General features: G+C 72.6%; 69 protein-coding genes and 1 tRNA gene (1 of these 70 cut by a window edge). 18 read left to right on the forward strand and 52 right to left on the reverse strand.

The window, feature by feature from the left end; genetic code table 11:
- Positions 1–358: the final stretch of an LLM class flavin-dependent oxidoreductase gene (locus ACIRD3_RS28225; RefSeq protein ID WP_402222267.1), read on the forward strand. The gene continues 773 nt to the left of window position 1, outside the view; 358 of the gene's 1131 nt are visible here — the last part of the coding sequence; its start codon lies beyond the left edge, outside the window; it ends in the stop codon at positions 356–358.
- Positions 359–468: 110 nt separating this feature from the next.
- Here the strand turns inward: ACIRD3_RS28225 and ACIRD3_RS28230 are convergent, their stop codons facing one another.
- Positions 469–861, reverse strand: a complete 393-nt coding sequence (locus ACIRD3_RS28230; RefSeq protein WP_402222102.1) for an SCO5389 family protein — start codon at positions 859–861, stop codon at positions 469–471.
- Between the two features lie 479 nt (positions 862–1340).
- Between ACIRD3_RS28230 and nucS the strand changes: the two genes are divergently transcribed.
- Positions 1341–2000: an endonuclease NucS gene (gene nucS, locus ACIRD3_RS28235; protein ID WP_030235828.1), complete on the forward strand. Its 660-nt coding sequence runs from the start codon at positions 1341–1343 to the stop codon at positions 1998–2000.
- A 9-nt stretch (positions 2001–2009) separates the two neighbouring features.
- Here the strand turns inward: nucS and ACIRD3_RS28240 are convergent, their stop codons facing one another.
- The 5 genes from ACIRD3_RS28240 to ACIRD3_RS28260 form a co-directional block, all read right to left on the reverse strand.
- On the reverse strand, positions 2010–4277 hold the full coding sequence (locus ACIRD3_RS28240; protein WP_402222105.1) for an ATP-binding protein: 2268 nt from the start codon (positions 4275–4277) through the stop codon (positions 2010–2012).
- A 280-nt stretch (positions 4278–4557) separates the two neighbouring features.
- A complete protein-coding gene (locus tag ACIRD3_RS28245) occupies positions 4558–4881 on the reverse strand; it encodes an STAS domain-containing protein (RefSeq protein WP_402222108.1) in 324 nt (107 codons plus the stop codon).
- A 354-nt stretch (positions 4882–5235) separates the two neighbouring features.
- Positions 5236–6105, reverse strand: a complete 870-nt coding sequence (locus tag ACIRD3_RS28250) for a 3-hydroxyacyl-CoA dehydrogenase family protein (protein WP_402222110.1) — start codon at positions 6103–6105, stop codon at positions 5236–5238.
- Positions 6106–6306: 201 nt separating this feature from the next.
- Positions 6307–6957 (reverse strand): response regulator, encoded by a 651-nt coding sequence (locus ACIRD3_RS28255; protein WP_402222113.1) that lies wholly within the window; start codon positions 6955–6957, stop codon positions 6307–6309.
- Positions 6954–8156 (reverse strand): sensor histidine kinase, encoded by a 1203-nt coding sequence (locus tag ACIRD3_RS28260; protein WP_402222116.1) that lies wholly within the window; start codon positions 8154–8156, stop codon positions 6954–6956. The genes ACIRD3_RS28255 and ACIRD3_RS28260 overlap by 4 nt, the downstream gene beginning before the upstream one ends.
- A gap of 156 nt (positions 8157–8312) precedes the next feature.
- Between ACIRD3_RS28260 and ACIRD3_RS28265 the strand changes: the two genes are divergently transcribed.
- Positions 8313–8903 carry a hypothetical protein gene (locus ACIRD3_RS28265; RefSeq protein WP_402222119.1) on the forward strand — a complete coding sequence of 197 codons (591 nt, stop codon included), beginning with the start codon at positions 8313–8315 and terminating at the stop codon, positions 8901–8903.
- A gap of 46 nt (positions 8904–8949) precedes the next feature.
- On the opposite strand, the gene ACIRD3_RS28270 is transcribed toward ACIRD3_RS28265, so the two are convergent.
- The 26 genes from ACIRD3_RS28270 to ACIRD3_RS28395 all read right to left on the reverse strand — a co-directional run bounded on the left by ACIRD3_RS28270 (position 8950) and on the right by ACIRD3_RS28395 (position 36925).
- The gene (locus ACIRD3_RS28270; protein WP_402222122.1) at positions 8950–9522 is read right to left on the reverse strand and encodes a cob(I)yrinic acid a,c-diamide adenosyltransferase; all 573 of its coding nucleotides are present in this window, start codon (positions 9520–9522) and stop codon (positions 8950–8952) included.
- A 113-nt stretch (positions 9523–9635) separates the two neighbouring features.
- Positions 9636–10136: a DUF2550 domain-containing protein gene (locus ACIRD3_RS28275; protein ID WP_030057523.1), complete on the reverse strand. Its 501-nt coding sequence runs from the start codon at positions 10134–10136 to the stop codon at positions 9636–9638.
- 148 nt (positions 10137–10284) lie between these two features.
- Complete coding sequence (locus ACIRD3_RS28280) at positions 10285–10668, reverse strand: F0F1 ATP synthase subunit epsilon (RefSeq protein WP_402222125.1); 384 nt, start codon at positions 10666–10668, stop codon at positions 10285–10287.
- Positions 10669–10852: 184 nt separating this feature from the next.
- Positions 10853–12298 carry a F0F1 ATP synthase subunit beta gene (gene atpD / locus ACIRD3_RS28285; protein WP_402222128.1) on the reverse strand — a complete coding sequence of 482 codons (1446 nt, stop codon included), beginning with the start codon at positions 12296–12298 and terminating at the stop codon, positions 10853–10855.
- Positions 12299–12300: 2 nt separating this feature from the next.
- Positions 12301–13215 carry a F0F1 ATP synthase subunit gamma gene (locus tag ACIRD3_RS28290; RefSeq protein ID WP_402222131.1) on the reverse strand — a complete coding sequence of 305 codons (915 nt, stop codon included), beginning with the start codon at positions 13213–13215 and terminating at the stop codon, positions 12301–12303.
- Between the two features lie 32 nt (positions 13216–13247).
- A complete protein-coding gene (gene atpA / locus ACIRD3_RS28295) occupies positions 13248–14822 on the reverse strand; it encodes a F0F1 ATP synthase subunit alpha (RefSeq protein ID WP_402222134.1) in 1575 nt (524 codons plus the stop codon).
- 156 nt (positions 14823–14978) lie between these two features.
- Complete coding sequence (locus tag ACIRD3_RS28300) at positions 14979–15794, reverse strand: F0F1 ATP synthase subunit delta (protein WP_402222137.1); 816 nt, start codon at positions 15792–15794, stop codon at positions 14979–14981.
- Entirely contained in the window at positions 15791–16348 is a 558-nt protein-coding gene (locus ACIRD3_RS28305) for a F0F1 ATP synthase subunit B (protein ID WP_402222139.1), read from the reverse strand. The genes ACIRD3_RS28300 and ACIRD3_RS28305 overlap by 4 nt, the downstream gene beginning before the upstream one ends.
- A gap of 41 nt (positions 16349–16389) precedes the next feature.
- Positions 16390–16626: an ATP synthase F0 subunit C gene (atpE, locus tag ACIRD3_RS28310; protein WP_097236234.1), complete on the reverse strand. Its 237-nt coding sequence runs from the start codon at positions 16624–16626 to the stop codon at positions 16390–16392.
- A gap of 93 nt (positions 16627–16719) precedes the next feature.
- Positions 16720–17535 carry a F0F1 ATP synthase subunit A gene (gene atpB, locus ACIRD3_RS28315; RefSeq protein ID WP_402222142.1) on the reverse strand — a complete coding sequence of 272 codons (816 nt, stop codon included), beginning with the start codon at positions 17533–17535 and terminating at the stop codon, positions 16720–16722.
- A gap of 285 nt (positions 17536–17820) precedes the next feature.
- Entirely contained in the window at positions 17821–18264 is a 444-nt protein-coding gene (locus tag ACIRD3_RS28320) for a hypothetical protein (protein ID WP_350522921.1), read from the reverse strand.
- Between the two features lie 297 nt (positions 18265–18561).
- Complete coding sequence (locus ACIRD3_RS28325) at positions 18562–19839, reverse strand: MraY family glycosyltransferase (protein WP_402222146.1); 1278 nt, start codon at positions 19837–19839, stop codon at positions 18562–18564.
- Positions 19840–20047: 208 nt separating this feature from the next.
- On the reverse strand, positions 20048–21328 hold the full coding sequence (gene glyA / locus ACIRD3_RS28330; protein ID WP_402222149.1) for a serine hydroxymethyltransferase: 1281 nt from the start codon (positions 21326–21328) through the stop codon (positions 20048–20050).
- 89 nt (positions 21329–21417) lie between these two features.
- Positions 21418–22059, reverse strand: coding sequence for a low molecular weight phosphatase family protein (locus ACIRD3_RS28335; RefSeq protein ID WP_051829598.1), 642 nt, complete (start codon positions 22057–22059; stop codon positions 21418–21420).
- A 32-nt stretch (positions 22060–22091) separates the two neighbouring features.
- A complete protein-coding gene (locus tag ACIRD3_RS28340; protein ID WP_402222152.1) occupies positions 22092–22739 on the reverse strand; it encodes an L-threonylcarbamoyladenylate synthase in 648 nt (215 codons plus the stop codon).
- A 147-nt stretch (positions 22740–22886) separates the two neighbouring features.
- Positions 22887–23753: a peptide chain release factor N(5)-glutamine methyltransferase gene (gene prmC, locus ACIRD3_RS28345; protein WP_402222155.1), complete on the reverse strand. Its 867-nt coding sequence runs from the start codon at positions 23751–23753 to the stop codon at positions 22887–22889.
- 64 nt (positions 23754–23817) lie between these two features.
- Positions 23818–24894, reverse strand: coding sequence for a peptide chain release factor 1 (prfA, locus tag ACIRD3_RS28350; protein WP_402222158.1), 1077 nt, complete (start codon positions 24892–24894; stop codon positions 23818–23820).
- 141 nt (positions 24895–25035) lie between these two features.
- Entirely contained in the window at positions 25036–25257 is a 222-nt protein-coding gene (gene rpmE / locus ACIRD3_RS28355) for a 50S ribosomal protein L31 (RefSeq protein ID WP_030057539.1), read from the reverse strand.
- A 137-nt stretch (positions 25258–25394) separates the two neighbouring features.
- Entirely contained in the window at positions 25395–26519 is a 1125-nt protein-coding gene (locus tag ACIRD3_RS28360) for an LCP family protein (protein WP_402222161.1), read from the reverse strand.
- Between the two features lie 140 nt (positions 26520–26659).
- Positions 26660–28759, reverse strand: coding sequence for a transcription termination factor Rho (rho, locus tag ACIRD3_RS28365; RefSeq protein WP_402222163.1), 2100 nt, complete (start codon positions 28757–28759; stop codon positions 26660–26662).
- Between the two features lie 589 nt (positions 28760–29348).
- The gene (gene thrB / locus ACIRD3_RS28370) at positions 29349–30287 is read right to left on the reverse strand and encodes a homoserine kinase (RefSeq protein ID WP_402222166.1); all 939 of its coding nucleotides are present in this window, start codon (positions 30285–30287) and stop codon (positions 29349–29351) included.
- 367 nt (positions 30288–30654) lie between these two features.
- Positions 30655–31755: a threonine synthase gene (gene thrC / locus ACIRD3_RS28375; RefSeq protein WP_402222167.1), complete on the reverse strand. Its 1101-nt coding sequence runs from the start codon at positions 31753–31755 to the stop codon at positions 30655–30657.
- Between the two features lie 9 nt (positions 31756–31764).
- The gene (locus tag ACIRD3_RS28380; protein ID WP_402222170.1) at positions 31765–33057 is read right to left on the reverse strand and encodes a homoserine dehydrogenase; all 1293 of its coding nucleotides are present in this window, start codon (positions 33055–33057) and stop codon (positions 31765–31767) included.
- Between the two features lie 137 nt (positions 33058–33194).
- The gene (lysA, locus tag ACIRD3_RS28385; protein ID WP_402222173.1) at positions 33195–34589 is read right to left on the reverse strand and encodes a diaminopimelate decarboxylase; all 1395 of its coding nucleotides are present in this window, start codon (positions 34587–34589) and stop codon (positions 33195–33197) included.
- Between the two features lie 88 nt (positions 34590–34677).
- Positions 34678–36339: an arginine--tRNA ligase gene (gene argS / locus ACIRD3_RS28390; protein WP_402222175.1), complete on the reverse strand. Its 1662-nt coding sequence runs from the start codon at positions 36337–36339 to the stop codon at positions 34678–34680.
- A gap of 94 nt (positions 36340–36433) precedes the next feature.
- Complete coding sequence (locus tag ACIRD3_RS28395) at positions 36434–36925, reverse strand: response regulator (protein WP_402222269.1); 492 nt, start codon at positions 36923–36925, stop codon at positions 36434–36436.
- Between the two features lie 204 nt (positions 36926–37129).
- Here ACIRD3_RS28395 and ACIRD3_RS28400 point away from each other — a divergent pair.
- A tRNA-Arg gene (locus tag ACIRD3_RS28400) sits at positions 37130–37201 on the forward strand.
- A 123-nt stretch (positions 37202–37324) separates the two neighbouring features.
- Here ACIRD3_RS28400 and ACIRD3_RS28405 read toward each other — a convergent pair.
- The 4 genes from ACIRD3_RS28405 to ACIRD3_RS28420 form a co-directional block, all read right to left on the reverse strand.
- Positions 37325–38311 (reverse strand): trypsin-like serine peptidase, encoded by a 987-nt coding sequence (locus ACIRD3_RS28405; RefSeq protein ID WP_402222178.1) that lies wholly within the window; start codon positions 38309–38311, stop codon positions 37325–37327.
- 103 nt (positions 38312–38414) lie between these two features.
- Positions 38415–39332, reverse strand: coding sequence for a carbohydrate kinase family protein (locus ACIRD3_RS28410; RefSeq protein WP_402222272.1), 918 nt, complete (start codon positions 39330–39332; stop codon positions 38415–38417).
- A gap of 147 nt (positions 39333–39479) precedes the next feature.
- On the reverse strand, positions 39480–41102 hold the full coding sequence (locus tag ACIRD3_RS28415) for an MFS transporter (protein ID WP_402222181.1): 1623 nt from the start codon (positions 41100–41102) through the stop codon (positions 39480–39482).
- Between the two features lie 198 nt (positions 41103–41300).
- The gene (locus tag ACIRD3_RS28420) at positions 41301–43040 is read right to left on the reverse strand and encodes a DUF885 domain-containing protein (RefSeq protein ID WP_402222184.1); all 1740 of its coding nucleotides are present in this window, start codon (positions 43038–43040) and stop codon (positions 41301–41303) included.
- Positions 43041–43180: 140 nt separating this feature from the next.
- Between ACIRD3_RS28420 and ACIRD3_RS28425 the strand changes: the two genes are divergently transcribed.
- Entirely contained in the window at positions 43181–43936 is a 756-nt protein-coding gene (locus tag ACIRD3_RS28425) for a TetR/AcrR family transcriptional regulator (protein ID WP_402222186.1), read from the forward strand.
- 79 nt (positions 43937–44015) lie between these two features.
- Here ACIRD3_RS28425 and ACIRD3_RS28430 read toward each other — a convergent pair whose 3' ends face one another.
- From ACIRD3_RS28430 to ACIRD3_RS28465, 8 genes are all read right to left on the reverse strand, one after another.
- Positions 44016–44867 carry a fumarylacetoacetate hydrolase family protein gene (locus ACIRD3_RS28430; RefSeq protein ID WP_402222188.1) on the reverse strand — a complete coding sequence of 284 codons (852 nt, stop codon included), beginning with the start codon at positions 44865–44867 and terminating at the stop codon, positions 44016–44018.
- A 216-nt stretch (positions 44868–45083) separates the two neighbouring features.
- The gene (locus tag ACIRD3_RS28435; RefSeq protein ID WP_402222191.1) at positions 45084–46310 is read right to left on the reverse strand and encodes a protein kinase; all 1227 of its coding nucleotides are present in this window, start codon (positions 46308–46310) and stop codon (positions 45084–45086) included.
- Positions 46311–46512: 202 nt separating this feature from the next.
- The gene (locus tag ACIRD3_RS28440) at positions 46513–47499 is read right to left on the reverse strand and encodes an ABC transporter substrate-binding protein (RefSeq protein ID WP_402222194.1); all 987 of its coding nucleotides are present in this window, start codon (positions 47497–47499) and stop codon (positions 46513–46515) included.
- Positions 47500–47553: 54 nt separating this feature from the next.
- The gene (locus tag ACIRD3_RS28445; protein WP_402222275.1) at positions 47554–48306 is read right to left on the reverse strand and encodes an amino acid ABC transporter ATP-binding protein; all 753 of its coding nucleotides are present in this window, start codon (positions 48304–48306) and stop codon (positions 47554–47556) included.
- 23 nt (positions 48307–48329) lie between these two features.
- A complete protein-coding gene (locus ACIRD3_RS28450) occupies positions 48330–49328 on the reverse strand; it encodes an amino acid ABC transporter permease (RefSeq protein ID WP_402222197.1) in 999 nt (332 codons plus the stop codon).
- Positions 49329–49368: 40 nt separating this feature from the next.
- Positions 49369–50313, reverse strand: coding sequence for an ABC transporter substrate-binding protein (locus ACIRD3_RS28455; RefSeq protein ID WP_402222200.1), 945 nt, complete (start codon positions 50311–50313; stop codon positions 49369–49371).
- A 10-nt stretch (positions 50314–50323) separates the two neighbouring features.
- Positions 50324–50935 (reverse strand): GNAT family N-acetyltransferase, encoded by a 612-nt coding sequence (locus tag ACIRD3_RS28460; protein WP_402222202.1) that lies wholly within the window; start codon positions 50933–50935, stop codon positions 50324–50326.
- Positions 50932–52089, reverse strand: coding sequence for an LLM class flavin-dependent oxidoreductase (locus ACIRD3_RS28465; protein ID WP_402222205.1), 1158 nt, complete (start codon positions 52087–52089; stop codon positions 50932–50934). The genes ACIRD3_RS28460 and ACIRD3_RS28465 overlap by 4 nt, the downstream gene beginning before the upstream one ends.
- A 584-nt stretch (positions 52090–52673) precedes the next feature.
- Between ACIRD3_RS28465 and ACIRD3_RS28470 the strand changes: the two genes are divergently transcribed.
- Both ACIRD3_RS28470 and ACIRD3_RS28475 read left to right on the forward strand, forming a co-directional pair.
- Complete coding sequence (locus tag ACIRD3_RS28470) at positions 52674–53627, forward strand: amino acid ABC transporter permease (RefSeq protein WP_402222208.1); 954 nt, start codon at positions 52674–52676, stop codon at positions 53625–53627.
- A complete protein-coding gene (locus tag ACIRD3_RS28475; RefSeq protein WP_402222210.1) occupies positions 53624–55549 on the forward strand; it encodes an FAD/NAD(P)-binding protein in 1926 nt (641 codons plus the stop codon). Before ACIRD3_RS28470 ends, ACIRD3_RS28475 begins: the two co-directional genes overlap by 4 nt.
- A gap of 96 nt (positions 55550–55645) precedes the next feature.
- Here ACIRD3_RS28475 and ACIRD3_RS28480 read toward each other — a convergent pair whose 3' ends face one another.
- Positions 55646–57559, reverse strand: a complete 1914-nt coding sequence (locus ACIRD3_RS28480) for a protein kinase (RefSeq protein WP_402222213.1) — start codon at positions 57557–57559, stop codon at positions 55646–55648.
- 183 nt (positions 57560–57742) lie between these two features.
- On the opposite strand from ACIRD3_RS28480, the gene ACIRD3_RS28485 reads away from it, so the two are divergent.
- The gene (locus ACIRD3_RS28485) at positions 57743–60022 is read left to right on the forward strand and encodes an FdhF/YdeP family oxidoreductase (RefSeq protein WP_402222216.1); all 2280 of its coding nucleotides are present in this window, start codon (positions 57743–57745) and stop codon (positions 60020–60022) included.
- A gap of 85 nt (positions 60023–60107) precedes the next feature.
- On the opposite strand, the gene ACIRD3_RS28490 is transcribed toward ACIRD3_RS28485, so the two are convergent.
- Positions 60108–61634 (reverse strand): NlpC/P60 family protein, encoded by a 1527-nt coding sequence (locus tag ACIRD3_RS28490; protein WP_402222218.1) that lies wholly within the window; start codon positions 61632–61634, stop codon positions 60108–60110.
- Between the two features lie 369 nt (positions 61635–62003).
- Between ACIRD3_RS28490 and ACIRD3_RS28495 the strand changes: the two genes are divergently transcribed.
- Both ACIRD3_RS28495 and ACIRD3_RS28500 read left to right on the forward strand, forming a co-directional pair.
- Positions 62004–63176 carry an anion permease gene (locus tag ACIRD3_RS28495; RefSeq protein ID WP_402222220.1) on the forward strand — a complete coding sequence of 391 codons (1173 nt, stop codon included), beginning with the start codon at positions 62004–62006 and terminating at the stop codon, positions 63174–63176.
- Positions 63177–63202: 26 nt separating this feature from the next.
- A complete protein-coding gene (locus ACIRD3_RS28500) occupies positions 63203–63451 on the forward strand; it encodes a hypothetical protein (RefSeq protein ID WP_402222222.1) in 249 nt (82 codons plus the stop codon).
- An 88-nt stretch (positions 63452–63539) separates the two neighbouring features.
- On the opposite strand, the gene ACIRD3_RS28505 is transcribed toward ACIRD3_RS28500, so the two are convergent.
- Positions 63540–65093, reverse strand: a complete 1554-nt coding sequence (locus ACIRD3_RS28505; RefSeq protein WP_402222224.1) for an MDR family MFS transporter — start codon at positions 65091–65093, stop codon at positions 63540–63542.
- Positions 65094–65227: 134 nt separating this feature from the next.
- The gene (locus tag ACIRD3_RS28510; protein WP_402222225.1) at positions 65228–65686 is read right to left on the reverse strand and encodes a MarR family winged helix-turn-helix transcriptional regulator; all 459 of its coding nucleotides are present in this window, start codon (positions 65684–65686) and stop codon (positions 65228–65230) included.
- Between the two features lie 137 nt (positions 65687–65823).
- Between ACIRD3_RS28510 and ACIRD3_RS28515 the strand changes: the two genes are divergently transcribed.
- Positions 65824–66864 (forward strand): ABC transporter permease, encoded by a 1041-nt coding sequence (locus tag ACIRD3_RS28515; protein WP_402222227.1) that lies wholly within the window; start codon positions 65824–65826, stop codon positions 66862–66864.
- 72 nt (positions 66865–66936) lie between these two features.
- On the opposite strand, the gene ACIRD3_RS28520 is transcribed toward ACIRD3_RS28515, so the two are convergent.
- From ACIRD3_RS28520 to ACIRD3_RS28535, 4 genes are all read right to left on the reverse strand, one after another.
- Positions 66937–68151, reverse strand: a complete 1215-nt coding sequence (locus ACIRD3_RS28520; protein WP_402222278.1) for an ROK family protein — start codon at positions 68149–68151, stop codon at positions 66937–66939.
- 17 nt (positions 68152–68168) lie between these two features.
- The gene (locus ACIRD3_RS28525) at positions 68169–68771 is read right to left on the reverse strand and encodes a GtrA family protein (protein ID WP_402222230.1); all 603 of its coding nucleotides are present in this window, start codon (positions 68769–68771) and stop codon (positions 68169–68171) included.
- Positions 68772–68827: 56 nt separating this feature from the next.
- Entirely contained in the window at positions 68828–71224 is a 2397-nt protein-coding gene (gene lon / locus ACIRD3_RS28530) for an endopeptidase La (RefSeq protein WP_402222233.1), read from the reverse strand.
- A 168-nt stretch (positions 71225–71392) separates the two neighbouring features.
- Complete coding sequence (locus tag ACIRD3_RS28535; protein ID WP_402222235.1) at positions 71393–72160, reverse strand: rhomboid-like protein; 768 nt, start codon at positions 72158–72160, stop codon at positions 71393–71395.
- 562 nt (positions 72161–72722) lie between these two features.
- Between ACIRD3_RS28535 and ACIRD3_RS28540 the strand changes: the two genes are divergently transcribed.
- From ACIRD3_RS28540 to ACIRD3_RS28570, 7 genes are all read left to right on the forward strand, one after another.
- A complete protein-coding gene (locus ACIRD3_RS28540) occupies positions 72723–73460 on the forward strand; it encodes a response regulator transcription factor (RefSeq protein WP_189915695.1) in 738 nt (245 codons plus the stop codon).
- 80 nt (positions 73461–73540) lie between these two features.
- Positions 73541–74728, forward strand: a complete 1188-nt coding sequence (locus ACIRD3_RS28545) for a sensor histidine kinase (protein WP_402222239.1) — start codon at positions 73541–73543, stop codon at positions 74726–74728.
- A 233-nt stretch (positions 74729–74961) separates the two neighbouring features.
- The gene (locus ACIRD3_RS28550) at positions 74962–78711 is read left to right on the forward strand and encodes a multifunctional oxoglutarate decarboxylase/oxoglutarate dehydrogenase thiamine pyrophosphate-binding subunit/dihydrolipoyllysine-residue succinyltransferase subunit (protein WP_402222241.1); all 3750 of its coding nucleotides are present in this window, start codon (positions 74962–74964) and stop codon (positions 78709–78711) included.
- Between the two features lie 244 nt (positions 78712–78955).
- Complete coding sequence (locus ACIRD3_RS28555) at positions 78956–80917, forward strand: protein kinase (RefSeq protein ID WP_402222243.1); 1962 nt, start codon at positions 78956–78958, stop codon at positions 80915–80917.
- A 51-nt stretch (positions 80918–80968) separates the two neighbouring features.
- On the forward strand, positions 80969–81148 hold the full coding sequence (locus ACIRD3_RS28560; RefSeq protein ID WP_402222245.1) for a DUF6104 family protein: 180 nt from the start codon (positions 80969–80971) through the stop codon (positions 81146–81148).
- A 204-nt stretch (positions 81149–81352) separates the two neighbouring features.
- Positions 81353–82255 carry a DUF4097 family beta strand repeat-containing protein gene (locus tag ACIRD3_RS28565; protein ID WP_402222248.1) on the forward strand — a complete coding sequence of 301 codons (903 nt, stop codon included), beginning with the start codon at positions 81353–81355 and terminating at the stop codon, positions 82253–82255.
- A 1-nt stretch (position 82256) separates the two neighbouring features.
- A complete protein-coding gene (locus ACIRD3_RS28570; RefSeq protein WP_402222251.1) occupies positions 82257–83309 on the forward strand; it encodes a PadR family transcriptional regulator in 1053 nt (350 codons plus the stop codon).
- Positions 83310–83487 lie beyond the last annotated feature (178 nt).

Here is an 83487-nt window from a genome sequence, read left to right on the forward strand (position 1 = left end):
GCGCCGGGTCAGCCGCCGGCACGTGGCGGCCGGGGTGGCCCAGGTCGAGGACCGCACCGCGGCGGCCCGGTCCACCCTGCTGAAGGCGATGCCCGACTGGTTCGAGTACGGGCTCGGCGCCCACCGCACCGTGGACGGCCGCGAACGCAAGATGCGCGACCCGCGCCAGTACACCGAACTCCTCTGCGACCTGCACGCGGTGGGCACCCCGCGGCAGTGCGCCGACCGACTGCTGGCCACCGCCGAACGGACCGGCATCCGCCGCTTCGCGCTGCTCGCCGAGGGCAGCGGCGACCAGGAGGCGACCCTGCACAACATCGCCCGACTCGGCTCCGAGGTGCTGCCGCAGCTGGGCTGAGTGCCGCACGCGCCGCACCCCGGCGGTCCGGGCCGCCGCCCCTCCCCCCGCACCGGGGGACGGGGGCGGCCGGCGCCACGACGGCACCGTGCTGGTCGAAAGCCGGACGCTCAGCAGTCCCGCAGTTCCTCGGACTGGTTGAGCAGCTGCTCCCGGACGGAGGTGAACCGCGTGAACCGCGCGTCGTTCGCCTCCGACGGCAGGAACACCGCCACCCGGTGACAGTTCTGGAACGCCAGCCGGACACCGAAGTGGCGCTGCAGGGCGCCCCGGATGGCATCGCTGGCGAGCGCGCGCAGCAGCTGGCCACGGGCCTGCTCGCTGGGCGGCGGCACGTGGTTGTCGGCGAAGTCGGTGCCGTCGACCTTCGCCTGGGCGACCAGCGAGCTGATCAGGTCCCAGGCGTACGGCAGCGAGACGCGGACGCAGTCGACGAATTCCCGCTCGTCGACCTCGCCCCGCTCGGCCTTTTCCAGCAGGGCCGGTGAGACGTCGAGCGACATGGATTCTCCTCTCGGGTCCACCCGCGCGGCGCCCGGGTGGTCGTGCGTTGTCCAAGCTCAGGTGAGGGTGGGCGACATCGCGCGTGGCGTCCGGAACACCCTGGGACGGGGTTTCCGGCACCGTGGCGATCAGCCGCGGCGGTACGGGGCGTGATGTCCCGAACACCGACCGCGCTCAGAACAGCGTGGCAGTCAACGACGAAGCAGGCCGGTCATTCCTGCGGATTGCTTGGGAAATACGCCGTGGTGCACCAGATTGGCCGGATCCTGTCGGATCGTTCATCTGAAGTCTCCATCCCCGTTGACAGCACTCCCGCAAGCATGCCGTCACACACCGTAGCGACCGGATGGGATGGGCGCCAGACCTCGACGAGCGGGAGCGGGAGCGCTGACCCTCAATGTTCGCGGGGTTCGCGCTTTCTTCACCCCGTCGTCGCGGAATCGCATCAACTGGCCCCGGTGGGCTAGCGTGGTCGACCGTGCGTCTCGTAATTGCCCGCTGCTCAGTCGACTATGCCGGTCGGCTCTCCGCCCATCTGCCCTCCGCCACCAGGCTCATCCTGGTCAAGGCCGACGGCAGCGTCAGCATCCACGCCGACGACCGCGCCTACAAGCCGCTCAACTGGATGTCCCCGCCGTGCGCCCTCAAGGAGGCCGACGGGGTCTGGACGGTGGAGAACAAGGCCGGCGAGAAGCTCATCATCACGCTGGAGGAGGTGCTGCACGACTCGTCCCACGAACTCGGGGTGGACCCGGGCCTGATCAAGGACGGCGTCGAGGCGCACCTCCAGGAGCTGCTCGCGGACCGGATGGAGGTGCTCGGCACCGGCTGGTCGCTGATCCGCCGCGAGTACCCGACCGCCATCGGCCCGGTCGACATCCTCTGCCGCGACGCCGACGGCGCCACGGTGGCCGTCGAGATCAAGCGCCGCGGCGAGATCGACGGCGTCGAGCAGCTCACCCGCTACCTCGAACTCCTCAACCGGGACCCGCTGTTGGCCCCGGTCAAGGGCGTCTTCGCCGCGCAGGAGATCAAGCCGCAGGCCCGCGTGCTGGCCACCGACCGCGGCATCGGCTGCGTGGTGCTGGACTACGACGAGCTGCGCGGCATCGACGACGACAAGCTCAAGCTGTTCTGACCGGACCGGTCAGGGTGTTCCCGAAGGCGTCCCGGACGGCGAGACGGTAGCCGTTCCCGTCGGTGTCGGCGTCGGGGTCGGCGTGGACGTGGGCGTGCTGCCGGTCGGCTTCGGCGACGTCGGCTGCGGTCCCGGTTGATGGGTCTGCGTCGGCTGGGGCTGCCCCGGCTGCGGCGCCGGCGGCTGCGGCTGTCCCGGTGCGGGCGGCTGCGACTGCTGCGGGCCCTGCGACTCCGTCGCCCCCGGCGAGGAGCTCGGCTTCTTCGTCGGCGAGGCGCTCGCCGAGTGCGAGGCGCTGGCGCTCCCGGACGGTTCCGGGCTGCCGCTCTGCCCCGCCGGGCTGCCCGGTGCCGTACCGGACGCGCCCGGCGAGGGGCTGCCGGAGGGCTGCGGGAAGGGCGCGTCCTGGGCTCCGCCCTCGTCCAGCCGGCCGCTGTGCGGATCCTTCGGCCGGTGCTCGTCCGGCCCGGTGAGGCTCATCGCCACCGCCGTCCCGAGCACCCCGAGGGTCAGGACGGCCGTGGAGACCACGACCACCCGCCGCCGCCTGCTGGACTTCAGGCGGGCCGGGACGCGGGCCGCGATCTTGCGGATGACCGGCGCGCGGCCGCCCGCGACGGGTGCGGCGGCCGGCAGCTGCCGGCCCTCGGCGCGCAGCAGGTCGAGCATGCGGCGCGCCGCGGCCACCCCGCGCTGCTCCCCCGCGGCCGCCCGCAGGGTGAGCGCGGTCTCCAGCTCCGCGATGGCCCGGGACGGCTGCTGGACGCAGATCGCGTGCACGCCCGCCTCGTGGTGGAACCAGGCCTGGTCGCTCGGCGAGCCGGCCCGGCGGGCCGCCTCCTGGCCGAGCTGCAGCACCCGCTCCCAGGCTCCCCAGCGCAGGGCCAGCGCCAGCGCGGGCGCCGCCGCCCGGGCGAGCCGGATCACCGCCTCGTGGCGTCCGGCGGTCCGGTCGGCGACCAGGACGCCGATCAGCACCTCGGCCTCGGCGGCGATCTGTTCCAGCGTCACCGAGCTGTGCCCGACCCACCAGGCGAAGTGCTGGGCGGCACCGTCCACGCAGCCGCGGGCGGGCCAGTGCGGGGCGAGCAGTTCGAGCGCGCCGGCGGTCAGCCGGTGGTGCCCGCCGATGGACACCGTCAGCCCGGCGTCGGCGAGTTCGGCGAGGGCGGCCTCGCCCTGGCCGACGTCTATCAGGGCGGGCAGGTGCGGCGCGGTGGGACACTCCCCGCCGAGCGCGACGGCGAGCCGCAGCACGGCCTGCGCGGATTCGCTCAGCCCCTCGGCGAGCCGCACCGCGGGCGAGGCGGTCTCGGCGACCGAGGGCAGCGGGACGGTGCGGCGCAGCGCGTCCTCCCGGACGGCCGGATCGGGGTCGCGGACGGGCCCGTCGACCGCGCCGAAGACGTCCATCCGGTCGTCCTCGGCGGCGACCAGCGCGTCCACCGCGACGTCCCGCTGGCGCAGCAGCGCGGCGGCCTGGACGAAGCGCAGGGGCAGGCCCTCGGACTCGAACCAGAGGTCCACCGCCCAGGCCTTCTCGGCGACGTCCAGGGGCCGCCCGGCCAGCCGGGCGGTGAGGGCGAGGCAGGCGGGACGGGAGAGCCCGGCGACGAGGTGGTCCTGGATCCGGGAGCCGGCCGCCGGCGGCGGGCTGCCCGGGGTGACGGCGACCAGGAAGGCACAGCCGGGGGCGGTGGCGAGCAGGTGCTCCAGCTCGGCCCCGGAGAGTTCGGCGGCGTCGATCACCACGACCGCGCCGACCTCGGCGAGGTGGGCGGCGAGTCGGCCGGGGTCGGGCCGGTAGCCGGGGGCCTGGTGGGTGGCCGCGAAGAGGTCCTGGAGCAGGTCGGCGGCGGTACGGCGGTGGCCGCAGAGCTGGACGACACCGCCGGGGGCGATGTCGGCGGCGGCCGCGGCGACGGCCGCCAGCAGTGCGCTGCGGCCGGAGCCGGCCTGGCCGACCAGGCGTATCGAGCGGCCCTCGGCGAGCAGGCCGAGCAGTTCGGCGATGTCGGCTTCGCGGTCCAGCAGCGGCAGGTCGGCCGGTCCTGAGCCGAGCGCGAGCGGACCGACCGCGCGGCCGACGCCGCCGACCGGGCCGCGAGCGGGCTCGCTGCGCTCGATCCGGCGCGGGCGGGGGCGCCACTCCTCGGGGCAGGGCCTGGCCTCGGAACCGTCCGGGGCGCCGACCCCCACCAAGAGGCCGCCGGAGACCAGTTCCCCGCCGCGGGTGCGGACGGCCTCCTGCCGGAACTCCCCGGATGGCTGTGCCACGTTCTGCTCCGCATCGTGCTCGGCCGTCGGCGCCCGACGCCGACCGGCTGACGTCCCGGTCGCGGCCGCGGGCGGTCTGGGCTCAGCCCCGGCGGCCGTCTTCTGACGGGCAGACTCTTGCACATCCGGGCCCGCCCGTGCAGGGCGGTCCCGGGGCGGGGGCCGTTCGGGAGCGCTGACCAGGTGCGTTGCGGAGAGGTGTGGCCGGCGGTGCGAAGGGGCGTCGCGGTGCGAAGGGGCGTCGCGGTGCGAAGGGGCGCCGGGGCGTGTCGGACACGCCCTACAGCGCGAGGCCGTGCGCCTCGGCGATGCCGCCGTCGACGGCCAGGATGCGGTGCAGCTTGGTGGCGACCAGCAGCCGCTGGAGTTGGGCCGGGACGGAGCGCAGCACCAGCCGGCGGCCGATCCGGCCGGCCCGCCGGTGGGTGCCCATGATCACGCCGAGGCCGGTGGCGTCCCAGAACTCCAGTCGGGCGAGGTCGAGCACGAGGTCGCCGAGGCCGCCGTCCACGGCCTGGTGCAGCCGGGCCCGCGCGTCGGCGGCGGTGCGCACGTCGAGGCGGCCTTCGATGGCCAGCGCCGTGTGGTCGCCGGTGATGCGCATGCTCTCCTCCTTCGCCTGGACGGCCTGGTGCGGGGTGGGGCCGCCCCGGCCGTACCGGGTGCGGGAGCTGGATGTGCGTCCGGGCGGGCCGCAGCCCCACGCCCGGACCCGGTCGGAATGCCGGGTTCCCTCATCTGACGGCGAAGCTGCTCCGCAGGTTGCTGCTTCCGGCCGGATCTGAAGCAACTTCACTCGTCCGAGGGAATATACGCAGGAAGTCTCCACACCTACGCTCGATTACCGCCCAAATCACCCGTCTGCGGCACCCGGCGTGAGGAAACTCACCCGACCCGGCGGAGCGGGCCGTACGATGCTCCGATCGCACGGCCCGCCGGGTCGTTCAGCCCTGTCGGTTCACTTGCCTTCGTACGGGTAGAAGCCGCGGCCGCTCTTGCGGCCCAGGTCACCGGCGGTGACCATGCGGGCCATGATCTCCGGGGCGGCGAACTTCTCGTCCTTGGTCTCGGTGTAGATGTTGCGGGCGGCGTGCAGCAGGATGTCCACGCCGGTCAGGTCGGCGGTCTGCAGCGGGCCCATCGCGTGGCCGAAGCCGAGGCGGCAGGCGGTGTCGATGTCCTCGGCCGTGGCGACGCCCGACTCGTACAGCTTGGCGGCCTCGACGACCAGCGCGGTGATCAGGCGGGTGGTGACGAAGCCGGCCACGTCGCGGTTGACCACCACGACCTCCTTGCCGACGCCCTCGGCGTACGCGCGCGCGGTGGCCAGCGTCTCGTCGCTGGTCTTGTAGCCGCGGACCAGCTCGACCAGCTTCATCATCGGGACCGGCGAGAAGAAGTGGACGCCGACGACCGACTCCGGGCGCGAGGTGGCGGCGGCGATCCGGGTGATCGGGATGGCGGAGGTGTTGGAGGCCAGCACGGCACCGTCCTTGGCGAGCTTGTCCAGCTCGCGGAAGACGCCCTCCTTGACCTCCAGCTGCTCGAACACGGCCTCGACCACGATGTCGGCCTCGGCGACGGCGCCGAGGTCGGTGGTGGTGGTGATCCGGCCCAGCGCGGCCTCGGCGTCCTCGGCGCTCAGCTTGCCCTTGGCCACGAACTTCTCGTACGAGGCACGGATGCCCGCGAGGCCGCGCTGCAGCGCCTCCTCGGTGACGTCCCGCAGCACCACCGGGTGCCCGGCCTGCGCGGAGACCTGGGCGATGCCGGCGCCCATCAGGCCGGCACCGATCACGGCGATCTGCTTGCTGGACGCATTGCTCATGGCTGGGTCTCCCGATGCCGTCGCCGCCCCACGGGCGGGCCCTGAAGGCGGCTCAGGGCAGGGGTCACCGCCGGAGAGCCGCGTCGCTCGATTCCCGGACTCTAACGCCCGAACCCCCCGCGCCATAGCAATCGGGAGTGTGATCTGCAACCGACCCGGTCAGGCGACCGAACGGCTCGCGAACGGCTCGCGAGCCGCTCGTCAGAGGGTCAGTCCGAGGTCCTGGGCGAGGATCGCCGCCTGCACCCGGCTGCGCAGCCGCAGCTTCGCCAGGATCCGGCTGACGTGCGTCTTCGTGGTGGCCTCCGCCATCGTCAGCCGGGCCGCGATCTCGCCGTTGGACAGGCCCGCGCCGATGCAGGCCAGCACCTCCCGCTCCCGGACGGTCAGCCCGGCCACCGCCTCCCGGGCCTCGGGCCCGATCTGCCGCTCCGGCCGGGCGAAGGCCCCGATCAGCCGCCTGGTCACCGAGGGCGCCAGCATGCCGTCCCCGCGCGCCACCGTGCGGATGCCCTCGACCAGGGTGTCCGCCTCCAGGTCCTTGAGCAGGAATCCGGCCGCGCCCGCCCGCAGCGCGCCGTAGACGTACTCGTCCAGGTCGAAGGTGGTCAGCACGAGCACCTGGGCGGCGCCGGCCGCGACCACCTCCCGGGTCGCCGAGACGCCGTCCAGCCGGGGCATCTGCACGTCCATCAGCACCACGTCCGGCCGCAGCTCCAGCGCCAGCCGGACGGCCTCCTCGCCGTCGGCGGCCTGTCCGACCACCTCGAAGTCCGGCTCCGCGCGCAGGATCATCACCAGCGCGGTCCGTACCGCCGCCTGGTCCTCCGCCACCAGTACCCGGATCGTCATGCCCGCCCCTCGCTCCCCTGCGCGCGCGGCAGCACCGCGCGCACGCTCCAGTACCCGTCCTTCGGCCCGGCCTCGAAGCTGCCTCCGAGCAGCCCGGCCCGCTCCCCCATGCCCACCAGTCCGGCCCGGGCGCCCGGCAGTCCGCGGCCCGGCTCGTCGCGGTACGGGCTGTCGACCGCGATCCGCAGCTCGTCCGGCCCGAACTCCAGCCGCAGCCGGACCAGTCCGGGCCCGGCGTGCTTGAGCGCGTTGGTCAGCGACTCCTGGACGATCCGGTACGCGGCCAGGCCGACCGGCACCGGCACGTCCCCGCGCTCGCCGTGCTCGGCCAGCTCGAAGTCCAGTCCGACGTCCTGGCCGGCCGCCCGGGCCTTGGCCAGCAGGGCGTCCACCGCGGCCAGGTCGGGCGCCGCGTACGACTCGTCGACCTCTCCCCCGCCGCTCTCCCGGAGCAGTCCGATCATGCGACGCATTTCGGCCAATCCCTGGACGCTGTTCTCCCGGATCACCGCCAGCACCTCCACCATCGGGTCGTCCGCGGGCAGGCCGCGACGCTTGGCGACGGACTGCGCGCCGGTGGCGTGGATCGCGATCGCCGACAGGTGGTTGGCCACCACGTCGTGCAACTCCCTTGCCATCCGGGCTCGTTCGGCGCCGACCGCCTCACGCCGGTCCATCTCCGAGAGCAGCGCGGTCTGTTCGGCCCGCAGCCGCTCGGTCTCCGCCTCCTCCCGGTGCTTGCGCACCACGTCGCCGGTCCACACCGGCGCCAGGAAGACCAGCGAGCTGACCACCGCGACCAGCAGCCCCGCGCCGGTGCCGCCGGCGTACCAGGTCAGGCTGGCGAGCACCAGCACGGTCGAGCCGCCGGTCAGGTGCAGCACCCGCGACATCCGGCGGCTGCCGTAGATCACCGCCGCGTACAGCAGATCGGTGTACATGATCAGCGTCGCCAGCAGGCTGCCGGTGAACAGACTGGCGGCGAAGGCCAGCCCGCCGACCGAGACCGCGAGCACCGGCCTGGTCCGCCGGCACAGCTCCAGCCCGGCCATCACGAGCATCGGCAGCGCCACCGCCCACACCGGGAGGTGGTCGGCGTTCTCGTACACCCGGAAGAGGATCAGCACGGCGCCGCCGAGCAGCCCGCAGAGGGCGATCACCTGGTCGAGCCGGCGCGGGGGGAGGGACGGAACGGGCACGCCCCCATCTCACCATCCCGGCGACCCACCCGGCTCCGGTCCGCGGAGGAGCCCGGCTACATCGAAAGATGCAGGCCGGGACGGCACCCCACGACGACGACACGGGCGTACCCGCGCACGAGGCTGGAGGCACCGCCGAACGTCCGGGAGCAGAACGTGATCGTCACCCTCATCGTCGCGGCCGAGATCTCCTGGTGGATCGTGCTCGGCCTCGCCCTCTCCGCCCGCTACCTGCTGCGGTGGCGCCGCACCAGCACCGTGCTGCTGCTCGGCCTCCCGGCGGTCGACCTCGCCCTGTACGCGCTGACCGTCGTCGACCTGCGCGGCGGCGCCGAGGCGAGCTGGACGCACGCGCTCGCCGCGAGCTACGCCGGCTTCTCCGTCGGCTACGGCCCCTCACTGGTCCGGTGGGCCGACCGGCACTTCCTGCACCGCTTCGCCGGCGGACCCAAGCCGCTGCCCGCCCCGAAGTACGGCCCGGAGCGGACCAGGTACGAGTGGCAGATCGCCGGCCGCACCGTCGTCTCGGCCGCGATCACGCTCAGCCTGATCACCCTGCTCGTCCCGCTCTCGGCGGGCTCCGCGCACTTCGGCACCTTCGCCCAGTGGTACTGGCGGCTCGGGATCGCGGCCGTGGTCAACGTGGTCGTGGCCGCCTGCTACTCGCGCTGGCCCAAGGAGGCCCCGGCCGGCGTGCTGGTCGAGAACGGCCGGGTCGTCGAGAACGCCCCGGCGAAGCAGATCTGAGCGCCCCGCGCGCGGGGTCGGCGGCCCCGCGCGCCGTCCCGGGAGGTCAGCGGTTCTCGCCCGGGACCCAGAGCACGTCGCCGCGCTCCTTGTTCGCCACCCGGGCCAGGATGAACAGCAGGTCGGACAGCCGGTTGAGGTACTTCGCGGTCAGCGGGTTGACGGTGTCCCCGTGCTCCGCGATCGCCGCCCAGGTCGAGCGCTCGGCCCGCCGCACCACCGTGCAGGCCAGGTGCAGGTGGGCCGCGCCGGGCGTGCCGCCGGGCAGGATGAAGCTGCGCAGCTTCTCCACCTGCTCCAGGTAGTGGTCGCAGTCCCCCTCCAGCCGGTCGATGTAGGACTGCAGCACCCGCAGCGGCGGGTACTTCGGGTCCTCGACCACCGGGGTGGACAGGTCGGCGCCGACGTCGAACAGGTCGTTCTGGACCCGGACGAGCACCGCCGCCACGTCCTCGGACAGCTGCCCGACCGCGAGGGCCACCCCGATCGCCGCGTTCGCCTCGTTGGCGTCGGCGTACGCCATCAGCCGAGGATCGGTCTTGGTGGTCCGGCTCATGTCGCCGAGCGCGGTGGTGCCGTCATCGCCGGTACGGGTGTAGATGCGCGTCAGATTGACCATGCCGCCACCCTAGCCGGGCCGGTTAAGCCGCGTTAACCCCGCAGGCCGCCGTCAGGCGACACCGGCCCTCCCGGCCTTCGGCCGGGCGGTGCCCCCATCCGAGGGTCCCGTCGCTACGCGACGTTGACCCTCTGCCCGGGCGGAGCCGCCTCCAGCCAGGCGAGGAAGCCGGTCAGCGCGTCCTCGCTCATCGCCAGCTCCAGCGGCGCCCCGTTGTGCAGGCAGCGCAGCACCACCGAGCCGGAGAGCAGCGCCAGTTCCTCCTGGCCCTCCGGGTAGCGCCGGCCGAGCACCTCGATCTCCCGCCGCGGCAGCACCTTGCGCGGGCGCGGGGCGTACGAGAAGACCCGGAACCACTCGATCGAGTCGCCGCTGTACCGGCCGATACCAAAAACCCACCCCTTGCCGTCGGTCGGGGGGACCGGGGCGGAGGTGGGTTTGCCGTTCTCGTCGAGGTCGGGCTGCGTGGAGGCGTCGGCGGGCATTTTGAGCCGGTAGCTGCAGTCGAACGTGCCGCCCACCCGCTGGATCAGGCGGCGTCGGACGGCGAAGGCCATCAGGCCGATCACACCCAGCGCCACGACCGCCGCACACACCACAAGCGCGAGGACCATGCTCACCTACCTCCTCGCTACCCGCGTTCCCCGTAGCGGTCGTATCAAGCGACCGCGCTGACCTACCAACTACGACGACAGTCCCGGGGTCACGCTCACGCGTCCCCGGGACCGTCGGTCGACCCCGCTAAGCCGGGGTCCGGCTCACTCAGGCGTGGGCCTTGAGGCCGCGCGCCGCGAACAGACGGACCTCGGCGCGCCGCTCGGCGTGCGCGTCCAGGTCCGACTTGGCCTGCTCCAGCGCGCGCTCGGCACGCGCGACGTCGATCTCGTCCGCCAGCTCGGCGATCTCCGCGAGCAGAGACAGCTTGTTGTCGGCGAAGGAGATGAAGCCGCCGTGCACCGCGGCGACGACGGTGCCGCCGTCCACCGTGCGGATGGTGACCGGACCGGTCTCCAGCACGCTCAGCACCGGGGTGTGGCCCGGCATGATGCCGGTGTCACCGGAGGCCGTACGGGCGACGACGATGGTGGCCGCACCGGACCACACCTTGCGGTCGGCTGCGACCAGCTCGACGTGCAGCTCAGCCAACGTGGGCTCCTAGGCTCATGCAACCCCCGATTACTCGGGAGTTTCGGTAAGAATAACGGCCCCGCGCCCCCGGCATGAAACCGGCGGCACGGATTTGACCGGAATCACAGCCGATGCGACGCGAGGGGTGGGTCCCAGGGTTGGGGCCCACCCCTCACGGTCACTCAGCTGCTACCGGCCGCGATTACTTCTTCGCCAGCTCGGCGGCGTTCTTCTCGAGGTCCTCGATGCCACCGCACATGAAGAAGGCCTGCTCCGGGACGGAGTCGTACTTGCCGTCCGCGATCGAGTTGAAGGCCTCGATGGTCTCCGCCAGCGGCACGGTCGAACCCTCGACACCGGTGAACTGCTTCGCCACGTAGGTGTTCTGCGAGAGGAAGCGCTCGATGCGACGGGCACGGTGGACCGTGATCTTGTCCTCTTCGGACAGCTCGTCCATACCGAGGATGGCGATGATGTCCTGGAGGTCCTTGTACTTCTGCAGGATCCCCTTGACACGGACGGCCGTGTCGTAGTGGTTCTGCGCGATGTACCGCGGGTCGAGGATGCGGGACGTGGAGTCCAGCGGGTCGACGGCCGGGTAGATGCCCTTCTCCGAGATCGGGCGCGACAGAACGGTGGTCGCGTCCAGGTGGGCGAAGGTGGTGGCCGGGGCCGGGTCGGTCAGGTCGTCCGCGGGGACGTAGATCGCCTGCATCGAGGTGATCGAGTGACCGCGGGTCGAGGTGATGCGCTCCTGCAGGAGACCCATCTCGTCGGCCAGGTTCGGCTGGTAGCCCACCGCGGAGGGCATGCGGCCGAGCAGGGTCGACACCTCGGAACCGGCCTGGGTGAACCGGAAGATGTTGTCGATGAAGAGGAGCACGTCCTGCTTCTCGACGTCGCGGAAGTACTCCGCCATGGTCAGCGCGGAGAGCGCGACGCGCAGACGGGTGCCCGGCGGCTCGTCCATCTGGCCGAAGACCAGCGCGGTCTTGTCCAGAACGCCCGAGTCGACCATCTCGTCGATGAGGTCGTTGCCCTCACGGGTGCGCTCACCGACGCCGGCGAACACCGACACACCACCGAAGTTCTCGGCGACGCGGTAGATCATCTCCTGGATCAGAACGGTCTTGCCGACACCGGCACCACCGAACAGACCGATCTTGCCACCCTGGACGTACGGGGTGAGCAGGTCGATGACCTTGATGCCGGTCTCGAACATCTCGGTCTTCGACTCGAGCTCGGAGAAGTTCGGGGCCTTGCGGTGGATCGGCCAGCGGACCTCGACCTGGGAGTCGAACTCCGCCTTGTCCACGTTCAGGACCTCACCCAGGGCGTTGAACACCTTGCCCTTGGTGATCTGGCCGACCGGCACGGAGATGGCCGCACCGGTGTCGGTGACCTGCGCGCCGCGGACCAGGCCGTCGGTCGGCTGCATCGAGATGCCGCGGACCAGGCCGTCGCCGAGGTGCTGGGCGACCTCGAGGGTCAGGGTCTTCTTGCCCGTGCCGTCGGGGTTGTCCACCTCGACGTGCAGGGCGTTGAACATGTCCGGAATCGCGTCGACGGGGAACTCCACGTCGACGACCGGGCCGATGACCCGCGCGACGCGGCCCGTCGCCGTGGTCGGCTCAACAGTGGTGGTCATACTCATTCGCTCCCGCGGCTCGCGTCAGCGAGCGCGTTGGCGCCACCGACGATCTCGCTGATTTCCTGGGTGATCTCGGCCTGACGGGCCGAGTTGGCAAGCCGCGTGAGCGACTTGATGAGCTCGCCGGCATTGTCCGTCGCGCTCTTCATCGCGCGGCGGCGGGCGGCGTGCTCGGAAGCGGCCGACTGCAGCAGCGCGTTGTAGATCCGGCTCTCGACGTACCGCGGCAGCAGCGCGTCGAGGACGCCCTCCGCCGACGGCTCGAAGTCGTACAGCGGGAAGATCTCCGACTTGGCCGGCGTCTGGTCGCTGAGCTGGACCTCGTCCAGCTTCAGCGGCAGCAGCCGGGCCTCCACCGCGTCCTGCGTCAGCATGGACACGAACTCGGTCGAGACCACGTGGAGCTCGTCCACGCCGCCGGTCTCGGCCGTGAAGGCCTCGATCAGCTCGGCCGCCACCATCTTCGCGTCACCGTAGGTCGGCTTGTCCGAGAAGCCCGTCCACGAGTCCGCCACCGTCAGGTTGCGGAAGGTGTAGTACGACAGACCCTTCCGACCGACGATGTAGGTCACCACGTCCTTGCCCTCGCCGCGCAGGCGCTCGGTGAGCGTCAGCGAGGCCTTGATGGCGTTGGACGAGTAACCGCCGGCCAGGCCGCGGTCCGCCGTGATCAGCAGGACGGCCGCGCGCTTGGCGTTCGGGTTCTCGGTGGTGAGCGGGTGCTTGGCGTTGGACCGGGTGGCCACCGCCGTCACCGCCCGGGTGAGCTCATCGGCGTACGGAGCGGAGGCCGCCACCGCGCGCTGCGCCTTGCCGATGCGCGCCGCGGAGATCATCTCCATCGCCTTGGTGATCTTCTTCGTCGCGGTGACAGAGCGGATCCGGCGCTTGTAGACCCGAAGCTGTGCTCCCATGGGTCGTTACGTCCTTTCCCTCGCTACCGGACTCAGGCCTGCTCGGAGAGCAGCTTGCCGTCGGCGGTCTGGTAACCCTGCTTGAAGGCCTCGATGGCGCTGGTCAGCGCGTCGATGGTGCCGTCGGCCAGCAGGCCGGTCTCGACGATGCCGGCGAGCAGGTCCTTGTGCTGCAGGCGCACGTGGTCCAGGAACTCGCGCTCGAAGCGGCGGATCTCGGCGACCGGGACGTCGTCCAGCTTGCCGGTGGTGCCGGCCCAGATGGAGACGACCTGCTCCTCGACCGGGAACGGCTGGTACTGGCCCTGCTTCAGCAGCTCGACCATGCGCGCACCGCGCTCCAGCTGGGCCTTGGAGGCCGCGTCCAGGTCGGAACCGAAGCCGGCGAAGGCCTCCAGCTCACGGTACTGGGCGAGGTCCAGGCGCAGACGGCCGGCGACCGAGCGCATGGCCTTGATCTGGGCGGAGCCACCGACGCGGGAGACCGAGATACCGACGTTCACGGCCGGGCGGATGCCGGCGTTGAACAGGTCGGACTCCAGGAAGCACTGGCCGTCGGTGATGGAGATGACGTTGGTCGGGATGTACGCCGAGACGTCGTTGGCCTTGGTCTCGATGATCGGCAGACCGGTCATCGAGCCGCCGCCCAGCTCGTCGTTCAGCTTGGCGCAGCGCTCCAGCAGGCGGGAGTGCAGGTAGAAGACGTCACCCGGGTAGGCCTCGCGGCCCGGCGGGCGGCGCAGCAGCAGGGAGACGGAGCGGTAGGCCTCGGCCTGCTTCGACAGGTCGTCGAAGATGATCAGGACGTGCTTGCCGGCGTACATCCAGTGCTGGCCGATGGCCGAACCGGTGTACGGGGCGAGGTACTTGAAGCCGGCCGGGTCGGAGGCGGGAGCGGCCACGATGGTGGTGTACTCCAGCGCGCCGGCCTCCTCCAGGGCGCCGCGGACGGACGCGATGGTGGAGCCCTTCTGGCCCACGGCGACGTAGATGCAGCGGACCTGCTTCTCCGGGTCGCCCGAGCGCCAGTTGTCGCGCTGGTTGATGATCGTGTCGACGGCCACCGCGGTCTTGCCGGTCTGGCGGTCACCGATGATCAGCTGGCGCTGGCCGCGGCCGATCGGGGTCATCGCGTCGATGGCCTTGATGCCGGTCTGCAGCGGCTGCTTGACCGACTTGCGGGCCATGACGCCGGGGGCCTGCAGCTCCAGGGCGCGGCGACCCTCGGCGGCGATCTCGCCCAGGCCGTCGATCGGGTTGCCCAGCGGGTCCACGACGCGGCCCAGGTAGCCGTCGCCGACCGGAACCGAGAGGACCTCACCGGTGCGGCGCACGGTCTGGCCCTCTTCGATGCCGCCGAACTCACCGAGGATGACGACACCGATCTCGCGGGTGTCGAGGTTCAGCGCGAGGCCGAGCGTGCCGTCCTCGAACTTCAGCAGCTCGTTCGCCATGACCGAGGGCAGACCCTCGACATGCGCGATGCCGTCCGCCGCGTCAGTGACCGTGCCGACCTCTTCCACAGAAGCGGCGTCCGGCTGGTACGACTGGACAAAGTCGGCCAGCGCGTCCCGGATCTCCTCCGGACGGATCGTAAGCTCCGCCATCAGGCTTCCCTGCTCTCCTAGTTTGCGATCCTCGGCCCGCCATTGAGGGCCGCAAGTATTCGACTCTCGGCCGGGTCTTCCGAACCGGCCGTACGATTTGCCGGCTCCTTGGGGAGCCGGTTTCCCGACCGAGGGTCGGATGTGCTGCTTCGGTGCTCAGCCTTCGAGCTGCTGGCGAGCGCCCTCGAGGCGGCTCGACACGGTGCCGTCGATGATCTCGTCGCCGATCTGCACCCGGACACCACCGACGACCTCGGGGTCGACGTCGATGTTCAGGTGGACCTGGCGGCCGTACATCCGACCCAGAGCACCGGACAGGCGCTCCTTCTGCGTGTCGGACAGCGGCACCGCGCTGGTGACCAGGGCCACCACGCGGCCGCGGCGAGCGGCGGCGAGCTTCGAGTAGGACTCGAGGCCCTGCTCCAGGCTACGGCCACGCGGCGCGTTGACGAGGGCGGTGACCAGCCGGACGGTGCCGGCGTGGGCGCGGCCGCCGAGCAGCTTCTTGATCAGCTCGGCCTTGGCGACGGCACCGGCCTTCGGCTCGGTCAGCGCGGCGCGCAGCTCGTGCGAGCCGCTCACCACCCGGCCGAAGCGGAAGACCTCGTCCTCGACGTCGTCCAGGGCGCCGGCCTTGTCCGCGGCGATGATCTCGGCGTACGCGGCGAGCTCCTCGATCGCGTCCACCAGGTCACGCGAGCCCGACCAGCGGGAGCGGACCAGCCCGGAGACCAGGTCGACGGCCTCGCCGGAGATCTGACCGGTCAGCAGCGAGGTGACCAGCTGGGCCTTGTCCTGGCCCGACCGGGACGGGTCGGTCAGGACGCGGCGCAGCGACACCTCACGGTCCAGCACGGCCGTGACGGCGGTGAGCTCCTCGGCGAGCTTGGCCGCGTCCACCGAGGTGGAGTCGGTCAGGCTCTCCAGGTTCTGCCGGCCGGCGGCGAGGGCCTCACGGCTGGCGCCGATCACTTGGCCGCACCCTGAGCAACGGCGGCCTTGGCCTCCAGCTCGTCCAGGAAGCGGTCGATCACACCGCTCTGCCGGGCGCTGTCCTCGAGGGACTCACCCACGATGCGGGTCGCCAGCTGGGTGGCCAGCGAGCCCACGTCCTGGCGCAGGGCGGCAGTCGCCTGCTTCTTGTCGGCCTCGATCTGGGCGTGACCGGCCGCGACGATGGCCTCGCGCTGACGCTGGCCCTCCTCGCGCATCTCGGCGAGCTGGGCGGCGCCCTGCTCGCGAGCCTGCTCGACAATGCGGGCGGCCTCGTGACGCGCCTCGGCGAGCTCGGCACGGTACTGCTCAAGCACGGCCTGGGCCTCGGCCTGAGCGGCCTCGGCGCGCTCCATGCCGCCCTCGATGGCGTCCCGGCGCTCCGACAGCACCTTCTCGATGCTGGGGAGGAGCTTCTTGCCGAGCAGACCGAAGACGATGAAGAAGCAGAGCAGGCCGATGATGACCTCGGGCCAAGCGGGGAGAAGAGGGTTCATCTTCTCCTCTTCCGCGAGGAAGACCACGGGGTTCATATCTGAACCTTTCGTCTGGTGGGACTACCGGTGTGCCGGAATTACTTGCCGGTGCCGAACACGAACGGCATGACGATGCCGATGAGCGCGAGCGCCTCGGTCAGCGCGAAGCCGATGAACATGTTGGAACGGATGAGACCGGCAGCCTCGGGCTGGCGGGCCATGGCCTGGACACCGTTACCGAAGATCAGACCGACGCCGATGCCGGGGCCGATGGCGGCAAGGCCGTAACCGACGGAAGCGATGGAACCGACGACGCCCTCAGCGATCATGGTCATTGCAGTTGTGTCCTTTGCAGGGGGTGGTGAACCGGTGGTGATTGGCCACCGGGCGATCCGGATGGTGGTTCACGAGAGGCCAGGGCCTCAGGCTCAGTGCGCCTCTTCCAGGGCACCGGCGATGTAGCTGCTGGCCAGCATCACGAAGATGTAGGCCTGCAGGAACTGGACCAGCAGCTCGAAGGCGGTCAGGCCGACGGCGACGACGAACGAGGCCGAGCCGTACAGCGCGCCCAGGGTCGGGCTGAGCAGGTACCAGGAGGCGATGGAGAACATCACGATCAGCAGGTGGCCGGCGAACATGTTCGCGAAGGCTCGGACCGCGAGCGTGAAGGGGCGCACGAAGATGTTCGAGAAGAACTCGATCGGCACCAGGATGAACATGACCCAGCCGGGGATGCCCGACGGCCAGCAGAGGTTCTTCAGACCGCCGACGAAGCCGTGCTTCTTGAAGGTCAGCGTCATGTAGGTGATCCACACGACACCCGCGAGGCCGGCCGGGAACGCGATCGCCGCCGTCACGGGGAACTGCGCGAACGGGATGATCGACATGATGTTCATCAGCCAGACGAAGAAGAACATCGAGACCAGCATCGGGACGTACTTCTCGCCCTTCTTGCCGATCGTCTCCAGCACGATGGAGCGCTTGACGAAGTCGTAGCCGATCTCGCCGACCAGCTGCATCTTGCCCGGCAGCAGCTTCGGCTTGGCGAAGGCCGCCCAGAAGAAGCCGACCACCAGCACGGCAGCGACAATCGACAGCAGCATCGGCTTGTTGAACTCGAAGCTGCCGATCGAGAAGATCGGCTTGAAGTCGAACTCGTTCAGACCCGGAGCCGGGAAGCCACAACCAGCGTCCCCGAAGTGGCAACTGCCTGAGGCGAGGTACGACGTGAGTTCAGCACTCACCACGGACTCCTTCGTCGTGACGCATGGATACGGCACCCTCGGTGTGTCGGCGTGGCCTGAGGCCACGGAGCGGCACTGGAACTTGATGGGTTTCTCGCCGACCCCGCGCGACGGCGCGCTGCGCGACTGCGGGATCATCGAAGACTGCGCGGGTCCGGGGGGCGATCGGTCCGCTGTCCGGACAGACCAGGCCTCTTCCCGTACTCCGTTGTTGCGACGGACGATAGCAGGCCGTCAGTGCGGCATAAACACCGCCCCCCTCGTTGGGGGGACAGCCGGGCCTCGTCACTGTTGACGTCCCGAGTCGGAGGGCTTGTCGCCCTTCTTTTCCGAGGCGTCGGTGTCGACGTAGAAGGTCTTGGCCTTGAGCGCGCCGCGCACCTGGAAGCCCGTCCAGATCAGGGCGCAGCCGAGCAGGGTGAAGGCGAACGCCTGCCGGTTGAACAACTCGGTGTTCTTGAAGATCGCGAGCACGATGCCGACCAGCAGGATCTGCGTGGTGTACACGAGCAGGCCGGCGGCCATCAGGATGTGCGGGTTCGACCTGGTCAGCCGGTCGAGCGCGACCTGGCCGAAGCTGAAGAAGGCCATCACCAGCAGGGCGCCGAAGAGGGCGCCGAGCAACCCCTTCCCACCGGCGACGGCGAACGAGATCGCCATGGCGATGATCCCGGCGACCGCAGTGGGAATCGCGGCGCCTCGGAGGATCCGGGCGTCGGTGGACGGCATGTCGGCAGCTCCGGCGGCATGTCGATGTGGCGGGGGACGGGCACAGCGGTGGCGGGTGACACCGGACCGAGGCATCGCCGCCGGGCCGCCCGCAGGAACGGCGGGCCCGTCGAAGGTGACCGACAGGGACGGAAGTCATCCACCTGTCAGGTCTTTCGGCGTGTTCTCGGTACTCGTGAACGGTATCACAAACTATTTGATGAGAGCTTTACCATGAATGTGTGGCACCTGTCACACCAACGGCTCAACGAATCCGCCGTACGGGTGAAGCCATCTGGCGGATCGTCAACTCCCTTGTCAGCGGCGGCCGCTGGCGGGGCGGTGGTCGGCAGGCTCGGAGGAGCCCTGACCGGCTTCACCCAGAAGTTGCTTGTCCTTCGCCGACAGTTCAGCCATCGGACCGGACGGCTGGCGGCGGTAGCGCGGCGGGACGAAGGACTGCACCGCCCGCGGGGCGCGCGGCCGGAACCGCGGGGTCAGCAGCACCACCAGGCCGAGCAGGCAGAGCCCGGCGAGCGTCAGGACGACGGCGCGGCCGGTGTTGGTCACCGAGAAGGCCACCGTGCCGAAGGCGATCAGCGCGGCCCAGAAGTACATGATCAGCACGGCGCGGCTGTGCGAGTGCCCGACCTGCAGCAGTCGGTGGTGCAGGTGGCGCTTGTCCGCCGCGAACGGCGACTGGCCGGCCCAGGTGCGGCGCACCACCGCGAGCAGCAGGTCGGCCAGCGGCAGCGCGATGACCGTCAGCGGCAGCAGCAGCGGGATGTAGATCGGCACCAGGGCGTGCACGGTGGCGGTCTGCGAACCGGTCTCGTTGTTGATCAGGTCCGGGTCGACCCGGCCGGTGATGGAGATCGCGGCGACGGCCAGCATCAGGCCCAGCATCATCGAGCCGGAGTCGCCCATGAAGATCCGCGCCGGGTGCATGTTGTGCGCCAGGAAGCCCAGGCACATGCCGATCAGCAGCACGCTGAACAGCACGGCGGGGGCCGCGTCGGTGATCGTGTAGCCGTACCAGAGCCGGTAGCTGTACAGGAAGAACGCCATCGCGGCGATGCAGACCATGCCGCCGGCCAGGCCGTCCAGACCGTCGATGAAGTTCACCGCGTTGACCATGACGACGACCAGGGTGACCGAGATGACCATGCCCTGGGTCGGGCTCACCGCGACCGCGCCGACGCCGGGCACCGGGAGGGTGATCACCGTGACGCCCTGCCAGACCATCACACCGGCGGCGATCATCTGGCCGCCGAGCTTCACCAGGGCGTCCACGCCCCACTTGTCGTCGAGCACACCGAGCAGGAACATGATCCCCGCGCCGGACAGCAGCGCGCGGATGTCGGTGCCCCCCTGGAACACCTTGCTCAGGTTGTCGAGCTGCGAAGCGACCAGGATGCCCGCGCAGAGCCCGCCGAACATCGCGATGCCGCCGAGCCGCGGAGTGGGCTCGCGGTGCACGTCACGGGCGCGCACCGGCGGCATGGCGCCGGCCGCGATGGCGAACTTCCGGACCGGGCCGGTCAGCAGGTAGGTGACGGCGGCGGTGCAGAACAGCACCAGCAGATACTCACGCACCACTGGCCTCCTGCATCACTGTCGAACGGGGAAGTACCGAAGGTACTCCCCTGCCTTCCCGGGGTTCGAGGTGCGTCGCCACGGCACACACCTTATTGAGTCGGACGCCCGGGGCGTGCATCGCGGTTCGCCCTCCCGGGTAGGAGATCGGGATGCCCGTGGACGGACCGTGCCGGGACCGGCTCCGACCCGCCCCCCGGAACCGCGCTCAGGTCGGGTCGCCGAAGGTCCGCGCGAGCTCCCGGACCCGGGTCGCGATCGGCGCCACCGGGCCCCCGGCGAGCACCCGCGCGACCAGCCCGGCGATCTCGGACAGCTCCGCCCCGCCCATCCCCTGACTGGTCACCGTGCCGGTGCCGAGCCGGATTCCGGAGGCCTCGGCGGGCGGCGCCGGGTCGAAGGGCAGCGCGCACTTGCCGAGCAGCAGCCCGGCCGCGGCGCAGCGCCGCTCGGCCTCCGCGCCGGTCACCCCGAGCGGGCTGACGTCGGCCGTCACCAGGTGGGTGTCGGTACCACCCGTCAGGGGGCGCATTCCGGCCTCTGCGAGCCCCTCGGCCAGCATCCGCGCCCCGGACACCGTCCGCTCCGCGTACGCCCGGTAGGCGGGCGTGGAGGCCTCCGCGAGGGCCACCGCCTTGCCGGCCACCTCGTTCATCGCCGCGCCGCCCTGGCTGAACGGGAACACCGCGCGGTCGATCCGCTCCGCGAGCTCCGCCGTGCACAGCAGCAGGCCGCCGCGCGGGCCGCGCAGCAGCTTGTGGGTGGCCGCCACGGTGACGTCGGCGTACGGCACCGGCGAGGGCGCCACACCGGCCGCGACCAGACCGGTGGTCTGCGCGGCGGAGGCGATCAGATAGGCGTCCACCTCGTCGGCGATCTCCCGGAAGGCCGCCCAGTCCGGGTGCCGGGGGTAGGAGATCGAGCCCGCCACGATGGCCTTGGGGCGGTGCCGACGGGCCAGGTCGCGCACCTGGTCGAGGTCGATCAGCCCGTCGTGCTCGCGCACGCCGTACCCGGTGAAGTCGAACCAGCGGCCGGAGAAGTTGGCGCGCGAGCCGCAGCTCAGGTGACCGCCGTGCTCCAGCGACATGGCCAGCACCCCGTCACCGGGCTTCAGCAGCGCCGCGTACGCCGCGAGCATCGCCGAAGTCACCGACCGGGGCTGGACGTTGGCGTGCGGGGCGGCGAACAGCTCGCGCGCCCGGTCGACCGCCAGCAGCTCGGCGGCGTCCGCCAGCGCGCAGCCGGTGTGGTGCCGGCGGCCCGGGTAGCCCTCGGCGTACTTGTCGATCAGCGGGCCGGTGAGGGCCGCCAGGACGGCGGGGGTGGTGAGGTTCTCCCCCGCCAGCAGCTGGATCGTTTCGGCGCGCCGCTCCGCCTCCGCGGCCAGCAGGTCGGCCAGCTGCGGATCCGCCCGGTGCAGGGCCTCGGACGCCCAGGGGCGCCCCTTCGTCGTGGTCGGGCCGGTGGCGGCATCGGTGACGGTCATGGCGGTGCTCCCGGGCGCTGCGGGGTCGGTCAGACCAGCGTAGGACCGCCACCGCCCCCCGGCCCGCCGGGACGGGGCCGTTCGGCGGGTCAGCGGTGCGCCGGTACGCCGGTGAGCGCGGTGACCACCGGGTCGACCGCGTGGAATATCTCCTCGCCGCAGTTGCGGAACATGCCGATCGGCGCCCCGTACGGGTCGTCCACCTCGTCCGACTCCGGGGTGGCGGCCAGCAGCCAGCCGCGCAGCGCGGCGGCCGCCCGGACCAGCGCGCGGGCCCGCTCGGTGACGTCGGCGCCGCGCCGGGGGTCCGGCAGGGTGCCCGGATCGATCGTCCGCACCAGCCGGGTGAACTCCTTCAGCGTGAAGGTGCGCAGCCCCGCCTCGTGCCCCATCGAGATCACCTGGGCGCGGTGGTCCAGGGTCGCGGTGAGCACCAGGTCGGCCTCGACCACGTGCTCGTCCAGCAGCTCGCGGCCGGTGAAGCCGCCGCTGTCGGCGCCGTACTCGTCGAGCACGGTCGCGGCGTGGTCCTCCATCGGCGCGCCCTCGTGGCCCCAGGTGCCGGCGCTCTCGACCAGGATCCGCCCGGCCACCCGCGGACTCAGCCGGGTGTCCAGCTCACGCCGGGTGAGCCGCTCGGCGATCGGTGAGCGGCAGATGTTCCCGGTGCAGACGAACAGGATCCGGAAGTGGTCCAGCGGCCTGGGGCCGACGCTCAGGTACGGCGCTATGCCCGGCCCGGCGTGCAGCGAGGCGGTGGGCGTCAACTGCCGGCCTCCAGGTCGGGGACGACCTCCCTCAGCTGCTCGACGCTGATCGCGCCCGCCCGCAGCAGAACCGGGACCTTGCCGGTGACGTCGACGATGGACGAGGCGGCGGCGTGGTCGGCGGACCCGCCGTCCAGGTAGACCGAGACCGCGTCGCCGAGCTGCCCCTGCGCCTCGTCGCAGGTCAGCGGGGAGGACCCGCCGATCCGGTTGGCGCTGGAGACGGCCATCGGCCCGGTGGCGTTCAGCAGCTCGATGGCGACCGGGTGCAGCGGCATCCGGACCGCGACGGTGCCGCGGGTGTCGCCGAGGTCCCAGCGCAGCGAGGGCTGGTGCTTGGCGACCAGGGTGAGCCCGCCTGGCCAGAAGGCGTCGACCAGCTCCCAGGCCTGCTCGGAGAAGTCGGTGACCAGGCCGTGCAGGGTGGTCGGCGAGCCGACCAGCACCGGGGAGGGGGTGCTGCGGCCGCGGCCCCTGGCCGTCATCAGCTCGCCGACGGCCTCCGGGGAGAAGGCGTCCGCACCGACCCCGTAGAGCGTGTCGGTGGGCATCACGACGAGTTCGCCGCGGCGGACGGCCGAGGCGGCCTCGCGCAGGCCGGTGGCGCGGTCCCCGGCATCGGCACAGTCGTAGCGGCGGCTCATCGGTGCGGTCCCCTTCCGAAGTGGCTCATGGCGGTCACTGCGCGGCCTTGCGGCGCCCGACGGTCACGACCCGACCCTGCGGGCGGTCGTACTGCGCCTGGATGTTCACGACCCGACCCTGCGGGCGGTCGTACTGCGCCTGGATGTTCACGACCCGACCCTGCGGGCGGTCGTGAAGCGCGGCCGGTTGTTCAGGTCGCGGTGGTCGGCGGTGTCCGTCCAGCCGCGTTCCTCGTTGAAGATCCACGGAACCTGGCCGCCCTGCTGGTCGGCGTGCTCGATCACCACCGCGCCGCCCGGGCGCAGCAGCCGGGCGGCCACCCGCTCGATGCCGCGGATGGTGTCCAGGCCGTCCTCGCCGGAGAACAGCGACATCTGCGGGTCGTGGTCGCGGGCCTCCGGCGCGACGTACTCCCACTCGGTGAGCGGGATGTACGGCGGGTTGGAGATCACCAGGTCGAAGCGGCCGTCCCAGGAGCGGTCGTCCTCGAAGGCCTTGGTGGCGTCCCCGGCGTGCAGGGTGATCCGGGCGCGGTCCGGGCTGGCGTCGATGTTGCGCCGGGTGTACCGCAGCGCCCCCTCGTCCAGCTCGAAGGCGTGCACGGTGGAGCGCGGCAGCTCCTGGGCCAGGGCGAGGGCGATCGCGCCGGAGCCGGAGCACAGGTCCACCACCAGCGGCTCGGCCACGTCCATGTCGCGCACCGCGTCTATGGCCCACTCGACGACCGTCTCGGTCTCCGGCCGGGGCACGAACACCCCGGGGCCGACCTCCAGTTCGAGGTAGCGGAAGAACGCCCGTCCGGTGATGTGCTGGAGCGGCTCGCGCGCCTCGCGGCGGGAGACCGCCTCCCAGTAGCGGGCGTCGAAGTCGGCGTCCTTGACCGTGTGCAGCTGGCTTCGCTTGACGTTGTGGACGTAGGCGGCGAGCTCCTCCGCGTCGAAGCGCGGCGACGGCACGCCGGCCGCGGCCAACCGCTGGGTGGCCTGGGCCACCTCCGCGAGCAGCAGGTTCATCCGTACGACCTCTTGTTTCTGCGCTCCGGCTTCCGGGCTGCGCGTGGGCTGGGGCGCGCCGGTCTCAGTTCTCTTGGGCCGCGGCGAGCTTGGCCGCCGCGTCCTTGTCCACGCAGGACTGGATCACGGCGTTCAGGTCGCCGTCCAGGACCTGGTCCAGGTTGTACGCCTTGAACCCGGTGCGGTGGTCCGAGATGCGGTTCTCGGGGTAGTTGTACGTCCGGATCCGCTCGGAGCGGTCCACCGTGCGGACCTGGCTGCGGCGCGCGTCCGAGGCCTCGCGCTCGGCCTCCTCCTGCGCGGCGGCCAGCAGCCGCGAACGCAGGATGCGCATCGCCTGCTCCTTGTTCTGCAGCTGGCTCTTCTCGTTCTGGCAGGACGCCACGATACCGGTCGGCAGGTGGGTGATCCGGACCGCGGAGTCGGTGGTGTTGACCGACTGGCCGCCGGGGCCGGAGGACCGGTAGACGTCGATCCGCAGGTCGTTGGCGAGGATCTCGACCTCGACCTCCTCCGCCTCGGGGGTGACCAGCACGCCCGCCGCGGAGGTGTGGATGCGGCCCTGGGACTCGGTGGCGGGGACGCGCTGCACGCGGTGCACGCCGCCCTCGTACTTCAGCCGGGCCCAGACGCCCTGGCCGGGCTCGGCGTTGCCCTTGGTCTTCACGGCCACCGAGACGTCCTTGTAGCCGCCGAGGTCGGACTCGTTGAAGTCGATGATCTCGGTCTTCCAGCCGATCCGCTCGGCGAAGCGCAGGTACATCCGGAGCAGGTCTCCGGCGAACAGCGCGGACTCCTCGCCGCCCTCGCCCGCCTTGATCTCCAGGATGACGTCCTTGTCGTCGCTCGGGTCGCGCGGCACCAGCAACAGGCGCAGTTCCTCGGTGAGCTCGTCGCGGCGCGCCTCGGAGTCCTTCACCTCGGCGATGAACTCCGGGTCCTCGGCGGCGAGTTCGCGCGCGGCCTCGATGTCCTCGCCGGCCTGCCGCCACTGCCGGTAGACCCGGGTGATCGGGGTCAGCTCAGCGTACCGCTTGGCCAGCTTGCGCGCGTTGGCCTGGTCGGCGTGGACGGACGGGTCGGCCAGCCTCGTCTCGAGGTCGGCGTGCTCGACGAGGAGCTCTTCGACTGCCTCGAACATGGGGTGGCCTTCTTCCCGGGGGCTCGGATCTGGTGGGGAGGGGAAAAGCGGGGGGACCGCGCGGGGGGACGCGAACGGCGCCGGCCCCCAGCGCCCCCGACTACGCGTACGGGGGCGCCGGGAACCGGCGCCGAGGGAGCGCTAGGCCTTCGCGCTGTGCTGCTTGCCGAAGCGGGCCTCGAAGCGGGCCACGCGGCCACCGGTGTCGAGGATCTTCTGCTTGCCGGTGTAGAACGGGTGGCACTGCGAGCAGACCTCGGCGCGGATCTCGCCACTGGTCTCGGTCGAGCGGGTGGTGAACTCGGCGCCGCAGGTGCAGGTCACGCGCGTGACCACGTACTCGGGGTGAACGTTGGGCTTCAAGGGGTTCTCCTAGGTTTCGGGAGGGCACCGGGTCGGCGGCTGGAGTGCCGCACGTGAACCGGGACCGACGGACCAGTCTGCCAGGACCGGCCGCATCTTCCCAAACCGGGTCGCGTTCCGGGATATTCCGGGCCCGCTCAGCGGGTGGCCGTGGCCTTCGCGGTCGGCTTCCCCGCGGTCCGCGCGGGGGCCGTCGCGGGGGCCGTGGCAGCGGTCTGAGCGGGGTTCTCCGGCTGCGCGGAGACGACCGCCTGCGGGAACTCCCGGTCGGCCTTGAGGGCCGCCCAGAGCTGGTCGGCCTGCGGCTGCTGCTCGACCACCCGGTTGGGGTCGCCGGGGGCCGTCTCCACCGGCACGGTGACCATGCTCAGCTGGTCCGGCCCGACCCCCTTGAGCTCCTGGACGAGCCCCACCAGGGAGTTCACCGAGCCCAGCGCGGAGTCGGTGGTGATGCTCTTGGTCACGGTGTCGCCGATCGACCACAGCTTGACCGGGTCGGTGAACAGTCCGGCCCCGCCGGCCTGCTGGAGCAGGGACTTCACCATCTGCTTCTGCAGCTCGATCCGGCCCAGGTCGCTGCCGTCGCCGACGCCGTGCCGGGTGCGGACGAAGGCCAGCGCCTGCTGCCCGTCGAGGTGGTGCCGCCCGGCGGGCAGGTCGAGCCCGCTGTCCTTGTCGTGGATGGCCACCGTGGTGGTCACGGTGGCCCCGCCTATCGCGTCCACGACCCGGGCGAAGCCGGCGAAGTCGATCTGCAGGTAGTGGTCCATCCGCAGGCCGGTGAGCTGCTCGGTGGTCTTGACCGCGCAGGCCGCGCCGCCGCTCTCGAAGGCGCTGTTGTACATCGCGCGCTTGGCGCCGGGCACGGCCTTGCCGTTCGCGTCGGTGCAGTCGGGGCGGGTGACCAGGGTGTCGCGCGGTATCGAGACGATCTGCGCCCGCGAGTGGTCCTGGTTGACGTGCACCACCATCGCGGTGTCGGAGCGGGCGGTGTCACCGGTGTTCCCGCCGGCCAGGTCGCCGTTCTCGCCGGCGCGCGAGTCGGAGCCCAGCACCAGGATGTTGAAGGAGCCGTCGGTGGCGGCCGGCGGCCGGGCGTCGCCGAGGCGGCCGTCGATGTCGACGCTCTTGATGTTGCCGTTGAGCTTCACGTACGCGTAGACCGCCGCACCCGCGCCGAGGACGACGAGTGCGACGAACGCGCAGGCTGCCGTCCGCAGGACCGTGCGGCGGCGACTCGGGATCCTCTTGTGCTCGGCCATACGGTCCAGAATAAATCGGACAACATGATCCAAAGACTCCCAAGTTGTCCCGACTCTGGAACAAAGCGGCGCGGACGCACGGAACCCCGGACCGCTCGCGCGATCCGGGGTTCCGTGCTTCGACAGCCGTCCGGCTACGGTCAGTCGCCGGAGCCGGGGGTGGTCTTGGCGATCTGCATCAGGAACTCGGCGTTGCTCTTGGTCTGCTTCATCTTGTCCAGCAGCAGCTCGATCGCCTGCTGCGAGTCGAGCGCGTGCAGCACCCGGCGCAGCTTCCAGACGATGGCCAACTCCTCGCTGCCGAGCAGGATCTCCTCCTTGCGGGTGCTGGAGGCGTCCACGTCGACGGCCGGGAAGATGCGCTTGTCCGAGAGCTTCCGGTCGAGCTTGAGCTCCATGTTGCCGGTGCCCTTGAACTCCTCGAAGATCACCTCGTCCATGCGCGAGCCGGTCTCGACCAGCGCGGTGGCCAGGATGGTCAGCGAGCCGCCGTTCTCGATGTTGCGCGCGGCACCGAAGAACTTCTTCGGCGGGTAGAGCGCGGTCGAGTCGACACCACCGGACAGGATGCGGCCGGAGGCCGGCGCCGCCAGGTTGTAGGCGCGGCCCAGACGGGTGATCGAGTCCAGCAGGATGACCACGTCGTGGCCCAGCTCGACCAGGCGCTTGGCGCGCTCGATGGCCAGCTCGGCGACGGTGGTGTGGTCCTCGGCCGGGCGGTCGAAGGTCGAGGAGATGACCTCGCCCTTCACCGACCGCTGCATGTCGGTGACCTCTTCCGGACGCTCGTCGACCAGGACGACCATCAGGTGGCACTCGGGGTTGTTGTGGGTGATCGCGTTGGCGACCGCCTGCAGCACCATCGTCTTGCCGGTCTTCGGCGGCGCGACGATCAGACCGCGCTGGCCCTTGCCGATCGGCGACACGAGGTCGATGATCCGGGTGGTCAGCACGCCCGGGTCGGTCTCCAGGCGCAGCCGCTCCTGCGGGTACAGCGGGGTGAGCTTGTTGAACTCGGGGCGGCCGCGGCCGCTCTCCGGGTCCATGCCGTTGACGGAGTCCAGGCGCACCATGGCGTTGAACTTCTCGCGGCGCTCGCCCTCGCGCGGCTGGCGGACCGCACCGGTGATGGCGTCACCCTTGCGCAGGCCGTTCTTGCGGACCTGGGCGAGCGAGACGTAGACGTCGTTCTGGCCCGGCAGGTAGCCGGAGGTGCGCACGAACGCGTAGTTGTCGAGGATGTCGAGGATGCCCGCGACCGGGATCAGGACGTCGTCCTCGCCGATCTGCGGCTCGACGGTGCCGGCCTCGAAGCCGTCACGGCCGCGACGGCCACGGCGGTCGCGGTAGCGACCGCGCCGGCCCCGGCGGCCCTCGCCGAACTCGTCGTCGTCGTAGCCGCCCTGCTGGGCCTGCGGCTGCTGGGCCTGCTGGGTCTGCTGGCCCTGGCGGCCCTGCTGGTCGCCCTGGCCGCCGCCCTGCGGCTGGCCCTGGCGGTCGGCGCGCTCGCGGCGGTTGCGGCGGTCGCGACGCGACTCGCGGGAGTCGCCGTCCTGGGCCTCGCCGCCCTGGGCCTCGGTGCGCTCGCCGCCCTCGCGGCGGTCGCCGGCCTCGCGGCGGTCGCGGCGCTCACGGCGGTCGCGACGGCTCTCGCGGCCGTCCTCGCGGCCCTCGAAGCCGCGGGTCTCGGCCGGGCGGGCCTCGGCCTGCTTGGGCTCGGCCACCGCGACGGTGGCGGCCTCGGCCGCGGCCTCGGCGGCCGGGGCGGTGGGGGCGCCGGCGGCCGAGGTGGCACGACGGCGGGTGCGCTCGGTACGGGCCGGCGCGGCGGTCTCGGCGGCGGCCTGGACCGGGATCTCGATCTGGGCCTGCGGCTCGGCGGCGGCCGGGGCCTCGGCGTCGGCCTTGGCGGCGGCCTTGGTGCGGCGGGCCGGCTTCTCGGCCGGGGCCTCGGCGTCCGCCTTGGCGGCGGTGCGCTTGGCGGCCGGGGCGCCACCGGCGGCGAGCAGCGGGTCTCCGCCGCTCTTCTCCTTGATGGTCTCGATCAGCTGGCTCTTGCGCATGCGTCCGGTACCGGTGATGCCAAGGTCCGCGGCGAGCTTCTGCAGCTCGGCCAGGACCATGCCGTCCAGGCCCGCGGCGGCGCTGCGGCGGCGCCGCGCCGGGGCAGCGGGGGCGGCGGCTGCGTCCGACGCGTCGGCGTCCGGGCGCGCGCCCATCAGATCGGTGGAGTCGCTCACTAAGGGTCCTTCCCTGGAGCGGACGTCGGCCTGTCTGGCTCGGCGACCGGTTGTGCTGTCCTGACCGACGCTCGACTGCGTCGGTCCGAGGCGGTGGTCCCTCGAATGGCGGGAGCCCGTCGAGGGAGAGCTGCGAGGTGCGGTGCATGAAGCACGGTGGTGCTGAGTGGCGCGTGGGCCGGTCGTATGTCGACCTCCCCTGAGGGCGTAACCCCCACGCTGCCTGCGAATCCCGGGCCCCCGTCGCGTGACGGTGGCCCGCGCTCCGCCCGTCCTGGCCTCGAGGTGGGAGGCCGCGGGTGGGAGTCAGGTGCCGTCACGGCTTCGGGATGCGGCCGCATGTCGCGCAGGCAGGCTGCGTACGCGCTGCGGTGGGCTCCCGGAGAATCGTCGCCCCGTGCATCGCCGCGACTCCACGGCAGTGGAGTGCTGGGATCGGGACGCGGCGCACCGAGCCCCGGAGGGCACCTGGTGCAGCAATGAGGTTAACACTACCGACCCCCTTGGACATTCCCCAGCCTTGCGCTTGCCAATCGTGTCCGGTGGGCCCGGCTCGGCGCGGGGCCGGTGCCGGGCCCGGACGGGCTGGTCAGACGTCCAGCGGGAGCACGACGGCCCCGGTGCGGTCGACGTCCAGCCGGTGCGCGGCGAACGCCGGGTCCCCGCCGTGGCCGTGGTGCCCGGCGAAGGAGAGCACCTTGTCGGCGCCCGCCTCGTCGGTGAGCGCGAGGACGGTCGGGCCGGCCCCGGAGATGACGGCGGGCACGCCCTCGGCGCGCAGCGCGCCGACCAGCGCGGCGCTGTCCGGCATCGCGGAGGCCCGGTAGTCCTGGTGCAGGCGGTCCTCGGTGGCGGCGAGGAGCAGTTCGGGGCGCCTGGTCAGCGCCTCCACCAGCAGCGCGGAGCGGCCGGCGTTGACGGCGGCGTCGGCCAGCGGGACGGTCTTCGGCAGCAGGCCGCGGGCGGTCTCGGTGAGCACCGCGCCGGCCGGGACGAAGACCACCGGGACGACCTGCTCGGAGGGCTCCAGGGTGACCGCCTTGGCCGACTCCTCGTCGGTCCAGGCGATGGTGAAGTTGCCGCGCAGGCAGGCCGCGACGTTGTCCGGGTGGCCCTCCAGCTCGGAGGCGAGGGCCAGCAGCGCGTCGTCGTCCAGCGCGGACGGGCCGCCGATGGTGACGGCGCGGGCGGCCACGATGCCGGCGCAGATGGCGGCGGAGGAGGAGCCGAGGCCCCGGCCGTGCGGTATCCGGTTGGCGCAGACCACTTCGAGGCCGCGCGGCTGGCCGCCGAGCCGGTCGAAGGCGGCGCGCATCGAGCGGATCAGCAGGTGGCGCTCGTCGCGCGGCAGCGTCTCGGCACCCTCGCCGGCGATGTCGACGGAGAGGCCGGAGTCGGCGACCCGGACGACCACGTCGTCGTACAGGCCCAGCGCGAGCCCGAAGGCGTCGAAGCCCGGGCCGAGGTTGGCGCTGGTCGCGGGAACCCGGACCCGGACGGCGGCGGCACGGAACGCAGGACCGGCCATGCGGTGGACTCTCCTGGGGAAATCGGGCGGCGCGGAGCGCGTCGTCGGTGCGAGGGTGGGGGGAAAGGATCGCGGCCCCCTCCGGGGCGGGCGGTCACAGTCGTCGGCGCGGCCCGGACTGCACCGGGCCCGGGGCATGTGCCACACGGCCGAAGCCAGAGTATCGAAGAGAGGTTCCCGAGCGGTACACCCCGTGGGCCTTCGATCTGGTGTGTTGCCGGTTCTGGCCGGAATACGCACCCCGCTCCGTCAAAGAGCGGGGTGAAATCGGATCGGAATGCGAAGCGGAATTGACACAAAAGTGTCAGTGGAGAACTTTGACGGGCCGACCCCCGAAAGGGTCGGCCCGTCGAAGTGTCAGACCCCGCTAGCGGTCCAGCAGGCCGAGGCTCAGGGCCGCGGCCTCCGGGTCCACCGGGACGATCTGCGGCTGCGGCGCGCCGGCCACCGCCCAGTCCGGGTCCTTGAGGCCGTTGCCGGTCACGGTGCAGACGATCCGCTGGCCCGGGTCGACCAGACCGGCCTCCGCCTTGGCCAGCAGACCGGCCACCGAGGCGGCCGAGGCGGGCTCCACGAAGACGCCCTCCTGGGAGGCCAACAGCCGGTAGGCGGACAGGATCTGACGATCCGTCACCTTGTCGATGAGGCCGCCGGACTCGTCCCGCGCGGCGAGCGCGAAGTCCCAGGAGGCCGGGTTGCCGATCCGGATCGCGGTGGCGATGGTCTGCGGCTTCAGCACCGGGGCGCCGTCCACGATCGGGGCCGAGCCGGCGGCCTGGAAGCCCCACATCCGCGGGGTGCGGGTGGCCAGGCCGTCCGCGGAGTATTCGCGGTAACCCTTCCAGTACGCGGTGATGTTGCCCGCGTTGCCGACCGGCAGGACGTGGATGTCCGGGGCGTCGCCGAGCATGTCGACGATCTCGAAGGCGGCGGTCTTCTGGCCCTCGATCCGCACCGGGTTCACGGAGTTGACCAGGGCCACCGGGTACTTCTCGGACAGTTCACGCGCAAGGGTGAGGCAGTCGTCGAAGTTCCCGTCGACCTGCAGGATCTTCGCCCCGTGCACCAGCGCCTGGCCCATCTTGCCGAGGGCGATCTTGCCCTGCGGGACGAGCACCGCGGAGACCATCCCGGCCCGCACCGCGTACGCGGCGGCGGAGGCCGAGGTGTTGCCGGTGGACGCGCAGATGACCGCCTGCGCGCCCTCCTCCTTGGCCTTGGAGATGGCCATCGTCATCCCGCGGTCCTTGAAGGAACCGGTCGGGTTGGCGCCCTCGACCTTGAGGTAGACCTCGCAGCCGGTGCGCTCGGAGAGCACCTGGGCGGGGACCAGGGGCGTGCCGCCCTCCAGCAGGGTGACCACCGGGGTGGCCGCGGTGACCGGCAGGCGGTCCCGGTACTCCTCGATCAGGCCGCGCCACTGGTGGGTGTGCGCGCCTCGGACGACGTTCTCGGCAACGGCGTTCATGGCAGTTCCTTATTCCCCTTCGACCCGCATGATGCTGGCCACGTCCCGCACGCTGTCCAGCGCGCGGAGCTTGTCGACCGTCGCCGACAGCGCGGCGTCGGTGGCACGGTGGGTGACCACGACGAGCGAGGCGTCGCCGTCGCGGCCCTGCTGGCGCACGGTGTCGATGGAGACGCCGTGCTCGGCGAAGACGGACGCGACCTGGGCGAGCACGCCCGCGCGGTCGTCCACGTCCAGGCTGACGTGGTAGCGGGTGACCACCTCGTCCATCGGCTTGGCGGGCAGCCGGGTGTACAGCGAGTCACCGGGACCGGTGGCACCGGCCAGCTTGTTGCGGCAGACCGCGACGAGGTCGCCGAGCACCGCGGAGGCGGTCGGCGAACCGCCCGCGCCCGGGCCGTAGAACATCAGTCGGCCGGCCGCCTCGGCCTCGACGAACACCGCGTTGTACGCCTCCCGGACCGAGGCCAGCGGGTGCGAGAGCGGGATCATCGCCGGGTGGACCCGGGCGGTGACGGACTCGCCGTCGGCCGCGCGCTCGCAGATCGCGAGCAGCTTGACCACGCAGCCCATCTCCTTCGCGGAGGCGATGTCGGCCGCGGTCACCTCGGTGATGCCCTCGCGGTAGACGTCCGCCGCGGTGACCTTGGTGTGGAAGGCGATGCCGGCCAGGATCGCGGCCTTGGCGGCGGCGTCGAAGCCCTCCACGTCGGCCGTCGGGTCGGCCTCGGCGTAGCCCAGCGCGGTGGCCTCCTCCAGCGCCTCCGAGTAGCCGGCGCCGGTGGTGTCCATCTTGTCGAGGATGAAGTTGGTGGTGCCGTTGACGATGCCCAGCACCCGGTTGACCTTGTCGCCGGCGAGGGACTCGCGCAGCGGGCGCAGCAGCGGGATCGCGCCCGCCACCGCGGCCTCGTAGTAGAGGTCCACCCCGGCCCGGGCGGCCGCCGCGTGCAGTTCGGTGCCGTCCTGGGCGAGCAGCGCCTTGTTGGCGCTGACCACCGAGGCACCGTGCTCGAAGGCCGACAGCAGCAGGGATTTGGACGGCTCGATGCCGCCCACGACCTCGACCACCACGTCGACGTCGTCCCGGCTGACCAGGGCCTCGGCGTCGGTGGTGAGCAGGTGCTCGGGCACGCCCGGGCGCACCCGCCCGGCCCGGCGGACCGCGATCCCGGCCAGCTCCACCGGGGCGCCGATGCGAGCGGCGAGGTCGTCGGCCGTCGTCGTCATGATGCGCGCCACCTCGGAGCCCACCACACCACAACCCAGCAACGCCACCTTCAGCGGGCGCGTACGCATCATCCGACTCCGCTCTGCATTCATCGTGCTTCGGTATTTCCGGCGGTTTTCCTGGCCCGCCGGGAACTTCGGTCCGTACCAGTCTCCGGGACTTTCCGCACGGATCTACGGTCGTTCCATGATCTGAGACAAGGATTTCGTCATCCGATATCGAGACGCAGGAGATCCTCCTCCGTCTCGCGCCGGACGATCACCCGGGCCGCACCGTCCCTGACGGCGAGCACCGGGGGCTTCAGGGCGTGGTTGTAATTGCTCGCCATCGAGCGGCAGTAGGCGCCGGTGGCGGGTACCGCGATCAGGTCGCCGGGGGCCAGGTCGGCCGGCAGGAAGGCGTCCCGGACGACGATGTCGCCGGACTCGCAGTGCTTGCCCACCACCCTGGCCAGCATCGGCTCGGCGTCGCTGCTGCGCGACACCAGGGCGACCGAGTACTCGGCGTCGTACAGCGCGGTGCGGATGTTGTCGGACATCCCGCCGTCCACGCTGACGTAGGTGCGCAGGCCCTCCAGCGGCTTGACGGTGCCGACCTCGTACAGCGTGAACGCGGTCGGACCGACGATCGCCCGGCCCGGCTCCACGCTCAGCCGGGGGGCGTTCAGGTTCGCGGCGGCGCACTCGCGGCGGACGATGTCGGCCAGCGCGGCCGCGATCTCGGCCGGCTCGCGCGGGTCGTCGTCGCTGGTGTACGCGATGCCGAGGCCGCCGCCGAGGTCGATCTCGGGCAGCTCGACGCCGTGCTCGTCGCGGATCTGCGCCAGCAGGCCGACCACCCGGCGGGCGGCCACCTCGAAACCGGCCGTGTCGAAGATCTGCGAGCCGATGTGCGAGTGGATGCCCCGCAGTTCCAGGCTCCCGCCGTGCGCGAGGACCCGGCGCACCGCCTCGGCGGCCGCTCCCCCGGTGAGCGAGAGCCCGAACTTCTGGTCCTCGTGCGCGGTGGCGATGAACTCGTGGGTGTGCGCCTCGACGCCGACGGTGATCCGGATCAGCACCTGCTGGCGGACGCCCTGGCGGGCCGCGATCGCGGCGAGCCGCTCGATCTCCTCGTAGGAGTCGACCACGATGTGCCCGACGCCGGTCTTCACCGCGTGTTCGAGCTCGTCCACCGACTTGTTGTTGCCGTGCAGCGCGATCCGCTCCGGCGGCATCCCGGCGGCCAGCGCGACGGCCAACTCGCCCGCGCTGCACACGTCGAGGTTGAGGCCCTCCTCGTGCAGCCAGCGCACGACCGCCTTGGAGAGGAAGGCCTTGCCGGCGTAGTAGACGTCCGCCTCGGTGCCGAAGGCGTCCCGCCAGGCGCGCGCCCGGCTGCGGAAGTCCTCCTCGTCCAGCACGTACGCCGGAGTGCCGAACTCGGCCGCCAGCTGCCGGACGTCGATCCCGCCGACGGTGGCCACGCCCTCGGCGTTCCGGGCGACGGTACGGGACCAGACCTTGGGGTCGAGCGCGTTCAGGTCGGCCGGCGGGGCCTGGTAGTGGCCCTCGGGCAGGACGTCACCGTGGCGGGGGCCTGCGGGGTGTGCGGAGCGACTCATGTCTCTGGGCTTCCTTGACCTATGGCGAGGGGCGGCGACGGTCCCCGTTGACCGTCCGCCGCCCCCGCTGTGCGCTTGGGGGTGGTGCCTACATCCGCTCGGGCGCCGTCACGCCCAGGAGCGTGAGGCCGTTGGCCATGACCGTGCGCGTGGCCTCGACCAGCCAGAGGCGGGCACGGTGCGTGTCCGAGAGCTCCTCGTCACCCTTGGGCAGGAACATGCAGTTCTCGTACAGGCGGTGGTACTTGCCCGCGAGGTCCTCCAGGTAACGCGCGACCCGGTGCGGCTCGCGCAGCTCGCCGGCGGTGGCGAGGATGCGCGGGAACTCGCCGAGGGCGCCGAGGATGTCGTTCTCCCACTCGGTGGCGAGCAGCTCGGGTTTGAACTGCTCGGCCGTGCCCTTGTCCACGCCCAGCTCGGCGGCCTTGCGGGCCACGCCGCACATCCGGGTGTGCGCGTACTGGACGTAGAAGACCGGGTTCTCGTTGCTCTGGCTGGTCAGCAGGTTGATGTCCAGCGTGATCGTCGAGTCCGTGGAGGAGCGCGCCAGCGTGTAGCGGGCCGCGTCCACGCCGATCCACTCGACCACGTCGTCGATCGTGATGATGTTGCCCGCACGCTTGGACATGCGGACCTCTTCGCCGTCGCGAAGCATCTTCACGAACTGGCCGATCTTCACCTCGATGTTGTGGTTCATGTCGTCGCCCGCGCAGGCCGAGATGGCCTTGAGGCGGTTGACGTAGCCGTGGTGGTCGGCGCCCAGCATGTAGAGCGCGACCTCGGCGCCGCGGTCCCGCTTGGACAGGTAGTACGCGGCGTCGGCGGCGAAGTAGGTCTTGTCGCCGTCGGCCTTGATCAGGACGCGGTCCTTGTCGTCGCCGAAGTCGGTGGTGCGCAGGAAGACCGCGCCGTCCTGCTCGAAGACGTGGCCCTGCTCGCGCAGCCGGTCGATGGCCTTCTCGACGGCGCCCGAGTCGTGCAGCGTCTTCTCCGAGAACCACACGTCGAAGTGGGTGCCGAACTCCTCCATCGAACGCTTGATCTCGCCGACCATGAGCTTGAGGCCCTCGGTGCGGAAGACCTGCAGCTGCTCGGCCTCGGGCAGGTCGAGCACGCCCGGGATCGCGTCGGTGAGCGCCTTGGCGATGTCGACGATGTACTCGCCGACGTACCCGCCCTCGGGCACCTCGCGGCCGTTCGCGGCGGCCTGCAGCGAGGCGGCGAACTTGGTGATCTGCACACCGGCGTCGTTGAGGTAGTACTCGGTGGTGACGTCGGCGCCGGAGGCCCGCAGCACGCGCGCCAGCGAGTCGCCGACGGCGGCCCAGCGGACGCCGCCGATGTGGATCGGGCCGGTCGGGTTGGCGGAGACGAACTCCAGGTTGATCTTGAGGCCCTTGAGCGCCTCGTTGCGGCCGTAGGCCTCGCCCGCCTCGACGACGGTGCGCGCCAGCGCGCCCGCGGTGGCGGTGTCCAGGGTGATGTTCAGGAAGCCCGGACCGGCGATGTCGACCTTCGCCACACCGGTGATCCCTCGCAGGCGCTCGGCCAGGACCTCGGCAACGGCTCGCGGCGGCTTGCCGGCCGCCTTGGCGAGCTGGAGGGCCACGTTGGTCGCGTAGTCGCCGTGGTCCCTGTTCTTGGGCCGCTCGACCGTCACGTGCTCGGGCACGGCGACGGCCAGCTCGCCCGCCTCGACGGCGGTGCTCACTGCGGCCTGGATTGCCTGGGAAAGGTCTGCGGGGGTCACGACGCCAAGCGTAGGCGAGACGGGGTACCCGCCCGCCACTCGGTTTACCGGTTGAGACGCTCCGGGGCGCGGATGCGCCGTCCGTCCGGGGGTCTCAGCCGCGATCGCCCCGCTCTGTTCGCTCAGGGCGAAACCTGTCGGGCCGCCCCCCGGGGCGTCCCCCGGGCCGTTCACCGGGCCGGGCGTCGAGGCGGCCGTCCAGGGGGTCGTCGAGCTCTCCGGCCGCCGCCATCAGGCGCCGGACCAGGGCCACCAGGTCGGCCGGGTCGAAGGGCTTGCCGAGGTAGCCGTCCACGCCGACGGTCTCCCCCAGGTCCAGGTCCGCCGGGGTGCAGGCGCTCACGATCGCGATCGGCACCCGGCTGGTGTCCGGAGTCGCGCGCAGCCGGGCCGCCGTCCGAAGGCCGTCCAGTCGGGGCATCACCACGTCCAGGGTCACCACGTCGGGCTTCACCCGGCGGATGACCTCCAGGCACTCGGCGCCGTCGGCGGCGGTCACCACCTCGAAGCCCTCGAGCTCCAGGTTGACCCTGATCAGCTGGCGGATCACCTCGCTGTCGTCCACCACGAGGACCCGCCCGGACACTCCCGACACCTCACCGAGGGTATCGGCGGCCCCACCGCCCCGTCCGGCCTTTGCCCACTTCCGCCCCGGGCCGCCCCCGGACGATCGTCCGGGCCCACGGCCTCCCGAGCCCCGACGATCTTCCGGAAACCCGTGCACGGACCACACCCGAAGCCTGGTAGTGTTCATCCCGTCGGAACGCGGAAGCGGCCGACAGGCCGACAGGCCCCCGTAGCTCAGGGGATAGAGCACCGCCCTCCGGAGGCGGGTGCGTAGGTTCGAATCCTACCGGGGGCACTTCGCGGGAAGTGCAACAGAGGCCCAGATCAGTGGAGTTGATCCACGGATCTGGGCCTTCGTCATGTTCCGGGCCGGACGCGCCGCACCGCCGCGGCCCGCGGTGCGGGTCGCGCCGGTGCGTCAGGACGCGGCGGTCTCGGCCTGGGTGTAGAGCGCCGCGATGGTGTGGTCGAAGGAGGCGCTGTACGAGACGTCGTCGGTGTCGCCGCCCTGCTGGTAGCCGCCGATGGCACCGACCACGTCACCGGTGGCGGTGTTGATCCAGGGGCCGCCGCTGGTGCCGGCCGGGTAGGACGGGCAGTCGATGGCCCGCTGGTACGTGCTCTCCCGCGAGGTCGTGTTGGTGCAGAGGCTGGGCGTCTCGGAGTCCGCGGGGTAGCCGTAGAGGCGGACGGTGGCGTCGACGGGCTCGTCGGTGCCCAGGCGGTTGCCGCCGACCACGTCCTCGACCTCGCGGCCGTTGGCGGGCGCCGTCTCCAGGATCGCGAAGTCCTCGTCCACGTCGCCCTTCCGGGCCCAGCCGTCGGTGGTGTGGATCGCGGTCACCCGCCAGGTGCCGTACGGGGCGGAGCCGTCGCGGTAGCCGGGGGCGAAGGTGACGCCGTCGGTGCTGCTGAGGCAGTGCGCGGCGGTCAGCAGCAGGTTGCCGGTGGCGCTGTGCAGCACGCTGGCGGTGCAGAAGTGGTTGCCGGCCGCCACCGAACCGCTGAACAGCGCGCCGACGGTGGCGGTTTCGCGGGCGTCGGCGGGGGCGGGGGCGGTGGTGCCGAGGGCGGTGCCCGGGGTGGCGGGAGTGGCGGCCTGGGCGGCGGCCGGGGTGTCGGCGGGCTCGGGCGCCGGCGCCCCGGTCGCGAGCGGGCTCGGGGCGGCGGTCGGCGTCGACGTGGCCGTGGGGGCGGCGACCGGGGCCGCCGCCGCGTCGGCGGGCGGGGCGGGTGCGACGGCGGCGCGGGTGCTGCGGGCGGCCTTCCCGGCGACCGTCGCGCCGGTCGGGTCCAGTCCGTGCGTCCCGGCGACCACGGCCGCCACCACGACCGCGGAGAGCCCGGCGAACAGGGTCGGGGCCAGAAGGCGGCGGCGCGACTTCGGGCGGCGGTGCTGACCCATGCTGCTGCTTCTCCTGCCGTCGGTGGCGGTGCTCGGTCAACGACTATGACGGAGTTGCCTGGAAAGGTCGTTACCGACGTCTTGGAGCTCGATGAGAAATCCGTCACTCCGGCCGGGACCGCCCGAGCACGGCGTCCAGGTCCGCCGCCCCGACGAAGGCGGTGTGCGTCCCCGCGGCGGTGCAGGCGAAGGCCCCGGCCGCCGAGCCGGCCCGGGCGCAGTCCAGCGGCGGGCGGCCGCGGAACCAGGCGTACAGGAAGCCGGACACGAAGGCGTCCCCGGCACCGTTGGTGTCCACCACCGGGGCGCCCGGGTCGACGGCCGGCAGGTGGCGCGGCGCGGCGTCGCCGCGGGTGAGCAGGTGGCAGCCCTCGGCGCCCGCGGTGGCGACGACCACCCGGGCGCGGCCCTCGGCGAGGACCGCCCGCATCACCTGCTCGTGCCGACCGCGGCAGCCGGCCACCGAGAGGAAGACCAGGTCGGAGCGGAGCGCGTAGTCCCGGTGGTGCGGGTCGGCGCCGTCCCAGTCGTGCAGGTCGGTGGAGGTGGTGCGGCCGAGCCGGTGCAGGTCGCCGTACATGTCCCGGTTGACGCCGGTGATGGACAGGTGGACGTGCCGGCTGCGCTCGGCGTACGGCAGGTAGAAGTGGCGCGGCAGCCGCAGGTCGGCGGGGTGGCGACCGTCGTAGAAGGAGAACCGGCGGCCGGCCGCGTCCACCAGGTTGACCCCGCGGGGAGTGCCGTGCGGGCTCACCAGGTGGGCGAAGTGCAGGCCGTGGCGCCGGTAGGCGGCGCGGACCAGGGCGCCCTGCGGGTCGTCGCCGAGGAAGTCCAGGAAGGCGGTGCGCAGGCCGAGGTGGTGGGCGCCGAGGGCGACGCCGTTGCCGGTGTGGCCGACGTAGTCGCGCACCGGCCCGACGAACTGCGAGTCGCCGGGCGGGATCTCCAGCCGTTCGACCCGCACGACGGTGTCCACCCCGGCGCCGCCGACCACGAGCAGGTCGAACTCGTCCCCGGGCAGCAGGGCGGTCTCAGGCCGGGCGGTCTCAGGCTGGGTGGTCTCGGGCCGGGCGGTCTCGGGCAGCACGACGGCGCCTCCTTGATCCCTGGACGGTGGCCAGGAGTCAAGCAGGCGCCGGAGGTTGACTGCAAGACCTTGCTGTAACTTTCAATCCCTCGGCGGCCGCTCCGACCCCGCTTCCGTGCGCACCTCGCCGCCCGCCCGGACGTTGGCCTTGACGTCGGCCATGGCGGCCTCGCGCGGACTCGGCCGCCCGTCCACGGCCCGTACGGCGGCGGCTTCCGCGACCGCTTCCGCGCCGCCGGGGACGCCGGTGGCCTCACCGGGCGCCGGGCGGTGGTTGATCATCACGAACGCGACCAGCGCGGCGAGGACCAGCACGCCCATCGCCACCCAGGTGGCGACCGCGTAGCCGTGCACCGCGCCGTGGGCCTGCACCGCCGGGTCGGAGGCGATCCGGCTGGACAGGTAGGTCGCGGTGGCGCTGGCCGCGATGGTGTTCAGCAGTGCCGTACCGAAGGAACCGCCCACCTGCTGGGCCGAGTTGATGGTGGCCGACGCGGCCCCGGCCTCGTTCGGGGCGACCCCCAGGGTGGCCAGGCTCATCGACGGCATGAACACCAGGCCCATGCCGAAGCCGAGCAGCAGCTGGGCGGGCAGCACCATGGCGACCCACGGGCTGTCCACCTTCATCTGGGTCAGCCAGGCCATGCCGCCCGCGGCGAGCAGCAGACCGGGCGCGATCAGGTTGCGGGACGGCACCCTGGTCATCATCCGGGCCGCGAAGCCCGTCGAACTGATGATGATCGCGGCGGTCATCGGCAGGAACGAGACCCCGGACATCACCGGCGAGAAGTGTTTGATCACCTGGAGGTAGTAGGTCAGGAACAGGAACAGGCCGAACATGCCGACCATGGCCAGGCCGACCGAGAGCGCGGCGCCGCCGCGGTTGCGTTCGGCGACGATGTGCAGCGGCAGCAGCGCGTGGTCGGTGCGCTTCTCGACCAGGACGAAGGTCGCGAGCAGGACGACGCCGAGCCCCAGCGAGCCCAGCACCAGCCAGTCGCCCCAGCCCCGGGTCACGGCCTCGGAGGTGCCGAAGACGATCGCGAGCAGGCCGGTGCAGCCGAGCAGGGCGCCCGGCAGGTCCAGTTTGATCCGCCGGCCCTTGGCGACGTGGTCGCGGGCGAGCACCCAGCGGGCGGCGAGGGCGGTGGCGATCGCGATCGGGGTGTTGACGAACAGGCACCAGCGCCAGTCCAGGTACTCGGTCAGCAGGCCGCCGGTGATGAAGCCGATCGCGGCGCCGCTGCCGGCGATCGCGCCGAAGATGCCGAAGGCCGTACTGCGTTCCCTGGGGTCGGAGAAGGTCGTCGAGAGCAGCCCCAGCGCGGAGGGGGCGAGCAGCGCGCCGAACGCGCCCTGCAGGGCGCGGGCGCCGAAGAGCATGGCCGGGGTGACGGCCGCACCGCCGACGGCGGAGGCGAGGGCGAAGCCCAGCAGGCCGACGGTGAAGACGCGTTTGCGTCCGAAGAGGTCGCCCAGCCGGCCGCCGAGCAGCAGCAGGCCACCGAAGGCGAGGGTGTAGGCCGTGATCATCCACTGCCGGTCGGCGTCGGAGATCCCCAGGTCCTTCTGGGCCGACGGCAGCGCGATGTTCACGATGGTGATGTCGAGGACGATCATGAGCTGGGCGACGGCGATGACGGCCAACGCCCACCAGCGTCGGCTGTCCGTGCCCTCATGACCGGTGGCGGATTGCGCAGTCACTGGTCGAGCCTTCCGGAGTGTGGCGGAGAGGTCACGCAGTCGCCTTCCAGCCAATACCCGGGCCCGACGCGATGGCAAGGAAAAACATTGCCAAATCGGACTTTTGGGACAAAAGAACCAGGGTCCCGGGACCTCGGGACGAGGCCCCGGGACCCTGGTTCCGTCCGGCTCCGACACGGGCCGCCAGGACGCGGATCCCTAGAGCGCCGAGAGCTCCGCGACCAGGTCGTCCAGGCCCAGCGAGCCCTGCGAGAGCGCCGCCATGTGCCAGGCCTTGAGGTCGAACTCCTCGCCGCGCGCCTCGTGCGCCGCCCGTGCCGCCGCCCGGCCGCGCAGCCAGGCGCGCTCGCCGAGCTTGTAGCCGATCGCCTGGCCGGGCAGGCCCAGGTAGCGGACCAGCTCACTGTCCAGGAAGTCGTCGGACAGGCCGCAGTACCGCCCGAAGAACTCCCGGGCGCGCTCCGGGCTGACCGGCTCGCCCGGCGCGTACGGGGAGTCGGCCGGGAAGTCCAGGCCGGCGTGCATGCCGATGTCGACGATGACCCGCAGCGCCCGCATCATCTGCGCGTTGAGGTAGCCCAGCCGGTGGCCCGGGTCGGTGAGGTAGCCGAGCTCGTCCATCAGGCGCTCGGCGTACAGCGCCCAGCCCTCCAGGTTGGCGCTCACCCCGCCGAGGCTGGTCTGGTAGGTGGAGAGCCGGTCGGAGACGTAGTTCCACTGCGCGAGCTGCAGGTGGTGGCCCGGGACGCCCTCGTGGTACCAGGTCGAGACCAGGTCCCAGACCGGGAAGCGGTCCCGGCCGAGCAGCGGCAGCCAGGTCCGCCCGGGACGGCTGAAGTCCAGCGACGGCGGGGTGTAGTACGGCGCGGCGGCACTGCCGGCCGGGGCGATCTTCGACTCGACCCGGGTGACCGGCTCGGCCAGGTCGAAGTGGGTGCCCTGGAGGTCGGAGACCGCCCGGTCCATCAGCCCCTGGAGGTACTCCCGGGCGGCCTCGGCGCCCTCGATGGCCGGGCCGTCGGACTCCAGCCACTTCATCGCCGTCATCGGGTCGGAGCCGGGCAGGACCTTCTCGGCCTCGGCGCGCATCTGGGCGAGCAGGTCGTGGAACTCGGTCCACGCCCAGGCGTAGGCCTCGTCCAGGTCCAGGTCGGCGCCGGCCCAGTAGCGGACCCACCGGCCGTAGCGCTCGCGGCCCACCGCGTCCGGGGTGTCGGCGGCGGCCGGCCTGTAGACGTCCCGCAGCCAGTCGCGCAGCGCGGCCAGCGCCTCGGCGGCGGCCAGCGCGTGCTCGAACAGCTCGGCGCGCAGGCCCTCCGGCGCGTCCTGGACGAACTGGCCGAACCAGCCCGCCCGTCGCCCGTCGCCACCGTTGTCCGCGTCGCCGTCCGCGCCGCCGTCCAGCCACTCGCCGATCTGCCCGACCACGGTGGTCACCTGGCGCGGGCCGGACAGCAGGCCGCGCTCGATGCCCGTGGCCAGGGTCTGCCGGTACTGCTCCAGGGCGACCGGCACCTTCGCCAGCCGGCGGCCGACCACCTGCCACTCGGCCTCGGTGCCGGTGGCCATCAGGGTGAAGGACTCGCGCAGGTTGTGCACCGGGGAGGCCAGGTTGCGCACCGCGCGGAGGTCCTCGCCCGCCTCGTGCACGGCGAGTTCGGCGGTCAGCCGCTCGCGCAGCAGCCGGGCGCAGCGGCGCTCGGCCTCGTCCTCGGCGGCGCCGGCCCGCTCGGCCTCGTCGAGCTGCGCCAGGGTGCGGCGGGCGAGGCCGGCGATCGCCTCGTGGCCGGCCGGGGAGAGGTCGGGCAGCCGGTCGTCCTCGGGGTTGAGGCCGAGGTAGATCGCGGTCAGCGGGTCGAGCTCGGCCAGGGCGCGGACGTAACCGTCCGCGATACGGCGCGGGGTGTCGCCGTCGGAGGTGATCAGTTCTTCAACCATCCGGACATCATGGCGTGGCGCGGCCCGTTTGCAACCCCTTGACCGGGGGCGTCCCACCGGTCCGTACGCCGGTCCGACGCGAGGAAATCCGTTCGCCGCGACAGGATCCGATCGGTCCGACGCCCATTACGCTGACCGCCATGGAAGCCCGCCCCACCTCGGCATCCGAGCAGGTGCCCGCCCCGGCCGCACCCGAGCCGCGCCCGCGCCGCGCCGGCTACCGGCGGCTGCCGGTCCAGCAGCGGCGCGAGCAGTTGATCGCGGTCGCCCTGGAACTGTTCGCCTGCCGACCGCCCGAGGAGGTGAGCCTGGACGACGTCGCCGAAGCCGCCGGGGCCTCCCGCCCGCTCGTCTACCGCTACTTCGCGGGCGGCAAGCAGCAGTTGTACGAGGCCGCGCTGCGCTCCGCGGCCGACGAGCTGACCAGCCGCTTCGCCGTCCCGCTGGCCGGGACGCCGTCCGAGCAGCTGGCGGCCGTGCTGGACGGCTACTTCGCCTTCGTGGCCGAGCACGACGCGGGCTACTCGGCGCTGCTGCGCGGCGGTTCGGTGGTGGAGACGGCCCGCACCTCGGCGATCGTGGACGACGTCCGGCGGGCCGCGCTGCGGCGCACCCTGCGCCACCTGGGCGTGCGGGAGGCCGGGCCGCGGCTGACGCTGCTGGTGCGCTCGTGGATCGCGGTGGTCGAGGGGGCGTCGCTGAGCTGGCTGGACGAGGGCCGCGCGCTGCCGGTGGCCGAGCTGCGCGACTGGCTGGTGGACCAGTTCACCGCGATGGCGGCGGCGACGGCGTTGCACGACCCGCAGACGGCGCAGGTGCTGGCCGGGCTGCTCGCGCTGGAGGGCCCGCAGGCGCCGCGGGCCGCGCGGCTGCGGGAGGTCCTGGAGCCGCGGTGAGGCTCCCGACCCCCGTGCCCGGGGTCGGGGCCGGCGCCGCTACGGCGTACCGGGCACCTGGGTCACCGCTCGCCGGGGCTCACGCCTTGCCGAGCACCTGGCGCTGGCGGCCGAGGCCGTCGATCTCGATCTCGACGACGTCGCCGGGGGCGAGGAACGGCGTGCCCGGGCGGCCCAGGGTGACCCCGGCCGGGGTGCCGGTGACGATCACGTCGCCGGGCTCCAGCACCATGAACTGACTCGCGTAGCGGACCAGTTCGAGCACCGGGAAGATCATCTCGGCGGTGCTGCCGTGCTGCCGCTGCTCGCCGTTGACCCAGAGCCGCAGCCCCAGCGCCTGCGGGTCCGCGACCTCGTCGGCGGTGACCAGCCAGGGCCCGAGCGGGGTGAAGGTCTCCGCCGACTTGCCCTTGTCCCACTGACCGCCGCGCTCGAACTGGAAGGCCCGCTCGGTGACGTCGTTGGCGATCGTGTAGCCGGCGATCACCTCGGCGGCCTCGGTCGGCGAGTCCAGGTAGCGGGCGGTCCGGCCGATCACCACGGCCAGCTCGGCCTCGTAGTCGGTCTTCTCGCCGCCGCGCGGCACCAGCACCTCGTCGTACGGGCCGACCACGGTGGAACTCGGCTTGAGGAAGATCACCGGCTCGGCCGGGATCGCGGCCCCGGCCTCGGCGGCGTGGTCGCGGTAGTTGAGCCCGATGCCGACCACCTTGCCCGGCCGGGCCACCGGCGCGCCCACGCGCTGCCCGTCCAGGTCCACCACCGGCAGGAGGCCGGCGGCGACGTCCTGGGCCAGCGCGGCCGGGTCCAGCCCGGCCAGGAAGGACCCGTCGAGGTCGCGGGCCCGCCCGGAGAGGTCGTACGCGGTGCCGTCCTCGTCCAGGACGACCGGGCGTTCGCTGCCCGGGGGTCCGACGCGCAGGAGCTTCATCGATCCGTCACCAGCCTTTCGTCGCAGCTCAGCGGGGCGGTACGGACACCGCTCCCGAGTCTGGCAACGAGGTATACCAATGTCCGCGGGCGGCGGACCAGACCGTCCCGATGGGCGAAATCCTCCCGATTCCGGTCACGGCCCGGGGCCCGGATCGGGTGGGCACACGGTTGACAGACGGGCCCCGGCACGCTTCCCCCGGCCGACCCGCTCCGCTCAGCCGCCCTGTGCCCCGCCGCCCTGTGCCCCGCCGCCGAGCAGCGCCGCCAGGCCCAGCGCGCGCGGACGGCCCGGGCCGAGCCGGGCGACCTCCCGCTGCCAGTACGCGAGGTCGTGCTCCGCGGCCGTCCGGGCCTCCCGGGTGGCGTCCGGCACCCGGGTCAGCTCGTCCAGCAGCGCGACCGCGGCGCCGGGGCTGCCGTCCCGGCCCAGCCAGAGGGCCAGGTCGTGGCAGGTCCGCAGGGTCCGCGGGTCGGCCGGTCCGCAGATCCGGGCAAAGGCGGGGAGGAGGGCGGTGAGGATCTCCACCGCCTCGGCCGGCTCGCCCGCGACCCCGTGCTGCCAGGCCCGGTCGGCCCGTCGGCGCAGCTGCTCCGGGCTCGGGTCGTCCGGGCGCAGCATCCCCGGCCGGACCGCGCGCAGCCGCTCCAGCACCTCGGCGGCGTCGGCGGGCCGGTCCTCGGGCCGCTTGGCCAGCAGCCCGGCGACCAGCTCGGCCAGCGCCGGGTCGATGCCGCGCACCCGGGGCGGGACCTCCTCCAGGTGCTTGTACATGTACTCGGCGGCGGAGGTGGCGCGGAACGGCCGTCCGCCGGTGCAGACCTCGTACAGCATGACGCCGAGCGCGTAGAGGTCCGCCCGGCCGTCCACCACGCCGCCGGACCAGCACTCGGGCGCGAGGTACGGGACGGTGCCGATCACGTTGCCGGTGGAGGTCAGCCGGGCGGTCTGGGTGACCAGTCGGGCGATGCCGAAGTCCAGGACCTTGCCGCGCTCCCCCTCCGCCGCGATCATCACGTTCTCGGGCTTGATGTCCCGGTGGACGATGCCCGAACTGTGCGCGGCCTCCAGCGCCTTGCAGACGTGCCGCATCCAGCGCAGGCCCTTGGCGTGCTCCGGCAGGCCGTGCTTGAGCACCTCGGACAGCGCCCGGCCGCGGACCAGTTCCATCACCAGGTACGGGGTCTTCCCGGTGCCCGCGTCCGTCCACCCGTAGTCGTACACCGTCACGATGTGCGGGTTGTTGAGGCCGCCGGCCGTCTTGGCCTCGCGGACGAACCGGCTGACCGCCTCCCGGTCGGTGGCGTGCTCGGCGAGCAGCACCTTGAGCGCGACCTTCCGCTCGAAGGTCAGGTCGGTCGCCAGCCAGACCACGCCGAAGCCGCCCCGGCCCAGCATCTCCTCCAGCCGGTAGCGGCCGCCGATCACCTCGCCCTGCTTCATGCGCTCCCCCCAACTCGACCCCGCCCGCTCGGCGTTCGCCGCCGGTGGGGGGCCACGATAGCGGCGGGCGGGGACGGTCGGGTGAACGGACTCCGGGCGGACCGTCCGGATGCCGCTACGGTTCGGCGCCGCCCGGGAGCGGGTGCGTACCCGCTCCCGGGCCGGCCTTCGAACCCCCGTCCTCCGCCCGGAGGGACGGGCCCTAGGACTTGGGCAGGCCGGGCGGGTTGACCTCGGAGGAGCGCACGGCCTCGCCGTCCAGGCCCCAGCGCTTGAGCACCTGCCCGTACGTACCGTTCCTGATCACCTCGTCGATCGCCGCGTTGAGCGCCGTGACCAGGCCGTTGTCCTTCCTGGTGGTCGCCGCGATCTTGCCGAGGACGTCGGCGCCGCCGCCCGAGTAGGTGCCGACGACCTCGGTCTCGCCGCTGCTCACGGCGTGGAAGGCCAGGCTGGGGTTGGGGCCGGTGTAGACCGCGATCCGGCCGGAGGAGAGCGCCAGGTAGTACTCGGTGCCCTGGAAGTACTTGAGGTCGATCGGCTTGAGGCCGTTCCCGACGTTCTGCTCGCTCCAGGCGAGCAGCAGCTTCTCCTGGTTGGTGCCGGTGGAGACGCCGACCGCCTTCCCCGCGAGGTCCGCGGGGCCGGTGACCTTGAGGCCGCTGCCCTTCTTCGCCTCGAAGCCCAGGACGTCCAGCCGGTAGGTGGCGAAGTCGTACTTCTCCTTGCGGGCCTCGGTGACGGTGATGTTGGACAGGCCCACGTCGTACTTGCCGCTGTCCAGGCCGACGAAGATGTTCTCCCAGGAGACCGGGTTGAACTCGACCTTGAGGCCGAGCACACCGCCGATCAGGGTGGCGATGTCGGGCTCGACGCCGATGATCGTCCGGTCGTCGTCGGCGTAGAAGTCCAGCGGCGGGGTGGTGCCGATGGAGTCGACGACGCTCAGCGTCCCCTTCTTCCGGATCTCCTCCGGAAGGAGCGCGGCGATCGCGTCGACTTTCGGCGTGGTCACCCGGTTCTGGTTCGGGGACAGGTTCACCACCGTGCCGTCCGGTGCGGTGCTGCCCCCGGCCGCGGCCGGTCCCGCCGCACCGGCGCCGGTGGCTCCGCTGCCGCAGCCGGCCAGGACGAGGGCGGCGGCGAGGACGGCGGCCGGGGCCACCAGGGCGCGACGGGGTAGGGACATGGCGGAACTCCTGCTCGGTGACGGGGTGTGGAGGCGTTCTGGGGAAAGGGGGGCTCAGAGGACCTTGGCGAGGAAGGCCCGGGTGCGGTCGTGTCGTGGCCGGTCCAGGACCTCGGCGGGCGGGCCCTGCTCGACCACCACCCCGCCGTCCATGAAGACCACGGTGTCGGCGACCTCGCGGGCGAAGCCGATCTCGTGGGTGACCACGATCATCGTGGTGCCGCTGCGGGCGAGGTCCCTGATGACGTCCAGCACCTCGCCGACCAGCTCCGGGTCGAGCGCCGAGGTCGGCTCGTCGAACAGCAGCACCTTGGGCTCCAGCGCCAGCGCCCGGGCGATCGCCACCCGCTGCTGCTGCCCGCCGGACAGCTGCCGGGGGTAGGCGGCGGCCTTGTCGGCCAGCCCGACCCGTTCCAGCAGCGCCAGCGCCGCCGCCCGCGCCTCGGCCCGGGGCCGGCGCAGCGCGGCGACCGGCGCCTCGACCAGGTTCTCCAGCACGGTGAGGTGCGGGAACAGGTTGAAGTTCTGGAACACGAAGCCGATGCCGGTGCGCTGGCGCAGCACCTCGCGCTCCTTGAGCTCGTACAACGTGTCGCCGGCGCGCCGGTAGCCGATCAGCTCGCCGTCGATCGTGACGTGGCCGCGGGCGGGCTTCTCCAGGTGGTTGATCGCGCGCAGCAGGGTGGACTTGCCGGAGCCGGACGGGCCGAGCACCACGGTGACCGAGCCGGCCGGGACGTCCAGGTCGACGCCGCGCAGCACCTCCAGCCGGCCGAAGTTCTTGTGCAGGCCGCGCACCCGCACCATCGGGGCGGCCTGGGTCAGGGTCGTCACGGGGTTCCTCCGGGGGTGCTGGTGCGGGTCCGCAGGAAGGCCCGGAGGCGCTGCGGCGGGGTGGGCGGCGGGTTGCGGCGCGTGCCGCGGGCGAAGTGGCGCTCGACGTAGTACTGGCCGATCGACAGCACGGTGGTCAGCACCACGTACCAGACGGTGGCGACCATCAGCAGCGGCACCACCCGGCCGGTCCGGCCGTAGATGACCTGGGTCTGGTAGAAGAGCTCGCCGATGGCCATCACGTAGACCACCGAGGTGCCCTTGAGCAGCGAGATCACCTCGTTGGCGGCGGCCGGCAGGATGCCCCGCATGGCCTGCGGCAGCACGATCCGGCGGGCCTGCCGCAGCCGAGGGATGCCGAGCGCGGCGGCGGCCTCCCGCTGGCCGGCGTCCACGGCGATGATGCCGCCGCGGATGATCTCGGCGGCGAACGCGGCCTGGTGCAGCCCGAGGCCGAGCACCGCGGCCCCGAGCGCGCCGAGCAGGCCGACCGTCTCGAAGTCGCCGAAGGTCGGGCCGAAGGGGATGCCGAACCCGAACCGCTTGTACAGGTACGAGAGGTTGAACCAGAACACCAGCTGGACGATCAGCGGGATCGAGCGGAACACCCAGACGTACGCCCAGGCGATGGACCGCAGGACGGCGCTGCGGGACAGCCGCATCGCGGCCACCCCGGCGCCCAGTACGAAGCCCAACGCCGTTCCGTAGGCGGTGAGTTCGATGGTCCGGCCGATCGCCCGGAGGATCGTGTCGGCGGTGAAGTAGGCCCGGAAGGTGGGCCAGTCCCAGCCGGGGTTGGTGGCCAGGCCGTGGGCGAACTGGGCGAGGACGACCAGCGCGGCGATCCCGGCCGCCCAGCGCCAGGGGTGGCGGGCGGGGACGGTGCGCAGGCCCGCCAGTTCGTCGAGGTCGGGCGCGGGCGCGGGTGCGGGCGCGGGTGCGGCCTCGGCGCTCCCGCCGGGTGGGGAGGACGGTGCTTCGGTGCGGACGGTCATCGGGGCTCCTTCGGCGGACCGGGCTGGGACGGGCCCGTGCTCACGGGTGCTCGGGCGGGCTGATCCGCGACTCCTCGATCGCCGAGTCGGCGACCCCCCACTTGCGCAGGATCCGCTGGTACGTCCCGTCCTTGATCAGCTGGTTGACCGCCGCCTGGAAGGCCGGGGTGAGCTTCGAGCCCTTCTTGAAGGCGAAGCCGACGTCGAGGCGGTGGAACTCGCCGAGGAAGCGGGTCCCGGAGGCCTCCTGCGCGGCCTGGTGGCGCAGGCCGTTGATGGTCGACATCTCGATGTCCACCCGGCCCTGCTGGAGGCTGGTCAGCAGCGCGCCGCTCTCGCTGAACGCCCTCACCTCGTAGGGCTTCTTCCCGGCGTCGGTGCAGACGTTCTTGCGGCTGTTGAGGGTGGTCTCGAAGGTGGTGCCGGCACCGGTGCCGACGGTCAGCCCGCAGAGCTGGACCAGGTCGGTGATCGGCTGGATCGCGGTGTTGTCCTTCTTCACCGCGAAGCCCTGGCCGTCGTCGATGTAGGTGACGAAGTCGATGGTCTTCAGCCGGGCCGTGGTGACCCCGAAGTTGCCGGTGCCGACGTCGAACTTGCCGCTGTCCAGGGCGGGGAGGATGGTCTCGAACGCGGCCTCCTGCCGGTTCACGGTCAGGCCGAGCACCTTGGCCACCGCGTCGGTGAAGTCCACGTCGATCCCGGCGGGCTTCTTGCTCACCTGGTCGACGTAGAAGGCGCTGGGCGGCGCGCCGAAGGAGGAGCCGAAGGTCAGCGCGCCGGCCTTGCGGACCTCCTCGGGCAGCAGCGCGGCCGCGGCCTCCGACCTGGCCAGCCCGGCGACGACGTCCTCGGTGGCGGAGGCGGCCGGACCGCCCGTCGCCGCCGCGCCCGCGATCTTCGGGTCCGAACCGCAGGCGGCCAGCGCCAGGAGGGGCAGCAGGGCGGTGGCGGCGAGCAGGCGGCGGACGGTGGTGGTTCTCACGGGGGGCCTTTCAGGGGGTGCGATCGAGGACGGGCGGGGCGAGGGCGGGCCGGGCGAGGACGGGCCGGTGCTCCCCGGAGGCGGGCGGCTGCTCCGCGAAGGCGGGGAGGTGCTCCTCGGAGACGGGCCGGTGCTCCTCCGGGACGGGCAGCTGCTTCTCGAAGGGCAGCGGGCCGATGGTCAGGGGGTCGGCGGTGACGTCGAACAGCGGGGTGTAGCCGGTCGCCAGGTAGAGGCCGCGGGCCTCCGGCTGGCGCGGGCCGGTGGTGAGGTACAGCCGGGTGTAGCCGGCCGCGGCCGCCGTCCGCTCCAGTTCGGCCAGCACCCGGCGGGCCAGGCCGCGACGGCGGTGGGCCGAGTGCGTCCACATCCGCTTGACCTCGGCGGTCCGCTCGTCGTGGCGCAGGTAGGCGCCGCCGGCCACCGGTTCGCCGTCCTCCAGCAGGAGCAGCAGCACCCCGTGCGGCTCGGCGAAGACCTCGCCCGGGTAGCGGGTCATCTCCCGGTGGGCCTCGGGGCCGTAGCGGGTGACGTACTCGTGGGTGAGTTCGCGCAGCAGCGGCTCGGCCAGCGGGTCGTCGACGGCGACCCGGCGGAAGGCGGCCACCGGTGCGGTGCTCACGCCTGCGCCGCGATCAGCTGGTGGCGGTCGCGCTCGGCCCGGGCGGCCCGCTCCGCTTCGGCGCGGGCCGCGTCGCGCTTGGCGACCTCCTCGCGGACGATCGGGATGACGTACCGGCCGAAGTCGATCGCGTCGTCCAGCAGGTGGTAGCCGCGCGCGGAGAGGATGTCGACACCGAGGTCGTAGTAGTCCAGCAGCGCCTGGGCGACCGTCTCCGGGGTGCCGACCAGCGCGTTGGAGTTGCCCGCCCCGCCGGTGGCCGCCGCGGTCGGGGTCCACAGCGCGCGGTCGTAGCGCTCCCCGGCCTCGGCGATCTCGATCAGCCGCCGGGAGCCGGTGTTCTCCGGCACCGCGTCCACGCTCCCCGCGCCCTCCGGCCGGTCGGCGGCGCGGCGGGCCCGGATCGCGGCGACCGTCCGGTGCGCCTTCTCCCAGGCCAGTTCCTCGGTGGGCGCGATGATCGGCCGGAACGCCACCTGGATCCGCGGCGGGTCGGTCCGTCCGGCGGCCCGGGCCGCCTCCTTCACCCGCTCGATCTGCTCGGCGGTCCGGGCCAGCGGCTCGCCCCAGAGGCAGTAGATGTCCGCCTCGGCGCCGCCGGCCGCGTAGGCCGCGTCCGAGGAGCCGCCGAAGGAGACCGCCGGGCGCGGCTGCTGGACGGGGAAGACGTCCGAGACGAAGTCGTTGAAGCGGTAGTACGGGCCCTCGTGGTCGAAGGGCTCCCGGCTGGTCCAGGCCTTCTTGACGATGCCGATGTACTCGCGGGTGCGCTCGTAGCGCTGGTCCTTGGTGAGGAAGTCGCCCTCGCGCTGCTGTTCGTGGTCGTTGCCGCCGGTGATGAAGTGCACGGTCAGCCGGCCGTCGCTGATCCGGTCCAGGGTGGCGAAGGTCTTGGCGGCGAAGGTCGGGTAGGAGACGTTCGGCCGGTGCGCCAGCAGGATCTGCAGCCGGTCCAGGTGCGAGGCGAGGAAGGCCGCCGCGGCCGCCGGTTCCGGGGCGCCGGCTCCGTACGCGAAGAGCACCCGGTCCCAGCCGTGGTCCTCGTGGGCGCGGGCCAGCCGCAGGGTGTAGTCGCGGTCGAAGGAGGCGGTGGTGCGCGCAGTGGTCTCCGAACCGTCGCCGGTGGCGGCGATGCCGAGGAATTCGACGGGCATGGGGGAACCTTTCGGATGGGCGAGGGGCCCGGTGGGCGACGGGTGGGCACACCGGAGGCGGCCGCGGCGGGGCGGCCGTCGGGCACGGGGACGGCAAGCGGGTGACGGGCGGAACTGCTGGAGCACAGCGTGGAGTCGGCGACGACAGCGGCGATGTGGCGCGTCGTCGGCACACGTGGGATTCCGGCCCGCGACGGGGCAAACCGAGGGAGGCTCCCCCGCGGGAGATCAGGCCGGACGGGCGGCCCGCTGCCGGTTCAGCCGCGACATGCCGCGGACCACACCCGACCGAAGTCGATGTGGTCGCGGGTGACCAGGGGCTGCTCGGCGTACATGGCCCCAGTTGAGCAGTCGGCCGAGCGGTACGTCAACCATCCATCATTGCCGCACTGTTGCGATCTCCTGTCGCCTCGCCGACGGCCCCGGGCACCCCTCGGCCACCCTTGACAGCCCTTGATCTCCCATGCCTACGATCGGCGCGGAGTGCAGTGCAATGCGCCGGCCGTGTTGAGGGACGCGGGCCGCGCGTACGTGGCCACGGCCCGTACCCCTCCCCGCCCGCACTCCCGCCAGGAGCCTCCGCCATGGCCACCCCGCAGGACGTCCTGCCCGCCCCCTCCTCCCTCGACCGGGCCACCCCGGCGTCCGCCGCCGAGCCCCGGATCGTCCCCCGCCGCAAGCCCGGCCAGTGGGTCTCCGCCGCCGTCGCCCTGCTGCTGGCGGCGATGGCGGTCACCTCGGTGATCCGCAACGACGCCTTCCGGTGGGGCGTGGTCGCGGACTGGTTCACCGCCCGGTCCGTGCTCGACGGCCTCGGCCTGACGCTCTGGCTGACCGCCCTCACCCTCGCCCTCGGCTTCGTGTTCGGCACCGTCCTGGCCACCATGCGGCTCTCGGCCAACCCGGTGCTGCGCACGCTCGCCTGGGTGTACATCTGGATCTTCCGCTCCACCCCGCCCCTGGTCCAGCTGCTGTTCTTCTTCAACATCGGCGCGCTCTACCCGACGCTCGGCCTCGGCATCCCGTTCGGCCCCGAGTTCATCACCGTCCGGACGGTCGACCTGATCGGCCCGACCCTGACCGCCGTCATCGGGCTCACCCTGCTGGAGACCGCCTACGCCGCCGAGGTGATCCGCGGCGGCATCCTCTCCGTGGACCGCGGCCAGCTGGAGGCGGCGGCCGCGCTCGGGCTCGGCCGGTGGCGGGTGCTGCGCCGGATCGTGGTGCCGCAGGCGATGCGGGCGATCGTGCCGACCGCCGGGAACATGCTGATCGGCGCGCTCAAGGGCACCAGCATCGTCAGCGTGCTGGCCGTCTCCGACCTGCTCTACTCGGTGCAGCTGGTCTACCTGCAGTCGTACCAGGTCATCCCGATGCTGATGGTCGCCACCATCTGGTACCTGGTGATCACCACCCTGCTGTCCATCGGCCAGTACTACGTGGAGCGGCACTTCGCCAAGGGCGCCACCCGGGACGGCCTGCCGCCGACGCCGCTGCAGCGGGCCCGTGCGGCCGTCGTGAAGGTGGTGCGGGCATGAGCACGCTGGTGATCGTCGGCGCCGGCCCGCGCGGCACCGGCGTGCTGGAGCGGATCGCCGCCAACGCCGCCGAACTGCTGCCCGCCGACCGGCCGTTGGCGATCCACCTGGTCGACCCGTACCCGCCCGGCGCGGGCCGGGTCTGGCGCCACGACCAGTCCCCGCTGCTGCGGATGAACTCGATGGCCGAGGACGTCACCATGTTCACCGACGAGCGCTCCACCCTCGAAGGGCCGGTCCGCCCGGGCCCCTCGCTCGCCGAATGGGCCGTCCGGCAAAGGGAGTTCGCGCCCTACCGGCCGGTCGCCGACCCGGCCGTCCGGGCCGAGCTGGACGCCCTCGCCCCCACCGACTTCCCCACCCGCCGGGCCCAGAGCGCCTACCTGGACTGGGTGTTCCGACGCGCCGTCGCCGATCTGCCGCCGCACATCGGCGTCACCGTCCACCGGGACACCGTCCGGCGGATCGACGGTCCGGCCGACGGCCCGCAGACCGTCCACCTCGGCGACCGGACGCTCACCGCCGACCACGTCGTCCTCACCCTCGGCCACCTCGACTCGGCCCCGCACCCGCGCCACGACGCCGACGCCGAGTTCGCCGCCCGGCACGGCCGCTTCCACCTCCCGCCCGCCTACTCCGCCGACGTGGCGGCCGAGTTGGCCGCGATCGCGCCCGGCGAACAGGTGGTGCTGCGCGGCCTCGGCCTGGCCTCCGTCGACCTGGTCGCCCTGCTCACCGAGGGCCGCGGCGGCCGCTTCGAGCCCACCGGCCGAGGCGACGCGCTGCGCTACCGCCCGTCCGGCCGCGAACCGGTGCTCCACCTGGGCTCCCGACGCGGCGTGCCGTACCACTCCAAGACCGGCTACCGCCTCCAGGGCCCGCCCGCCCCGCTCCCCCGGTACTTCGACGCGGCCGCCGTCGACGCCGTGCTCGCCACCGGGGGGCGGCTCAGCCTGCGGCGCGACTTCTGGCCGGCGATGGCCAAGGAGATCGCCTTCGGGCACTACCACGAGCTGTTCCACGCCCACCCCGAACGCACCGCCCTGCCCTGGCCGGAGTTCCTGGCCCGGTACGACCGGCACGGCTGGTACACCCCCGAACTCACCGCCCTGATCGCCGAGGCCGTCCCCGACCCGGACGACCGGATCGACTTCGAGCGGCTCGACCACCCGCTGGCCGGCCTCGAACTCGACACCGCCGAGGAGCTCCAGGCCCACCTGCGCGGGTACGTCACCGCCGACGCCGACCGTCGTGCCGACCCCGCGCACAGCGCCGACCTCGGCGCCTTCCTCGCCCTGCTCTCACTGTTCGGCCAGCTCGGCCGGGTGCTCACCAGCGGCCGGCTCACCGCCCGCTCGGTCGCCGAGGAGGTGGACGAGTGGTTCTTCGGCTACTTCAGCTTCCTCGCCTCCGGACCGCCCGGCTTCCGGCTGCGCCAGCTGCTCGCGCTCTCCGAGGCCGGGGTGGTGCGCTTCCTCGGCGCGGGCCTCCGGGTCGAACAGGACGAGGCGGGGGGCACCTGGCTCGCCTCCGGCACCACCGTGCCCGGCCACACCGTACGGGCGACGGCGCTCATCGAGGCCTACCTGCCCAAGCACGCGCTGGCCCGCACCCTCGACCCCGTCCTGCGCGAACTGCACCGCGCGGGGCGGATCGTGGAGGAGGTGGTCAGCGACCCGGAGCACACCCACCGCTCCGGCCTGGTCACCATCGCCCCCGCCGACGGCCGGCTGCTCGACCCGGCCCTGGGCGGCGCCCCGCACCCGCGCCGCACCGCGCTCGGCCCGCACACCAGCCTGCGGTCGGCCGCCGCCTTCGCCCGCCCGCGCACCGACGCCCCGTCGTTCCGGCAGAACGACGCGGCCGCCCGGGCACTGCTGCGGGCGCTGGCCGCGCTGCCGGCGACGGCACTGGCCGCATGAGGCGCGGCGGCGTGGGCGACGTCCGCACGGCCCCGGCCCGGAACCCGGCCGGGAACCCGGCCCGGAACTCGGCCGGGGCACCGGCTCGGGAAGGCCTCAGGGACCGAAGATCTCCTCCACCAGGTCCTCGTCCGAGACGTGGTCCGGAGCCTCGAACACCACGTCCGCGACGCCCTTCAGGCCGATCCCGCGGTCCAGCGCGCCCATGCAGGCCCGGGCCTCCTCGTCGGTGGCGAAGTCCCACACCCGCAGCCGCCGCACCAGCACCAGCGCCTCCATCCGGCCCATCCTGGGCGCCCGTCGGCGCTGCCCCGACCCCTTGCGGCCGGACTGGGCGAGCCGCTGCTGGTAGCCGACCAGGTCCTGCCAGGCCTGCACGGTGCTCGGGTGGTGCTCGCCCAGCACCCGGGCGAGGTCCGGCAGCAGCGCGTGCAGCTGGATCACGGCGCCCTGCAGGTCGTCCCGGTTGGCGTGGTGCACCGCGAGGTCGTGCCGGGCCTTCAGCAGACGGGTGTCCTGCGGGCCCCAGGCGGCGTGCAGGTCGGGGAGCAGCTCGTTCAGCAGCCGGATCGCGGTGACCACCGCGCCGCTCTCGCCGATGCACCACACCAGGTGGTAGCGGGCGCCGAGGGTGTCCGGGTCGAGCGGGCCGAGCGCCGAGCGCATGTCGTCCACGACGCTCGTCAGCAGCCGGATCGCGCCGTCCAGGTCCCCGGCCCGGCTGAGGTACCAGGTGAAGTCGCGCCAGGTGCACAGGGTGTCCCGGTCCCTCGCGCCGAGCGCGGCCACGCACTCCTGGGCGAGGGCCTGCAGCTGGATCGCGGACTCCCCGGCCGTCGCCGCCCGGTACGCGGCCGACCGCCGCTCCCGCAGCGCGGCCCGTACCTCGTCGGCCGGCGCCGCGGCCACCACCGGCGGCGTGGCGAGCACGGGCGGCGTGGTCAGCGGCGAGAGCACCGAGGGTGCCGGGCCCGGCGCGGCGGGCGGCACGGCCGGAGGTGCGGCAGGCGGCGCGACGGGAGAGACGCCGGGCGGAGCGGCAGGAGGCACGACGGGCGGAGCGCTCGGCACGGGCGGCACCACCGGCCCGGGAGCCACCGGCCCGGCAGCCACCGCCACCGGCGCCGCCCGGTCCACCACCGTCGGTACCGCCGCGACCGCACCCGCCCCGCCGGTCGGCGCCTCGGCCAGCTCCGCCAGCCGCCGCTCGACCGTCCGGGCGTCGGCGGGCCGGTCCGCCGGGTCCTTGGCCAGCAGCTCCGCGACCAGCCCGGCCACCCGCGGCGGCAGTCCGAACTGCGCCGGGTCCAGCGCCGGGGGCGGCTCGTTGAGGTGCTGGTACATCAGTACCGGCGTCGAGTCCCCGCCGAACGGCCGTGCGCCGGTGAAGAGTTCGACGAGCACGCAGCCGAGCGCGTACAGGTCGGCCCGGCCGTCCACCCGGCCGCCGGTCCACCGCTCGGGCGCCATGTACGCCGGGCTGCCGACGATCGTCCCGGTGGTCGTCAGCCCGCCCGCGCCGGTGTCCAGCTGGGCGATGCCGAAGTCCAGCACCTTGAGGTGCCCGGCGTCGGTGATCATCACGTTGTCCGGCTTGATGTCCCGGTGCACCATGCCCGCGTCGTGCGCGGCCGCCAGCGCGTCGCTGATCTGCCGCCCCCAGCGCAGGCCGAGCGCCGGCCCCGGCAGCCCCTCGCGCAGCACCTCGGTCAGGGTGCGGCCGGTGAGCAGCTCCATCACCAGGAAGGTGACGTCCTCGCCGCCGACCTCGCACTGGCCGAGGTCGTGCACGGTCACGATGTGCGGGTGCGAGAGGTTGCCGGCCGCGCAGGCCTCCCGGACGAACCGCAGGGCCGCCTTCGCCTGGTCACCGCCGTGGTGCCCGATGACCTTGACCGCCACCGGCCGCCGCATCCGGGCGTCCTGGGCCCGCCACACCACCCCGAAGCCGCCCTGCCCGAGCTTCTCCACCAGCTCGTACCGGCCGTCCAGGACGTCACCGACTCGCACGCGCCCCTCCACCCGTCCGTCCGGACGGACCCATCCGCCACGACGGACAGGACTCTACCGACGCCGTCCACCGCCCCTCCCCCCGCCCAGGGGCAGGTGGAAGGATGGAGGCCGAGCCCCGCGACGGCGCGGCGGCCCCGGCGATACGTACGGCCGGATCCAGCAGAACCGAGGAGAGCGGTCATGGCCAAGCAGGCCCCGCAGAGCGACCCGGTGCAGGACGCCCCCGAGGTGTCCGCGCCCCAGCACGCGGCCGCCGGGCTGCCCGCCGTCGGCCACAGCCTGCGGATGGCCGCCGAGCAGATGGGCGCCCGCCGCACCCTCGCCACCCTGCTCAAGGTCAACCAGCCCGACGGCTTCGACTGCCCGGGCTGCGCGTGGCCGGAGCCGGACAAGACGCACACCGCCGAGTTCTGCGAGAACGGCGCCAAGGCCGTCGCCGAGGAGGCCACCGAGCGCCGGATCCGCGCCGCGTTCTTCGCCGCGCACCCGGTCGCCGAGCTGGCCGAGCGCTCCGGCTACTGGCTGGGCCAGCAGGGCCGGTTGACCGAGCCGATGCTGCTCGACGAGGGCGCCACCCACTACCGGCCGGTCTCCTGGGACGACGCCTTCGCGCTGATCGCCGAGGAGCTGCGCGCCCTGGACACCCCGGACGCCGCCGCCTTCTACACCTCGGGCCGTACCAGCAACGAGGCCGCCTTCGCGTACCAGCTGTTCGCCCGCCGGCTCGGCACCAACAACCTGCCGGACTGCTCCAACATGTGCCACGAGTCCTCGGGCTCGGCGCTCACCGAGACGCTCGGCGTCGGCAAGGGCAGCGTCAGCCTCAAGGACCTGTACCAGGCCGACCTGATCATCGTGGCCGGCCAGAACCCGGGCACCAACCACCCCCGGATGCTCTCCGCGCTGGAGCGCGCCAAGCGGGCCGGCGCCACGATCGTCAGCGTCAACCCGCTGCCGGAGGCCGGGCTGGAGCGGTTCAAGAACCCGCAGAACGCCCGGGGCCTGGTCGGCCACGGCACCAAGCTGACCGACCTCTTCCTGCAGATCCGTCTCGGCGGCGACCTCGCGCTGTTCCGCGCGCTGAACCGGATCGTCCTGGAGCAGGACGGCGTCGACCGCGCCTTCGTCGCCGAACACTGCCACGGCTTCGAGGAGTTCGAGGCCCAGGCGCTCACGACCGACCGCGACGAGGTGCTCGCCGCGACCGGCCTGCCCTGGGAGCAGGTCGAGGAGCTCGGCCGCATGGTGCTGGCCTCGAAGAAGATCATCGTCTGCTGGGCGATGGGCCTCACCCAGCACAAGCACGCCGTCCCCACCATCCGCGAGGTGGTCAACTTCCTGCTGCTGCGCGGCAACGTAGGGCGTCCCGGCGCCGGCGTCTGCCCGGTGCGCGGGCACAGCAACGTCCAGGGCGACCGGACGATGGGCATCTTCGAGCGACCCGCCAAGGCCTTCCTCGACGCGCTGGAGAACGAGTTCGGCTTCGAGCCGCCGCGCGAGCACGGCCTCGACTCGGTGGACACCATCCGCGCGATGCGCGACGGCAAGGTCAAGGTCTTCTTCGCGATGGGCGGGAACTTCGTCGCGGCCACCCCGGACACCGAGGTCACCGAGGCCGCGATGCGCCGCTGCCGGCTGACCGTCCACGTCTCCACCAAGCTCAACCGCTCGCACGTGGTCACCGGCGCCCGCGCCCTGATCCTGCCCACTCTGGGCCGCACCGACCGGGACGTCACCGCGGTCGGCGCCCAGTTCGTCAGCGTCGAGGACTCGATGGGCCAGGTGCACGCCTCCCGCGGCGGCCTGCGCCCGCCCGCACCCGGTCTGCTCTCCGAGACCGCGATCGTCTGCCGCCTCGCCCGTACCGTCCTCGGCCCGCGGGACACCGTGCCGTGGGAGTCCTTCGCCGAGGACTACGACACGCTGCGCGAGCGGATCGCCCGGGTCGTGCCGGGCTTCACCGACTACAACGAGAAGGTCCGCCGCCCGGGCGGCTTCACCCTGCCGCACGGCCCCCGTGACTCCCGCACCTTCCCCACCGCGACCGGCAAGGCCAACTTCACCGTCAACCCGCTGACCGCCCCCGAGGTCCCGCCGGGCCGTCTGCTGCTGCAGACCCTGCGCTCCCACGACCAGTACAACACCACGATCTACGGCCTGGACGACCGCTACCGCGGCATCAAGGGCGGCCGCCGCGTGGTGCTGGTCAACCCGGCCGACGCCGACGAACTGGGCCTCACCGACGGGCAGTACGTCGACCTGGTCGGCGAGTGGAAGGACGGCGTCGAACGCCGCGCCCCGCACTTCCGGGTCGTCCACTACCCCGTGGCCCGCGGCGGTGCGGCGGCGTACTACCCGGAGACCAACGTGCTGGTCCCGCTCGACTCCACCGCGGACATCAGCAACACCCCGACCTCGAAGGCCGTCGTCATCCGCTTCGAGCCCGACAGCGGCGAGTAGGCCCCCGGGCGAGCCGCCCCCGGCGAACGCGAAGGCCGCCCCGCGTCCTCGGACGCGGGGCGGCCTTCGCGCACGAGCGGCGGCGTCAGCGCGTGGGCGTGCCCAGCGGCCGGGTCGCGGTGGGGCTGCCCGGGGTCGTGGTGGTGGCCGAGGCGGAGGCCGAGCCGGTCCCGCTCGGAGTGCCGGCCGGGGTGCCCGTGCCGGTCGGGGCGGGCGTGCCCGGGGTGCCGGTCGGCAGCGGCACGGTCGGGGTGCCGGTCGGGGTCTGCGTCGGGGCGGGCGTACCGGTGCCCGTCGGCGTCCCCGGGCCGGTCGGGGTCCCGGTTCCGCCGGGGGTCGTCGGCGTGGTGGGTGTGGTCGGGGTGCCGGTGGGCTGACCGGGGTCCACCGGCGGCGTGACCGGTCCGCCGGCCGGCGGCGGGGTCGGCGCGGGCTTGGTCGGGCTGGGCGCGATCGGCGTCACCGAGTCCCAGCCGGGCGGCAGGTCGGGCACCTTCCAGGTGCCGCCCGCGTCGTCCGCCGCACCGGACGGGTCCGGGCGGACGGCGCCGAGGATCGGCATCGAGCCGATCGGCGACACCTTGATGAACGCCCCCGGCCGGGGCGCCTGGACGATCAGCCCGCCGCCGATGTACATCCCGACGTGCGAGGCGTCCTGGAAGTAGACCACCAGGTCGCCGGGCCGCAGCTGGTTCAGCGCCACGTGCGGCAGCTCCGCCCACTGCTCCTGGCTGGTGCGCGGGATCGGCTTGCCGGCGTGCAGCCAGGCCTGCGAGGTGAGGCCCGAGCAGTCGTAGGCGTCCGGGCCGGTGCCGCCCCACAGGTAGGGCTTGCCCACCTGTGCCAGCGCGAAGGCCACGGCCCCGCGTCCCTGCAGCGAGGGGGTGCGCTCCCCCTTGCCGAGCGCCCCGGAGGCGAGGAACGCGAGCTGGGCCTCGTCGGCCTTCGCCTTCTCCAGCTGCTCCAGTTCGGTGCGCTGGGCGCCCGTCAGCGAGGAGACCACCTGCTCGACCGCGGCGAGGTCGGCCGCCACCTTGGTCTTGGCCGCGTCCTGCTGGGCGACCAGGGCCTGGGAGGCCTTCAGCGCCTCCTCGGTCTGCTTCTTCAGTCCGTCGAGCGCGTCCCGGTCGCTCTTCAGCCGGTCCAGGAACTCCGACTGGGAGCGGCTGGCCGCGGCGAGCAGCTCGGCGATGGTGACCGCCTCGTACGGGTCCTTGGAGAGCAGCAGTTCGGCGTACGCGGAGGCGGCGCCGTTGCGGTACTGCGCGGCGGCGAGCTGCGCGGCGATGTCGGTGCCGGCGTCGACCTGCTTCTGCTGGCGCTCGACCTGGCCCTGCAGGTCGGTGAGCGCGGCCTGCTGCTCGGCGACCTTGGCGACGGTGCCGTTGTACTGCTCGGTGGCGGCCTCGGCGTTCTGGTACAGCGCGTGGAGCCGGTCGAGCAGCGGGCCGAGGGTGGCCTTGGCGGCGGCCAGCGGGTCCGCGCCGGCGACGACGGTGCCGGCGCCCGGGTCGGGTGCGGCCCAGGCGGCACCGGCGGCGGCCGGCAGCGCGAGCGCGGCGGCCGCGAGGACGGCTCCGCAGCGCAGGGCCGCCCGCACCCAGGGGCGCACGCCTGACGTCTCCGTTCGCTGTGCAGCCCCGCCCATGGATTGGTCCTCCCCGCCCGCGCCCTGTCCCGGTCTCCCGGATCCCGCAGATCCTCCCACGGGTTACTCGCCGGAAACAGAGCGCATGCGGACCGGGAGGTTAATTCTCCATTCGAAGTGTGAGACAGCTCTCAGCAAAGCAGGTCGAACTAGGGCGTTCTTCGCCAATGCCCAGCTCAGGCCGACCAAGGTCATCTGAAGGAAACGTTACAGCTACCCTTAGTCAACCATCGGAACCACGATTCCCGGCCCAGTTCACCTTCCGTTTACCAAGCCGACCTACGGTCGCGACGTCACCAACGTCCGTGCGACAACTACGACGATTGTTTGGGTATGGAACACATCTCGTTCCTGGTAGCCGTTGTGATCATCACGGCGCTCGCCTTCGACTTCACCAACGGGTTCCACGACACCGCCAACGCGGCCGCCACCGCGATCGCGACCGGGGCCCTTCGTCCGAAGGTCGCGGTCACCATCGCGGCCGTGCTCAACTTCGCGGGCGCGTTCCTGTCCGTGAAGGTCGCCACCACCATCTCCGGCGGCATCGTCAACGAGAAGGCCGGGGTCCATCCCGAGATCATCTTCGCCGCACTGGCCGGAGCGATCCTCTGGAACCTGCTGACCTGGCTGCGCGGCCTGCCGTCCAGCTCCTCGCACGCGCTGTACGGCGGCCTGATCGGCGCCACGATCGTCGGTGTCGGCATGAACGGCGTCAACTTCGACACCGTGGTCACCAAGATCATCATCCCGGCGGTCGCCTCGCCGTTCGTCGCCGGCCTCGCCTCCTGGGGCGCCACCAAGCTGGCCTACGCGATCACCCGCAAGGGCGACGCCGCCGTCACCGAGAAGGGCTTCAAGACCGGCCAGATCTTCTCGTCCTCGCTGATCTCGCTGGCGCACGGCACCAACGACGCCCAGAAGACCATGGGCATCATCACCCTGACCCTGGTCTCGGTCGGCGCCCTGCCGCACGGCGCGCTGCCCCCCACCTGGGTGATCGTCTCCGCGGGTGCCGCGATCGCGCTGGGCACCTACATGGGCGGCTGGCGGATCATCCGCTCGATGGGCAAGGGCCTGGCCGACATCCGTCCGCCGCAGGGCTTCGCCTCCGAGTCGGCCGCCGCGACCGTCATCCTGACCTCCTCGCACATGGGCTTCGGCCTCTCCACCACCCAGGTCTGCTCGGGCGGCATCATGGGCGCCGGCCTCGGCGGCCCGAAGGGCGAGCTGCGCTGGAGCCTGGTCCGCCGCATGGTCTACACCTGGGGCCTGACCCTGCCGGCCGCCGCGCTGGTGTCCGGCGGCGCGGCCCTGCTGGCCGAGCAGGGCACCTGGGGCGTCGTCCTGGTCGGTGCCGTGCTGGTGGCCGGTTCGGGCGCGATGTGGCTGATCTCCCGCCGCCAGCCGGTGGGCGCGGACAACGTCAACGACGTCACCCCGGTCGAGGTGGCGCCGACCGTCACCGCGAACGTCCCCACCCCCGCCTCGACCACGGTCGCGGCCTGAGCGCCGCCGGCTGAGGAGCACTCACCATGCACATCAAGTGGAACGCCCTGGCGCAGACCGCCGGCTTCAGCTTCGGCATCACCGTCGCCGTGGTCGCCGTGTTCGCGCTCGGCATCCTGGCGCTGTCCCGCCGCGAGGCCGCGCTGAGCACCGCCCGCGAGGCCGGGACCGCCCCGGCCTCGGGCGGCAGGCTGGCCCTGGTCGGCGCGTACGCCTGCTTCGCGGTCTGCGCCGCGGCCGTCGGCTACGGACTGATGCTGATCGCCGGCCACTGACCGCCGCGCGACGCCGGAACGGGCCGGGGAGTGTCTCCACACTCCCCGGCCCGTTCGCGTGTCCCGGCCCGCCCGCGGCCCGTCCCGGTCAGTTCTCCTGGGTGGTCTTCAGCACGGTCTCCCGGATGAACAGCACGGTGACGAAGGCCAGGGCGGCGAACGGCGCGGCCCACAGGAAGACGGTGCCCACGCCGTGGCCGAAGGCGTCGGTGACCAGCGGGACGATCGGGGCCGGCAGCTTGTGCAGGTCCGGGATGCCGCCGCCGGCCGCCGCAGGCCCGGCCGGGACGTGCGCGGCGGCCAGGTTCTCGGCCAGGTAGTGGCCGACCTTGTCGGTCATCAGCGCGCCGAGCGCGGAGACGCCCATCGCGCCGCCCATGGTGCGGAAGAAGGTGACCACCGAGCTGGCCGCGCCGAGCTCGTGCCGGGGCACCGTGTTCTGCACCGCGAGCACCAGGTTCTGGCTGGTCAGGCCGAGGCCGATGCCGGTGATCGCCATGTAGGCGGAGAGCAGCACGTAGTCCGTGTCGGCCCGGGCGGTGCCCAGCAGGCCGAAGCCGACCGCGAGCAGCGCGGTGCCGGCCACCAGGTAGGCCTTCCACTTGCCGTACTTGGTGATCAGTCGGCCGGCCACCGCGGAGGAGACCGCCAGGCCGAGGATCATCGGCAGGGTCATCAGCCCGGCCATGGTCGGGGACTTGGCCCGGGCCAGCTGGAAGTACTGGCTGAGGAAGGTGGTCGCGCCGTACATCCCGACGCCGACCAGCACGCTGGCCAGGGCGGACAGGGTGACGGTGCGGTACTTGAAGAGGTCCGGCGGGATGATCGGCTCGGCGGCGCGGCGCTCGACCACGACGGCCAGCGCGCCCAGCAGCAGGCCGCCGCCGACCATGGCCGCGGTCTGCCAGGACAGCCAGGCGTAGTTCTTGCCGGCCAGCGTGATCCAGATCATCAGCAGGCTGACCGAGGCGGTGATGACCAGCGCGCCCAGGTAGTCGATCTTCGCCTTGCGCTTGACCACCGGCAGCTTGAGGGTCCGCTGCACGACCACGATCGCGGCCAGCGCGAACGGGATGCCGACGTAGAAGCACCAGCGCCAGCCCAGCCAGGAGGTGTCCACGATGACGCCGCCGATCAGCGGGCCGCCGATGGTGGCGAGCGCGAAGACCGCGCCGAAGTAGCCGCTGTACCGGCCGCGCTCGCGCGGCGGGACCATCGCGGCCAGGCAGATCTGGCCCAGCGCGACGACACCGCCGGCGCCGATGCCCTGCAGCGCGCGGCAGGCGATCAGCTCACCGGTGTTCTGCGAGAGGCCGGCCAGCGCGGAGGTCGCGATGTAGATCAGCAGGGCGATCTGCAGCAGCACCTTCTTGCTGGCGAGATCGGAGAGCTTGCCCCAGATCGGGGTGGAGGCGGTCAGGGTGAGCAGGGCCGCGGTGATCACCCAGGTGTAGGCGGACTGGCCGCCGTGCAGGTCGGCCAGGATGTGCGGCAGGGCGTTGGAGACGACGGTCGAGGAGAGCACGGCCACGAAGAGGCCGAGCAGCAGGCCGGAGAGGGCCTCCATCACCTGCCGGTGCGTCATCTGTCGGGTGTCGACGGCGGCGGCGGTGCCGCTCGCGGCCTCGGTGGTCACGGTCATCTGGGTCCTTCGGCGCCGGCGTGCGGGATACGCGCATCATGAAAGTTCGTTGCCTTAAGCAACCATAAGACAAGATGGTTGAATTAGGCAACTTTCTTCAAGGGAAAGTAAAGCCCGCCCCGCCGTCGCCCGGGTCAGTCGGAGGACTCCGGCGGCGGATCCCCCAGCACGTCGTTGAAGCGGCGCAGCAGCTCCGCGAACCGGACCTTGTCGTCCTGCGACCAGTCGTCCATCACCTCGCGCACCCGCCGCATCCGGACGTCCCGGGCGGCCAGGTAGCGCCGCCGCCCGTCCTCGGTCAGCGACACCAGTGCGGCCCGGCGGTCCAGCGGGTCCGCCTCCCGGGCCACCAGCCCGAGCTCCTCCAGCGCCCGGATCTGCCGGCTGACCGTCGCCTTGCCCACCGCGAAGTGCACGCCCACGTCGGTCACCCGGACCTGCCCGGCCTGCTCGATGTAGCCGAGCATGCTGTACGCCATGCCCTCCAGTCCGGGGTGCACCCGGCGTGAGAGTTCCGCCACTCTGGCCCGGCCCCGCCGGAACATCAGCGCGACCTCGCGCTCCACCGCCACCAGGGCTTCCTCGTCGCTCACCGCGTCAGTATCGCGCAGCGGACCCGGCCCGGACCCGGCCCGGACCCGGCGCGGGGGTACGACGAACCAACTACTTCATGGTATGAAGTATCGGGTTCTGGAAGATCCGTTTTTCCCCGATACGCAAGGAGATGTGGATGTCAGCCCCGGGGCAGGGTTTCGTCGCGGAACTGAAGAGCGCGGTCACCCCGCGCGCGGCACTGCTCGTGATCGGAGTGCTGCTGCTCCAACTCGGCTTCATCACCTCCTACATCGGGGCGCTGCACAAGCCCGCCCCGCACAACCTCTCCATCGCGGTCGTCGCCCCGCCGCAGGTCGCCCCCAAGCTGGTCGGAGCGCTGGAGGCGGTCCCGGACGACGCCGTCAAGGCCGTCACCGCGCCGGACGCCGAAACGGCCACCGCGCAGATCAAGGACCAGAAGATCTACGCCGCCTGGGTCGTGAACCCGTCCGGCACCGAGGACACCCTGCTGGTCGGCGGCGCCCGCGGCCCGTCCGCCGCCAAGGCCGCCGAGAGCATCACCAGTGCGATCGACAAGTCCCAGGGCCGCACCGTCCGGGTCGAGGACGTCGTGCCGCTCGCCAAGGGCGACACCAACGGCCTGTCCTCCTTCTACCTGGTGATCGGCTGGTGCGTCGGCGGCTACCTGGTCGCCTCGATCCTCGGCATCAGCGCCGGCTCCAAGCCGGCCAACGGCCACCGCCTGCTGATCCGCCTGGGCGTCCTGGCCCTCTACTCCGTCGCGGCGGGCCTCGGCGGCACGATCATCGCCGGGCCGGTGCTGGACGCGCTGCCGGGCTCGATCCTCTCGCTGACCGCCGTCGGCGCCCTGGTGGTCTTCTCGGTCGGCGCCTTCACCATGGCGCTGCAGTGCCTGTTCGGGATCATCGGCATCGGCCTCGCGGTGCTGGTCTTCGTCGTCCTGGGCAACCCCAGCGCGGGCGGGGTCTACCCGGCGCCGATGATGCCGCCGTTCTGGCGGGCCATCGGCTCGGTCATCCCGAACGGGGCCGGCACCTCCGCGACCAAGTCGATCGCCTACTTCGGCTCGACCAACCTGGGGATGCCGATCCTGGTCCTGGTGATCTGGGCGCTGGTCGGCATCGGCGCGGCCTTCCTGGCCGTCCTGCGCGGCTCCCGCCCCGAGGAGCGCGAGCCCGCCGCCGTCGAGGCCTGATCCGACGGGATCCGAGAGACAGGCCCGAGCCCCCGGCCCACCGGCCGGGGGCTCGGGCACGCTCCGGGCGGATCAGCCGACCGCGAGCAGGCCCGGGTCGGCGACGACGGCGCGGACGACACCCACCGCGGCGCCCAGCAGCGGGCCGCGGCGGCCCAGCCGGGAGACGGTCAGCCGGTCCTCCGACCACGGCCGGACGGTGACCCGGGCGGCCAGTTCGGCGCGCATGGCGGGCAGCAGCCAGGGCGCCAGCCGGGCGTAGCCGCCGCCCAGCACCACCTCCGCCGGGTCCAGCAGGTTGACCGCTCCGGCGGCCGCGATGCCGAGGGCGGACCCGGCCCCGGCCAGCGCCGCGCGGGCCCGCTGCTCCCCGGCGGCGGCGCGGTCGGCGAGCAGGGCCACCCAGTCGCCCCGGTGGCCGGTCAGGCCGGCCGCCCGCAGGACCGCCGCCTCGCCCGCGTACTGCTCCAGGCAGCCGCGCGCGCCGCAGGCGCAGCGGGGGCCGTCGGGGCGGACCGGCACGTGGCCGAACTCGCCCGCGTAGCCGCGCGCGCCGCGCAGCAGCCGGCCGCCGACCACGATCGCCGAGCCGACGCCGGCCTCGGCGGAGACGTACAGGAAGTCCTCGGGCCCCTCGCCCAGCCAGCGCTCGGCGAGGCCGCCGAGGTTGGCCTCGTTGTCGGCCTCGACCGGGAGTTCGGCCAGGCCGTCCGCGGCCGGGCGCAGCGCCGCACGCAGTTCGGCGGCCAGCGGGACGTCCTGCCAGCCGAGGTTGGCGGCCCGCTGCAGCACCGCGCCGGCGTCGCCGACCAGCCCGGGCACGGCCAGGGTGAGCCCGGCGGGGCGGACGCCGGCCTCGGCGACGGCGGAGCGCAGCAGCGCGGCGAGGTCGGCCATGACGGCGGCGGGGGCCCGGCCGTGGTTGGAGATCTCCTGGCGGCGGACGGCGCGGACCTCGCCGCGCAGGTCGACCACGCAGGCGCCGAGGTGCCGGACACCGATCTCGGCGCCGAGGCCGCCGGGCCCGAGCGGGTTGAGTCCGAGCGCGGTTCCGGGGCGGCCGACCTTGCCGCTGGGGGTGGCGGGGCCGGCCTCGACCACCAGGCCGCCGGCGATCAGCTGTTCGGTGAGCGAGGAGACCGCGGCCCTGGTCAGCCCGGTCTCGGCGGCGACCTCGGCGCGCGAGCGCGGGCCGCTCGCGATCACCCCCAGGACCAGGGCCAGATTGGCCCGGCGCATGCCCTGCTGGCTGGCCGGCCCGGTCCGCGGGGCGTCCGGCTCCAGCATCCGGCTCACCTCGCCCTTCACGGCGCGTCCTGCGGGACGTCGGCGGCGGTGCAGCCGGACTCCGACGCCGCCGTCCGGGCCGGCGCGGGCTCGGGCTCGGGCTCGGGCTCGGGCTCGGGCTCGGGCTCGGCGGCGGGGCGCTCGGCGAGCCGGGTGAAGACCCACCGCTGCATCGCCCAGAAGCGGAACAGCATCGCCACGAAGGTGCCGACGACCATGCCGCTCACGAAGTCGGCGACCTCCTGGACGACGGAGCTGACGTACGGCTCGCGCAGGTCCAGGAGGTAGCGGGAGATCACCAGCGGCAGGTCGTTGACGCCGATCGCCACCGCGCTGACCAGGAAGAACAGCAGGGCCTCACGCTGACGGCCGCCGGCCCGGAAGGCCCAGCGGCGGTTCAGCACGTAGGAGACGGCGGTGGCGATCACGGTCGCGACGGTCAGCGCGACCACCGGCTTGTGCTGCAGCACGGTGAACTTGAGCTGGAGGTTGACCACCACGGTGAGCACGAAGCAGGTGCCCCCGACCAGCAGGAACTTCACCAGCCGGCGGTGGCGCACCAGGAAGGGGCGCAGCCGGTCCGGCACCCGGGCCAGGGCGCGCTGCGTGGGGGACGGCACCTCCGCAGTCTCGCACGCGGAGATGCCGTCGGCCCCTCAGATCACCGGATCACCGCTCAGGCGGCGGCGACCAGCACCTCGGCCGGCTCCAGCGCCAGCTCCAGCACCTCGCGGACGTCCGCCACCGGGTGGACGGTGAGCCGCTCCAGCACCTCGGCCGGGACGTCGTCCAGGTCGGCCTCGTTGCGCTTGGGGATGATCACCGTGGTGATCCCGGCCCGGTCGGCGGCGAGCAGCTTCTGCTTCACCCCGCCGATCGGCAGCACCCGCCCGGTCAGCGACACCTCGCCCGTCATCGCCACGTCGGTGCGCACCTTGCGGCCGGAGAGCAGCGAGGCCAGCGCCGTGGTCATGGTGATGCCGGCGCTCGGCCCGTCCTTGGGGACGGCTCCGGCCGGGACGTGCAGGTGCACGCCGCGGTCGCGCAGCGAGGTGACCGGCAGTTCCAGCTCGGCGCCGCGCGAGCGCAGGTAGGAGAGCGCGATGTGCGCGGACTCCTTCATCACGTCGCCCAGCTGCCCGGTGAGGGTCAGCCCGGTGCCGCCGGTCTCGGCGTCGGCCAGCGAGGCCTCGATGTAGAGGACGTCGCCGCCGGCGCCGGTCACCGCGAGGCCGGTGGCCACGCCGGGGACGGCGGTGCGGCGCTCGGCCGGCTCCTGGGCGGCCTCCGGCACGTGGTGCGGCCTGCCGATCAGGGCGCGCAGGTCCTCCGCGCCGACCGCGGCGGGCAGCTCGCGCTCGCCCAGCTCGGCCTGTGCGGCGATCTTGCGCAGCACCCGGGCGATCGAGCGCTCCAGGTTCCGCACGCCCGCCTCGCGGGTGTACTCCCCGGCGAGCCGGCGCAGCGCCGTCTCGTCCACGCTGACCTGCTCGCCGCCGAGGCCGGCCTTCTCCAGCTGGCGCGGGAGCAGGTGGTCACGGGCGATGACGACCTTCTCGTCCTCGGTGTAGCCGTCCAGCCGGACCAGCTCCATCCGGTCGAGCAGCGGCTCGGGGATGGCCTCCAGCACGTTGGCGGTGGCGAGGAAGACGACGTCGGAGAGGTCGAGCTCGACCTCCAGGTAGTGGTCCCTGAAGGTGTGGTTCTGCGCCGGGTCCAGCACCTCCAGCAGGGCGGCGGCCGGGTCGCCGCGGTAGTCGGAGCCGACCTTGTCGATCTCGTCGAGCAGGACCACCGGGTTCATCGAGCCGGCCTCCTTGATCGCCCGGACCAGGCGGCCCGGCTGCGCGCCGACGTAGGTGCGCCGGTGGCCGCGGATCTCGGCCTCGTCCCGGACGCCGCCGAGCGCGACCCGGACGAAGCTGCGGCCCATGGCGCGGGCCACCGACTCGCCGAGCGAGGTCTTGCCGACGCCGGGCGGGCCGACCAGGGCGAGCACCGCTCCCCCGCGGCGGCCGCCCACCAGGCCGAGCCCCCGGTCGGCCCGGCGCTTGCGGACGGCCAGGTACTCGACGATGCGGTCCTTCACGTCGGCCAGGCCGGCGTGGTCGGCGTCCAGCACCGCGCGGGCGCCGGCGATGTCGTACGCGTCCTCGGTGCGCTCGCTCCAGGGCAGCTCCAGGACGGTGTCCAGCCAGGTGCGGATCCAGGAGCCCTCGGGCGACTGGTCGGAGGCCCGCTCCAGCTTGTCGACCTCCTTGAGCGCGGCCTCGCGGACCTTCTCCGGAAGGTCCGCGGCCTCGACCCGGGCGCGGTAGTCGCCCTCCTCGTCGGCCGGGTCCCCGTTCAGCTCGGCCAGCTCCTTGCGGACGGCCTCCAGCTGGCGGCGGAGCAGGAACTCCTTCTGCTGCTTGGCCACGCCCTCCTCGACGTCCTTGCGGATGGTGTCGTTGACCTCCTCCTCGGCGAGGTGGTCGCGCAGCAGCGTCAGCGCGTACTCCAGGCGGGCGACCTGGTCGGCCTCCAGCAGCACCTTGAGCTTCTGCTCGGCGGTGGCGAAGGGCGCGTAGCCGATGTTGTCGGCGAGCTCGCCGACGCCCTCGATCTGGGCGACCCGGTCCACGATCTGCCAGGCGCCGCGCTTGCGCAGCCACTGGGTGGACAGCGCCTTGTACTCCCTGACCAGCTCGGCGGCCCGGCCGGCCACCGGCATGCCGACCGAGGACTCCTTGAAGGGCGTGGTCTCCACCCAGAGGGCGGCGCCGGGGCCGGTGGTGCCGACCCCGATCCGGACCCGGCGCACGGCGCGCACCAGCGCCGCCGGGTCGCCGTCAGCCAGCCGGCCGACCTGCTCCACGGTGGCCAGCGTGCCGACCGCCGCGTACGAGCCGTCCACCCGCGGGACCAGCAGGACCTGCGGCTTGCCGCCGCCGGCGGCCGCGGCACGGGCGGCCTCGACCGCGGCGCGCACCTCGGTGTCCTTGAGGTCCAGCGGTACGACCATGCCCGGCAGGACGACCTCGTCGTCGAGCGGCAGCACGGGCAGGGTGAGCGGTGTGGACGTCGATGCCATGATCTCTCCCCAGTCAGTGAACTTGAGTCGACCTGACTAAGGCTTGACGGGCACCGAATGTTCCCGCGACTTGGTTCGCCGTGAGCGAACAGGATCCGGCCGGGGAACGCCTCGGGCGGCGCCGTCAAAAGAGCGTCGGGGGAACACCGCACGGGCCCCGGGAAGTCCTCAGCGCGCGGTCCGCACGCGCGCCGGCGCGGCCCCGCCGGCCGTCGCCGCGGCCGGACGCGGCCGGGGCGGGCGCCGCTCGACCCGGCGCAGCCAGCGCCACAGCGCGACCCCGGCGAGCACCGCCGCGGGGTGCCCCACCGCGGTGACCACGTCCTCGTCGGAGGCGATCTGCCCGGCGATCATCGCCCCGGCACCGCCCAGCGCCAGCAGCCGCCCGCGCCAGGAGAGCAGTCCGGCCACCGCGCCCAGACAGGCGAGCACGCCGTAGCTGACCCCGATGTCCAGGTGGTCCATCACCTCGGGCGCCATCCGCCCGGCCCCGACGGCCGTGATCACCACGCCCTGGGAGAGCAGCGTGGCCGCGACGTGGCCGACCGCGAAGACGGCCGCGGCCCTGGCGGGCCCGACCTTGCGCTCCAGCGGCGCGAGGGTGAAGGCGAATCCCCACAGGTAGGGCATCCACACCTCACCGGCCACCCAGAAACCACTCAGGACCAGGGCCCGCAGCGGGTGCTGCAGCAGGTTGTGCCCGTCGGAACTGGAAGCCTCCTGCAAGCGCTGCACGAGTTCCGGGTCCGCGAATTTCGCGAAGGTCGTGGTGGCGCCCACGACGGCGAGGTATCCGAGCGTGAAGGGATTGCGCCGGGGCGTCGGCACCCGGTCCAGCAGCCATTGCGCGACACCGGAACGCAGCCCGTGGCGGAGCATTCCGTACGGCACTCCCGCGGGCGCGCGCCCGTCGGGGGCCCGCCGCAGTCCCGCCATGCCGCCTCCGCTCCACACCGCGGCCACCGGCCCCCGCCCGGTGCCCGACGCACCGGCACGCACCACGGGTTCCGCCCGAACGGGTGTTGTCGTGCCCACGGTACGTCGAGGTTCTGGGAGACAGCTGGGAAAAGCCCGTGAAGACCGTCGACGTAGCGGACCGCAGGATTCCCGATATTGGTCCAGACCTTCTTCCCATTGACCTGTCAGTAGGGCCTCTGACCGGCGACTTGGCGTCAAGTCGACTGCATACGTACCGTTACGCGGTGAAAATTCGCCGGGTAAGGTACCGGTCCGTGCCCACTCGTGCAGTGGGTCCGCGGGCGGCTCGAACAGCCGGCCCACGGGCCGGAAACGTCCGGTCCACCTGCCGGAAAGCATCCGCTGTCCGTACGCTGCGAAGTGCGCGGGAGAAGTGGGCGGCCGACCAATCCGTCCTCGCCTCCCGATCGCGCGACGGGACGGCGGACCCGGCACAGTCCACGACGGAACAAGACTACGAGCGGAGCCCCGCCATCCCCACAGGTGGCCGGCCCGCAGCCCTGGGGGCGGTGGCGTGACCGTGACAGAAATTCAGCAGGACAACCACAACGCCGGCGGAGCGGTGAGCAGCCAGCGCAGAGTGCTGGTGGTGGAGGACGAGCCCACGATCGCCGAGTCGATCGCGGCCCGACTGGGCGCGGAGGGCTTCAAGGTCGCCGTGGCCCACGACGGCCCCGGCGCGGTCGACGGCTTCCACACCTGGCAGCCGGACCTCGTCGTCCTCGACATCATGCTGCCCGGCTTCGACGGCCTGGAGGTGTGCCGCCGGATCCAGGCCCAACGCCCGGTACCGGTGCTGATGCTGACCGCCCGCGACGACGAGACGGACCTGCTGGTCGGCCTCGGCGTCGGTGCGGACGACTACATGACCAAGCCGTTCTCCATGCGCGAACTGGCCGCCCGGGTCAACGTGCTGCTGCGCCGCGTCGAGCGCGCCCAGCAGGCCGCCCGGACGCCCGCGCTCGGCAGCCTGCGCTTCGGCGAACTGGAGATCGACCACGTGCAGCGCCGGGTCCGGCTGGCCTCGGGCGACGTCCACCTGACGCCGACCGAGTTCGACCTGCTCGCCTGCCTGGCCGCCCAGCCGCGCGCGGTGCTCACCCGCGAGCAGCTGCTGGCCGAGGTCTGGGACTGGACCGACGCCTCCGGCACCCGCACCGTGGACAGCCACGTCAAGGCGCTGCGCCGGAAGATCGGCGCCAGCTGGATCCGCACCGTGCACGGTGTCGGGTACGCGCTGGAGGCCCCGCTCTCCTGACGGCGGACCTCGGGCGACGGGCCACCGGGGGGCCCTCGTCCCGAACGACGCCGTCCACCACACGGGGACCACAGGGACCGATGACCTTTCCACAGCAACGCAACGGGGAACCCGACCGCGCACGGCCGCAGACCCTCGTCGCCCGTGCCGCCCACCGGGTCTGGACCGACATCCGGCCGCTCGACCCGGTCCGCTCGATCAAGGGCAAACTCGCCCTGCTCGTGATCGTCTCCGTGTTCCTGGCCACCGGGATGGTGGTCGTGGCGATCCGGTCCGAGACCCAGATCCGGATCATCATGGTCTTCTCCATGATCGCCTCGCTGCTGTTCATGCAGTTCCTCGCGCACGGGCTGACCGCCCCCCTGCGCGAGATGACCGAGGCCGCCAGGGCGATGGCCTCCGGTGACTACAGCCGCCGGGTCGAGGTGAGCTCGCGCGACGAGATCGGCGAGCTGGCCGCCGCCTTCAACGCGATGGCCGCCGACCTGGAAGCCGCCGACCAGCACCGCCGCGAGCTGGTCGCCAACGTCTCGCACGAGCTGCGCACGCCGATCGCCGCGCTGCGCGCCGTCCTGGAGAACGTGGTCGACGGCGTCGTCCAGCCCAACCCGGCGACGCTGGGGGCGGCCCTGGAGCAGACCGAGCGGCTCGGCCGCCTGGTCACCCACCTGCTCGACCTCTCCAAGATCGACGACGGCGTGGTCGACCTGGACGCCCGGCCCTTCGAGGTCCGCGAGTTCCTGGACGGCGTGCTGCGCGGGGTCACGGTGGACGGCGCGACGGCCGGCGGGGCCTTCTCCCGGCGCGGGGACGTCCGACTGGCCCTGGAGGTCAGCCCGGCCGGCCTGACCGGCGTGGCGGACCCGGAACGGCTCCACCAGGTGGTCGCCAACCTGGTCGACAACGCCTGCAAGCACTCCCCGCCCGGCGGCACCGTGACGGTGCGCGCCCGGCCCGACGGCGAGGACGGCGGGCTGTTGCTGGAGGTCCAGGACGAGGGCCCCGGCATCCCGCTCGCCGACCGCACCCGGGTCTTCGAGCGGTTCAGCCGCAGCGGCACCGCGACGGCCTCCGGTCCGGGCTCGGACGGCGGCACCGGCCTCGGCCTGGCCATCGCCCGCTGGGCGGTGGACCTGCACGGCGGGCGGATCGCGGTGGCCGAGTCGCCGCGCGGCTGCCGGATCGAGGTGCGGCTGCCGGGGCAGCGCCTGGGCGACGGCCGGGACATTTGTCACAGATCCGACACAGACGCATACGAAGATCATTAGAAGATTTCCGTAGGGGTTTGTCCGCTTTGGTCCGCATATGGGCCACGCTCAGGGCCGGTCGGTTCCCCTCAGATACGGCTTTCTAACGTACTTTTTCGGCCAAAGTGCAGGTCAGGACTGTGATCTGGACGACGCCTGGCCCCCGGGGACTGCGCGATCACTGGTCAGGGGCGTAGCCTTAATCCCCGCTGTCCAAACATCCCAAAAGGAAGCGGAAGAGGGCGGTTGCCGCCGTGTCGCCACAGTCCCCTGAAACCCCCAACAGCTCGGCAAGTTCCACTGGCTTCGGCCCCAATGAGTGGCTCGTCGACGAGATCTACCAGCAGTACCTCCAGGACCCGAACTCGGTCGACCGAGCCTGGTGGGACTTTTTCGCCGACTACAAGCCCGGTACCGAGGTGACCCCAGTGACCCAGGCCGCGACCCAGGCCGGCTCCACGCCGACCCCTGCCGCTGCCCCCGCGCCCGCCGCCGCTCCGGCCCCGGCAGCCCCGGCCGCTCCGGCCCCGGCTGCCGTCCCGGCGGCCCCGGCCGCCCCGGCCCCGCTCGCCGCCGCGCCCGCCGCGCCCCCGGCCCCGAAGGCCGCCGCTCCGGCCCCGGCCGCGCCCGCCGCTCCGGCCGGCCCCGAGCTGGTCCAGCTGCGCGGCCCGGCGAAGGCCGTCGCCAGCAACATGGACGCCTCGCTGGAGGTGCCGACCGCGACCTCGGTCCGCGCCGTCCCGGCGAAGCTGTTGATCGACAACCGCATCGTCATCAACAACCACCTGCAGCGCGCCCGCGGCGGCAAGGTCTCCTTCACCCACCTGATCGGTTACGCCCTGGTCCAGGCCATCAAGGCCGCCCCGGGCATGAACCACAGCTACAAGGTGGAGGACGGCAAGGCCTTCCTGGTCAAGCCGGAGCACGTCAACCTCGGCCTGGCCATCGACCTGGTCAAGCCGAACGGTGACCGCCAGCTCGTCGTCGCGGCCATCAAGAAGGCCGAGACCCTCGACTTCTTCGGCTTCTGGCAGGCCTACGAGGACATCGTCCGCCGGGCTCGCGCCAACAAGCTGACCATGGACGACTTCACCGGCGTCACGGTCTCGCTGACCAACCCCGGCGGCATCGGCACCGTGCACTCCGTGCCGCGCCTGATGCAGAACCAGGGCACCATCGTCGGCGTCGGCGCCATGGAGTACCCGGCCGAGTTCCAGGGCTCCGCCCCGGAGACCCTGGCCCGCCTGGGCGTCTCCAAGATCATGACGCTGACCTCGACCTACGACCACCGCGTCATCCAGGGCGCGGCGTCCGGCGAGTTCCTGCGCGAGATCCACCGCCTGCTGCTCGGCGAGAACGGCTTCTACGACGAGATCTTCGAGTCGCTGCGGATCCCGTACGAGCCGGTCCGCTGGGCCACCGACGTCGCCACCACCCACGACGACGAGGTCAACAAGACCGCCCGCGTCATGGAGCTCATCCACGCGTACCGCGTGCGCGGCCACCTGATGGCCGACACCGACCCGCTGGAGTACAAGCAGCGCAAGCACCCCGACCTGGACGTCGTCCAGCACGGCCTCACCCTGTGGGACCTGGAGCGCGAGTTCGCGGTCGGCGGCTTCGGCGGCCAGAAGATGATGAAGCTCCGCGACATCCTCGGCCTGCTGCGCAACACCTACTGCCGCACCGTCGGCATCGAGTACATGCACATCCAGGACCCGAAGCAGCGCAAGTGGCTGCAGGAGCGCCTGGAGAAGCCGTACACCAAGCCGGAGCGCGAGGAGCAGCTGCGGATCCTCCGCCGCCTGAACTCGGCCGAGGCCTTCGAGACCTTCCTGCAGACCAAGTACGTCGGGCAGAAGCGGTTCTCGCTGGAGGGCGGCGAGTCGCTCATCCCGCTGCTGGACGCCACCATCGACGCCGCCGCCGAGCACCGCCTCGACGAGGCCGTCATCGGCATGGCCCACCGCGGCCGCCTGAACGTGCTGGCCAACATCGTCGGCAAGCCGTACGGCAAGATCTTCGGCGAGTTCGAGGGCAACCTCGACCCGAAGTCGATGCACGGCTCCGGCGACGTCAAGTACCACCTGGGCGCCGAGGGCACCTTCACCGGCCTGGACGGCGAGACCATCAAGGTCTCGCTCGCCGCGAACCCCTCCCACCTGGAGGCCGTGGACCCGGTCGTCGAGGGCATCGCCCGCGCCAAGCAGGACATCCTGGACCAGGGCGGCACCACCTTCCCGGTGCTGCCGATCCAGATCCACGGTGACGCGGCCTTCGCCGGCCAGGGCGTCGTCGCGGAGACCCTGAACATGTCGCAGCTGCGCGGCTACCGCACCGGCGGCACCGTGCACGTCGTGGTGAACAACCAGGTCGGCTTCACCGCCGCCCCGGCGTCCTCGCGCTCCTCGATGTACTGCACCGACGTGGCCCGCATGATCGAGGCCCCGATCTTCCACGTGAACGGCGACGACCCGGAGGCCGTGGTCCGCGTCGCGCGGCTCGCCTTCGAGTTCCGCCAGGAGTTCCACAAGGACGTGGTGATCGACCTCATCTGCTACCGCCGCCGCGGTCACAACGAGGCCGACAACCCGTCGTTCACCCAGCCGCTGATGTACGACCTGATCGACAAGAAGCGCTCGGTGCGCAAGCTGTACACCGAGGGCCTGATCGGTCGCGGCGACATCACCATGGAAGAGGCCGAGCAGGCGCTCCAGGACTTCCAGGGCCAGCTGGAGAAGGTCTTCGCCGAGGTCCGCGACGCGGCCCAGGCGCCGGCCGACGCCACCGCCGGCAAGCCGGTCGCCGACTTCCCGGTCTCCATCCAGACCGGCATCTCCCAGGAGATGGTCAAGCGGATCGCCGCCTCCCAGGTCAACCACCCGGACTGGCTGACCGTCCACCCGCGCCTGCTGCCGCAGCTGCAGCGCCGGGCCGCCTCGGTCGAGGACAACACCATCGACTGGGCGATGGGCGAGACCCTCGCCATCGGCTCGCTGCTGATGGAGGGCCACCCGGTCCGCCTGGCCGGCCAGGACAGCCGCCGCGGCACCTTCGGCCAGCGGCACGCCGTCCTGATCGACCGCAAGACCGGCGAGGACTACACCCCGCTGCAGTACCTGACCGAGGACCAGGCCCGCTACACCGTCTACGACAGCCTGCTGTCGGAGTACGCGGCCATGGGCTTCGAGTACGGCTACTCGCTGACCCGCCCGAACGCGCTGGTCATGTGGGAGGCGCAGTTCGGCGACTTCGTCAACGGCGCGCAGACCATGGTGGACGAGTACATCGCCTCCGCCGAGCAGAAGTGGGGCCAGCACTCCGGCGTCACCCTGCTGCTGCCGCACGGCTACGAGGGCCAGGGCCCGGACCACTCGTCCGCCCGCCCGGAGCGCTTCCTCCAGCTGTGCGCGCAGAACAACATGACGGTCGCGATGCCGACCCTGCCGTCGAACTACTTCCACCTGCTGCGCTGGCAGGCGCACAACCCGCACCACAAGCCGCTGGTCGTCTTCACCCCGAAGTCGATGCTGCGTCTGAAGGCCGCGGCGAGTGCCACCGAGGAGTTCCTGTCCGGCTCGTTCCGCCCGGTCATCGGCGACACCACCGTCGACCCGGCGCAGGTCCGCAAGGTGGTCATCACCGCCGGCAAGTTCTACTACGACCTGGAGGCCGCCCGCGCCGAGCGCGGTGTCACCGACACCGCGATCGTCCGGGTCGAGCGGCTCTACCCGCTGCCGGTGGCCGAGCTCCAGGAGGAGCTGGCCCGCTACGGCGACGACGTCCAGTTCGTCTGGGCGCAGGAGGAGCCGGCCAACCAGGGTGCCTGGCCGTTCATCGCGATGAACCTGGTCGACCACCTGCAGGTCGTCATCGGCCGCACCGGCGGCGACGCCCGCCTGCGCCGCGTGGCCCGTACGGCGGCCTCGTCGCCGGCGGTCGGCTCGGCCAAGCGGCACGCCGCCGAGCAGCAGGCGCTGATCGAAGAGGTCTACTCGCTCTGACGCCCCGCGGGCTCACCGGCCCCCGTCCTCCCCTCCGGGAGGGCGGGGGCCTCCTCGTTTCTCCGGGAGAACCGTTTCACCGTCGAGCCATGTCAAGGTCCCAGGTCTGCAACCAAACCGGAGCCGCGGTGCACGACCAGCTGACGGATCGATAGGTTATGCCGAGCCAGTCGGACGCGGCGCCCGTCCACGTGCCCGCCGACCCGGCCGTACCGCCTCACCGCTCTCCCAGGGGGATCACCACATGACCGCCGACACGCCTCGGGACGCCGGAAAGCTCCCGCCGGTCTTCCAGCCACTCCTTCCGGACGACCCCAAGGAGGTCGGCGGCTACCGCCTGTTCGCCCGGCTCGGCGCCGGCGGCATGGGCCGGGTCTACCTCTCGTACACCCCGGGCGGGCGCCCGGTCGCGCTCAAGGTGGTGCGGCCGGAGTTCGCCGAGGACGGCGAGTTCCGTCGGCGCTTCGCCCAGGAGGTCAGCAACGCCCAGCGGATCCACGGGCTCTACACCGCGCAGGTGATCGACTCCGGCGGGCTGGACACCGACTCCCCCTGGCTGGTCACCGCCTACGTCCCGGGCCCGTCCCTGCAGCAGGTGGTGCGCGAGAACGGCGCGCTGCCGGTGCGCACCGTGCTGCTGCTGATGGGCGGCATCGCCGAGGCCCTGCAGGCGATCCACAGCGTCGAGGTGGTCCACCGCGACCTCAAGCCCGCCAACGTGCTGGTCGCCGGGGACGGCCCGCGGGTGATCGACTTCGGCATCGCCCGGGCCGCCGACGCCACCGCGCTCACCGGCACCGGCTACCGGATCGGCTCCCCCGCCTTCATGTCCCCCGAGCAGGCCCAGGGCCGTCCGGTCACCCCGGCCACCGACGTCTTCGCGCTCGGCGCCCTGGCCGCGTACGTGGCCGGCGGCACCGCGCCGTTCGGCGACGGCCCGGACACCGCGGTGCTCTACCGGGTGGTGCACGAGGACGCCGACCTGTCGGCCGTCCCGGCCGACCTGCGCGAGCTGATCCAGCGCTGCCTGGCGAAGAGCCCCGAGGACCGCCCCACGCCCGCCGAGATCATCCAGGTCGCCCGCAACCACCCTGAGGTCGGCGGCCAGCTGCGGTTCGGCGACGACTGGCTGCCGCGCGAGGTCAACACCGAGATCACCCGCCGCTCGGACCTCCCCAAGACCCCGCCCACCCCGCTGCCGGCCGCGCCCGCCACCCCGCCGAACCCGGTGCCCGCGATGCCCGCCGCCCCGACCACTCCCCCGCCGCCGGCCGCCGCACCGACCCACCCGGTGACCGCCCCGGTCCACCCGGCCGCCACCGGGTACCCGCCGCAGCAGCCGGTGACGCCCCCGCCGGGCTTCGCTCCGCCGCCGCTCGGCGCGTACGGCGCCCCGCAGCCGCCCACCGAGTCGCCGACCGCCCCGGTGCTGCCCTCGCCGCCCACCGTCCAGCTGCAGCCGGAGCCGCCGTCCTTCGACACCCCGCCGCCCGGCCCGGTGGTGACCGCCGCCCCGGCGCCCGAACCGGAGCCCAAGCGCAAGGGCGGGGTGTCCTGGAAGGTACTGCTCACCGTCGCCCTGGTGATGGCGGTCGGCGGCACCGCGGGCGGCGTGGTGCTGATGAAGAAGATGAACGACGGCAAAGCGAAGTCCTCCGGCTCCAACAGCTCCGAGCAGGTCTCCACGACCAACGGGCCGCCCAAGCCCACCGCGACCGGCGCCGACGACGACGCGGCCTCCCCCTCGGCAACGGCGTCCCCGAGTAGGAGCAGCGGCGCGTCGAAGAGCCCGACGGCCGGTTCCACCGTGCCGCGCAACAGTGTCTACACGGTGGTCTACCAGGACACCGAGCTGTACGCGACCAGCTACAGCTACAGCTTCGACCTCTCCGCCGGCAAGGTCGTGCCGGACAGCAGCAGCCCCACCTGGGCCCTGGACCCGACCAGCATGGGCAGCTTCGACCTGGACAGCAGTTCCGACGCCTACATCAGCCGGGAGAACGCGCTCACCCCGCAGAGCTGCTCGGCGGCGATCGACCGGGAGCCCACCAAGGACCTGAAGTTCGACGACCTGCCCCCGGGCCGGCTGTTCTGCCTGCGCAACCGGAAGAACGGCGGCATCGTGATCGCCAAGGTGATCGAGCAGGGCAACAAGAGCAGCGGTGCGGTCAAGCTGTCGCTGAGCTACTGGCGCAACGACGGCTGAGCGGCCCGGACTATCCTGACCAGGTCAATCCCCATCGGACCGGAGCGAACCGTGTACTTCACCGACCGAGGCATCGAGGAGCTGGAGAGCCGGCGCGGCGAGGAGGAGGTCACCTTCGAGTGGCTGGCCGAGCGGCTGCGCGAGTTCGTCGACCTCAACCCGGACTTCGAGATCCCGGTCGAGCGGCTGGCCACCTGGCTGGCCCGGCTCGACGACGAGGACGACGAGTGACCCGGTGACGGCCCCCCGAGAGGCCCGGAAGGCAGCTGCCTTCCGGGCCTCTCGCCGTGTCGGGGCCCGGGTCCCGTAGGGGAAGGCTCCGGGGTGGATCGGGGTCGGGACCGGGGTCGGGCACGCTTGCTTTTCCCAGCACGCGATATATCGTCTTCAGCAGAGAACGCGATACATCGCGATCCGCGACGGGAGGCGGCAGAGATGAGCCAGTGGACGATCGAGGAGCCCGGCAGGACCACGGTGGACGAGCCGGTCCGCGCCCTGCACGTACGGATCATCGAGGGCACCGTGAACGTGGTGGCCGCCGAGGGCCCGGCCCGCCTGGAGATCACCGAGCTGCAGGGCGACCCGCTGCACGTGACCCTGGTGGACGGCGTGCTGACGGTCACCTACAAGGACATCAACAGCTGGGGCGAGTTCGGCGACTGGCTCAAGTCGGTCGGCTCGGTCAAGAGCTTCTTCGGCTCGCTCAAGCGCAAGCGGGTGGCCGGCATCACCCTGACCGTCCCGGCCGACGCCGAGGTCAAGGTCGGCACCGTCTCCGCCGACGCCACCGTCTCCGGCATCGCCGGGAACGTCTCGGTGCAGAGCGCCAACGGCGACACCACCCTGGTCGGCCTGACCGGCCGGACCGACGCCAACACCGTCACGGGCGACGTGGACGCCCAGTCGATCGGCGGCCGGCTCCGGGTCAACAGCGTCTCCGGGCAGCTCACCGTGGTCGCCGGCACCGCCGAGCGGGTCCAGGCGAACGCCGTCACCGGCGCCGTCACCCTCGACCTCGACGTCGACGGCGCGGCCGACGTCAAGGTCACCACCGTCAGCGGCCCGGTCGTGGTCCGGATCCCCTCCCGCGCCGACGCCAAGGTCGAGGCCGGCTCCACCAGCGGCGACATCTCCAGCAGCTTCGAGCAGCTCAAGCTGAGCGGCACCTGGGGCGCCAAGAAGCTCTCCGGCCAGCTCGGCGAGGGCCGCGGCAGCCTCAACGTCACCACCGTCTCCGGCGCGGTCACCGTGCTGAGCCGCCCCGAGCCCGAGGACGAGGGCCCGGCCAAGGAGCTCCCGGCCGCCCCCGGCAAGCCCGACTTCACCAAGGAGGCCTGAGATGACCCCCGTGTTCGGCCACGGCCGGCTCCGGCTCTACCTGCTGAAGCTGCTGGACGAAGCCCCGCGGCACGGCTACGAGGTGATCCGCCTGCTGGAGGAGCGCTTCCAGGGCCTGTACGCGCCCTCGGCCGGTACGGTCTACCCGCGGCTGGCCAAGCTGGAGCAGGAGGGCCTGGTCACCCACAGCACCGAGGGCGGCCGCAAGGTCTACCGGCTGACCGACGCCGGTCGCGCCGAACTCGAAGCGCGGCACAGCGAGTTGGACGAGCTGGAGCTGGAGATCCGGGACTCCGTGGCGCAGCTGGCCGGGGCGATCCGGGAGGACGTCCGGGACAGCGCCAAGGACCTGCGCGAGGAGCTGTGGAAGGCCGCCAAGCAGGCCCCCCGGCCGGACCGCGCCACCGCGGACGGGGGCGACCCGTGGGCGGGCCCCTGGGGCGACAACGACTCCTGGCAGCGCGCCAAGGAGGAGTTCGCCCAGTTCAAGCGGCAGGCCAAGGAACAGGCCAAGCGCGCCCGGGAGCAGGAGAAGGCCGCCAAGGCCAAGGCGAAGGCCGCCGAGGAGGAGGCCCGCCGGCTGCGCGAGCAGGCCAAGGCCTCCCGCACCGCCGCGCAGCAGGAGGCGCTGCGGATCAAGCGCCGGGTCGAGCAGCAGGTGCGCGAGCACGCCGCGAAGGGCGACTGGCCGACCGGGCTGGCCGAGGGCCTGGCCGAGCTGACCAAGGGCCTGTCCGGGCTGGCCGACGCCGCCCGCTGGGGCCAGCCGTCGGAGGAGCCGGCCGGTACGGGCGAGCGGATCACCGTGACCCGGATCGACCTGGACGAGGACGACCGGGAGCGGGGCGGGAGCACCGCCCCGGCCGACCTGCCGCCGTGGGCGCGCACCGACCCGGCCGGGGACCCGGGCCGTGAGCTGGAGCGGCTGCTCGACCGTTTCCGCGACCAGGTCCGCGACGCGGCCCGCGACGGCGGGGTGAGCGCGGACAAGCTGGCCGACGCCCGCTCGGTGCTGGGCGCCGCGGGCGAGCGGCTGAAGCGGCTGCTCGGCTGACGCCGGCCGGCCGTCGGACGAAGGACCCGGGCCCGGTGCTCCCGCGCGGAGCACCGGGCCGGTCCGCGTCCGCCGGCCGGGCCCCTAGGGCCCGTCTTCAAAGCTGATCAAGTGATGAGAGATCATGTCGGGCATGGTGCGTCGTCATGAGCTTTCGGATGCCGAGTGGGCTGTGCTG

It is taken from the genome of Kitasatospora sp. NPDC093550, assembly GCF_044764985.1.
Lineage (GTDB): Bacteria > Actinomycetota > Actinomycetes > Streptomycetales > Streptomycetaceae > Kitasatospora.

Bases quoted from the DNA above. Each gene is read 5' to 3' on its own strand.
- ACIRD3_RS28245 (WP_402222108.1), bottom strand. From the start codon at position 4,881: ATGCGCATCACCGGCGACCACACGGCGCTGGCCATCGAAGGCCGCCTC.
- prfA (WP_402222158.1), bottom strand. From the start codon at position 24,894: ATGTTCGAGGCAGTCGAAGAGCTCCTCGTCGAGCACGCCGACCTCGAG.
- atpD (WP_402222128.1), bottom strand. From the start codon at position 12,298: ATGACCACCACTGTTGAGCCGACCACGGCGACGGGCCGCGTCGCGCGG.
- ACIRD3_RS28290 (WP_402222131.1), bottom strand. From the start codon at position 13,215: ATGGGAGCACAGCTTCGGGTCTACAAGCGCCGGATCCGCTCTGTCACC.
- lon (WP_402222233.1), bottom strand. From the start codon at position 71,224: ATGGCATCGACGTCCACACCGCTCACCCTGCCCGTGCTGCCGCTCGAC.
- ACIRD3_RS28255 (WP_402222113.1), bottom strand. From the start codon at position 6,957: ATGACGATCCGGGTACTGGTGGCGGAGGACCAGGCGGCGGTACGGACC.
- ACIRD3_RS28500 (WP_402222222.1), top strand. From the start codon at position 63,203: ATGCACATCAAGTGGAACGCCCTGGCGCAGACCGCCGGCTTCAGCTTC.
- ACIRD3_RS28360 (WP_402222161.1), bottom strand. From the start codon at position 26,519: ATGGCCGAGCACAAGAGGATCCCGAGTCGCCGCCGCACGGTCCTGCGG.
- ACIRD3_RS28405 (WP_402222178.1), bottom strand. From the start codon at position 38,311: ATGGGTCAGCACCGCCGCCCGAAGTCGCGCCGCCGCCTTCTGGCCCCG.
- ACIRD3_RS28425 (WP_402222186.1), top strand. From the start codon at position 43,181: ATGGAAGCCCGCCCCACCTCGGCATCCGAGCAGGTGCCCGCCCCGGCC.
- ACIRD3_RS28485 (WP_402222216.1), top strand. From the start codon at position 57,743: ATGGCCAAGCAGGCCCCGCAGAGCGACCCGGTGCAGGACGCCCCCGAG.
- lysA (WP_402222173.1), bottom strand. From the start codon at position 34,589: ATGAGTCGCTCCGCACACCCCGCAGGCCCCCGCCACGGTGACGTCCTG.
- ACIRD3_RS28515 (WP_402222227.1), top strand. From the start codon at position 65,824: ATGTCAGCCCCGGGGCAGGGTTTCGTCGCGGAACTGAAGAGCGCGGTC.
- ACIRD3_RS28275 (WP_030057523.1), bottom strand. From the start codon at position 10,136: ATGGTCCTCGCGCTTGTGGTGTGTGCGGCGGTCGTGGCGCTGGGTGTG.
- ACIRD3_RS28505 (WP_402222224.1), bottom strand. From the start codon at position 65,093: ATGACCGTGACCACCGAGGCCGCGAGCGGCACCGCCGCCGCCGTCGAC.
- ACIRD3_RS28535 (WP_402222235.1), bottom strand. From the start codon at position 72,160: ATGGCGGGACTGCGGCGGGCCCCCGACGGGCGCGCGCCCGCGGGAGTG.
- ACIRD3_RS28305 (WP_402222139.1), bottom strand. From the start codon at position 16,348: ATGAACCCCGTGGTCTTCCTCGCGGAAGAGGAGAAGATGAACCCTCTT.
- ACIRD3_RS28320 (WP_350522921.1), bottom strand. From the start codon at position 18,264: ATGCCGTCCACCGACGCCCGGATCCTCCGAGGCGCCGCGATTCCCACT.
- atpA (WP_402222134.1), bottom strand. From the start codon at position 14,822: ATGGCGGAGCTTACGATCCGTCCGGAGGAGATCCGGGACGCGCTGGCC.
- ACIRD3_RS28570 (WP_402222251.1), top strand. From the start codon at position 82,257: ATGACCCCCGTGTTCGGCCACGGCCGGCTCCGGCTCTACCTGCTGAAG.
- ACIRD3_RS28555 (WP_402222243.1), top strand. From the start codon at position 78,956: ATGACCGCCGACACGCCTCGGGACGCCGGAAAGCTCCCGCCGGTCTTC.
- prmC (WP_402222155.1), bottom strand. From the start codon at position 23,753: ATGAACCTGCTGCTCGCGGAGGTGGCCCAGGCCACCCAGCGGTTGGCC.
- ACIRD3_RS28565 (WP_402222248.1), top strand. From the start codon at position 81,353: ATGAGCCAGTGGACGATCGAGGAGCCCGGCAGGACCACGGTGGACGAG.
- thrC (WP_402222167.1), bottom strand. From the start codon at position 31,755: ATGAACGCCGTTGCCGAGAACGTCGTCCGAGGCGCGCACACCCACCAG.
- ACIRD3_RS28440 (WP_402222194.1), bottom strand. From the start codon at position 47,499: ATGTCCCTACCCCGTCGCGCCCTGGTGGCCCCGGCCGCCGTCCTCGCC.
- atpE (WP_097236234.1), bottom strand. From the start codon at position 16,626: ATGACCATGATCGCTGAGGGCGTCGTCGGTTCCATCGCTTCCGTCGGT.
- ACIRD3_RS28380 (WP_402222170.1), bottom strand. From the start codon at position 33,057: ATGATGCGTACGCGCCCGCTGAAGGTGGCGTTGCTGGGTTGTGGTGTG.
- ACIRD3_RS28420 (WP_402222184.1), bottom strand. From the start codon at position 43,040: ATGGTTGAAGAACTGATCACCTCCGACGGCGACACCCCGCGCCGTATC.
- ACIRD3_RS28495 (WP_402222220.1), top strand. From the start codon at position 62,004: ATGGAACACATCTCGTTCCTGGTAGCCGTTGTGATCATCACGGCGCTC.
- ACIRD3_RS28475 (WP_402222210.1), top strand. From the start codon at position 53,624: ATGAGCACGCTGGTGATCGTCGGCGCCGGCCCGCGCGGCACCGGCGTG.
- ACIRD3_RS28430 (WP_402222188.1), bottom strand. From the start codon at position 44,867: ATGAAGCTCCTGCGCGTCGGACCCCCGGGCAGCGAACGCCCGGTCGTC.
- thrB (WP_402222166.1), bottom strand. From the start codon at position 30,287: ATGGCCGGTCCTGCGTTCCGTGCCGCCGCCGTCCGGGTCCGGGTTCCC.
- ACIRD3_RS28450 (WP_402222197.1), bottom strand. From the start codon at position 49,328: ATGACCGTCCGCACCGAAGCACCGTCCTCCCCACCCGGCGGGAGCGCC.
- ACIRD3_RS28465 (WP_402222205.1), bottom strand. From the start codon at position 52,089: ATGCCCGTCGAATTCCTCGGCATCGCCGCCACCGGCGACGGTTCGGAG.
- ACIRD3_RS28435 (WP_402222191.1), bottom strand. From the start codon at position 46,310: ATGAAGCAGGGCGAGGTGATCGGCGGCCGCTACCGGCTGGAGGAGATG.
- glyA (WP_402222149.1), bottom strand. From the start codon at position 21,328: ATGACCGTCACCGATGCCGCCACCGGCCCGACCACGACGAAGGGGCGC.
- ACIRD3_RS28520 (WP_402222278.1), bottom strand. From the start codon at position 68,151: ATGCTGGAGCCGGACGCCCCGCGGACCGGGCCGGCCAGCCAGCAGGGC.
- ACIRD3_RS28340 (WP_402222152.1), bottom strand. From the start codon at position 22,739: ATGAGCCGCCGCTACGACTGTGCCGATGCCGGGGACCGCGCCACCGGC.
- ACIRD3_RS28545 (WP_402222239.1), top strand. From the start codon at position 73,541: ATGACCTTTCCACAGCAACGCAACGGGGAACCCGACCGCGCACGGCCG.
- ACIRD3_RS28445 (WP_402222275.1), bottom strand. From the start codon at position 48,306: ATGGTGCGGGTGCGCGGCCTGCACAAGAACTTCGGCCGGCTGGAGGTG.
- ACIRD3_RS28250 (WP_402222110.1), bottom strand. From the start codon at position 6,105: ATGAGCAATGCGTCCAGCAAGCAGATCGCCGTGATCGGTGCCGGCCTG.
- ACIRD3_RS28230 (WP_402222102.1), bottom strand. From the start codon at position 861: ATGTCGCTCGACGTCTCACCGGCCCTGCTGGAAAAGGCCGAGCGGGGC.
- ACIRD3_RS28470 (WP_402222208.1), top strand. From the start codon at position 52,674: ATGGCCACCCCGCAGGACGTCCTGCCCGCCCCCTCCTCCCTCGACCGG.
- ACIRD3_RS28270 (WP_402222122.1), bottom strand. From the start codon at position 9,522: ATGGTCAATCTGACGCGCATCTACACCCGTACCGGCGATGACGGCACC.